Source organism: Plantibacter lichenum (genome assembly GCF_050587525.1).
GTDB lineage: Bacteria > Actinomycetota > Actinomycetes > Actinomycetales > Microbacteriaceae > Plantibacter.
Genome location: NZ_JBOBFT010000003.1, coordinates 1 through 113,218, shown reverse-complemented (window position 1 = coordinate 113,218; position 113,218 = coordinate 1). Strand labels below are relative to the sequence as shown.

Sequence of the window (113,218 nt, the reverse complement as noted above, 5' to 3'; positions counted from 1 at the left end):
ATAGGTCTTGCCGCAGCCCGTCGGGCCGATGAGGAGGATGTTGCTCTTGGCGATCTCGATGTCGTCGTGGACGGTCTCGGCCGCGGCGAGGGTGCTGCGTGCACGCACTCGCTTGTAGTGGTTGTAGACGGCGACGGACAGCGCGCGCTTGGCGCCTTCCTGCCCGATGACGTACTCCTCGAGGAACGCGAAGATCTCTTTCGGCTTCGGGAGGTCGAACTCGCTCACCGTCTCTTCGCTGGCTTCAGCGAGGCGTTCGGCGATGATCTCGTTGCACAGCTCGACGCATTCGTCGCAGATGTACACGCCAGGGCCCGCGATGAGCTGCTGGACCTGCTTCTGGCTCTTCCCGCAGAAGGAGCATTTCAGCAGGTCGGCGCTTTCGCCTATCCGTGCCATGGTGTCTCTCTCTCGTCCTCGACAGTGGGTGTTCCGAGCCTAGCCTGTCCGTCCGACAACGCGGCGCACCTCCCCTTCCCGGGGTGGCGCGCCGCGTTGACGAGCATCGGACTAGGCCGTGATGGCCGGGACGTTCTTACGACTCGTGAGCACCTGGTCGATGAGACCGTACTCGAGCGCTTCGGCCGCGGACAGGATCTTGTCGCGGTCGATGTCCTTGTTGACCTGTTCGGCCGTCCGGTTGGAGTGGTGCGCGAGCGTCGCTTCCAGCCACGTGCGCATCCGGAGGATCTCGGCCGCCTGGATCTCGATGTCCGACGCCTGACCCGACCCGGCCTCGCCGACGGCGGGCTGGTGGATGAGGATGCGAGCGTTCGGGAGCGCGAGGCGCTTGCCGGGCGTTCCTGCAGCCGTCAGCACGGCGGCGGCCGAAGCGGCCTGACCGAGGACGACCGTCTGCACGTGCGGACGGATGTACTGCATCGTGTCGTAGATGGCCGTCATCGCGGTGAACGAGCCACCGGGCGAGTTGATGTACATCACGATGTCGCGGTCGGGGTCCATGCTCTCGAGGACGAGGAGCTGGGCCATGATGTCGTCCGCGGACGCGTCGTCGACCTGGACGCCGAGGAAGATGATGCGGTCCTCGAAGAGCTTCGCGTACGGGTCCTGGCGCTTGTAGCCGTAAGCCGTGCGCTCCTCGAAGCTCGGGAGGATGTAGCGTGCGCCCGGCGTCTGGAGTGCGCGGCCGGCAGCAGCGAAAGTGGGGGTCTCCATGGTTCTCAGTTCCTGTCTGTCGCGGCCGATGGGGCGTCTGCGGTTCCGCCGCCGCCCGAGACGTCGAGTGCGGAGTCGCGGATGTGGTCGACGAAACCGTACTCGAGGGCTTCCTGCGCGGTGAACCAGCGGTCGCGGTCACCGTCTGCGTTGACCTGCTCGACGCTCTTGCCGGTCTGTGCCGCGGTGATCTCGGCGAGGCGCTTCTTCATGTCGAGGATGAGCTTCGCCTGTGTCTGGATGTCGCTCGAGGTGCCGCCGAAGCCGCCGTGCGGCTGGTGGAGGAGCACCCGTGCGTTGGGCGTGATGTAGCGCTTGCCCTTGGTGCCGGCGGTGAGGAGCAGCTGCCCCATCGATGCCGCCATGCCGATGCCGACGGTCACGATGTCGTTCGGGACGAACTGCATCGTGTCGTAGATCGCCATACCGGCGGTGATGGAACCACCGGGCGAGTTGATGTAGAGGTAGATGTCGCGCTTGGGGTCTTCGGCCGCGAGCAGCAGGAGCTTGGCAGCGATCTCGTTTGCGTTCTCGTCGCGGACCTCCGCGCCGAGCCAGATGATGCGGTCCTTCAGCAGTCGGTCAAAGACACTGGGCGAAAGTAGTGGTTCGGCCATGGTCGCTCCGTTTCGGTTGTGCAGTGATTCGAATCTATCGGAGGCTGACGACGCTCATCGCCCTGTTCGCCCTCGGCAGACTACGCGACGGCGAGCAGCGCCACCCCGCCGAGGACCACGACGGCCCCTCCGAGGCGTCTGAGCGGGTCCGGTTCCTTGAGGAGCAGCCAGCCGGCGAGGCTCACGAGGACGACGCTCATCTCGCGCGCGGGCGCCACGAGCGACACGGGGGCGAGCGTCAACGCGTAGAGCACGAGGATGTACGACAGCGGCGAGAGGACTCCGAGCGTCCACACCTGCGGCTGGTAGCGGCGCCACACCTGCCGCACCTCGGCCCTTCGACGCCAGGCGAACGGCGCGAGCATGATGCTCTCCCCGATCGTGCAGCCGACCATGAGCAGGATGGGCGATGCCCCGCGCTCGCCGACGACGTACGCGTCCCACACCGTGTAGATCGCGATGGAGACGCCCGTCGCCAGTCCGAACAGCACGCCGGCGCGCTGCCTGGGGCCGAGCCCCGTCCGCCGCGGGAGAACGGGCGAGGGGGCGGGCGATGCGGCTGTCGTCGCACCCGGCATCGCATCGCCCCGCCTCCCCGACAGCCCGATCCCGACGACCCCCGCTACGACGAGCAGCGCGCCGATGACGCCGAGCAGCGTCGGCTCCTCGTGGAAGACGACGATCGCGAAGACGACGGAGAGCAGCGGCGCGGTCCCCCGCGCCATCGGGTAGACGACCGAGATGTCGCCACGGGCATAGCCTGCCTGCAGGAGGAGCATGTAGCCGACGTGGAGGACGGCGGAGACGAACGCCCCGAGGACCACCGCGCCGATCGGTGATGGCGAGAGGAACGCGTCCACCCCGGCGACCGGAAGGTAGACGACGGTGGATGCGACGGCGCCCAACCAGATGAAGGGGACACCCGTGGAGCTGGCGCGTTTGGACGCCAGATTCCAGCCCGCGTGTGCGAACGCGGCGACGATGACGAGGAGCAGAGCGAGAGGAGACACGGGATCCTGGTTCTCCGGCGCTGGCGCGCCGAACGGATCCTCCGGGCTTTTGTCCTGTCAGATGACGGCCGGGCGGGAGCCTCGACCGTGGCGCCGCTCGGACCTGACCCCGTGCACCCTCGTTGTGGGAGCTGCCGACGATCGTGGATCGTCGACGACGGGCGTGGGCGGAACCCTAGGCGCTGTCGGGATCAGCCTAGCAATGGGCGTCCGGCCGGTCGGGCTCCTGAGCGGAACGTTCGCTCAGTGTTCACCATGGCGCCGAGCGGCGCCCTTCACCGTCGCGTTCGCGCCGCCGGGGAGATCAGTGCTCGAGGAGTTCCGCAGCGTACCCGGTGACCGAGCGGCGGTACCTCGGCAGGTGTCCGGCGAGGGCGCCGACGGCGATCGAAGTGGCTTCGAGCGTGTCACCGCGGGTCGCGAGCGAGAGGGCCAGGAATGCCTTGGCGGCGTCGGCGAGCGGGCCGTCCGGATGCGCAGCGAGCTCCGTGCGCAGCATCGCGACGCTCTCGTCGACCTGTCCGAGGTTCCGGATGGTGCTGGCGAGCTGGATGACGGCCTGCGGCCGACGCTCCTCGTCGAGCCCCGCGGCCAGCGCGGCGCGGTACAGCGGCTCGGCCTCGGCCTCGAGACCCGCGGAGTCTCGAGCTCCAGCGGCCTCGAAGAGCCCGGCCGCATCGCCCGCCGGACGTTCGGCCACGAGGGCGTCGATCAACGAGATCGTTGCGAGTTCCCCTCCTTCGGCGGAAGCGTCCCAGACGGCGTCGACGCGCTCGTCCCAGGTCGCAGCGGGTGCGGGTTCATTCGGAACAGACATCCCGGTAGATTACCTCGTCGCTGCGACGCACCGCTTCGGCAGCTGTCGACCAGTCGCCACCCGAATCGGCCAACGCCAGAGGAAACGACGGAAGGGCACGGAATCGCTTCCGTGCCCTTCCGGGTGATCTTCGTGAGATCGAGAACTACTCGGCTGCGGCCTCGTCGGCTGCTGCCTTCTTGGCCGGAGCCTTCTTGGCGGCGGGCTTCTTGGCGGGAGCCTTCTTCGCGGGCTTCTCGGCCGGAGCCTCGTCAGCCGCTGCGTCCTCGGCCGGAGCCTCGTCGTCGGCTGCCTCTTCGGCGGCCGGCTCATCCTCGACGACGGCGACGAAGTCGCTCAGGTCGACCGGCTTGCCGTTGGAGTCGACGACCACGGCCTTGCCGAGCGCGATCGCGATGGCCTTGTTCCGGGCGACCTCTCCGACCATCGCGGGGATCTGACCCTGCTGGCCGAGGGCTTCGATGAATTCGCCGGGCTCCATGCCGTACTGCGAGGCGCTCTGGATGAGGTACTCGGTCAGTTCGTTCTGGTTGACCTGCACGTTGAGCGATTCAGCGAGTGCGTCGAGCAGGAGCTGTGTGCGGAGCGACTTCTCGCTCGACTCGGTGACCTCTGCGCGGTGGACCTCGTCCTCGAGGCGGCCTTCGCCTTCGAGGTGACGGTGCACCTCGTCCTCGATGACGCTCTCGGGAACGGGGATCTCGGCCTGCTCGAGGAGCGTGTCGACGAGAGCCGTGCGGGCGTCGCGGCCCTGCGTGATGACCTGCTGGCGTTCGACGACCTCGCGGAGCTGAGCTTTGAACTCCTCGATCGTGTCGAACTCGCTGGCGATCTGCGCGAAGTCGTCGTCTGCCTCGGGGAGTTCGCGCTCCTTGACGGCGGTCAGCGTGACGGTGACCTCGGCGTCTTCGCCTTCGTGCTCGCCACCGAGGAGGGGCGAGGTGAAGGTCGTGGTCTCACCAGCGGTGAGCGAGTCGAGGGCCTCGTCGATGCCGGCGAGCAGCTCGCCGGAGCCGATCTCGTAGGAGACGCCCGTCGCGGAGTCGACGTCTTCGCCGTTGATCTTGGCGACGAGGTCGAGCTGTGCGAAGTCACCGGTCTTGGCGGGGCGGTCGACCGTGATGAGCGTGCCGAAGCGCGCACGGATGCGGTCGAGCTCGTCCTGGACGTCGGCTTCGCCTGCCTCCTGCGCGTCGACGGTGAGCTTCAGGCCCTCGTACGTGGGGAGGGTGATCTCGGGGCGGACGTCGACCTCGATGTTCACGAGGAGGTCGCCGGAGAAGTCCTTCTCGTTCGGCCACTCGATGATGTCCGCCTGCGGGCGGCCGAGGGGACGGAGCTCATTCTCCTCGAGCGCGGTGCGGAAGAAGCCGTCGAGGCCTTCGTTCACGGCGTGCTCGATGACGGCGCCCTTGCCGACGCGCTGATCGATGATCGCGGGCGGCACCTTGCCCTTGCGGAAGCCGGGGATGTTGATGTCCTCGGCGATGTGACCGTATGCGTGAGTGATGCTGGGCTTCAGTTCCTCAGGCGTCACCGCGATGGCGAGCTTGACGCGAGTGGGGCTCAGCTTCTCGACCGTGGTTTTCACGTGTTACTTCTCCTGTGTTGGGGATTCTGCCTCAGTTGAGGTCGCTGACATGGTCGGGGCGACAGGATTCGAACCTGCGACCTCCCGGTCCCAAACCGGGCGCTCTACCAAGCTGAGCTACGCCCCGGATCGGTGTCAATCCGGCAAGCCACCGCAGCCGATTGAGGGCGGGCGAAATGACCTCGGTCAGTCTAGCCCAGTTTCTGGGCGCATCCTGTGCTCCGACGGCGATGCGACGCGCGCGGACCGATCGCGTGTTCGAAGCGCCTGCCGGAATACAGTAAGCTCGCATGGTGAGTTCCGAGCAGTGCAACGCACGGCAGGGAATCACCTCGACAATCGAACACCTGAATACCGACGGAAACTCGCCGGATTCGGGGCTGTAGCTTAGTGGTAAAGCCTTAGTCTTCCAAACTAATGATGCGGGTTCGATTCCCGTCAGCCCCTCTCCCGTCTCCTCCGTGGGACATCGAAAGCCCTGGCCTCTCGGTCGGGGCTTTCTGCTTGTCCGGCCTCGTGTCCGGGCTCACCCGGGAAGTTCGCTCTGCGCGTCATCCGGCGAGTACCGTGGTCCTCGCGGCCCGCAGGGCGTCGCACCGACCCCGAGGAGCCGCCATGCGCATCGCCCAGCTCTGGACGATCGTCGGCGCCGTCGTGTTCCTGCTCGGGGGTTTGAGCTTCGCGTTCGGGCGCTTCGGCGTGGGCGTCCTGCTCATGATCGCGTGCGTCGTCTGCCTCGGCAGTTCCGCCCTGGCGCAGCGCCGCGCGCGCAAGCGCACCCGCCCCTGACGGCACCCGCTCGTATCCGCCCCCGCCTGCTCGTCGGCGCCCACGCGCTGTTCGCGGGACCGCTCGACAGCAACACGCCTCCGATGAGCGGCTCCTCGAGCGGCTACTCGAGGGGCGTCTGGTGGAGCACAGCGTTCTGCACGTAGTGCGCCGCGTTCCGGCGGATCGACTCCTGCTCCCCCGGCATGAGCTCCCGCCGCACCTTCGCGGGAACGCCCGCCACGAGCGACCCCGGCGGCACGACTGTGCCCTCGAGCACGACGGCGCCACCCGCAACGAGCGAGCCCGCACCGATGATCGCACCGCTCAACACGACGGCGCCCATGCCGATGAGACAGTCGTCCTGGACCGTGCAGCCGTGGACGACCGCGTTGTGCCCCACCGACACGTTCCGTCCGATGATCGTCGGGTAGCCGGCGTCGACGTGGACGGCGACCCCGTCCTGCAGGTTGCTCCCCTCGCCGACCTCGATCGTGTTCGAGTCAGCTCGGAGGACCGCGTTGTACCAGACGCTCGAGTGGGCGCCGAGGGTGACGGCTCCGACCACGACCGCGCCTTCCGCGACGTACGCGGTCGGGTCGAGGACCGGGACGAACCCGCCGGGCAGGGACTTGATGATCGCTCCGTCAGACATGGCCCAACGCTATCGCAGCAGCCGCTCCGAACCAGGATGATCCGGTGCACGGATGCCCGTCTCCCCCAGTGGTGAGCTGAGCCTCAGCTTCCTAAGTACAGCCTTGACTTCCTTGCGGAATGTCACAGCCTGAGTAGCGTTGTACCCATCACACGAAGCACGAAGGGGAACAGTCACATGAGCAAGATCACCACCATCCCGGAAACCATCGCCAACCCGGACGTCGCCGCAGGGGTCGCGCAGTTCCTGAGCCCCGTGGTCGTCGACCTCACCGCCATCGTCGTCAACGGCAAGCAGGCGCACTGGCACGTGCGCGGTGCCAACTTCATCGGTGTCCACGAACTCCTCGACACGATCGTCGCCCACGCTCAGGACTGGGCGGACACCGCCGCTGAGCGCATCGTCGCCCTGGGCCTGCCCGTCGACGCACGCCTCAGCACGGTCGCCGCGAAGACGACGACCCCGCAGGTGAGCGAAGGCTTCCAGCAGTCCGACCGCACCATCGCCGAGGTCATCGCTCTCCTCGATGCAGCCGCAGTGTCGGTGAAGACGGCCGTCGACGAGCTCGACGACCTCGACCTCACGAGCCAGGACGTCGCCATCGAGATCGCTCGCGGCCTCGAGAAGGACCGCTGGTTCCTCTTCGCGCACATCAGCCAGTAATTCGGCCGGCGGTTCTGCCGTCAGCACCACCCGGAAGGGGTCGCCTCAGGCGGCCCCTTCCGTCGTTTCGGGGATACGGCGGTCGGTTCCGCTCAGTCCGCGGTGCGCTGAAGGAAGGCGATGACGGCAAGCACCCGACGGTGATCCGATCCGGAGTCCTCGAGGCCGAGCTTCTGGAAGATCGCGCTCACATGCTTCTCCACGGCTCCGACGCCGATGTGCAGGAGGCCCGCGATCCCCTGGTTCGTCCGGCCCTCCGCCATGCGTTCGAGGACATCGCGTTCTCGGACGGTCAGTGACGACAGTGGGTCCGGGCGCCTGGCGACGAGTTCGCCGACGACGACGGGGTCGAGCACGGTGCCTCCGGAGGCGAGGCGCTCGATGGCGTCGCGCACCTGGTCGAGGGAGGTCACCCGGTCCTTCAGGAGATAGCCGATGCCTCCAGAGCCGCTCGCGAGGAGTTCCTGCGCGTACACGGTCTCGACGTACTGGCTGAGCAGGAGCACCGCCAGGCCAGGGTGGCGCCTCCGCAGCTCGATGGCGGCGCGCACGCCCTCGTCGCGGAACGTCGGCGGCATCCGCACATCCATCACGATGACGTCAGGATGCTCGTCCTGCTTCGCGGCGGCCAGCGCCTCGGTGAGGGTGACGGCGTCGCCGAAGGCGCCTGTGATCACGAAGCCGGCGTCGTCGAACAGGCGGACGAGTCCTTCGCGGAGCAGTGTCGAGTCGTCGGCGATCGCCACCCGGAGTGGAGCTGACCGTCGTTCGAATTCCATCCCCCCAGGCTAGTAGAGCCGCCGAGGTGAGGCTTCCGGTTGCCCAGGGCGCTCAGGAACAACCGGAAGCCTCACCTCGGCGGAGTTCGTCAGGGGGCGGGGACGGGGATGGTCACGGCGACGGTCGTCGGGCCGCCGACGGGGCTGTCGACCGTCAGCGTGCCCGCGAGGCCCCTCACCCGTTCGTCGAGCCCCGCGAGCCCGTGCCCCAGCACCGGCGCCGCCCCGCCACGACCGTCGTCGGAGACGGTCACGACGATGACCGGTTCGCCGTTCCGTCCGCCGACCGCCGGGGAGACGGCGACGAACGCCCGGTTCGCACCGGAGTGCTTCGCGACGTTCGTCAGGAGTTCGGCGACCACGAAATACGTGCTGCGTTCGATCTCGGACGGCAGCTGCAGCGCCGCGAGCGATTCGAGGTGACTCGACGTCGGCACAGTGCTCCGGGCAGCGAGCGATTCGAGGGCGGGCACGAGGCCACGGTCCTGCAGGAGCGGCGGGGCCAACCCCTTCGACAGGGCGCGGAGTTCGTCGAGCGCGTCCCTGGCGTGCGTTCCGGCTTCCGTGAGCAGCGTGCGAGCGGCCTCCGGGTCGGTGTCGATGCGTCGCTCGGCGGCAGCGATGTCCATCTGCAGGCGGATGAGGCGCTGCTGCGGTCCGTCATGGATGTCGCGTTCGAGCCGGCGGATCGAGGTGTCCTCGGCGGCGAGCGCCGCGGTTCGCGATGCTTCGACTTCGACGAGTTCCGCACGGAGCGACTCGGAGCGCCATGCACCGAGCATGCCGCGGGCGATCGACCAGTGGACGAGGGAGAGTCCGCGGGTGACGAACGGGAGCGTCGCGAGGAAGACGAAGCCGAGGACCACGTAGAACAGGTTCTGCGCGAGCGCGGGATCGGCCGGCAACGGTGTTCCGGGCATCGCCCACCGCCAGATGACCTCGTGCAGGCGCCACGGGGTGTCGCCCTCCGGAATCCACACGGACCAGAACCAGTAGGTGAGGCCGCTCAGCGTGACCGAGGCCCAGGCGATCGTGAGCGTCCACGTCGTGATGGACACGACGGGGTTGACGATGAAGGTGTGCACGAGGGCGAGCCACCAGCGCGCGTTGGCGAGTGGGCGCAGGAGGCGCATGAGCGCGCCTTCGGGCTGCGCGCTCGGTTTCTCCCACATGGGGGCGGCGATGGCGGGCAGGCCCGTGGTCCGGAGTCGCACTCGCTCGGTCTCGGCGAAGAACCGCGACACCCAGAGCGAGCCGATGATGACGACGATCCCGATGCCGAGGACGGCGAGTCCGACGCCGGTGAAGAAGACGCTGGAGACGACGGACATGCCCACGATCGCGATCGGCATGGTGAGCAGGAGGAAGAGGAGTTCGCCGGGAACGGCGCGCCAGAGCGACCCGTAGTGCTCGCGGCGGCGCGGTACGACGGGAGCGGGGCTCCAGCTCGCCTCGCCCACGGTCTCCGGCTGCATGGGGTCCATGATCCTCTGGTCTGTGGTGAAGAGCGATTCGGTCGGCTGTGCGACAGGGGGCTGTGCGACAGGGGGCTGTGCGACAGGGGGCTGTGCGACAGGGTTCTGTGCGACAGGGTTCTGGGATTCGGCGGTTGGTGGCTGCGCGTTGTTCGGCGGCATCGTTCCGGTTGACATGCTTCCAGCGTGGCCGGAGGCCGCTTCCCGCCACATCCGACGACCGCCCGGATGCATTCGGGGGTTAACCCCCGTACGTTGCGCGGCCGCCGAGGAGCGTCGTGTGCACCGGCATCGTGCGCAGTTCGTCGATCGTGCTGGTGAAGGGGTCGTGGCCGACGACGACGAGGTCCGCGACCGCTCCGATCCCGACCCGGTCGGTGGCGCCGCGGGTGGACGCGGCGAGCGCCTCCTCCACGGTCAACGCCTGCTCGGGGTGCCACGGCTCGCGGCCGTCCCTCGTGCGCCCGACCGCTGCCGCGATCGACACCCAGGGGTCGAGGGGCGCGACGGGCGCGTCGGAGCCGAGGAGGAGCTGCACACCGGCGTCGACGAGGCTCCGGAGGACGAAGGCACGATCGGTGCGGCCGGCCCAATGGCGGTCGGCGACGTCGCGGTCGTCCATCGCGTGCTCCGGTTGGACGCTCGCGGCGACGCCGAGTCTGGCGAAGCGTTCGAGGTCGGCGAGTCGGACGAGCTGGGCGTGCTCGATCGTCCCGCGTGCTCCGGTCGCTTCGATCGCGTCGAGCGCGAGGGCGTTCGCATGGTCGCCGATCGCGTGCACGGCGCTCCGGAGACCTGCGCCCGTCGCGATGCGGAGGAGGTCGACGAGTCGTTCCGGCTCGACGGTGAGCAGGCCGTGGGCGTCGCGGTGGCCGTCGAGACCCGGGTACGCGTGGTCGCAGTATGCGGTCCGCGTGTTGAGCGAACCGTCGGTGATCACCTTGTACGGTCCGACCTCGATGAGGCCGTCGGTCCCGGCGATCGCGACGCCGCTCGAGAGATCCTCCGCGATCGCGCGTTCGAGGTGTTCCGTGTAGATGCCGAACTCGACGCGGAGCGACGTCGTCCCGTTCCCGACACGGCGGAGCCAGTCGGACGCGTTCCAGCGCATCTCGAGATCGACGATGCCGACGACGCCACGTGATGCGGCGACATCGGCGGCATCGGACACCCAGACGTCGGAGACGGCGTCTGGCACGCTGTCGAGCTGTTTGAGAACGGCGAACGACTCCTCTTCACGGAGCAGTCCGGTGGGGTGGTCCGATCTGCCGACGGCCGCGAGCGCGGCGCTGTTCAGCCAGCAGCAGTGGAGGTCTGCGCTCACGAGCACGACTTCACGGCCCGGCGCGACGGCGTCGAGCAGGGCACGGTGCGGTGCGTCCGGCCAGAGTCCGTCGCGGAAGAGGGCGCCTTCGATCCGGCCGGCGCCGAGCTCTGCACGCGCTGCCACGAGGGCTGCGGCTTCGACGGCGGATCGGGCCGACGACAGGTCGACGCGCCGGGAGGTCTGCGCCCACTGGGTGAAGTGCACGTGGTGGTCCCACAGCCCCGGGAGCACGTAGCCGCCGTCGGCGTCGATGCGGACGTCGGCCGCGGGCGCGTCACCGGCCGCGACGATGTCGGCGATCGCACCGTCACGGATCACGAGGTCCACGGGATGCTCCCCCGACCGCCCTCCGAGGCGGGGACCGGACAAGCGGACGCCTGCGAGGACGGTGGTCGGTGGCGCGCTCTGCTGGCTCCCCGTCACCGACGTGCCCTGCGCATCTCGGCGGCGAGCTCCGCGTTGCGGTAGTGCTCGCCCTGTTCGAGTTCGAGGATGATGCGTTCGACGGTCTCGTCCGGCTTGTTCTGGCTGAGCTTCCGTTTCGCGACGACCTTCGTCGGGGTGAGGCGGAAGCCGACCGTCCCCGAGCTGATGCGCTGCGCGTACTCGGCGTTCGCCGGCGTCCCCTCCATGAGTCGCGGCTCCGGCATCCGGGCTTCGAAGTGTTCGACGAGCTGCCCGAGCACGGCGTAGTTCTCCTCCGCGGAGAGGATCTCCGGCACGCCCGTGAGGTGCGCGGCGACGTAGTTCCACGTCGGGACGGCCGGCTCGGCGTCGTACCAACCGGGCGACACGTAGCCGTGCGGTCCTTGGACGACGACCATGATCTCGCGCTCGCCGAGTCCATGGATCGCCTCGTCGGGTCGTCCGACGTGGCCGAGGATCGTCAGGTCGTCACGGTCGGGGTCGAGGACGACGGCGTAGTGGGAGGCGACGAGTCCGTCGTCAGTGCCGCTGACGATCGTCACCCACGGGTTCCGTTCGATCAGTCTGCGGAGCTCGGTGACGTCGCCGAGGACGAAACTGGGGTTCTGTCTCATGTGCGTGGCTCTCTCAGCGCTGGCAGGTGGGGCACCAGTACAGCTTCCTGGCGCCCATCTCTTCGAGGAGGATGTTGGTTCCACAGACGCGGCACGGCAGGCCTTCGCGCTTGTAGACCCAGTGGCGGTCTGCGCGGTTCGCCATCGCAAGGCGGTACTCATCGGGTTCGAGGTCGTCCATCGTCATCATCTGACCGGTCTGGACGCCGATCCCGAGGAGCGTCGACCAGTCCCGCCAGATCGCGCGCAGCACGTCGACGGGCACGTTCTTGCCGGGCGTGTGCGGGTCGAGCTTCGCCCGGAACAGCAGTTCCGCCCGGTACACGTTGCCGATGCCGCTCACGATCTGCTGGTCCATGAGGAGGAGGCCGATGGGCGTCGCCTTCTTGTGGGCGCGCGTCACGAACCGTTCGCCGGCTTCGTCGCTCGGGTCGAGCAGCGGGTCCGGCCCGAGGCGGTCGATGACGGCTTGGACGCCGGCGTCGTCGATGACCTCGCACGCCGTCGGGCCGCGGAGGTCCGCGACGGTGGTGTCGGTGAGCAGGCGCACCCGGACCTGGCCGACGGGCTCGGGTGGGAAGGTCTCATCGGTCTCATCGAGCGCTTTCGTCTGCTCCGACATCCGCACTCGCGCTCGACGGGGCGCTCCGATGCTGTGCACGGAGTTCTCGCCGTCGACGTCGTGGATCACTTCGTCGAGGACCGTTCCGCGCTGGTTCGTCTGGCCCATGCGACCGTTGGCCGAGGCGATCGTCGGATCGGACTGGATCTCCCCCGCGAAGTCCCAGGCCCCGTACAAGCCGAGGTGGACGCGCAGCCAGACCCCTTCGTCGAACTCGATGAACATCTGTTTGCCGACGGCCATGACCTTCGTCACGGTGCGTCCGTCGAGGACGGAGGCCCCTTCCGCGAATCTGCCCTGCGGTGAGGAGACGGTGACCTGTTTGCCCACGAAGTTCTGGCGGAACTGCCTGGCGATGCGATGTACGGAATGTCCTTCAGGCACGCTGGCCCTCTCTCTGCTGGTTCTCTCCTGCAAGCACGCTCGCGTGCACTCCCATCATCCCGCGAGTCTGGCGAGGCGACGCGCTCGCTGCTCCACCGGATCGGCGACGGGCGCCGAGGCGATGAGCTTCCGCGTGTAGGGGTGGGTGGGGGCGCCGAGCACGGTGTCCCGGCTGCCGGACTCGACGATCTCGCCCCGGCTCATCACCGCGACTCGGTCGCACAGGCTCTCGACGACCGCGAGGTCGTGGCTGACGAAGAGGCACGCGAAGCCGAGTTGCGCCTGGAGCGCCCGGAAGACGTCGAGGACCTTCGCCTGGACGGAGACGTCGAGGGCGCTCGTGGGTTCGTCGGCGATGAGCAGCGCCGGTTCCAAGGAGACGGCTCTGGCGATCGCGACGCGCTGGCGCTGACCGCCGGAGAGTTCGTGCGGGTACCGGTTCCGCCATCCCCCCGGAGGCCGACGGCGGCGAGGAGGGCGTCGACGCGGTCGTCGAGTGCCGACCCGCGGAGCTTCCGGTGGACGGCGAGCGGCTCGCCGACCGACTGGGCGACGGAGTAGCGGGGGTTGAGGGATGTCGCGGGGTTCTGGAACACGACGCCGATGTCGCGGCGCATCAGAGCGAGTTCCCGTCGACCCGCCCGAGTGGCATCGATCCCGTTGATCCGCACCGAGCCACTCGTGGGCTTCACGAGCCCGAGCGCTGTCATCGCAGCCGTCGTCTTGCCGCTCCCCGACTCCCCGACGAGGCCGAGGATCTCGCCGGCGCGCACGTCGAAACTCACGCCGTCGAGCGCACGGGAACGACCGGACAGGCGGGAGCCGTACTCGACGACGACGTCGCGCAGCACGAGCACCGCATCCGAGGGCCGAACGTTCTCGGGGCCGGCAGGGACACCAGCGATGCGGTCGCCGGTCCGCGCACCGAGTTTCGGCACGGCCGCGAGGAGCGCCTTCGTGTACGTCGCCGACGGCGAGGCGAACAGCGCGGCTGCGGTGTCGGTCTCCACGATCCGGCCGTCACGCATGACCACGACACGATCGGCGATGTCGGCGACGACGCCCATGTCGTGGGTGATGACGAGGATGCTCCCGTTGTAGCGTTCACGGATGCGCCGGAGCACGTCGAGGATCTCCGCTTGCACGGTCACGTCGAGGGCGGTCGTCGGTTCGTCCGCGATGAGCAGTTCCGGATCGCTCGCGAGTCCCATCGCGATCACGACGCGTTGGCATTGGCCGCCGGACAGCTGATGCGGGTACTGGCCGAGTCGTCTGGCCGGTTCAGGGATGTCGACGAGCTCGAGCAGCTCGATCACGCGCTCCCGCACGGCCGCGCGGCTGAGCCCCGGCGTGCGCAGGCGGACGCACTCGGCGATCTGGAAGCCGATCGTGAACACCGGGTTGAGGGCCGCGGCGGGGTCCTGGAAGATCATCGCGATCCGACCCCCTCGCAGTGCACGCAGTTCCGCGGGGGCGAGCGCCCGGAGATCGATGCCGTCGAAGCGGACCTCACCGGACATCGTCGCATTCTTCGCGAGCAGTCCGAGGACGCTCATCGCCGTCACGCTCTTGCCTGACCCGGATTCGCCGACGACCGCGACGACCTCGCCGCGCTCGACGGAGATCGATGCGTCCTCGACCGCCGTCGACGTCTCGCCGTCAACGTCGAACGTGACGTGGAGACCGCGGATCTCGAGGAGCGGACCGTCAGCGCCGCTCACGACGACTCCTCCGCGGGCGGCGTCGCACGTCCCGCTTTGTAGGCTTCCCAATCGTCGAGCATCTTGTGGTGGTATGCGGCCAACCACACCATGTAGTCCCGCGCGTTCGTGAGTCTGGCCCGCGCCGCGAGTTCGTGCTCGGCCGTTTCCGCGAGCGCCGCCTCGATGACGTCGCGCTCCATGTTGAGGTAGCGGCGCTCCCCCGCGAGGAAGCTGCCCCACGGGTCCGGATCTGCGCGGAAGTAGTGGCTGCGGTCCCCCGGCACGACGTGCCGTCGGATGAACCCGGCGTCGACCATCCGACGTGTCGACATCGAGACGGATCCGGCGCTCGCCTGCAGGACCGCTGCGAGATCGGCGGAGGAGATGAACGGCTCCTCCATGACCATGAGGTACCCGAGGATGCGGCCGTCCATCCTGGGGCTTCCCGCCTGTTCCCAGGTCAGGCTGAAGTCCTCGGCGAACTGCCTGCGCTGCTCCTCCCGACGGGACACGGCTGTGTCCTCCGATCGGGTCGGGTCCTGCTCGTCGTTCGTCTGGTCCTGTGACTTCGCCATGTGGTCCGATTCGTCCTCTCCGCTCGCGCGGTGCGCCGATTGCGTCAGCCTATCCAAGCTCCGGGCGGTGGCCGCCGAGGCTCGCGTCTCCCTCGTCATTGCGCTCTCCTCGGGTCGAGCGTCTTCCGCAGCCAGTCCCCCAGCGAGATGATGCTGAGCACCGTCGCCGCGAGGAAGATCGAGGGGAAGATCAACAGGTGAGGGCTGTTCTGGAACTGACTCGACGCGCTCGCCAGCTGCAGACCCCAGGAGATCGCCGGCGCTTCGAGGCCGATCCCGAGGTAGGTCAGGGAGCTCTCAGCAACGATGACCGACCCGACCGTGACGGTGGCGATCGCGAGGACGGGCGCGAGCGAGTTGGGCAGGATGTACTTCGTCACCACGCGCCAGCGACCGAGGCCCATGGTGCGGGCCGCGAGCACGTAGTCGCGTTGCTTCGTGCCGCGCACCTGGCTGCGCACGAGTCTCGCCATGATGGGCCAGCCGAACATCGCGAGCACGAGGGAGACCGTGAGGACGCTCCGTTGTCCGACGCTCGTGAGGACGACGATGGCGCCGAGCAGGAACGGGAAGCCGAGGAAGACGTCGGTCGTGCGGGACAGCGCCCAGTCGAGGAAACCGGAGGAGAGGCCGGCGATCGTTCCGACGACGACCGCGAGGAGTCCGGCGAGCACGGTCGTCAGGATCCCCACGCTGAGGGAGGCCTGCGTCCCGTACATGACGTTCGCGTAGACGTCGCAGCCCTGCAGGTCGAAGCCGAAGAGGTGTCCCGCGGTAGGCCCCTGACCGCTCATGTCGAGAGCGCAGGCGCGGGGATCGCCATTGCCGAACAGCCCGGCGAAGAAGCCCGGCACGATCGCGATGGCGATGAGGAGCACGATGACCACGGCCGGCACGATGAACCCGGGACTGCGTCTCGCCGCCCTCCACGGGTTCCTCGCTGCGATGGGCTGACTCGTCGTCTGCGGCGGCGTCGGCCGAGGGCCGGGCGACGGCTGCACGATCCGGTCAGCCACGTCGCACCCGCGGGTCGAGGGCCGCCTGGATGAAGTCCACGGCGATGCTCGTCAGGAGGAACGCGAGGATGAGCGCGGTGGAGACGCCGACGATCGTCGGTCCCTCGTGCGCGCGGATCGCCTGGAAGAGCAGGTTCCCGATGCCGGGCAGGTTGAAGATGCCTTCGATGATGACGGTCCCTCCGAACAGGTAGCCGAGATCCGTCGCCAGGTAGGTGGACGCCGGGATGAGCGAGTTGCGCATGACGTGGACGCCGACGACGCGGGACTCCGGAAGTCCTTTCGCCCGCGCCATCGTCACGAAGTCCGCGTTCAGGTTCTCGAGGATGCTGCCGCGCATGAGCCGGGCGACCGCGGCGAGCCCGAACAGCGCGATGACGGCGGCGGGCAGCACGTAGGCGGTCGGCCAGCCGGCGGAGGTCCCCGCCACGGGGAACCAGCCGAGCCTGACCCCGAAGACGAGCTGGGCGATCGATCCGACGACGAAGACCGGGATGGCGCTCGCGAGGATCGTGGACCAGAGGATCGCGCGGTCGATGATCGTGCCCTGCTTGAGCGCGGCGAGCACACCGAGCCCGAGGCCCACAACGATCTCGATGCACCAGGCCGTCAGCGCGAGCGTGATCGTGACGGGCCAGCGCGCCGCCATCTGCTCGGCGACCGGCCGGCCCGAGAAATTCACCCCGAAGTCGCCCTGGAAGAGCCCGCCGAGGTACCGGAGGTACTGCTGGAGCACCGGCTCGTCCAGATGGAAGCGTTCGCGGATGACCTCGATGGCGGTGGGTGACAACGGCCGATCGCCGCCGAGCGCGCGCACGGGATCTCCCGGCAACGCGAACACCATGAGGTAGATGATGAGGGTGACGCCCACGAAGACGACGATGAGGCCGCCGAACCGTGCGGCGAACCTCGCCGCGAACCTCATCCGGCGGCTTCCGTTCCGGGCCGGCGCACGAGGACGGCGGCTGCGGCGAGGACGGCGCCGTACTGGACCCCGACGAGGGACGCGACGGGGATGACCGATGCTGCGGCTCCCGGGTTCGGCTCCGCCTGCCACCCCTCGTACTGGCCGAGGAGCTCCTCGGTGATCCGCCGGAGCTCTGCTGGGGCCGTCCCCGCGGCCGTCTCGGCTTCGAAGGCTCGAAGGAGCATCCCGCCGTAGCGCAGCCGGAAGCAGTGCACGAGGTCCTCGCAGCTGAAGACCTCGGCGATCGTCGCGGACCGCGCGGATTCCGGCAGCGAGGCGCGGAGCCCCATCGACTCGCGGAGCCCGGCGAAGATCGGCACGAACGCTTCCGAAGCGGTCCGGAACGGTGTGGTGAGCGTGAGATGCGGGGTGGCCCGCTCGAGCAGACCGGTCAGGACGACCCCCGTCTCCCCCATCGCATCGGCCGTGCGGGCCATGAGGTGGCCGTAGGTCTCCTGGCTCGGCGCCTGGTCGTTCGCGTCCGGATGCGACCAGTACGGCAGCTCCGCGATGAGCGAGAGGGTACCGTGCCGGTGCGCGTACTCGCTCGACGACGATCCGGCGACCACGGTCGTCGGATCGACGCCGAGCCCCTCGTAGTAGTCGTAGGTCTCGGCGATCGTCCCCGTGCCGAAGATCGCCTCCGCGAACCGTTCGAGGTGCGGGGATTCCGGCTCACCGCCGTCGAGCGGCAGACCGAGCGATGCGGGGATGGCGTGCAGCAGCTCGGTGAGCGCGGGGACCGGGCGGGAGAGGTAGTAGTAGACGCCGCCCATCTCGCCGTTGTGGAGGCTGACGTAGAGGTCGGGTTCCAGCTCGTCGATGAGCCGCATGAGCCCAGCGGTCTCCGGGAGCACCTGGTCGAAGTGCACGAGCTTGTAGGAGGTGGGGAAGGACCACTCGATCTGCTCGTTCGGCGCCGGACGATAGAAGTGTCGCCCGTAGAAGTTGCGATCGGCCGGATCGGGGTACCACGCCTCGTTGAGCCTGGCGCCGTCCGGATCGATGCACGGCACGATGTGCCAGGTCGCGTCGAGCGCGTCGAGGAGCGCGGCATCGTCGACGAGCGTCTCGAGGAGGTGGATCGCCGTCCAGGATCCGATGGGTTCGTTCGGGTGCACCCCTCCCACGATGAGATGGGTGTTGGCGCCGCGACCGATCGTGAAGCACTCGATCGCCTCGCCGAGTCGGCTCGTCGCGATGTCACGTCTGGTGACGAGGGCGGGATGCGCATCGGCGATGGCTCGCATTCGCGCCGACAGCTCGTCGACGGGTGGGAAGCCGTCCAGGTGCGGCACGGCGCCCGCCCGCCGGAGGATGTCCTCCGGCGAGCCGACGTCCGTGCGGGGTGTTGAGGTGGTGCTGAAGGTCACGATGTTCCTAGCCCCGCAGGCGGTCCTGCGTGTCGATGACGGGTGCGGCGGTGTCGACGAGCACGGGCGTCAGCCCTGCAGCGCCACCTCCGGGATGATGACCGTGCCGGAGACCGCGGGGAGGTCCTTCACTCGGTCGCTCGTCACGTAGGAGTACGTGTTCGAGAACGTCGGGACGGTCGGGAAGTCGGCGAGGATGACCTTCTGCGCTTCGGCGTACAGCGCGTAGGAGTCGTCGAGCGTCGCCGCCGCGTCGGCCTGGTGGAGGAGCGCGTCGACGGCGGGGTTGCTGTAGCCGGTGCAGATCTGGCAGTTGCCCGTCGGGGTGAAGAGCGCGCGGAGGGTGTTCTGCTGGCTCGCGTAGAGCGCTCCCCAGTGGCCGAAGTGCGGTCCCTGGACGGTACCGGCGACGAGGCTGTCGTAGTACTCGGCCCAGTCCGTGCTCGGCTTGGCGGTCACGTCCGCGATCCCGAGGTTCTGTCGGATCTGGTTCGCGTACGCCTCGTACAGGCTGTCGAGCCCGATCCCACCGGGGAAGACGAGCTCCATCGATCCGGAGAAGCCGCCCGCCTTCGCGAGCAGTGTCTTCGCCGCTGTGGGGTCGAAGGTGCACGAGTCGCCGCAGGCGTCCTCTGGCGTTCCTGCCATGCTGGGCGCGGTCAGCGCGGTGGCCGGCTGGTAGAGCCCGCCGTAGATCGCCTTGTTGACGGCGTCGCGGTGGATCGCCATCGAGATCGCCTTCCGCACGTCCGGGTTCTGGTAGCGCGCGTCGGCCGGCGGGAAGCCGATGAAGTCGACGCCGGGCGCCTGGATCGAGTGGAGGCGGTCACCGAAGTCGGCGCTCGCGCTCGTCATCTTGTTCGTGGGCAGCATGATGATGTCCGCGTTGCCGGCCAGGACGTCGGTGTAGCCCGTCGCCTGATCGGTGTAGGAGCGGAAGGTGACGGCGTGCACCTTGGGGGCCGCCCCCGCGTAGTCCTTGTACGCCTCGACCGTGAACTCCTGGTTGTCCTTCCATGCGGAGGTCATTTCGAACGGACCGTTGCCGACCGGTTTCCGGTCGTACGCGTCGAGGTCCGTGTAGGCGCTCTCCGGCATCGGGTAGAACGCGGTCTGGCCAGGGCCGAGCTGCAGCGGGAACTGGCTGTCCGGGGCGGTGAGCGCGACGGTGAAGGTGAGGTCGTCGACGACGGCGAGGCCGCTCATGGTCTCGGCGGTCGGCGTTCCGCCCTCGGCGGGGTTGAGGTCGCCGTAGCCCTGGATGCCGGCGAGCTGACCGCTGTTCTCCCAGGCGTTGGGGCCGTACGCGGTGTGGTTCCAGGCGTCGACGTAGCTCTTGGCGGTCACGGGCTCGCCGTTCTGGAACGTCCAGCCGTCGCGGAGGGTGATGGTCCAGTGCTGCGCGTCGTCGGAGGTGACGGACTTCGCCTGGACGTAGGTGACGTCGTTCTTGTCGTCGAGCGCGACGAGGGGGGCGAAGATGCTCCGCACCTGGTCGAACGCGACCGTCTGACGGCCGGGGGTGAGGTGATCCGGCTCACCGGTGGCGAACACGAGCGTCCCGTTCCCGGAGGCGCGCTCGCCGGTGGAGCTGGCGGAGCAGCCCGTGAGGGCGAGAACGAGAGCTGACGCGGCGGCGAGCAGCGCGATCCCAGGTTGCTTCATTGCTTCTCCTCTGTGGCCGAGGGGTGGACCCACGGCCGTCCTTGACCTGAGCCCACTCTGTGGTGCCGGCTCAACGTTGAGGCCACTGTAAGGAAGAAGCTAGTCGAGTTCTAGTGAAAAGAACAGAACTTTCAGAACGTATTGAACTTTTGATCTACACGAAACATTGCTGACATCCGACACTCGCTCGGGCGATCAGCCCTCGTGAGCAATCAGCCCTCGTCGACGCCCTTGCCCGCGATCGTGCCCGTCGCCTCGTACTCGGCGAGCTGGGCGATGCGGCGCACGTGGCGTTCCTCGAGGCTGAACGGCTCGGCGATGAATGCGTCGATGAAGGAGACGGCCTCCTCGATCGTGTGCTGACGGGCGCCGATCGAGATCACGTTGGCGTCGTTGTGCTGACGGGCGAGTTCCGCGGTGCTGAGGTTCCAGACGAGCGCCGCACGCGCGCCCGTCACCTTGTTGGCGGCGATCTGCTCACCGTTGCCGGAGCCGCCGAAGACGACGCCGAGGGCTTCCACTCCGGCCTGCTGGTCGCGGACGACGGCCTTGGCGGCGTTGATGCAGAACGCGGGGTAGTCGTCGAGCGCGTCATAGCTCGTCGGACCGTGGTCGACGACCTCGTGGCCGGCGCCGCGCAGGTGTTCCTGCAGGTGCTGACTGAGGTCGAGTCCGGCGTGGTCGGTGGCGATGTGGATGCGCATGGATCCCATCCTATTGAGTGGGATCAGGGCTCCGCGCATCCACATCGGGCACGCCTGTTCAGTCGAAGATCGGCCCAACGGTGCGGCTGCGCTTCAGCTCGAAGAAGCCCGGGTAGTTGGCAGCGGCGACGACGCCGTCCCAGAGCGCGAGCGCTTGCTCGCCCTTGGGTGCCGGTGAGATGACGGGACCGAAGAATGCGACGCCGTCGACCGCGATGACGGGTGTGCCGACGTCCTGGCCGACGCGGTTGATGCCGTCGAAGTGGCTGTCGCGCATCGTCTGGTCGTGGTCCTCGGACTCCGAGAGGGCGCCGAGCTCCGCGGGCAGGCCGACCTCGGCGAGCGCCTCGGCGATGACCGCGTCGACGTCGGTGCGGTCACCGGGGTGGATCCGCCTGCCGAGCGCGTCGTAGAGGGGCTTCACGACCTCCTGGCCGTGGAGGTCCTTCGCCGCCGCCACGAGTCGCGTGTAGCGGAGGGCGCGCGGGAAGAAGGCTCGGTACTCATCGGGCACGTCGGTGTCCTCGTTGAGGACGGCGAGGCTCATGATGTTCCAGGTGACGTCGAGGTCGCGGTGCTTCGCGACTTCGTCCACCCACCTGGAGGTCATCCAAGCCCAGGGGCAGGAGGGATCGAACCAGAACTCGACGCGCGTAGGAGTAGCCATTCCTTCAGCCTACGGGCGATCCGGCGCTCCGCTCCCCCGTCCCACACCGCAGTCGCAGGCACTCCACAGCAGCGTCGGCTCCTCCCACGGCCCGGACCCCTCGGCTAGGCTTGACGATTGTGCCGGGGTCGCCACAAGCACCCGTCCGCACGTCCATCCGCGTCCAGTCAAAGGGAGCAGCAGTGCCAGGAGAGAACCTCACCCGCGTCGAAGCCCAGGAGCGCAAAGCGCTCGTGGACACCGCCCACTACGAGGTCGTGCTCGACCTGACGACGGGGGCTGAGACGTTCCGCAGCACCACGACGGTGCGCTTCGCCGCCAAGCCGGGATCGTCCACCTTCATCGACGCGATCACGCGCACCGTGCACTCCGTCACCCTCAACGGCGTCGAACTCGACACGGCCGTCGTGAGCGACGGCATCCGCATCCAGCTCGACGACCTCGCCGAGCACAACGAGCTCGTCGTCGACGCCGACGCGGTCTACATGAACACGGGCGAGGGCCTCCACCGCTTCGTCGACCCCGTCGACGGCGAGGTCTACCTCTACAGCCAGTTCGAGGTCCCGGACTCGCGCCGGGTGTTCGCCGTGTTCGAGCAGCCCGACCTCAAGGCCACCTTCGCCTTCACGGTCACCGCTCCGGCTTCGTGGCAGGTCGTCTCCAACTCCCCCACGCCGGAGCCCGTCCCGGCGTCCGACGGCGCGGCCACCTGGACCTTCGAGCCCACCCCGCGCATCTCCTCGTACATCACCGCGCTCGTCGCCGGCCCGTACGACGTCGTACGCAGCGAGCTCACCTCGAGCGATGGCCGCGTCGTCCCGCTCGGCATCTTCACCCGCAAGAGCCTCACCGAGTACCTCGACGCCGACTACATCTTCGAGAAGACCCGTCAGGGCTTCGCGTACTACGAGGAGAAGTTCGACTACCCGTACCCGTTCGCGAAGTACGACCAGCTCTTCGTGCCGGAGTTCAACGCCGGCGCGATGGAGAACGCCGGTGCGGTCACCTTCACCGAGGCCTACGTCTTCCGCTCCAAGGTCACCGACGCCATCAAGGAACGCCGCGTCGTCACGATCCTCCACGAGCTCGCCCACATGTGGTTCGGCGACCTCGTCACCATGAAGTGGTGGAACGACCTGTGGCTGAACGAGTCGTTCGCCGAGTGGGCCTCGACGATCGCGACCGCTGAGGCCACCGAGTGGACCGAGGCGTGGACCACCTTCAACGCGATGGAGAAGACCTGGGCGTACCGCCAGGACCAGCTGCCCTCCACCCACCCCGTCGTCGCCACGATCAACGACCTCGAGGACGTCCAGGTCAACTTCGACGGCATCACCTATGCGAAGGGCGGCTCGGTCCTCAAGCAGCTCGCGGCATGGGTCGGCATCGAGGCGTTCTTCACGGGCGTTGGCAACTACTTCAAGAAGCACGAGTTCGGGAACACGGAACTCTCCGACCTCCTCGTCGAGCTCGAGGCCACGAGCGGCCGCGACCTCCGCGAGTGGTCGAAGCTGTGGCTCGAGACGGCCGGCGTCGGCACGCTCACGCCGGAGATCACGACCGACGACCAGGGCGTCATCACGTCCTTCTCCGTCACGCAGACGGTGGAGGCCGACTACCCCACGCTCCGCCCGCACCGCCTCGCGATCGGCTTCTACTCGCTCACGGACGGCAAGCTCGTGCGCAGCCATCGCGTCGAACTCGACGTCGACGGAGCCAGCACCGACGTCCAGGAGCTCGTGGGGCTCGTGCAGCCCGACCTCGTCCTCCTGAACGACGACGACCTCGCCTACGCGAAGATCCGTCTCGACGAGCGTTCACTCGCCACGGCGATCGAACACCTCGCGTCGATCGAGGACCCGCTGGCCCGCTCGCTCGTCTGGGGTGCGGCCTGGGACGCCACGCGCGACGCCGAGACCAAGGCGTCGGCCTACGTCGACCTCGTCCTCGGCAACATCGCCACGGAGACGGAGTCGACGACGCTCCGCACCACGCTCGGCCAGCTCGGCCTCGCTGCACGCAGCTACGTGGCCCCAAGCGTCCGTCAGGCGACCATCGAACGCGTCGGCGACAGCCTCTGGGCACTCGCCCAGGCGGCCGAGGCCGGCACGGACGCGCAGTTCCAGTTCGTCAAGTTCTTCGCGGCCCTCGCGTCAACGCCAGAGCACGGCACGGCGCTACAAGGACTGCGCGACGGCAGCATCGCGCTCGACGGCCTCACGATCGACACCGACCTGCGCTGGGAACTCCTCGAGGGCCTCGTTCTGCTCGGCCTGGCCGGTTCGGACGACGTCGATGCGGCGCTCGCGGCCGACAACACGGCCAACGGTCAGCAGGCGGCCGCACGCGCACGCGCGACGATCCCCACGGCGGAGGGCAAGCGCGCCGCGTTCGCCTCGGTCGTGGACAAGGACGATCAGCCGAACGCGATCGTGCGCAACGTCGGACTCGGCTTCCAGCGCGTCTCGGACCCGGCTCTCCTGCAGGACCTCGTCGAGCCGTACTTCGCGTCGCTCGCCACGGTGTGGGAGAACCGCAGCTACAAGATCGCCGAGTACATCGTCGAGGGCTTCTACCCGGCCGCGCTCGCGTCGCCCGCGCTCCGCGACCAGACGCAGGCCTGGCTCGACGCCAACAACGAAGTGCCCGCACTCCGTCGGATGGTCGTCGAGAGCCTCGCCGGCGTCGACCGCGCGCTGAAGGCTCAGGCGAAGGACGCCGAGTAATCACGGGCGCAGCCTCACGCAACACCTGTAGTACCCGGGTACCAACCCGAGCACCACCGAGACCCCTCCCGGGCACGATCCGCCCGGGAGGGGTTCTCCGTACCGTGGAAGACATGATCACGGCAGAACACCTCAGCAAGCGCTACGGCGACAAGCGAGCCGTCGACGATGTCGGCTTCACGATCCGCCCGGGCCAGGTCACCGGGTTCCTCGGTCCGAACGGCGCCGGCAAGTCCACGACGATGCGGATGATCGTCGGCCTCGACCGCCCGACGAGCGGCACCGTCACGATCGGCGGCAAGCGCTACGACCAGCTCAAGGCACCGCTCCGAGAAGTCGGAGCCCTCCTCGACGCCAAGGCCGTCCACACCGGCCGCTCCGCCCGCGACCACCTCCGCGCGATGGCCGCGACCCACGGCATCCCGATGAAACGCGTCGACGAGGTCATCGGCCTCACCGGTCTCGAGTCCGTCGCCGGCAAACGCGTCGGCGGCTTCTCCCTCGGCATGGGCCAGCGTCTCGGTATCGCCTCCGCGCTCCTCGGCGACCCGCACACCCTCATCCTCGACGAACCCGTCAACGGCCTCGACCCGGAGGGCGTCCTCTGGGTGCGCACCTTCGTCAAGCACCTCGCGGCGGAAGGGCGGACCGTCTTCCTGTCCTCCCACCTCATGAGCGAGATGGCGCTCACCGCCGATCACGTCATCGTCCTCGGCCGCGGGCGCGTCCTGGCCGACGGCCCGATCGACCAACTGCTCCGTCAGTGGACCGCGACGAGCGTCGTGGTCCGCACCCCCCACGCCACCCAGCTGGCAGCGCTCTTCACGCGCGACGGCGTCTCGATCACCCGGCTCGAGGAGCACCTGCTCGAGATCACGGGCGTCAGTTCCGCCGAGGTCGGCGTCGCTGCAGCAGGCGCCGCCCTCGTGCTCCACGAACTCACGCCGAAGTCCGGTTCCCTCGAGGACGCGTACCTCAGCCTCACCGGCGACGCCGTCGAGTACCGGACGGGAGCCGCACGATGACCGCCTCGATCGTCGCGCACGCCGTCGAATCCGCCGACCGCGCCCAGCACGCTCGCGCGACGAGCGCCGGAGCCGTCTCATTCCCGCGAGTGCTCCGCTCCGAACAGATCAAGCTCTTCACGCTGCGCTCCACCTGGTGGGCGCTCGCGACGATCGTCTTCGTCCAACTCGCCGTCGGGTCGCTCATGGCCGTCAGCATGGTGTCGATCGCAGGAGACGACGCCGTGGCCGGGCCAGGCGGTGCGGCGGTCGGCCTGCAGGTCGCGACGTTCGGGGTCTTCCTCGCACAGCTGATCGCCGCGGTGCTCGGTGCCCTCGCCATCACGGGCGAGTACTCGACCGGCATGATCCGCTCCACCCTCGCGGCCGCACCCGGTCGCCTGTCGACGCTCTTCGCGAAAGCCCTCGTGGTCGGAACGACACTGTTCGTCACGGGTCTCGTCGGCGCAGCGCTCACGGTCGCCGTGACCACACCGATCCTCGCGCCCGCCGGCCTCGCCGTCGACGGCTCCGCCATGGCACCACTCACGCTGTCGGCGCTGTACCTCGCGCTGCTCTCCATCCTCGCACTCACGATCGGGTTCCTCCTGCGCAGCGGCGCCGGAGCGATCGGGGCATCGCTCGCCCTCGTCCTCGTCGCGCCGATCATGGCGGCGATGGTCCCCGGCGACGTCGCGCGGACCATCGCGACGATCCTCCCCTCGAACGCCGGCCAGTCCATGTTCTCCACCCCGATGAGCGGTGGTGCGCTGGAACCGTGGCAGGGCTTCCTCGTGCTCCTGGCCTGGGTCGTCGCCGGGCTCGTCGCGGCCGGAGCCGTGCTGCGGAGACGGGACGCGTAGCATCGGAGTCATGACCGCAGACCAGATCCTCCCCCGACGGGACACCACCCCGTCGGAGGAGGATCTGCTGTTGCCGAAGCCGCCCGGCGTCATCCGGCAATGGTGGGCCCGTCATCCATGGGTGGCGGACTCGATCATCGCCGGCGTCTACTGCTTCGTCACGATGCTCGGCACGCTGGCCTCCACGGCGCTCGTGTTCGATGACGGGACCATGGCCCCCCTGACCCCGTACCGGGTCGTCATCTCGATCGTGGCCGTCCTCGTGACGACCGCTGCAGTCCTGTTCAGACGCCATCGACCGGTGCTGATGCTCGGCGTCTCGCTCGTGATGGGCGTCATCGCGGCGGCCCCCGACGGCGGTTTCGACATCCTCGCGATGCCGATCCTGCTGTACAGCATCGCCGTGTATCGCTCCGCAAAGGACGGTTGGCTGGCCTTCGCCGGGACCGTCGTGTTCATCGTCATCTCCCCGTTCCTGCCCTGGGCGGGCATCATGGGCTCCGGCGGCGCCTACCAGTCGATCATCGGCCTCACCGGCCTCGGCCTCTTCGGTCTGCTCATCGGCATCAACATCGGCAACCGGAAGCGCTACGTCGCGGCACTCGTCGATCGTGCGGCGCAGCTGGCCAGGGAACGCGACCAGCAGGCGCAGCTCGCGGCCGCCGGCGAGCGGACACGCATCGCCAGGGAGATGCACGACATCGTCTCGCACAGTCTCACCGTCATCGTCGCGTTGTCGGAGGGCGCGGTCGCCACGAAGAATCAGGACTCCGCGCGGGTCGCCATGAACGCCGTGGCCCAAGCCGCGCGCACGTCGTTGACGGACATGCGTCGGATGCTCGGCGTGCTCCGCGAGGAGGGGAACGCCCCCCTCACGCCGCAGCCGGACGCCGAGGCCATCCCCGCGCTCGTCGAGACGTTCCGGACCACCGGGCTCCCCGCGAGACTCACGACCACGGGCCCCGCCACCGAGGACCCGTCCGTGCAGCTGGCGGTCTACCGCATCGTCCAGGAGGGGCTCACGAACGCCCTCCGCTACAGCGAACAGCCGACGAGGGTCGACGTCTCGATCACCAACCGCGGGGCCGAGATCGAGGTCATCGTCGAGAACGACGGAGCGATCGCGGACGCACCGTCGGTGGGCGCAGGCCAAGGACTCATCGGCCTCCGCGAGCGGGTGGCCTTCCAGGGCGGCTCCGTCGCGGCCGGCCCAGTCGGCAACCGGACCTGGCGGGTCCACGCGACCCTGCCGTCCGCCGCGCGTCCGTGACGTTCGCCCGAGCGCATTCCCTGGCCGATTCACAGCACCGCATCTTCGCAGCATCCCGCCCCGCGGCACCGCGTAGGCTCGGACCCGTCCCTTCGACTCCCAGGAGCACCAGCACATGACCTCCTCACCCATCCGGATCCTCCTCGTGGACGACCAGCAGCTCATCCGACTCGGTTTCAGCCTCGTCCTCGGCGCGGAGGACGACCTCGAAGTGGTCGGCGAAGCGGCAAGCGGCGCGGAGGCCATCGAGATGGCCGAACGACTGCAGCCGGACGTCATCCTCATGGATGTGCGGATGCCCGGGCTCGACGGCATCGGAGCGACCCAGCGGATCGTCGCCGACCGACCGGACAGCCGCATCATCATCCTCACGACCTTCGACCTCGACGAATACGCGTTCGCGGCGCTGCGGGCGGGCGCGAGCGGCTTCCTCCTGAAGGACGCGCTGCCGGCGGAGCTCACCTCAGCGATCCGCGCCGTGTACTCGGGCGATGCCGCGGTGTCCTCCCGCGTCACGAAGCGCATGCTCGAGCTCTTCGCCGACGAACTGCCTGCCAACGACGCCGCGACGGGCGAGTCCGCCGGCTCGGAGCTCGACGAACTGACGCCGCGGGAACGCGACATCCTCATCGCCATGGCGGAGGGCCTCAGCAACGCGGAGATCGCCGCGCACTTCGTGCTCTCGGAGTCGACCGTCAAGACCCACGTCGGCCGTGTGCTCATGAAGCTGCAGCTGCGCGATCGGGTCCAGGCCGTCATCTTCGCCTACCGCAACGGCCTCGTCCGTCCGTGAGTCGCACACCCGCCGCTCACGGGATGCCCAGGAGCCTCCCCATGTTCACGGATGTGCCGTCGATAGACTGACCGCATATGAATTGGGATGAGATCTGGACCAACGTGCTCGGCTTCCTGGTGACGTCGGGCTGGAAACTGCTCACGATCGCCGTGATCATCGTCGGTGCGTTCTTCGCCGCGTGGATACTTCGCTATGTGATCCGGCGGGTCGTCGGACGCATCGTCAGCGGGGTGAAGAAGAACGCCAAGGTGGATGACACGCAGTCTCTCCTGGCCTCGCCGCTTGCAGCCGTTCGACTCGTTCAACGTACCCGGACGCTCGGCACGGTTCTCAGCAACATCGTGAACGTGACCATCGTCGTCGTCGCCATCATCCTGGTCGTCTTCACGCTCAACTCGGAGATCCTCGGCTCCTTCGCGCTCCTGACGGCAGCGGTCGGCGCCGGCCTCGGTTTCGGTGCGCAGAACATCGTCAAGGACATCCTCAACGGACTGTTCATGGTCATGGAGGATCAGCTCGGCGTCGGTGACGTCGTCGACCTCGGTCCGGCCACCGGCGTCGTCGAGACGGTCGGCATCCGCGTCACCCAGGTCCGCGACGTCAACGGGACGCTGTGGTTCGTCCGCAACGGTGAGATCCTGCGCGTGGGCAACATGTCGCAGGGCTGGTCACGCGTCATCATCGACCTGGCGATCCCCTACGACGCCGACGTCGACGCCGTGCAGGCCAAGATGCTCGAGACGGCGACCGATCTCTCGCACGACCCGAAGTGGCGTTCGCGCATCCTCGACAAGCCCGAGCTGTGGGGCCTGGAATCGATCTCGGGCGACGCGCTCGTCATTCGGCTCGTGATGAAGACGCGCACGAGTGCGAAGGACGATGTGGCGCGCGAACTCCGCAGCCGCCTGAAGCGTGCGATCGACGACATGGGCGTCCACCTCCCCTCGCTCAACAGCATCGTGCTCTCCGGCTTCGAGGGCGCCGCGAGCATCACGGGCGCCCGCCCGCCGCGCACGCGCCCGAACACGGTCGTCCCACCCTCTGCGATGAACACCAAGAAACCGAAGGCCTGACCGTGAGCGACGCACCCGAGACGAGCTTCTACGACCAGATCGGCGGCCACGAGACCTTCGTGGCGCTCGTCGACGAGTTCTACCGGGGCATCGCCGGCGATCCCGTCCTGAAGCCCATGTACCCGGAGGAGGACCTCGGTCCCGCTGCCGAGCGCATGACGATGTTCCTCGAACAGTACTGGGGCGGGCCAGGCACCTACAGCGAACGGCGCGGACACCCGCGGCTCAGGATGCGGCACATGCCGTTCGCGGTCAACCCCGATGCGCGGGACCGCTGGATGAAGCATATGAAGGCCGCGGTCGACTCGCTCGACCTCTCGCCATTGCACGCCGCAACCCTGTGGGACTACTTCGAGCGCGCGGCGCACGCGATGGTCAACACGTTCGAGGACACCGACAGGACCAGGAACAGCCTCCTCTGACCCGGGCACTCCCGTGGTTTCCGACAACCGTCGATTTGATGTGGGACGTTTGCCCCACTCTGCTCTACGATCGGTGACACACCCGAGTGCCGAAGGAGTCACAGGATGCCAGCATCACCCGTCGCAGCCGACGCGATCATCATCGGAGCTGGTCTGGCCGGTCTCGTCGCGGCCGCAGAACTGATCGACGCGGGCAAACGCGTCCTCCTGCTCGACCAGGAACCGGAGACGAACCTCGGCGGCCAGGCGTTCTGGTCGTTCGGCGGGCTGTTCCTCGTGGACTCCCCCGAACAGCGCAGGCTCGGCGTCAAGGACTCCCTCGAACTCGCCAGGCAGGACTGGTTCGGAACGGCCGGCTTCGACCGCGACGAGGATTACTGGCCCCGTCAGTGGGCTGAGGCGTACCTCCAGTTCGCGGCAGGCGAGAAGCGCGCATGGCTGCGCGAACGCGGCGTCTCGTTCTTCCCCATCGTGGGGTGGGCGGAGCGCGGCGGCTACGGCGCCATCGGTCACGGCAACTCGGTCCCGCGATTCCACATCACGTGGGGCACCGGGCCCGGGATCATCGCGCCGTTCGTCGAGCGCGTGCGCGAGGGAATCGAACGCGGACTCGTGACCACCAGGTTCCGGCACCGCGTCGACGAACTCGTCGTCACCGACGGGGCCGTCACCGGCGTGCGAGGCGCGGTGCTGGAGCCCTCACGTGCGGCCCGCGGAGTCTCCTCCTCCCGCGAAGTCGTCGACGACTTCGAGTTCTCGGCCGCATCCGTGCTCGTGTCGAGCGGCGGCATCGGCGGCAACCATGAGCTCGTGCGGAAGGCCTGGCCTGCACGGCTCGGGACCCCGCCGAAGGAGATGCTCTCCGGCGTGCCGGCGCACGTCGACGGACGGATGCTCGCGATCACGGAGCGCGCGGGCGGGAACCTCATCAACGGCGATCGCATGTGGCACTACGTCGAAGGCATCACGAACTGGGATCCGGTCTGGCCGCAGCACGGCATCCGCATCCTCCCCGGCCCGTCGTCCCTCTGGTTCGACGCCACGGGCAAGCGCCTCCCTGTCCCCCTCTTCCCCGGCTTCGACACCCTCGGGACCCTCGAACACCTCCGCACGACCGGCCACGACCACAGCTGGTTCGTCCTCACCCAGAAGATCATCGAGAAGGAGTTCGCCCTCTCCGGGAGCGAGCAGAACCCCGACCTCACCGGCAAGGACGTACGCCTCCTCGCGAAACGCATCGCACCGGGTGCGCCCGGCCCCGTCGAGGCGTTCAAGCGAAACGGCGTCGACTTCGTCGTGGCGGACACGCTCACGGAACTCATCGCAGGAATGCAAGAGCTCAGCCCGGACGTCCTGCTGGACGGCGATCGAATCACTGCGGAGGTCGAGGCCCGCGACCGCGAGATCGACAACGCGTTCACCAAGGACCTGCAGATCACCGCGCTCCGGGGCGCGAGGAACTACCAGGGCGACAAGCTCATCCGCGTCGCGTCACCGCACCGGCTTCTGGATCCGAAGGCCGGGCCGCTCATCGCCGTCAAGCTGCACGTGCTGACCAGGAAGAGCCTCGGAGGCATCGAGACCGACCTCGATGCGCGCGTCCTCGACCCGACGGGTGCACCGATCGACGGGCTGTACGCGGCAGGGGAAGCAAGCGGATTCGGCGGCGGCGGCCTCCACGGCTACCGCGCGCTCGAAGGCACCTTCCTGGGCGGCTGCCTGTTCAGCGGCCGGACCGCCGGACGGGCGATGGCGGCCAGGTGACGTGTCGATGACGCCGATTCGCGTCGGCCGATGAGTTCGGCTCAGCCCGTGACCGTCTTCGCGAGCACGTGGCCCCGATCGGTCGTGAGCCGCGACCACGCACCGGAAGCGAAGACACGTGCGGACTCCGGTGCACCCAGGAATCCGAGGCCGACCGCTGCGAAGGCGGCGCCGGCCGGGAGACCGTGGCCTCCGGCGAGCGGCTGCGACCACACGGTGGAACGCACCTTCTGCACGATGTGGTCCCCTGCAGCCTCCGGAAGCGCCGCGGCGATCTCTGCCGCGCCTTCTTTCGCCACCGTCTCGAGCGCCACGGTGTCGAGCTCCCCGACCTGCACCCAACCGCCGCGCGGAGCCGACTGCCCGGCCCAGCTCACGGCCTTCGACGACGGTGGGAGCGGCATCCGCAGTTCCTCACCCTCCGCGGAGGCCAGTCTGGCGAGACGATCGAGGATCTCCTGCGGCGTCACGACCACGTCGACGTCTGCCGCCTCGGCGAGCGCGAACGTGCGCATCCCGAGAATGGTCGGAGACCGGTCCATGATCCCTCGCGGGTACAGCACGGGCGCGGAGACCGCGAGGACACGGCCGATGACGACGAGACGGATCGCGGAGTCGTCGAGCCTGGCCGCGCGCGCCGCGAAGACGGCGAGGTCGGATCGAGTGGGTGCGTCGGCGAGATTCAGAGAGGTAGACATCTGCTCTCTAAACTACTTGATGGGCCCGTCGTCCCCGAGACGTCGCCCAGCGATGAACGGAAGGCACCACCCGTGACGGACCCGATCGAATCATTCCTCGCCGCACTCGATCTGAGTGACACCGGCGCCCGCACCAACGAGGACATCTACACCGGTCCCTCGCAGTGGATGCCGCACGGCCGCGTGTTCGGCGGGCAGGTGCTCGCCCAGTCGGTCGTCGCCGCCACGAGGACCGTCGACCCCGATCGTCCGATCCACTCGATGCACGGCTACTTCCTGCGTCCGGGCAATGTCGAGCTGCCCATCACCTTCGCGGTCGACCGCATCCATGAGGGGCGCTCGTTCGCGACGAGGCGCACGCAGGCGTATCAGAACGGAGTGCCCATCCTGTCGATGATCGCTTCGTTCCAGCGCAGCGATTCAGGACCCGAGCACCAGGTCGACATGCCGACCGATCTACCCGCTCCTGAGACGCTGCCGTCCGCGGCGCAGCTCCTCGAGGGCATCGACCACCCGGCTGCGAAAGCCTGGGGAACAGGACGACCGTTCGACATGCGGCACATCCCCTCCCCCATCTACCTCACGGTCGAAGGCGGCCGCAGCGCGCACCAGGCGCTCTGGTTCAAAGCGATCGGTGCGCTGCCGGACGAGCCGACGCTGCACCGTGCCGCCCTCGCCTACGCGAGCGACTACACGATCCTCGAGCCGATCCTGCGCCGTCACGGGGTGCCGTGGGCCACACCTGGAATCAAGGTCGCGAGCCTCGACCACGCGATGTGGTGGCACCGGCCGGCTCGCGTCGACGAGTGGCTGCTCTACGTCCAGGAGTCGCCGAGCGCGACGGGCGGACGCGGCCTCTCGCTCGGGAAGATCTTTAGCCGCGACGGCGTGCTCATCGCAAGTGTCGCCCAGGAGGGCATGGTCCGCATCCCCGAGCTCTGAGCCTGGCCCGGTCACTGAGCCTGGCCCGGTCACTGAGCCTGTCCCGGTCACTGAGCCTGGCCCGGTCACCGAGCCTGGCCCGGTCACTGAGCCTGTCGAAGTGTCCACGACCCGCCCCGACCCCTCACCGCCTGCTGAACTGCACCGGCTCCTCGAGGTACGGTTCCCACGCGGCGCGTTCGACGTCGCCGATGCGCCTGGGCGCCATCGTCCTCGAGTCGACGAGCACCACGGTCGTCGACGCTTTCGCGTACAACACCTGCGGCGAGTCGCTGAGGGGGCTGAACACCTCGTAGCTCACCTGCATGCTCGCCCCGCCGATCTTGCCCATCCACAGTTGGATGTCGAGCGGAGCCCGCTGGTACGGAATCGGTGCGAGGTACTCGATCTCCTGATGCGCGACGAGGGTGAGGGTGTCGGCGTCGAGGCGCGCTTCGATGACCGCTGTCGGCGGAGCTTCTTCGCCGGGCACGGTCGGTTTCCAGAACACCCGAACGCGTGCTTCTTCGAGGAGTTTCAGAAGGGTCGCGTTGTTGACGTGGTTGAAGGCGTCGAGGTCGCCCCACCGGAGGGGCATGGGAACGTGGAGTCTCGTCATCGGGTTCCTTCGTGTCCGGTGCGGCGCTCCGGTCGAGCGACGCTGCAACGGGAACGGCCGCCTCCCCGTCTGAGACGGGGAGGCGGCCGGAGCGCTCAGTCGCGCGTGAGCCTGCGGTGCGCTGACCGGTGCGGCTTGGCGGCGTCTGCGCCGAGTCGTTCGATCTTGTTCTCTTCGTAGGATTCGAAGTTGCCCTCGAACCAGTGCCAGTTGGACGGGTTCTCCTCGGTGCCTTCGTAGGCGAGGATGTGCGTCGCGATGCGGTCGAGGAACCACCGGTCGTGTGTGATGACCACGGCGCAACCGGGGAATTCGAGCAGCGCGTTCTCGAGGCTCGAGAGCGTTTCGACGTCGAGGTCGTTGGTCGGTTCGTCGAGGAGCAGCAGGTTGCCGCCCTGCTTGAGCGTGAGGGCCAGGTTCAGCCGGTTGCGCTCACCACCCGAGAGGATGCCTGCGCGCTTCTGCTGGTCCGGTCCCTTGAATCCGAAGGTGGACACGTAGGCCCGCGACGGGATCCCCTGGTTGCCGACCTGGATGTAGTCGAGTCCTTCGGACACGACCTCCCAGAGCGTCTTGTTCGGGTCGATGCCGCCTCGCGTCTGGTCGACGTAGGACATCTTGACGGTCTCACCGATCTTGAGCTCGCCGCTGTCGAGCGGTTCGATGCCGACGATCGTCTTGAAGAGCGTCGTCTTTCCGACACCGTTGGGGCCGATGATGCCGACGATGCCGTTGCGGGGCAGCGTGAAGCTGAGGTCGTCGATGAGGACCCGGCCGTCGTAGCCCTTCTGGAGCTTCTTCGCGTCGAGGACCGTGGAGCCGAGACGCGGGCCTGCGGGGATCGTGATCTCCTCGAAGTCGAGCTTCCTGGTGCGCTCGGCCTCCGTCGCCATCTCCTCGTACCGTGCGAGACGGGCTTTGGACTTGGCCTGGCGGCCCTTGGCGTTGCTGCGGACCCACTCGAGTTCGCTCGCGAGGCGCTTGGCGAGCTTCGCGTCCTTCTTGCCCTGGACCTGCAGGCGCTCGCCCTTCTTCTCCAGGTACGTGGAGTAGTTGCCCTCGTAGGGGTACAGCTTGCCGCGGTCGACCTCGGCGATCCACTCGGCCACGTGGTCGAGGAAGTACCGGTCGTGGGTCACGGCGAGCACGGCGCCGGGGTACGCGGCGAGGTGCTGTTCGAGCCAGAGGACGCTTTCGGCGTCGAGGTGGTTGGTCGGTTCGTCGAGGAGCAGGAGGTCGGGCTTCTGCAGGAGGAGCTTGCAGAGGGCGACGCGTCGCTTCTCACCACCGGAGAGGTTGACGACCATCGAGTCGGACGGTGGGCAGCGGAGTGCATCCATCGCCTGTTCGAGCTGGGAGTCGAGGTCCCACGCGTCTGCCGCGTCGATCGCTTCCTGGAGGACGCCCATCTCGGCGAGCAGCGCATCGAAGTCTGCGTCGGGTTCGGCCATCGCGAGCGAGATCTCATTGAAGCGGTCGACCTTGCCCTTGATCTCGCCAACGCCCTCCTGGACGTTCTCGAGAACGGTCTTGGTCTCGTCGAGTTCCGGCTCCTGCATGAGGATGCCGACGCTGAAGCCCGGAGTCAGCTTCGCTTCGCCGTTGCTAGGTGTGTCGAGGCCGGCCATGATCTTGAGGATCGTGGACTTACCGGCACCGTTGGGTCCGACGACGCCGATCTTGGCGCCGGGAAGGAACGCCATCGTGACGTCGTCGAGGATGAGTTTGTCGCCGACCGCTTTGCGGGCGCGAACCATCGAGTAAATGTATTCAGCCATGTCGTTTACCAGTCTATTGGCCGGGTCGTGCCGATGAGGCAACGCCCGGTGTCGAGGACGGACACGAGCTCCGAGTGGTACCCCATGTTCGCGCCGTTCTGTCCGATGAGGCAGTGGTCGCCGATGCGGACGGAGAACTGAATGGAGTCCGCGGCGAGATCGATGCTCGTCGTGTCCGGCGTCACTTCCATGTCGGTCTTCGTGAAACCGGCGGCGACCAGGCCGTCGATGAACGCTCGGCCGTCAGCGGCGCTGTTCGCCGCGAGCGTCGCGGTGTTGACGGCGTCGAAGAACGGGCGGTTCTCCGCTGCAGTTCCGCCGGGCACGAGTGCGGGTGCCGCCGGAGCGGTCTCCGTCGGCGAGACGGTGGGCGTCGGGCTCGGTGCCGGCGGTGTCTGGCTGCAGGCGGAGACGAGCAGGACTGTTGCCACGGCGATGGCGGCGAGACCAGTTCTTCCCCACACACGGACGAGTCGTTCACGGCGCTCTGGAAGCGGCCCATCGAAGCTGTTCTGCACGAGGAGCAGTCTACGGGGACGTCCCCACAGAACCGTGGGATCCCGCTCCGGCCACACCCGACGCTCAGCTAGCGTGACGTCATCCAGTCGACTCGTTCAGAACGGCGTCGGTTCGCCCGAATCGGCGAAGACGGGCTCGGCCGCACGCTCTGACGAAGACCCCGACTCTGCCGGCGCCCCGTCCGCCAATGGCGCCACCGCCCAGCCCCCTTCGCCGTGTTGCGGTTCAGACCGCCCGTCGTCGGATCGTGATCCCGGAACCGGCGTGTCCCCGGCTCCACGCACCGACCGCTCGCCGCCACCTTGCCCCTCGCCTCCGTCGCGGTCGCCCCGTGGCTGCCAGGCGAGATCGAGGCCGAGTGACACCGCATCGATCTCGACGTCGGTCCCCGTGCGGTCACCACGCTCCCAATCGCGGATCTTGAGGCGACCCGTCACCAGGACGCGTTGCCCTTTCGCGATGCTGCGAAGCACTTCGACGGCAAGGGACTTGAAGCAGGTGACCGTGTACCAATTGGTCGGTGTCGACTCGAAAGCGTCCTTGCGCTTGTCGAAGTAGCGATGTGACGACGCGAGTCGGAAGCTCGTGATGTCCACGTTCTCTCGTCCCACGAAGTGCCGTGGCGGCGTCGCCACGTTGCCGCAGACGGTGATGATGTCTTCCATGGTGTCCTCCCGGAGGGTTGCCAGAAGGGCGGTCCTCCTGGAACACCCGGGAGACGACGTCCGTGCCAGTCGGTCGCGCTCCCGGGCGCTTCTCCAGCCTCGTCGACCGGCGGGGCCCGGGGGCGGGGATCGGGACATCCGGGGAGAACTCGTCGAGTGCGGCGGCTGTGGAGGAAGCACGACGACGGAGGCGAGCGACGGTGCGAGCACCCCCAAAACGACGAAGGCTCCCCCGCCTGACCGGCGGAGAAGCCTCCTCATCGGATTCGCTCAGCGTTTAGGCGAGTGCGTACTCCGAGAACCGCTTGCGCACCTTGATGACCTTCGGCTGCGCCACGGCCAGGCAGTACCCCTGTCCCGGGTTCTTCGCGAAGAAGTCCTGGTGGTAGTCCTCGGCGACGTAGTACTCGCCGAGCGGTTCGATGGTCGTGACGATCGTGCCGTCCCACCATTCCTTGGCCCGCTCGATCGCGGCCTCGAAGACTTCACGCTGGGCGTCATCGGCCGGGAACATCGCGGAACGGTACTGGGTGCCGATGTCATTGCCCTGTCGGTTCAATTGCGTCGGGTCGTGCAGGGTGAAGAACGCGTCGAGGATCACGTCGCCCGGGATGACCTCCGGGTCGAACGTCACCGCGACGGCCTCGGCGTGGCCCGTCCGTCCGGTGCACACCTGCTCGTAGCTCGGCGTGGGAACGGAACCGCCGGTGTACCCGCTGACCACCGCGGACACGCCGCGGAGGTTCCGGTACACGGCGTCGAGGCACCAGAAACATCCTCCGGCAAGTACATAGGTCTCTGTCATCGCGTCTCCCTCGTTCATCGGCTGCTGCAGCCTCACGATACAACGGCTCGCGTCGTGCGGGCATTCCCCGCAGAGCCCGCTCGCGGCACGCTCCCAGCCTGCTCCTCGCCACCCTGGTCAGGCCGGAGATCGTCGCTCGTGCCGATGTCAGTGGCCGGTCGTACCGTGAGACCAGGAGCACACAGGGAAGGGACACGATGACGACAACAGCCCCCGCAAGCACGCAGGCGACGCACGCACCGACGGCACTCGCACGCACGCAGCAGCAGCAGCAGCAGCAGACCACGGTTCAGGGCCGCTCGCCTCACGCTCCCGTCGCAGCGGCCATCCGGCACCGGTACTGGCGCATCACGGCACCCGACGGACGCGTGCTCGGCAACGTCGAACAGCTGGGTGCCGCAGGCGACACGTCCTTCGTCGCACGCCGCTTCCATGTCGCCTCGGCCACGTATCTCCCGCTCGGCCGATTCCACTCCAAGGACGACGCCGTCGACGCGTTCCGCGTATGACGGATGCCGCCCGTCACAGCCCTGCATCGATCTCCGTGACCCCGGAGCGTCGGCCCGGCCTGCACCCCATCGGAGGGTAGTCTGCGGCACATGCAGTGGTGGAATGACTTCGTAGAGTGGTTGACCTCGTCCGAGGTACGACCCGTGCTGTTCGCTGCGGCCGTGTTCATCGTGGCCGTCGTGGTGTCCGTCCTCCTCGCCGCCGGTGTGAGCCGTCGTGCGCTCAAGGGGATCGTGGACCAGCGCGACCGCGAGCAGAAGAATGCTGCGATCGCCGCCCTCATCGACGCTGCGACCGAGGCGAGCGTGTGGAACTCGCTCACCCCGCACGAACAGGTCCTCAACGACCGCGCCGTCGCCCAAGCAGACATCCTCGTCCGCCTCAGCCCCATCAAGGGCGCTGCGGCGGCAGCAGACTGGGCCAACCACCAGTTGCACGAGATGAAGCGCAACTCCGCGACCTTCGGGTACGAGCTCGATCCCGTGATCGAGGAGTTCCGCGATCGCCTCATCGACTGGACCAAAAAGCCGTCGCGAGCCCGGAAGGTCTTCGACTCCGATCTCAAGCGGTGGCAGTTCGAGTCGTCGGACAGCGAGAAGGCCCTCATCGCGCAGCAGGAATCGTGGGTCGCTCAGCAGCACCACGAGACCTATGCGCAGGCCCAGGCCGGCCAGGGTTCGCCGGTGGGTCAGGGTTCGCCAGCGGGTCAGGGCTCACAGATCGAGCCCGCGACCAAGCCTCGCTCGAACAAGCCGATCGACACGAGCACGACCCAGAGGATCATCGACGACGTCGCAGTCCTCGAAGCCGAACGAGCGGCGAAAGCATCCAGCAGCAAGCTCTGAGCCACGTGCAACTCTCAGCCATCTGAACTGACAGCGAGCCAGACAGAACCGGCCGGCGCCCTCGGGCACCGGCCGGTTCTGTCTGCGTGCAGGACCTCAGCCCTGGCGCCACCACGTGTCGAACTTGTTCACCGGCACCTGCCGCTTGTGTTCGGTCGCGACGTAGCGGGCTTCGATCTTCTCGGCGATTTCGTCGTCGATGGCGCCCCCCTCCAGGAAGTCGTCGATCTGCTGGTAGCTGAGCCCCAAGTTCGCTTCATCGGTCTGGCCGGGGTTCTCGTCGAGGAGGTCGGCCGTCGGTGCCTTGAGATACAGGCGTTCCGGAGCGTCGAGCGCTTCGAGGAGCGCCCGCCCCTGACGCTTGGTGAGCCCGCTGAGCGGCAAGACGTCCGCTCCCCCGTCGCCGAACTTCGTGAAGAATCCGGTGACTGCTTCGGCGGCGTGATCGGTTCCGACGACGAGCAGGCCCTGCTGGCCGGCGATTGCGTACTGCGCCATCATGCGCGCGCGCGCTTTCGTATTGCCCTTGACGAAATCAGACATGCGCGTGCCGGTGGCATCGGCGTACTCCGCCTCGAATCCGTCGACTGCGCGCTGGATGTTGAAGACGATCGACTGGTCCGGCGTGATGAAGGACAAGGCGAGTTGCGCATCGTCCTCATCATGCTGGACCGCGTACGGCAGACGGACGGCGATGAACACCGCATCGCCGTTCTCCGCGCGGAGTTCCTCCGCCGCAAGTTGGCACAGCCGCCCGGCGAGCGAGGAGTCCTGGCCCCCGCTGATCCCGAGGACGAAGCCTCTGGCGCCTGTCGTCGTGAGGTAGGACTTCAGGAAGTCGATCCGCGTTCGGATCTCCTCCGCCGGGTCGATGGTGGGGTGAACGTTGAGTTCCGCGATGATGCGGGCCTGGGTCTCGCGCATGTCCTCCAGGCTACTCGCCGACGGTGCCGCCCGGCTCGGAACGGGCCGTCTGGAAACACACTCGAAACACGAAGCGGGCGGGTGCCGCCGGCAGCGCGCACCCACCCGCCTCGCGGGCGGACCGGCCTTGATCAGCCGAGTCGCGCGGTGACCGGGCCGGACGGCTCCGACTCTCCCTCCGGTTCAGAGAGGTATCGCTCGAGGCTGTCGTCGAGTTCGTGCAGCCACGGCGTGTGGTGGGTCTGCGCGATCGTGCCGGTCATCACGGACCGGTAGGTCACATCGCGATAGCCGAGGATGTCCTCGTGCTTGTCGTGCTTCCAGGCGAGGAAGATCTCGACGACTTCGTCCAGGTCGAACATCGGGTAGTCCGTCGCCTCGATGAGGTCCCGGATGTAGTCGGCCTGGAACCGGATCTCGTCGGGAACCGATGCGATCGCCGTGAAGCGCGCGACCCACGCGTCGATGTCGGTCTGCCGTTCAGCGGCGGACGGCAGCGTGATCGTCCCGTCGATGACGTCGCGGACGAACCAGGCCTGAGCATCGAACATGTTGAATGTGAACCATTGGTCCTGCGCACCGAGGTAGAAGACGTGCGGGTTCCCCTGCCAGACGACGCCCTTGTACAGGCCGTCGGGGTAGACGTTGTTCCGCGAGTCGAGTGAGAGGTCCGCCGGCAGGAACGGGTACTTGTGGAGGTAGCCCGTGCAGAGGATGACAGCGTCGAAGTCGCGCGTCGTGCCGTCGGCGAAGTGAGCGGTGGCTCCGTCGAAGCGCACAACGAGTGGAACTTCTTCCACTCCTGCGGGCCAGTCGTGGCCCATCGGCGCCGTCCGATAGCTGATGGTGACCGAGTGTGCGCCCATCTTGTGCGCTTGCACGCCGATGTCCTCGGCCGAGTAGCTGGAGCCGATGAGGAGGACGTCCTGGCCTTCGAGCGCCTCTGCGCCACGGAAGTCGTGTGCGTGGCAGACGCGACCCGGGAAGGTCTCGATGCCCTCGAACTCGGGCATGTGCGGGAAGGAGAAGTGGCCGGTGCTGACGATCAGCTCATCGAACTCCTCGACGACGGTCGTCTTGTTGACGAGGTCCTCGCTCGTGATGGTGAATGTGCCGGTGATGCTGTCCTGTTCCACCCAGCGGACGACCGTGTTGAAGCGGACGTACTTCTTCACATCGCTGCGCTCCAGGCGACCGTCGATGTAGTCCCACAGGACTTCACGCGGCGGGTAGGAGGAGATGGGACGGCCGAAGTGCTCGTCGAAGCTGTAGTCGGCGAATTCGAGGGCTTCCTTGGGGCCGTTCGACCAGAGGTTGCGGTACATGCTCGAGTGGACGGGTTCGCCGTGGCGGTCGAGTCCGGTCATCCAGGTGTAGTTCCACTGGCCGCCCCAGTCGTCCTGCTTTTCGAAGCACACGATCTCCGGTATGGGGCGCCCGTCGCCCTGAGCGGACTCGAAAGCCCTCAGCTGAGCCATTCCGCTGGGACCCGCACCGATGATTGCGATTCGCTTCGTCAAATTCTTCACTCCGATTTCGTATGTCGTTCTGTGTTGCTCGCTCGAGCTCACATCGTTGCTGCAGGCACGGGCGCCGGAAATCGATGGCGCCGTCAAACAAAAATCCCCATAGCGAGCGCCATGGGGAGAGTGTTCTCATATCGTTTCGCAGCAAACATATTCTTCGAGGCTACCATGATGTGGTTTTGCGACTCCCGTTGCAGATGTGGGCGGGGCACGCCTGGGCACTGAGCCGTCGACCTGCGGCGGCCCCCACTCCAGTCGCTCAGCTTGTCGAAGTCCGTGCCTCCTCCGAGTGCTGCCGCTCGGCCTCCGGTCACCGAGCTTGTCGAAGTGCGCGCCTCCTCCGGGTACTGGCGCTCGGCCTCCGGTCACTGAGCTTGTCGAAGTGCGTTGCCCTCACAATGCCGCCGCGCCTCCCGGTCCCGGTCACTGAGCTTGTCGAAGTGTGGGGTCCAGTCGCGCAGAAGTTCTCCACAGATTCTTCGAACCCCTGTTCTAGAACACGGGTCCTTGGTATTCTTGATGAGTGGACATACCTTCGACTCCGGACGCGATCGCCGCTCGTCTCACGAGCCTCGGCGAGCAGATCGTCGCGGAAGACGTCTGCATCGCCGCCGCCGAAGCACGCAAGGCCACCCTGTTCGCCGAGGCCGCCCGCCTGTCCGACCTCACCGCGCTCACGCTCGCTCCACCCGGCACGACCCCGGCCCGGGCGAAGGACCTCGCCCGTCTCGCCCTGCACCTGGAGCTGTCTGCGATGACGCGGGTTCCGGAGCGCACCATTCAACACCGCATCGCCGAGTCCGAAGTCCTCGTCGACCACCTCCCCACCACCCTTGCCGCGCTCTCCGGGGGTTCGATCTCGGTCGGGCACGCCCGGGTGATCGTGGAGCAGCTCGCGGATGTCGACCCGGCGGATCGTGCAGAGTTCGAGACCCGGATCCTGCCTCTCGCACAGACCCGCACCGCGGCACAGCTGAAGCAGTACGCCCGGCAGCTGCGGGAGAAGCTCCACCCGGAAACCATCGGTACCCGGCATCACCGGGCCAGGCAGGACCGCCACGTGACCCTGTCTCCGGCACCTGATGGGATGTCGTGGCTGTCGATCCTCACCACGGCGACCATCGCGACCGCCGCTTACAACCGCCTCGCCGACCTCACCGCCGCCACGCAACGCCGCGGTGACCCGCGGACGAGTGCGCAGTTGATGGTCGACAACGCCCAGAGCCTCCTCCTCTATGGGATCACGGCGTCCTCTGGCCCTCCCACGGCAATCGCTGTGCCCACCAAAGTCACTCCCAGGGTCGAGGACGACGAGGTCCCGACCTGGTCGGCACAGTCAGTACCAGCGCGTCCCGCCGCGTCCATGGACGGAGGGGCAATCACACCGACACCGAACAGAACAATGCTTGACCGTCGTGACGAGCCTGTCCTGGCGACTGGCTCTGTCTTGTCCGACGAGCCTGTCCCGACTGCCGAGCCAGCCCTGACTGCCCTGACCGCCGAGCCACTGCCGATTGCCACACCTGCCCAGAACGCCGGACCGCTGCGCACCGAACCCCGCACCGCGACCCGTCCGCTCCCGAGCATCGAGGAGATCACGGAAGGCATCATCCCGACCGTCCACGTGACCGTCCCGGTGATGACGATCCTCGGCCAGGAGCACCAACCAGGTTCCCTCGAAGGCTACGGTCCCATCGACCCGGAGACCGCGGTCAGGCTGAGCGTGCACGCGAAGTCCTTCACCCGGATCCTGACGCATCCGGAGACCGGGACGGTCCTCTCGGTCAGTCGAGAACGATACGTGCCACCCGCGGACATGAAACGAGCCCTCGCGATCCGAGACACGCACTGCCGAGCACCGGGCTGCAACCGCCTCGCGAAAGGGTGCGAACTGGACCACACCGTCCCGTGGTCGGAGGGAGGTGAAACGAAGGTGGAGAACCTCGCGCACCTGTGTCCGAAGCACCACCACCTCAAACACGACACCAACTGGTCCCTCGAGCCGGGTCCGGACGGGGTGCTGCACTGGATCAGTCCGAGTGGTCAGGTATTCACCACGGAACCAGATCCCCCGGACTGGTACCCCCTCGAACCCCACCCGGAACCTGACGAAGACGCAGCCGGCCCCTGAACACGTCCACCCGGATCCTGAGGCCGCACTGACCATGCCACACCCGGTCACTGACCATGCCGCCCCGGTCACTGAGCCTGTCGAAGTGTGGACGCTCCGGATCCCTGCCCACACCCTTCGACAGGCTCAGGGACCGACACGGCACCCGGTCACTGAGCTTGTCGAAGTGTGGACACTCCGGATTCGTGCCCCTTCCCATCGACAAGCTCAGGGACGGATGCACTCAGGAAGCCAGACCCACCGTCGCTTAGACTTCGACGCAGTGCCTGAAAGACTCACGGGGGTGAACATGCGACACGGAGCTCTGCGGAGACCACTTCCTGCATCCGCTCCCCTGCTCGCAGCGATGGCACTGATCCTCCTGCTCGTGCTGAGCGCGATCGGACAGCAGTGCTCGTCCATACCGGCGTCGGTCGGCACCGCCGCGAGCACCAGCACCAGCAGCAGCACCAGCGACGAGTCGGTTACGACCGATAGCGCGCAGGCCTCATCAGTCCATGGCCCAGCAATCCATGCGCGCACGGCTCGGATCGCGAGCCCGTCGGTTCCGACTGACAACCAGCTCGGCATCCCCGGCTGCGAAGGACGAGACGACGGCCCCGCGACTGAACCTGACCTCGTGCGTACCGCACCGCTGTGGGACGTGACAGCGCCGACCACGACGACCGTCGAGACCGTGACCGCATCGGCTCCGGACGACACGACTCCTCGACGGCTGAGCGACCATGTCTCCTCGCCGACGCCGCAGGAACTCTGCATCTCACGAACCTGACGGACGGGACGCCACGCGCGCATCGCACCGCACCGCACCGCGGAGCATTCGCCGTGGCGCGGTTGCCCACACCCGTCCTACCAGTTCCGATCGACGACTCCAGGGTCTCGCCCGACACGTTCGTGCGCCCTGTCGAGACGGCGACGATCGACACATCGAGAGACCCAGAACCACCATGACCAAACGCACCCGCCCCTCCGGATCGAGCAACGGCAACAACAACGCCACCGCAACCAACACGGCCGCCAAGGCCACCACGACCAGCCCGAACCGCGCACGAACGACCCCACGGAAGCGATCAGCGAGCACTGCGGCGCCCAGCTCTCGCATCAAGCTCGTCTGGGCGTCGCTCGTCGGCGTCGCAGCGCTCATCGTCGTCGCGATCATCGCCGGACAGCCGCAGGGTGACAGCGACCCCAACGAAGCGGCGGGTGGCACAACCTCGGACACGGCGAATCCCGCGTTCAACCTCGCCAGACGCATCCCGGACGACGTCACCGCACAGGGCGCCGTCGATGCTCCGGTCGTCATCGTCGAGTTCGCCGACTACCGGTGCCCGTTCTGCGGCGTCTTCGACCGCGACACCCTCCCGACGATCGTCAAGGACTACGTCGACAAGGGCACAGTCCGCTTCGAATGGCGCGACCTGCCCGTCTTCGGCGACCAGTCCATCGGAGCCGCAGTGGCTGCACGCGCAGCTGGCGAACAGGGCATGTTCTGGGAATACCACACCGCTCTCTTCGCGGCTGCGCCGGAACGAGGCCACCCAGAACTCCCGAACGAGAAGCTCATCGAGTTCGCTCGACAGGTCGGCGTCCCCGACATCGACCGTTTCACGATGGACCTCGCCAGCCCTGAGCTCGCCGAACGCGTGCGGGCGGACTACGTCGAAGGCACGAACATCGGCATCTCCAGCACACCGATCTTCCTGGTGAACGAAACACCGATCGCTGGAGCCCAACCGCTCAGCGCCTTCCTGAAGGTCATCGACGAGGAACTCGCGAAGGCCGACCGGAAGACATCGGTGAACTAGATGGACATCGGCTACGCGGGTGCCTTCCTCGGAGGCATCCTCACCCTCCTGAGCCCCTGCTCGGTCATGCTCCTCCCCGCGTTCTTCGCATACGCGTTCTCGAGTCCCACCAAGCTCCTCAGCCGCACAGCGCTCTTCTATGCGGGCCTCCTCGTCACCCTCGTGCCGCTCGGTCTCCTCGCCGGCGTCCTTGGCTCGCTCGTGACGCAGAACCGGACCGTCCTCGTGACGGTCGCCGCCGCCATCGTGATGGTGATCGGTGCGATCCAGATCATCGGGATCGACATTCCATGGATCCGCCGCGGAACCGGTGGCGAAGGAACCTCCGCCGTCTCCGTGTTCGTCCTCGGCTCGGTCTACGGTGTCGCAGGAGTCTGCGCCGGCCCCATCCTCGGATCCGTCCTGACCGTCGCAGCGGCCGGCGCGAATCCCCTCTACGGCGGCATCATGCTCGCGGTCTTCGCGCTCGGCATGGCTCTGCCGCTCGGCGTCATTTCGCTCGTCTGGAGCCGATTCCAGCTGGGGACCAGATCCTGGATGCGACCGAGACGGTTCCGGATCGGCCGATGGGAGAACTCGATCTGGATGGTCGCCTCCGGTGCGCTGTCCATCGCGATCGGTGCGCTGCTGCTCCTGACACAGGGCACGGCATCGCTCGGCGGCATCCTCACGATCGACGCACAGTACGCGACCGAGTCCTGGGTCGTGCAATCGTCCTCGGGCGTGTCGAACCTGTGGTTCGGGGTGGGCGCGATCGTCCTGCTCGCCGTCGCGGCTAGCATCTACGCGCTGCGTGTCTCGCATCTGCGTCGTGAGAAAGAGGACGCGTGAGCGTATCGGATCGTGATGACGCGTCCCGCTGACGTCAGAAGCCCCTCCTCGCGGAGGGGCTTCTGCCGTGTTGCACAACTTGGGGTGAGGAACAGGGGTTCAACCCGCGACCTCCAAGAAACGCCGCACCACACCGACACTCTCAAACGCAAGAAGCCCCTCCTCGCGGAGGGGCTTCTGACGTGTTGCTCGACTTGGGGTGAGTAACGGGGCTTGAACCCGCGACCTCCTGGACCACAACCAGGCGCTCTACCAACTGAGCTATACCCACCATGTGCTTGTTCGAAGTGTTCCTCGTACAAGCGCCTGAAGAAGTCTATTACATGTTTTGGGCGTACGCGTTCACGGTGGCCTCCGAAACAGCTTTTGCTTCATCGGATGTTGGTCCGGGCAGGCCGACGAACACCGCGTCACGGTAGTAGGCGAGCTCACGGATCGACTCCAGGATGTCGGCGAGAGCACGGTGCCCGCCGTTCTTGGAGGGGGCGTTGAAGTACACGCGGGGGTACCAGCGACGGGCGAGTTCCTTGATGGAGGAGACGTCGACGTTGCGGTAGTGGAGGTGCGCGTCGAGACGCGGCATGAAGCGGGAGAGGAACGCGCGGTCGGTTCCGATGGTGTTGCCCGCGAGCGGCGCCTTCGCTTCGTCCGGTACGAACTTCAGCACGTACTCGAGGACTTCGTACTCTGCCTCGGCGAGGCTGACGCCGTTCGGGATCTCCTCGAGGAGCCCGGAAGTCTTGTGCATGTTCGTGACGAACTCGCCCATGTTCTCCAGTGCGGACGCATCCGGTTTGATGACGACCGAGTATCCGGGGTCCAGAATGTTCAGTTCGAAGTCGGTCACGACGACCGCGATCTCGACCAGTTCGTCGACCTCCAGGTCGAGTCCGGTCATTTCGCAGTCGATCCAGACCATGCGGTCCCCAGCTGTACTCATGGCATGAGTCTATCCAGGGCGTCCGACGCTCGCCGCCGGGCAGCCGTTGATCCGTCGCTCGAACCACGCCGTTTAGACTTGTGCGGTGATCATCGCCCTCTCCATCCTGCTCCTCGTCAACGGCGTCTTCAACGTGGCCGTCTGGCCACAGTTCCTCAAGCGGGTGAGTCGAGACGACCGGGCACGTGACGCGGCCGGGAAGGCGACGCCGTTCCTCATCGTGCACATCGTGCTGGTGAGCATCGCCCTCGTGATCGGTGCCGTCTCAGTCGTGTTCGGTGCGCTCGGACTGTTCGGCGTCGGCGTCTGACCACCTGCGGTATCCTGAGTGCTGCCCGCCTCCGTAGCTCAGGGGATAGAGCAGGAGCCTTCTAATCTCTTGGTCGCAGGTTCGAATCCTGCCGGGGGCACGTTTCCGAGTCATCGAGGGGTCTTCTCATCTCTTGGTCGCTGGTTTCGAATCCTGCCGGGGGCACGTTTCCGAGTCATCGAGGGGTCTTCACATCTCTTGGTCGCAGGTTCGAATCCTGCCGGGGGCACTTCAGTACAGACGACTCCCCGACACGGAGGCCACATGCTCGAACTCGACACCGAAGCCTTCGAAGCGCTCGTCGTCGATGAGCTCGACCTGCTGCCGGACGATATGATCGACGGCCTCGACAACGTCGTGTTCGTCGTCGAGGATCGGCCCGAGAATGGGACCCTCGACACCCTCGGACTGTACGACGGGGTCGCCCTCACGGAACGGGACCGCTACGGATTCGGTGAGATGCCGGACCGCATCATCGTCTACCGCGAACCGCACCTCGACGTGTGTGAGACGCTCGACGAACTCAAGGACGAGATCCATACGACGCTCGTGCACGAGATCGGCCACTTCTACGGCATCGATGACGAACGGCTCCACGAGCTCGGCTGGGCGTGAGGCTCGCCGGTCCTAGGAAGCGCACGGAAGCACCCACGGAGCCCATCGACTCCCACGGCTCCCGGTCACGAGGACGTCCAGCGCGTTCCTGAGGAGCGTCTCGGCAGGGTCGGCACCGTCGAACACCGCATCCGCGGATTCGGACGGACGCTCGCGGAGGATGAACGCGTCCTCGTGCGCGGTCCACCCCGGCCACCAGTCGACCGTCCCGTCTCGGTTCTCGAGCCGACGCTCACGCATCGCAGCAGGCGCCTCCAACCAGTAGGCGGTGTCGGAGAGAGCGGTGGCGGCGCGTGACAGTGCGCCGCAGCCCTCGACGATCAGCGGAACGGCGGAATCGACGACGTACTCCTCGGCACGCTCCGACCGATGCCAGTCCCAGCGTCGCCACGCCGCCCGCTCCCCCGCGGCCCGAGGCCGAAGGACGGCTTCGACGAGCAACCGACTCCCCTCGTCGAGGCCGTCCCACCCTGGATAGAGGTCATCCATATGCACCACGGTGCATATACGGAGGGACGCTGCGATGTCGGCTGCCAGACTCGTCTTTCCGGAGCCCGACCGGCCATCGATGAGCAGCACAGGGGCCGCCGAACCCATCGATGCCTCATGGGATTCCGACATCACGATCCGATGAACCGGAAGGTTCCGGCGATCACGGCTGCTCCGAGCGCGACGACCATGATGAGCACCGCGCCGCAGACGGTGACGGCATCCGCCCAGCCGAGGGTCGACGTCCTCGCCCACGTGCGCTTCGTCGGCGAACCGAACCCGCGTGCTTCCATCGCCGTCGCGAGCTTGCTCCCCCGACGGATGGCGAACACCAGGAGCACGAACGCCATCGAGAGGAATCGACGGACGACACCGTGGTCACCGAGACCGCGGGCACGCCGCGCGAGCGCCATGCTCCGCCAGTCGTCGAGGAAGAGGCCGAGCATCCGAGCGCCGGCGAGCGTCCCGAGGACGAACCGGCTCGGCAGCTTCACGATCTGCGCCAATCCGTCGGCGAGATCCGTCGGATCGACGCGCGCGAAGAGCAGGATCGTCGGCAGCCCCAGGGCGAGCACACGAATCGTGATCGCGACGGCGAGTTCGATCGAGTTGTCGGTGATCCGGATGAACCAGAACGACCAGTACTCCTCGCCGCCCGGCTTCCCGTAGAGGAGCATGCTGATGCCGCCGACCGGCGCGAAGAGCAGCACCGGCCAGGAACGTCGCAGGAACCGACCGACGGTCAGTCCTGCGAGCGGGAAGAGCATCGCTTCGATCGTTACCGCCACAGCGGCGCTCACCCAGTCGATCGTGACGAGCAGCGGGAGCGAGAGGAGCAGGACGACGAGTGCCTTCGTGACGGGGTTCACACGGTCGAGGACCGCAGGCTTCTGGGGCACGACCGTGGCGGGACGGCTCGCGACGGCGGTCATGCCGCCACCGCCCGATCGACGATCGACTCGAGTGCGATCACGTGATCGCCGAGGAGCTCGATGACTCCCGCGTCGTGGGTGACCGACACGATGGTCATGCCCTGATCGAGTTCGTCCTGCAGCAACTCCACGAGCGAGATCCAGCTCGTCCGATCCTGTCCGAACGTCGGCTCATCCAGGATCATCACGGCTGGACGCGCGGCGAGCACCGTCGCGACCGACAGCCGTCGCTTCTGACCACCTGAGAGGCTGAATGGATTGGCCCCGGCGAGTCTCGCGAGGTCCAGTCGTTCGAGCAACGCTTCGACCCGCTCCGCGATGTCCACCGGCGACCACCGGAGCGCACGCAAGGCGACCGCCAGCTCGTCGTGGACGGTGCTCGTGACGAACTGGTGCTCCGGATCCTGGAAGACGGTGCCGATGCGGGTCAGGAGTTCTTTGGACGACCATGCGATCGGCCGGTCGCCTTTCCGTCCCGCGAGCGATGCAGCCGACCGCACCTCGCCGGCGAGTTCCGGGAGGAGCCCGGCGAGCGTCAGCGCCAGGGTCGACTTCCCGGCTCCGTTGGGCCCGACGATCGCCGTCGCGGTGCCCCGCTGAACCGACACGTCGAGCTCGCGCTGGACCACGACGGACGGGACCCGACCGATCGACAGTCGCTCCGTGGAGAGTGCGGCATCGCCGCTCGTGCGGCGAGCACGACGGTCGATGCCGAGCGGAATCCCCGGCACCCACACCCCGGCCCGCGCGAGTCGTTCACCGACGTCGTCGAGCACCTGCTCCGGCGATCCGTCCGCGAGGACGCCGCCCGCCGGGTCGAGCACGATGACGCGGGTCATCAGGTCCCGCCACACCTCGACACGATGCTCGATGACGACGAGCGTCGATGAGCCGTCCTGCACGACGCGCTCCACCGCATCGCGCACCTCGGACACCCCGGCAGGGTCGAGGTTCGCCGTCGGTTCGTCGAGCAGGAGCAGCGAAGGCTGCATCGCGAGGACGCCTGCGAGGGCGAGGCGTTGCTTCTGTCCACCGGACAGAGCAGCGGTCGGGTGATCGAGCGGGACGTCCAGACCGACTGCCTCCAGACTCCGCCCGACGCGCCGCCATATCTCATCGCGCGGCACACCAAGGTTCTCGCACCCGAACGCGACGTCGTCGCCGACGCGCGCCAGGATCACCTGCGAGTCCGGATCCTGCAGGACGAGACCGGCCCGACCCCTCGCCTGTTCAGGAGCGACGCCGTCGATGAGCAGTGAACCCCGGACCTCGCCTTCGTCCGCACCGCCGAGCACGCCCGCGAGGGCATGGATGAAGGTGGACTTCCCCGCGCCGGATGCACCGAGCAGGAGCACCCGCTCCCCCGGTTCGATCGTGAACGTCAGATCGCTGACCGCCCATGCCTTCCGTCCGGCGTGCCGCCAGCCCCAGCCGTCGACCGTGACACGTGCCGCTGCACGGGTCGTCACGTTCAGACCTCCCTGCGGGCTTCCCGTCCGGCGGCGAACCGGCTGAGCGCCCCGGTCGAGGCGAGCGCCTTCACGAGCGCCCAGCCGAGGACGCCGGCGAGGAGAGCGCCGGATGCGACGACGGTGATGAAGTAGATCGTGTTGTACTCGGGAGCCTTCGCGATGTTGCCCAGGAAGAACTCCAGGATCCACGCACCGGCACCGGCACCCGCACCGGCGAGGATCGCAGGGACGAGGCCGAAGCGACGGTAGGCGAAGGCGGCGAACACGAGTTCGGCGCCGAGACCCTGCGCGAGGCCGGAGTAGACGGTCGAGATGCCCCACACGTTCCCGATGAGCGACGACACGACGGCGCCGATCAGCTCGACGAGGAGCGCCGCGCCCGGCTTCCGGATGATGAGGCCGCCGAGGACGCCGCCGAGGAGCCAGATGCCCGTCGCGACACCGCCGAATCCGGGGGTGAGGGCGTTCGCGCCCTCGTACCAGAGGTAGCCGATGCTGTTCCAGGCCCAGAAGATGAGCCCGGTCGCGACGCCGAGGACGGCGACCACGACGATGTCGACGACCCGCCACCGGAGCGTGCGGGTGTTGGCGCGCAACTGCGCCGGAGTGCTGAGTGATGCTGACACGATACGTGCCCTTCCTGTTGTGGAAAAGAGGGCACGGGTAGTGAGAAATGGTCTCCCTGCGCTGGCATGATCCAGATCAGGTTCGACGGTCGAAGGCGGATACCTTCCTCTCAGCCCGGTTCACCGGACTCCCGTGATGTGACCGAGTATAGTCCCGGCGACGGGCCGCTACTTCTTGAGCGCCTTGATGATCGACGACAGCGCTTTGCCGCTCACCCAGATGAACGGGATGGCGACGGCGATGAGCGAGATCAGGTTGGGGTCGAATCGCAAACCGTCCTGGGTCTTGATGTACGCGCCGACCGGAACCGAGAGTCCGCCGCCACCACCGCCGCCAGCCGCGTCATCCGCATCGCCTTCACTGCCGGCGCCGAAACCGTAGTACGAGAGGGCGACGGGGACGAGCTTCACGCCGTCGACGTCCTGCTGCTCCCCGTAGGCCGCCGTGACGCCGATGCCCTTGGCCTGTTCCGCAAGTTTCAACACGAGATTCGTCATGCTGCCACGCTACCCCGCAGGTGTTCGATCACCAAGGAGGGATGCGCGTGGCAACGATGATCGCTCAACGTTCCTGGGAGCCGTCCTCCGCGCGCCCCACGCTGTCGCCCGGACGGCCGAGCCCACGGCGTCGTGGTTTGCCGAGGAGCGATGCGGGAGCGATCGCGTGGTCACCGAAGCGATTGGACACGCGATCGATCGTCGCTTCCGCGTCTCGCCACTCCTCGTCGGGGTCCCACAGCGCGGACACGGCATCGGCGTCGTCGATGAGCTGTTCGACTTTGACGCCGACGAGACGCACGAGTTGCCCTTTGCGGTCGAGCGCATCGAAGAGGGAGACCGCCTCCTCGTACAGGCGTCGTCCGACGTTGGTCGGCTCGCCGAGCGTGCGCGAGCGCGAGACGACCGAGAAGTCCTCGTATCGGACGCGGATGCCGACCGTCCGGCCAGCGAACCCGCCCCGGCGGAGGCGAACGGCCACGAGGTGCGACAGATTCAGGATCTCCCGACGGACCAGGGCCGGATCGGCGATATCGGTGTCGAACGTGACCTCGTGGCTGACGCTCTTCTCGCGGCGCACGGTCGTGACCTCCCGCGGGTCGAGGCCGCTCGCGAGTTCGAGGAGCTTCCTGCCTGTGGCCTCGCCGACGGCGCGCTGCAGCACGGACAGCGGCGTTGTGGAGACATCGCCCACCGTGCGGATGCCCCGCCCGACGAGCGCTTCCTCCGTCTTCCCGCCGACGCCCCACAGCGCACCGACCGGCAACGGTTGCAGGAACGACACCGTGTCTGCAGCGGGCACGACGAGCAAACCATCGGGTTTCGACAACCCTGAGGCGAGTTTGGCGACGTACTTCGTGGCGGCGATGCCCACCGAGCACGGCAGGCCCGTCGCCTGGAACACCCGCTCCTTGACGATCCGCGCGATCTCCATGGGGCGTCCCATGAGCTTGATCGCGCCGGAGATGTCCAGGAAGGCCTCGTCGATGCTGAGCGGCTCCACGAGAGGCGTGACCGACTCGAAGACCTGCATCACGAGATCCGAGTACTTCCGGTACTGGCCGTGGTGGGGCTCGAGCACGTACGCGCCCGGACAGAGCCGCAGCGCCTGTGAGACCGGCATGGCGGCTCGCACCCCGTACCGTCTGGCCTCATAGCTGGCCGAGGTCACGACCGAGCGACCCTCACGATGGCCGACGATGATGGGCTGCCCACGCAGGTCCGGGCGTTGCAGGAGCTCCACGGAGACGAAGAACGCGTCCATGTCGACGTGCATGATGTGGGTGGCGCTGTCGTCCGCGGAGGTGTCGGAGACACGCCTCGATGCCCCATCCTGACGACTCATGCCTCCATTGTCCCAGCGGCCGCCGACATCGATCGCTCCAGGGTGCGCTGTGAGCGATACTGGACTCGGAATGCACGCCGACGGGACACGTTGGAGTGAGCAAGGAAAGGTGCGTCTGTGACTGAAATCGACTGGCTCCACATGCAGCAGCTCGCGAACGACGAGTTCGGGAGGCGTCTCGACGCCGTCGTCGACTGGAACGGCGAGACCCCGGACACGGACTGGACCACGAGGCAGCTCGTCGAGCACGTCATCGAGGAACAGCAGTGGATCGATCCGCTCCTCGGCGGCATCACGGTTCGCCAGGCGACGGCGCTCATCAAGCCGCTCTCGGACGACCTGCGCGCCGAGTGGGAGCGCTACGCCGCCCAGGCCCGTGCAGCCTGGCTCCGCGTGAAGCCCACCGCCAAGGTGCACCTGTCCTACGACACCGTGAGCGTGCACCACTACCTCAAGGAGCAGGTCTCCGACGTCACGATCCACACGTGGGATCTGGCACGCGCGACCGGCTTCGAGGAGGAGCTGCCGGACGAGCTCGTCGAGGCCGTGTGGACGGTCTTCGCGCCGCAGCAGGACACGCTCGAGGCGAGCGGACTCTTCGCGACGCGCGTCGAGCTCGGCGAGGACGCTCCGTTGCAGTCACAGCTGCTCGCGCTCACGGGACGCGACGTGCGGACGGCGCGCCCGCTCCCGACCTCCTAGAACCCGCGGCGGACGCCGTCACACGAGCCCGTGGATGAGGGGCCGCAGCCACTCGCGGAAGCCGTCACGGTCGTCGCGCAACGTCTCGCTCACGACGATCGTGTCTGGTGCGACGACCCACGCGCCGGTCACCGAGATCGGGAGCACTTCGAGGTCGATGCGGAAGGAACTCGACTGGCGGCGCAGTTCGAACTGTCGCTCGCGGATGAGGTCGTAGACGTCGCGCAGCCGTGAGGGCTGCCGCGAGTCGAGCGCGACCGCGTACTCGTGATGGCGCTCATCCGCCCAGACGAGCGCGTCCGCGTACGCGCGGTACGCGAGTTCTTGAAGTTCGAGCGCACGATCGAACGCGGAGAAGTGCGGAGGTGCGACCTCGGCGACGAATGGCCGGGTGTCGCGCCTCGCGATGCCGACCCACCAGCCGTCCCATTGGGCCGCGAGGAGCTTGCGGTCGATGCCGGTGACGTCGACCGCTCCGGGAAGCGGTGTCACCGGCGGCAGATGTGATGCGCACGTGTCTCCGAGGCCTGCCATCTCCCGCAGCGCCAGGGCGACGAGGAGCACGACAGGGCAGTCCTCCGTGACCTGCCAGCGAATGGTGCCTTCCACCAGCATGGGAGCAGTCTAGACCCACAGTCGTTGCCCGAGCCAGGGCCTCGGTCACTGAACCCCGGTCACTGAGCTTGTCGAAGTGCCCGGTCACTGAGCTTGTCGAAGTGCGCACTTCGACAAGCTCAGCGACCGGATACCGCGACGCAGCGACCGGATACCGCGACTCAGGCCCGGAGGCCGTGGTTCAACGGCCGCAGCGACTACTCAGCCGTGGCGGCAGCCCGCTCCAGGACGAGTTCGCGAACACGAGCCGCATCGGCTTGGCCGCGCATGGCCTTCATGACGGCACCGATGACGGCACCGGCGGCCTGCACCTTGCCGTCGCGGATCTTCGCCATGACGTCGGGCTGCGAAGCGAGCGCCTCATCGATGGCGGCGATGAGCGCACCGTCGTCCGAGACGACAGCGAGTCCACGCGACTTCACGACATCGGCCGGCCCGCCTTCGCCCGCGATGACGCCCTCGAGCACCTGACGGGCGAGCTTGTCGGTGAGTTCCCCTGCTTCGATGAGCCCGGCGAGCTCCGCGACGTGCTCGGGCGAGACGAGCGTGGACGCCTCGACGTCCTGCTGGTTCGCGAGACGCGAGATCTCACCCGTCCACCACTTGCGCGCAGCCGCTGGGCTCGCGCCGGCGGCGACGGTCGCGGTGATCTCGTTCAGCAGACCGCCGTTGACGACGTCCTGGAACTCGAGGTCGGTGAAGCCCCACTCGCCTTTCAGACGACGGCGACGGATCGCGGGCGCCTCCGGCAGTGCTGCGCGCAGTTCCTCGATCAGTTCCGGCGAGGGCACGACGGGCAGCAGGTCGGGCTCCGGGAAGTACCGGTAGTCGTCGGCATCGCTCTTCGGTCGACCGGCGGATGTGGCTCCAGTGTCCTCGTGCCAGTGACGGGTCTCCTGCGTGATCGAACCACCGGCCTTGAGGATGGCGGCCTGACGCTGGATCTCGTACCGCACGGCACGCTCGACGGAGCGGAGCGAGTTGACGTTCTTCGTCTCCGTGCGCGTGCCGAGCTTCTCCTGGCCGCGGGGGCGCAGGGAGATGTTCGCGTCGCACCGCAGGTTGCCGCGCTCCATCTTGGCGTCGGAGATGCCGAGCGCCACGACGATGTCGCGGATCGCGGAGACGTACGCCTTCGCGATCTCCGGCGCACGGTGCTCGGTGCCGTAGATGGGCTTCGTGACGATCTCCACGAGCGGCACACCAGCGCGGTTGTAGTCGACGAGCGAGTACTCGGCGCCCTGGATGCGGCCGGTCGAACCGCCGATGTGCGTGAGCTTGCCGGCGTCCTCCTCCATGTGCGCGCGCTCGATCGGCACGGTCACGATGGTGCCGTCCGCGAGCTCGACGTCGACGGACCCCTCGAAGGCGATCGGCTCGTCGAACTGCGAGATCTGGTAGTTCTTCGCGAGGTCGGGGTAGAAGTAGTTCTTCCGGGCGAAACGGCTCGACGGTGCGATCGAGCAGCCGAGCGCGAGGCCCAGGCTGATCGAGTAGCGCACAGCCTGCTCGTTCACGACGGGCAGCGAACCGGGGAGGCCGAGGCACACGGGCGAGATGTTCGTGTTGGGTGCGTCGCCGAAGCCGTTGGGCGCCGACGAGAACATCTTCGTCTTGGTGTTGAGTTCCACGTGGACCTCGAAGCCGAGGACCGGCTCGTACAGTTCGAGCGCTTCCTCGTAGGACAGGAGTGCGTCCTTCGCCATGTTCTACTTCCCTCCGAGAGTCGGTGCCTGCGAGATGAGCGTGTGTCCCCACTGCCCTTCGAGCAGCGCTTCGAGCGCCGCCCCCACCCGGTAGAGCCGGGCATCTTCCCTCGCGGGAGCCATGAACTGGATGCCGACCGGCAGGCCGTCCTCCGGCGCGAGGCCGATGGGGACGCTGATGCCGGGGATGCCGGCGAGGTTCGCCGGGATCGTCGTGACGTCGTTGAGGTACATCGCGAGCGGGTCGTCGATGCGTTCGCCGAGCTTGAACGCCGTGGTGGGCGCGCTGGGGCTGACGAGGACGTCGACCTGGTCGAACGCTGCGGCGAAGTCGCGCTGGATGAGCGTGCGCACCTTCTGGGCGCTGCCGTAGTACGCGTCGTAGTAACCGGCGCTCAGCGCATAGGTGCCGAGGATGATGCGTCGCTTGACCTCCGGGCCGAAACCGGCCTCGCGCGTCGCGGCCATGACCTGCTCGACCGTGCCGCCGCCCTGGGGCGTGACCCGCATGCCGAAGCGCACGGAGTCGAACTTGGCCAGGTTGCTGGACGCTTCCGCGGGGAGGATGAGGTAGTACGCGGCGACCGCGTACTCGAAGTGGGGAGCGTTCACCTCGACGATCTCGGCGCCGTTCGCCTCGAGGACCGCGAGCGCTTCCTGGAAGCGGCTCTTGACGCCGGCCTGGAAGCCTTCACCGTTGAGTTCCTTGACGACGCCGACGCGGAGGCCCTTGAGGACCTGGCCCGTGGCGCCCTCGCGGGCGGCTGCGGCCATCGACGGCCAGACGTCCGTGAGGGATGTCGAGTCGAGGGCGTCGTGTCCGGCGATGACGTCCTGCAGGAGCCCTGCGTCGAGGACCGTGCGGCTGACGGGACCGACCTGGTCGAGCGAGGAGGCGAGCGCGATGGCTCCGTAGCGGCTGACCGCGCCGTACGTTGGCTTCACGCCGACCGTTCCCGTGACGTGGGCGGGCTGACGAATCGATCCGCCGGTGTCGCTGCCGAGCGCGATGGGCGCTTCGAACGCGGCTACGGCGGCCGCGGAGCCACCCCCGGAACCGCCGGGGATCCGATCGAGGTCCCACGGGTTGTGGGTGGGGCCGTACGCGGAGTGCTCCGTGCTGGAGCCCATCGCGAACTCGTCCATGTTCGTCTTGCCGAGCGGCACGAGACCGGCTGCGCGCGAGCGGGCGACGACCGTCGCATCGAACGGCGACATGTAGTTCTCGAGGATCTTGCTGCCGGACGTGGACGGCATGTCGGTCGTGACGAGCACGTCCTTGATGGCGAGCGGCACACCGGCGAGTTCACCGAGCTGCTCGCCGGCTGCGCGACGTGCGTCGATGTCGGCTGCGACGCTCAGAGCGTGGTCGGAGACGTGGAGGAAGGCGTGGACGTCGCCGTCGACCTGGGCGATGCGGTCGAGGTGGGCCTGGGTGGCCTCGACGCTCGACACCTCACCGGAGGAGAGCTTGGCCGAGAGTTCGGCGGCGGTCAGGCGGATGAGGTCGGTCACTGTTCTTCTCCCAGGATCGCGGACACCTTGAAGCGGCTGTCGGCGGACTCCGGCGCGTTCTGCAGCGCCTGCTCGACCGTGAGCGTGTTGCCCACGATATCGTCCCGGTAGACGTTCTCCAGCGGGATGGGGTGGCTGGTGGCCGGTACGTCAGGCGTCGCGACCTCCTGCACCTTGGCGATGCTGTCGACGATGGTGTCGAGTTCGGTGGTGAGGTGATCGATCTCGTCCTGAGTCAGGGCGATCCGGGCGAGGTTCGCGAGATGCGCGACCTGCTCGGAGGTGATTTCAGACATGCGTCTCCCGTACGTGTAGCGGTGGCGGTGACTCCAGTCTATTCGTCCAAGACAGCCGCCGGGGTTCCGCACGGAACGGCGTGCTCCGCGTAGGGTTGACCCCGTGAGATCCAGCGATGACGCCACCGGACCAGACCACTCGATGAACCGCCCCTGGCTCGCCAGTTACGCGGAGAACGTGCCGCAGGACATCCCCGAGGAGACCGGCTGCCTCGGTGACCTCGTCGAGAAGTCCGCCGCGAGCTATCCGCACGGCGTCGCGCTCGAGTTCTTCGGCGCCACGACCGACTACACGGAGCTGTCGGCGCAGATCGCTCGGGCCGCGGAAGGGCTCCGACGCCTCGGAGTGAAGGCCGGTGACCCCGTCGCGATCATGCTGCCCAACTGCCCGCAGCACATCGTCGCGTTCTACGCGGTGCTGAGACTCGGCGCGATCGTCATCGAGCACAACCCGCTCTACACGCCGCAGGAGCTCCGCCACCAGTTCGAGGACCACCGGGCCAAGACAGCGATCGTCTGGGACACGGTCGTGCCGCACCTGCAGGACTTCCCGGCGGACCTCGCCGTGACCTCGCTCATCTCCATCGACATCACCCGGGCGATGCCGGCGAGCATGCGCCTCGCCCTCCGACTCCCCATCGCGAAGGCGAAGGCGTCGCGGGCGCAGCTCACCGCACCCGTCTCAGGCACGATTCGCTGGGAGCAGGTCCTCGCCGCACCACCGCTCGATCCGGAGCACCCGAAGCCCGCGGCGTCGTCGCTCGCCCTCATCCAGTACACGAGCGGGACGACCGGCTCCCCGAAGGGCGCGGCGCTCACCCACGCGAACCTCCTCGCCAACGCGGCGCAGTCGCGGGCGTGGGTGCCCACCGTCACGCGCGGTGAAGCGGTCGTCTATGCCGTGCTGCCGATGTTCCACGCGTACGGCCTCACGCTCTGCCTCACCTTCGCGATGAGCATGGGCTCACGGCTCGTGCTGTTCCCGAAGTTCGACCCGGACCTCGTCCTGAAGGTACTCAAGAAGCGCCCTCCGACCTTCCTCCCCCTCGTGCCGCCCATCGCGGATCGGCTCCTCAAGGCGGCGACGGAGCAGGGCGTCTCGCTCCACGGGACGGAGATCGCGATCTCGGGCGCGATGGCGCTCCCCCACGAACTCGTCGTGCCGTTCGAACGCGCGTCCGGCGGCTACCTCGTGGAGGGCTACGGCCTGTCGGAGTGCTCGCCCGTCATCTCCGCGAACCCCGTGTCGGACGGCCGGAAGCCAGGCACGATCGGGCTCCCGCTCCCCGGAACGGACGTCCGGGTCGTCGACCCGGAGGACCCCACCGTCGATCGCGCGCCCGGCGAGGCCGGCGAACTCCTCGTCCGTGGACCGCAGGTGTTCCAGGGCTACTACAACAAGCCCGAGGAGACCGCCGCGGTCCTCCTGCCCGGCGGCTGGTTCCGCACGGGCGACATCGTGACCCTCGATGCCGAAGGGTTCCTCACCGTCGTGGACCGCATCAAGGAACTCATCATCACGGGCGGGTTCAACGTCGCGCCGACCGAGGTCGAGCAGGTCCTCCGCGGACACCCGTCGGTCACCGACGTCGCGGTCGTCGGACTGCCGAGCGCCCACTCCGGGGAGGACGTCGTCGCTGCCGTCGTCGTCGCGCCGGGTGCGACCCTCGACGTCGACGAGCTGCGCGCCTACGCCCGCGGCATCCTCACGCCGTACAAGGTGCCGAGACGCATCTACGAGGTCGACGCCCTGCCCACCTCGCTCATCGGCAAGGTGCTGCGCCGGTCCGTGCGGGAGGACCTCCTCAAGCGGTGAGCCTCCGCTCGCTGAACAGTCCCAGCTCTCCGAAGCGCTACTGCTTGCCGAACAGGCCCCTTCCGTACTGGTTGAGGTAGCGGTACGCGTCCGCGAAGGTCGGGAACTCCTCCGGCATGCTCTTCCCGTACTTCGCGAGCAACAATCCCAGCAATGACTGCGCGGGAGGACTCAACGGCTTGTCCTTGTGCGGATGGTCCGGCGTCGCCGGTTCCGCCTCGGGGTTCGGCGGCACGTACTGGGCGTGGGTGTGCGGCCAGAGCGCGGGATGCCTCGGCTTGTCGAGGTTGACGGCGTTGAACATGTTGTTCGCGCCGGCATCTCGATCGGTCAGGGGCCTGAGCCCGTGCAGACGTGACAGCGTCGCGATGACGGACCCGTGGTGCATCTCGTCGTGGATGATCGTCCCGGCCTTCGTGTAGGCCGAGACGGCAATGGCGCTCACGCGGCACCCGAGGCGGTCGAAGGTGAAGCCCATCTCCCCTGGCCCGTCCTCCTCGTTCGGAGGCACCGCTGACGGCGGCGGAACATGGTCGTACGTGCCCCCGTGCTCGTCGAAGGTGATGAGCAGCATCGTGTTGAGCGCGTTCGATCCGCCCTTGGACTCACTGCGACGGATCGCGTTGTAGACGTCGCTCACGAGCGCCTCACCGGCACGGACGTCGGAGACGGCGCTGTCGTAGACCGGCTGCCGGTCGATCTCGCTCTCCCGCAGATGCCCGAACGGCGGGTGGAAGTCGTTGTGGTTGTACGTCATGCGCGGCTCGATGAACGAGTACGCGGGCAGGCCGCCTGAAGCGACGTCGCGGTAGAACTGCTCCATCGTGGCGAAGTGCCCGGTCTTCCAGTACGGCTCGAGCACGGGCGCGTGGATGAGACCGGTGTAGGAGATCATCTGCAGCTTGTCAAAGTAGATGCGCCAATCGAGGCCCTTCTCCTCCAGACGGTTGAAGATCGTCGGGGCCTTCGGCGCGTTCAACCACTTCGCGTACCCGCCACCGGAGCGGTTGGTGACGAAGCCGTGGGAGGTGGAGGCGTGGAAGAACGACCGGTTGCAGAACGTCTGCGACGGCACACCCGCGTACCAGTTGTCGTAGACCGCGAACTCCTTCGCGAGCGTGGACAGGACGGGGAGCATCTCGGGGCTGAACCCGCCCATGATGGCGTCGAGGTGCTTCGGGAGGTTCGCGCCGTCCCGTTCCAGTCGTGCGTAGTTGATGGCGTAATCGGTGACGAAGCCCTCCATCGTGGGCTTCGTCCCCGGAGCGGGCGCGTTGAACGGCGCCTGCATCTCGTGCACGCGGAGCTCGGCGTTGCCCGGCGGGTCGACAACGTTGAAGAGCTGCGTGTTGACATGCGGGTACTCCTCCCCCGGATCCGGGTTGGGGCGGCCCATGATGTCGTCGGTCGGTCCTTCGTAGACGTGCGCCGCGATGCGACCGCCATCCGGCGAGGGGTTGCTGTGCTCGCCGAAGGCCAGGCCCTCGAACGTCTCGTCCTTCGGCAGCGTGTCGCGGTCGTAGAGGTACCCGAGCAGGTTGTCGAAGGAGCGGTTCTCGCCCATGAGCACGACGAGGTGGTCGAATCCGGGTTCGCTGCGCGGATCGAACGCCACGAACTCGTCGGACAGGGAACCACCCCGGATGGCCTCATGGACCGCGTAGCCGCCGACGAATCCGCCGAGGCCGCCGGCCGCTGCCCCGGCAGCGGCGAACCCGCCCGCGCGGAGGAACGAGCGACGCGACGCCGTCAGCCGGTCCTGCTCGTCCGCCGCGTCGGCGCTCCCCGGCGCGCTGACCGCACCGGATTCGTCCGGCGCGTCGGCGGCGTCGGGCTGGTCGGCAGCGCCGGATTCGTCGGTCATGCGCTCGGTTCTGCGGCGGGTTCTGGAGCCGGGCCGAGCGCATCCGGACCTTCGGTCACGAGGATCGCGAACTGGGCGGCGTCGATGATGCGGACACCGAGCGACTCCGCCTTCGCGAGCTTGGAACCTGCGCCGGGACCCGCGGCGACGAAATCGGTCTTCTTGGAGACGCTCGACGCCGCTTTGCCGCCCGCTGCGATGATGGCCTCCTGGGCGCCCTCACGGCTGAAGCCCTCGAGCGAGCCCGTGGCGACGACGGTGAGCCCGGAGAGCACGCCGCCCTCAGCAGCCGCTGCCCCGGGGCCGGGGTGGCCCGGCGTCGTGAACTGCACGCCGTCCGCGGTCCACCGATCCACGATGTCGCGGTGCCAGTCGATCTCGAACCAGGCGAGCAGAGCGTCGGCGATGATGCCGCCGACGCCGTCGACCGCTGCCAGCTCTTCACGGCTCGCGGCTCGGATCGCATCGAGCGAGCCGAAGTACTCGGCGAGAGACCTCGCGGCAACGGGCCCGACGTGGCGGATGTTGAGGGCGACCAGGAGCCTGGCGAGCGGACGGAAACGCGCGGCGTCGAGGTTCGCGAGCAGTTCGATCGCGTTCTTGGAGGGAACCGACTCGTCGTCGCCGTCGAACACATCGCCGCGGGGGTCGTGCTCGCCGTCCTCCTTGGGCTTGCGCTTCCGCTTGAACGGCGTCACGCGCTTGGGCGTGCCGTCCTCCAACAGCTTCGGCAGTCCGGTCTCCGCATCGCGCACGATCACCGTGACCGGGAAGATGTCCTCCATCTTGAGGGAGAAGATCCCGGCCTCGGTGGGCAGCGGCGGCTCGACCGGTTCGAGCGGCTGGGTCAAGGCCGCTGCGGCGACTTCGCCCAGCGCCTCGACGTCGAGCGCGCTCCGCGACCCGAGGTGCTCGACGCGACCGCGGACCTGCGCCGGGCAGCTCTTGGAGTTGGGGCAGCGGAGGTCGATGTCGCCCTCCTTCGCCGGCGCGAGCGGTGTCCCGCACTCCGGGCAGTCCTTGGGCATCACGAACTCGCGTTCGCTGCCGTCTCGGAGCTCCACGACCGGTCCGAGGACCTCGGGGATGACGTCGCCGGCCTTGCGGAGGACGACCGTGTCGCCGATGAGCACGCCCTTCGCCTTCACGACGTCCTGGTTGTGCAGCGTGGCCTGCCGGACTTCGCTGCCCGCGACCTTGACCTTCTCCATGACGGCGAACGGCGTCGCACGGCCGGTGCGTCCGACGCTCACGACGATGTCGAGCAGCTTCGTGTTGACCTGCTCCGGCGGGTACTTGTAGGCGATCGCCCAGCGGGGCGCGCGACTCGTGGCGCCGAGCTCCTCGTGCATCGCGAGATCGTCGACCTTGACGACGACGCCGTCGATCTCGTGCTCGACGCTCTGCCGGTGCTCGCCGAAGTACTCGATGAACTCCGAGGCACCCTCGGGGGTGTCGTGCACGCGGTAGTGCGTGGAGGTCGGCAGGCCCCAGCTCTGCAGGAGCTCGTAAACGCCGGACTGCGTCGCGACGGGCGGGTTCTGCCACGCCCCGATGCCGTGCACGAGCATCTGCAGACGCCCGAGGCGCGCGATCATGAGCGCGAGCTGCTCCGGCGTCTTCTTCTCGGCCTTCTGGCGGAGCGAGCCGCTCGCGGCGTTGCGCGGGTTGGCGAAGAGTCGCTCACCGGCCGCCTCCTGAGTGGCGTTCAGTTCGTCGAACGCCGCCTTGGGGAAGAAGATCTCGCCACGGACCTCGACGACGTCCGGGAACGGCACGACGGCTCCTGAGCCGTCCTCGTGCGGAGCGGCCTTCAGACGAGTGGGGATCACGGCAATGTGCTTGACGTTCTCCGTGACGTCCTCACCGACGACGCCGTCACCACGCGTGGCGGCGCTCACGAGGACCCCGCGCTCGTAACGGAGGTTGATGGCCAGGCCGTCGATCTTCAGCTCGCACAGGAACTGCACCGAACCGCCTGCATCACGCTGCACCTTCACGGCCCAGGCCTGGAACTCCTCGATCGAGAAGACGTTGTCGAGGCTCAGCATGCGCTCGAGGTGGGTCACGGGATCGAAGAGCGTCGTCTCCGCACGCCCGCCGACCGTCTGCGTGGGGCTGTCCTGGCTCTGGAGCTCCGGGTACAGGCGCTCCAACTCCTCGAGCCGCTTGATCATGCCGTCGTACTCGGCGTCCGAGACGAGTGATTCGTCGCGTTCGTAATACGCGTCGCGCAATTCGAGGATGCGCGTCGTCAGCTGTTCGGCCTCGTGCGAAGCCTGCTGGAGAGTGAGTTCGTTGCCGTCTGCCACGCGTTCATTCTACGGATGACCACCGACAGAGGTCGGGAGGAGAGCTGGATGACATGGGTACGGGACAGGATCGCGCCACCCCCTTGTCGAGGGCCGCGACGCGAGTACAGTGGACGGCGTTCGGCGTCGAGCGAGGGGGACGCCGAAGACATCGTGCACGCCCGCTTGCTCGCGGACTCCTCCGGACGATCATCCGCAGCGCAGATCCGCTGCGGAGCAGCACAGTGCAGAAACGAGGGAACGTGTCGAATCCGGCATCGAGCAGAACAGCTCCAGAGATCAGTCCGAAACAGCTCCAACGGCGGGTGGTCGGCATCGCGATCTCCGCAGCCGTCGGCGGTTTCCTCTTCGGTTTCGACTCCTCCGTCGTCAACGGTGCGGTCGACGCCATGCAGAGCCACTTCAAACTCAGTGAAGCGCTCATCGGCTTCGCGGTCGCATCCGCGCTCCTCGGCTGCGCGCTCGGCGCCTACCTCGCCGGTCGCATCGCTGACAGCCGCGGTCGCATCTTCACGATGCTCATCGGCGCGGGCCTCTTCTTCATCTCCTCCTTCGGCGCGGGTTTCGCCTTCGCGCCCTGGGACCTCGTCATCTGGCGCGTCATCGGTGGTCTCGGCATCGGCATCGCCTCGGTCGTCGCTCCCGCCTACATCGCGGAGATCGCGCCGAGCACCGTCCGCGGTCGCCTCGCATCGCTCCAGCAGCTCGCGATCACCCTCGGCATCTTCGCCGCCCTCCTCTCCGACTCGCTCCTCGCGGGCGCCGCCGGCGGCGCGGCCAACGCGCTCTGGTTCGGCGTCGAGGCGTGGCGCTGGATGTTCATCGCGTGCGCGATCCCCGCGATCGTCTACGGTCTCCTGGCGCTCCGGCTCCCCGAGTCCCCACGCTTCCTCGTCCGGGCCGGCAAGGTCGAAGAAGCCCGCAAGGTCTTCACGAGCATCCTGCCGCGCGACGAGGTCGACAAGGCCGTCCGAGAGGCTGAGCAGGCGGTCAAGCAGGACGAGACGACGAAGAAGGCCAGCCTGTGGTCCGGTCCCGGCCGGCTCCTCCCGATCGTCTGGATCGGCATCATCCTGTCGATCTTCCAGCAGTTCGTCGGCATCAACGTGATCTTCTACTACTCCACCACGCTCTGGAAGGCGGTCGGGTTCCAGGAGTCCGACTCGCTCACGATCTCGGTCATCACCTCGGTCACGAACGTCGCGGTCACGATCGTCGCCATCCTCCTCGTCGACCGGATCGGTCGACGTCCGATCCTCCTGACCGGTTCCATCGGCATGACCGTGTCCCTCGGTGCCATGGCGATCGCGTTCATGAATTCGACCACGAACGCGGCGGGCGATGTGAGCCTCCCGCAGCCGTGGGGCACGATCGCGCTCATCGCGGCCAACGTCTTCGTGGTCGCGTTCGGCGCCTCGTGGGGTCCGCTCGTCTGGGTCCTCCTCGGTGAGATCTTCCCCGGCAAGATCCGCGCCAAGGCCCTCGGCGTCGCAGCCATGGCGCAGTGGATCGCGAACTTCCTCATCACCGTGAGCTTCCCGGCGATGTCGCAGTTCTCGCTCCCGCTCACCTACGGGATGTACGCGCTCTTCGCCCTGCTCTCGTTCTTCTTCGTCCTCGCGAAGATCCCGGAGACCAACGGCCTCACGCTCGAACAGGCGGAGACGCTCTTCGTCAAGAAGCCCAAGGGGCAGAAGACGGCGGGCAAGCCCGCCTGAGCATTGCCGGAGACATGAGAACGGCCACCGCCTCGGCGGTGGCCGTTTCTCCGTGTCGTGGCTTGGACGGCGTCAGCCGATGGCCGACACCGGAACCGCGCTCACCGTGCGATCGATCGTGAACTGACCGAGCACGCGCGTACCGAGATAGAGGACCGCGGTCTGGCCGGGAGCAACGCCGTCGAGCGGCTCGGCAGGCCGAACCATGATCTCACCGTCGACGAGGACGGCGACCGCGGGCACGGGATCCGAGTGGGCCCGGATCTGCACGTCGCAGTCGAAGGGCGCCTCGGGGTCTTCCGGCGCACGGCCGGCCCAGGTGTAGCGGCCTCCGCCGATCTCACCGATGGCGAGCGCCTCCTTGGGACCGACGACGACTGTGTTGTCCTTCGGTCGTACTTCGAGCACGAAGCGCGGACGGCCGTCCGGGGCAGGGACCCCGAGGTGGAGGCCCTTGCGCTGACCGACCGTGAACGCGTGCGCGCCCTCGTGAGAACCGACGACGGCTCCGTCGCGATCGAGCACTTGACCGGTCTCGGTGCCGACGCGCTCCCCCAGCCACCCGCGGGTGTCGCCGTCGGGGATGAAGCAGATGTCGTGGCTGTCCGGCTTGTTGGCGACGGTGAAGCCTCGCTCTGCGGCCTCCGCACGCACTTCGGCCTTGGACGGCGTCGCGCCGAGCGGGAACATCGAGTGGGCGAGCTGCTCGGCCGTGAGGACGCCGAGGACGTAGGACTGGTCCTTGGCCCAGGCGCTCGCGCGATGGAGTTCGCGATGGCCGTCCTCGGTCGTCACGATGCTCGCGTAGTGGCCCGTCACGACAGCGTCGAACCCGAGGTCGATGGCCTTCTCCAGGAGCGCCGCGAACTTGATCTTCTCGTTGCAGCGCATGCACGGGTTGGGCGTGCGGCCCGCGCGGTACTCGTTGACGAAGTCGTCGACGACGTCGAGCTTGAACCGCTCGGAGAAGTCCCACACGTAGTACGGGATGCCGATGAGGTTGGCCGCCCGTTGCGCGTCCATCGAGTCCTCGATCGTGCAGCAGCCGCGGCTGCCGGTGCGGAGCGTGCCGGGCATCCGGCTGAGCGCGAGGTGCACGCCGACCACGTCGTGGCCCGCGTCGACGGCCCGCGCTGCTGCCACTGCGGAGTCGACTCCACCACTCATTGCTGCCAAGACCTTCATCCGACAAGTCTACGCGCCGGATCCCGTGGGTCGACCGCCGCCGGTCGTGCCCCGGATGAGGCCCTAGGGACGGGAGCCGAGGGCCGTCGTGCGATCCGCGTAGCCGGCCTTCGCCGCGTTCGCGTACGCCGCCGGAAGCGCGGCGAGGAACGCATCGACGTCCGACTCGGTCGTCGTCCGTCCGAGCGTGATCCGGAGCGCCGCCCGAGCATCGTCCTCCGACCGCCCCATGGCGAGGAGGACGTGGGAAGGCTCCGGGATGCCCGCCTGGCACGCAGAGCCCGTCGACACGGCGACTCCGGCCATGTCGAGCAGGAACAGGAGGGAGTCCCCCTGGGCGCCGGGGAAGACGAAGTGGGCGTTCATCGAGAGCCGTTCGACGGGGTCGCCGCTGAGCTCGGCCGCCGGCACCCGATCGCGCACACCGGCGATGAGACGATCCCGCAGCGTCGAGAGCCTCGCCTGCTCGAGCATGCGTTCCGCCTCCGCCGCCCGCGCGGCGACCGCGAACGACACGGCCGCAGCGACGTCCTGCGTGCCGGAGCGCAGGCCGCGCTGCTGCCCGCCGCCGTGCTGCAGGGGCTCGAGGGTGGCGGAACGGCTCACGACGAGGCCGCCGATGCCCACTGGCCCGCCGATCTTGTGCGCGGAGACGCTCAGGGCGACGAGACCGGCCTGACCTGCAGCGCCGGATGCGGCCCGGATCCCCTCGATGTCGATGGGGAGGTGTCCGTAGGCGGAGACGGCGTCGAGGTGGAACGGGACGCCGTGGCGCGCGGCGATGGTGGCGACCTCCGCGGCGGGCTGCACGGTGCCGACCTCGTTGTTGGCCCACAGCATCGATGCGACGGACACGTCGTCCTCCGCTGCAGCGAGCGCCGCGTCGAAGGCTGCGGTGTCGATACGCCCGCGCGAGTCGATCGCGATCCATGCGGGGTTCGCGCCCTCGTGGCGTTGCAGCCATTCGATCGTGTCCATCGTCGCGTGGTGTTCACCGAAGGGCGCCGCGATCGTCGTCCTCGCCCGTTCCTCCTGCCGTTTCCAGTGGAGGCCCTTGATCGCGAGGTTGATCGATTCGGTCCCGCCCGAGGTGAAGACGAGTTCGATGGGGTCGCAGCCGAGCGTGGCGGCGACGGTCTCGCGGGCTTCCTCGAGCATGCGTCTGGCCTGCTGGCCGGGCCCATGGATGGACGCCGGGTTGCCGACGACGGCCATCGCTTCGGCGTAGGCCGCGATCGCTTCCGGCCGCATGGGCGTCGTCGCCGCGTGATCGAGGTAGACGGACACGGCGCACCTCCTGCATGCTCGACGGTCGGGATCGCGGAGGCACTGAGGCACCTCGCTCACTCACTACTCTAGAACGCATGACTGCCGGTGATCCCCTGCTCGACCTCGGTGTGCGCCTCGGCCCCTCCGGAGGTGAGCTCCGGGTGTGGTCGGAGCACGCCGACGGGATGGAACTCGTCATCTTCGACGACAAGGATCCGAACTGGATCACTCGCACGGTTCCCCTCGAACGGGACGCGCACGGGGTCTGGAGCGGGCGCTCACGCAGTCTCATCCGCGGCCGTCGGTATGCGGTGCGCTCATCCGGTCCGGTCGGCCCGAAGAACGTCTTCAACCCGCAGAGCCTCCTCCTCGACCCCTACGCACGCGGACTCGTCCGTGTGGCCGCCGAACAGTGGCGGTCCTATGTCGTCGATGACGCGTTCGACTGGGCGGGGGCGCGGAAGCCGCAAGTGCCGCTCGACAGGACGGTGATCTACGAGGCGCACGTGAAAGGCCTCACTCGACTGCACCCCGGGGTCCCGGAGGATCTCCGCGGCAGCTACGCGGGGCTCGCCCACCCGGCGATGATCGAGCACCTGCACTCGCTCGGCGTCACGAGCGTCGAACTCCTCCCCGTGCACGCGTTCACCTCCGAACAGCGCCTCATCAAGCAGGGCCTCACCAACTACTGGGGCTACAACACCCTCGGCTTCTTCAGCCCGCACTCCGCCTACGCGACGAAAGCGGCGCAGGCCGCCGGCCCCGACGCCGTGCTGCGCGAGTTCAAGGGCATGGTCAAGCTCCTCCACGAGGCCGGGCTCGAGGTCATCCTCGACGTCGTCTACAACCACACCGCCGAGGAGGGCCTCGGCGGACCGCGATCGAGCTTCCGCGGCATCGACAACGCGAGCTACTACCGTCAGGACGACACCGGCGCATACATCGACGTCACTGGCTGCGGCAACACCGTCGACTTCTCGAACCCGACCGCGCAGCGCCTCGTGCTCGACTCGCTCCGCTACTGGGCGAACGACGTGCAGGTGGACGGCTTCCGCTTCGACCTCGCTGCCACGCTCGGGCGCGACGAGCATGTCGAATACACGCGCGACCACCCGCTCCTGAACGGCATCCTCACCGACCCGGCGCTCGCGGACGTCAAGATGATCGCGGAACCGTGGGACGTCGGGATGGGCGGCTGGCAGACCGGCAACTTCCCGGACGGCTGGCACGAGTGGAACGACCGCTACCGCGACCGCGTGCGGAACTTCTGGCTGTCGGACATCGACTACGCGCGGCGGGCGGAGGCGCCCGTCGGCATCGGCGGGTTCGCGACGCGTCTGGCGGGCTCGAGCAACACCTTCTCCGCCGAGCGCGGCCCGCTCGCCTCGGTCAACTTCATCACCGCGCACGACGGCTTCACCCTCGCCGACCTCGTGTCGTACGACGTCAAGCACAACGTCGGCAACGGCGAGTCGAACCGCGACGGCACCGACAACAACCGTTCGTTCAATCACGGCGCCGAGGGACCCACGAGCGATGAGCGGGTCCTCGCCGCGAGGCGCAAGGCGATGCGCAACCTCCTCGGCACGCTGCTGCTGTCCTCCGGGATGCCGATGCTCACGGCGGGGGACGAGTTCGGACGCAGCCAGCGCGGCAACAACAACGCCTACTGCCACGACTCGGAGCTCACATGGGTCGGCTGGCAGCACGAACCGTGGCAGGAGGCACTACAGGCGCACACCACGCGGCTCCTCGAGTTGCGTCGAACGAATCCCGCGCTTCGACCGAGCCGATTCGCGACCCTCGGCGAGACGACGCCGAGCGCGAGCGTCATGGACTGGTTCGACGCCGGCGGCGAGACGATGAGCACCGCCGACTGGACGAGCCCGCGCAACCGCACGCTCCAGTTCTTCTCCGCGAGCACCCCGGAGACGGAGCAACCGAACCGGATCCTCCTCATCGTGCACGGCGTCGAGTCCGGCGTCGACGTGACCCTCCCCGTGCAGCGGGGCGTGGAGCGCTACGTCCGCGTCTGGAACAGCGCCGACGAACGGCCCGCGGTCGAGGAGGAGACCTTCGCGCCGGGCGACGTCGTCCCCGTCTCCCCCACGTCGATGCAACTCTTCCGGGCGGTGTGACGGTGGCCAGGAAACGGGCGGATGGCGGGACGCCGTCGGTCGGAGGGACGCCGGCCACCGTCGCGCTGACCGAATTCGGCATCGCGTTCACGGCACATCCGTACGTGCACGACCCGTCCGCTGCGAGCTTCGGGCTCGAAGCGGCGACAGCGCTCGGCGTGGAACCGGAGCGCGTCTTCAAGACCCTGCTCGCAGACGTCGACGGCTCCCTCGTGGTCGGCATCGTCCCGGTCGCCGGTCAGCTCGACCTGAAAGCGCTCGCCCATGCCGCCGGCGGGAAACGCGCGTCGATGGCGGACCCGTCGGTCGCCGAGCGGAAGACCGGCTACGTGGTGGGCGGGATCAGCCCGATCGGGCAGAAGACGGCACTGCGGACGTTCGTCGACGAGACCGCGTCCCTCTGGGAGAGCGTCTTCGTCTCCGGGGGCCGTCGAGGCTTCGACATCGAATTGGCTCCGGCGGACCTGCTCCGCGCGACTGCCGGCGTCTCCGCGGACATCGCCCGCTGAACCGCACCTCGGTCACTGAACCGCACCCCGGTCACTGAGCCTGTCGAAGTGCAGTCACTGAGCCACACCCCGGTCACTGAGCCTGCCGAAGTGCTCAGGACTCCCCGAACACGATCCCGTTCACCTCGGCCACCCGCGCCACCGCATCGAGCGTGACCGCATCCTGCACCTGGTGCACGCCGGCGGGCAGCGACGCCGCCAACCGAGCAGCGAGCGCGGCGACGAGGCCGGTCGCCTCGGACTGCCCGCGACCGACGGCCCACGCCCGCTCGCCGGAGGACGCTTCGGCGATGACCACCCATCGGTCCCCGCCCGGCAGTTGCACGGCGGGCAGACGGCCCGCGCCGGGGACCCGGGTGAGCAGCGCGAGCAGCGCCGTGCTCGCCGCGTCGTCGGTCCCGAACGAGGTCCGGACCGGCCGCCCGAGTTCTCGGGTGAGCGTGTGTTGATCGGCGAAGTCCGTGCGGAGCAGACGACGGCGACGACCGTCGGGCAGCGTGAACCGACGTCCCCGAGAGAAGTTGCGGATCGAGTCGCCCGTAGCCGGGTCGTCGAACGACCGCCCCAGCAGTCCGTACGTCCACGCAGTCGCGGCCGGACCGTGGGCATCGGCCGCCCCGAGGACGATTCCGACGTCGAGCGCACCCGTCGAGCGACGCGCCACCGAGTGCGCCAGGAGGTTCGTCAGACCGGGGGCCAGGCCGACTCCGAGCACGATCGCCGAGTGCGGATCGAGCGCCGCGAGCGCGTCGAGGTACCCGGATGTCGCGCTGATCTCGATGAACGCCGCGCGGGCGTCGGTCGACACCGCGGCGAGCGCGACGTCCTCCCGACCAGAGGCGTTCACCACGACGTCCACCCGGCCGGCCGCAGCCTCGAGTGCTGCGAGTCCCGGCTCGTCCAGGTCGATGACGACGTCCGCGCGTCGTTCGTCGCGTCCCGCGCTTCGCGCATCGACTCCGCGCTCCCGCAGCCTGGCCACCACCGCTGCACCGACCGCACCGTATCCACCGAGCACGAGCACCGACATGCCACTCCCTTCGATCACTATTTATAGTGACACCCTAAAAACTCTATCTGTAGTGCCACTATAGTCAGTGCATGGCAGGAGACCTCCCCGAACCGTCACGGAAGACGCCAGAGACGCCCAGGACCGACGGCCGACGCGCGCGCGCCGACCGGACCCGGGCAAGCATCCTCACCGCAGCGGCCTCGCTCTTCATCGACACCGGATACTCCTCGACCTCGATGTCCGCCATCGCCGCCCGCGCGGGCGTCAGCGAGCAGAGCGTCTACTACTCCTTCGGCACCAAGCGCGAGATCCTCGCCAGGGCACTCGACACCGCTGCTGCAGGAGACGATGCGGATGTGCGGATCGCGGACCGGCCGTGGGTGAAGCATGCCCTCGCCGCTGCGAGCGCGGTCGACCAGCTCACGAGACAGGTGTCCGGTGCGGCAGCGATCCTCTCCCGGACCGCCGGCCTCCTCGACGTCGTCCGCGGAGCGGTCCGGACGGAGCCTGAGATCGCGGAACTGTGGAACACGAGCCTCGCGCAACGCCGACTGACGCAGCTCGTCTTCAGCCGGGCGCTCGATCGGCGTGGCGCACTGCATCCGGACCTCACCGCGTCACGCGCTGCGGACATCGCGCTCTCGGCGACGAGCCCCGAGAGCTACCTGCTCCTCACACGCGAGCGGGGCATGAGCGTCGCCGAGTGGGAGCGATGGACGACGCGGATGCTCGCGGGTGCACTCCTGGCCTGAGCACTCAGGACACGAGCATTCAGGCGCTCGCCACAGCGATCAGCCCCAGTTCCGCCGGACCGATGAGCAGCTCGTGCTGCGGCACCACCCGGACGGTGTAGCCGAAGCCTCCCGCGCGGTCGAGCACGATCGACCCCTCGTACTCGAGCGCGTCCTCCGGGCTTCCGGTCGAGTTCGACTGCCGCCAGACGAGCGGCTGCGTGCGCACCTGTGTGAGCTCCCCTCCCGGCTCGGAAACGCCGGACACCACTTCGACGGAGACGTCGGCCGGCGTCAGCTGCCCGAGCTGCACGTACGCGCGCAGACGGAGGACATCGCCCACCTGCGGCACCTCGTCGACGCCGCCGCTCTCGACGTGCACAACGGCGACCTGCGGCCAGGCCGCACGCACGCGGGCCTTGTAAGACGCGAGGTCGCGGGCGGCGGAGGCGTCGGACGCCGTGAGCGTCGCTTCCATCGCGCCTGCAGGCACATACATCCGCTCGACGTACTCGCGCACCATCCGGTCCGCGCTGAGCGGCGCGGAGAGCGTCGTGATCGTGTGCCGGACACGGCGCATCCATCTGGTCGGCATCCCCGACTCGTCGCGATCGTAGAAGCGCGGAGCGAGCTGGTGCTCGAGCATCTCGTAGAGCGCGCCCGCTTCGAGATCATCGCGCTCGTCGTCGTTCGCGGCGCCGTCGGCGGTCGGGATCGCCCAGCCGTTCTCGCCGTCGGAGAACTCGTCCCACCAGCCGTCGAGGATCGACAGGTTGAGCGCGCCGTTGAGCGCCGCCTTCATGCCGGAGGTGCCGCACGCCTCGAGCGGGCGCAGCGGGTTGTTGAGCCACACGTCGCAGCCCGGGTACAGGTTCTTCGCCATCCCGATGCCGTAGTCGGGCAGGAAGACCATCCTGGTCCGCAGCTCGGGATCCTGGCTGAACTGGACGAGTTGCTGGATGAGCCGCTTGCCCTCGTCGTCGGCCGGGTGCGATTTGCCGGCGACGACGATCTGGATGGGCCGATCCGGGTCCAGGAGGAGGCGACGGAGCCGCTCGGGGTCACGCAGCATCAGCGTCAGACGCTTGTACGTCGGCACCCGTCTGGCGAACCCGATCGTCAGGACGTCCGGGTCGAGGAGCTCGTTGATCCACGGCGGAATGACCGCGGTGGGGTTCTCGGCGCGCAACCGACCCGCGACCCGACGCCGGACGTCCTCGACGAGTTGCGCACGCATGCGGCGGCGCAGCGCCCACAGCGCGTGGTCGGAGAGCGCCGGCGAAGCCCAGTCGGCGTTCGTCGTGTCCGGAGTGCCGAGGGTCGATGCGGCGAGGTCGACGAGCGAGGACGCCGTCCAGGTGGGTGCGTGCACGCCGTTCGTGACCGAGGTGATCGGGATGTCCGCGACGTCGAAGCCCGGCCACAGCCCTTTGAACATCTCCCGGCTGACCGCGCCGTGCAGTTTGCTCACCCCGTTGGCGCGCTGAGCGAGACGGAGGCCCATCATCGCCATGTTGAAGACGTCGCCGGAGCCGCCGTTCGCCTGCTCGTCACCGAGGGCGAGGACGTCGCCGGTGCCGACGCCGGGCAGGAGGTCCCCCGTGAAGTAGCGCTCGATGAGCGCGCGGTCGAAGCGGTCGATGCCGGCCGGCACTGGCGTGTGCGTCGTGAAGACCGTCCCGGCCCGGACGACCTGCACTGCCTCCTCGAAGCTCAGCCCGATGCCGATCAGGTCGCTGATCCGCTCGAGGCCGAGGAAGCCCGCGTGGCCCTCGTTCGTGTGGAAGACCTGCGGGACGGGCTGATCGTGGAGTTCGGCCCAGCGCTTGATCGCCCGGACGCCGCCGATGCCGAGCAGCAGTTCCTGCAGCAGACGGTGCTCCCCCGAGCCGCCGTACAAGCGGTCGGTGACGAACCGGAGGCCGTCGGCGTTCTCCGGGATGTCCGTGTCGAGCAGGAGCAAGGGGACACGACCGACATCGGCGATCCACACCCGCGCGTTGAGCGTGCGGTCGTCCGGGAGCGCGAGCGTCACAGTGACGGCGGTCCCGTCCGGCTCGCGGAGGACCGTGAGGGGCAGGCCGTCCGGGTCCTGAACGGGATATGTCTCCTGCTGCCAACCGTCCGGGGTCAGGGACTGTGCGAAGTACCCGGAGCGGTACAGGAGGCCGACTCCGACGAGCGGAACGCCGAGATCGGATGCGCTCTTCAGGTGGTCGCCGGCGAGGATCCCGAGGCCGCCGGAGTACTGGGGCAAGGCCGATGCGATGCCGAACTCGGGCGAGAAGTACGCGATGGAGGCCGGTTTCGGGTCGGGGAGGCTCTGGTACCAGCGCGGTTCGCGAACGTACTCGCGCAGGTCCTCGCGCAACGCACGGGCACGTTCGACGAAGCCGTCGTCCGCTGCGAGCTCCGCCAACCGCTCCGGCGTGACGAGGCCGAGGCCGCTGATCGGATCGTGGTCGGTCTCCCGCCACACCTCGGGCTCGATCTCCGCGAAGAGGCGCTGCGTGGGTTCGTGCCACGACCAGCGGAGATTGGCGGCCAACTCGGCGAGCGGCGTGAGCTGCTCGGGGATGACAGCACGAACGGTAAACCTGCGGATGGCCTTCACGCGCTCAGCCTAAGCCAGGTGGGGAACGTGCACCCAAACCGGACGTGTCGAGCGTCTGTCCCCGGGAAGTCCCGTACCGGCGCATGACAGATGATGAACACTCGCGCAAGGTCTCCCCGCGCGTCTCGGCACGACCGGACGATTCGCGGTACGGTCGGACGAGTGGCACCGAAGGAGATGGATCGCACCATGCCGAAGTCAGCACCGCAGCCCGATTCCGTCACGCGCGAGCCCGTCCGGCCGCGCATCGGACGGATACCGATCCTCGACCCGTCGCCGGCCGTGGACGGTGGTCGTTGGCCGGCGAAGGCGTTCGTCGGTGAGGTCGTGCCGTTCGGCGCGACCGCATTCCGCGAGGGTCACGACGTCATCGGCGCCCAGGTGCTCCTGACCGACCCTCGGGGTCGAGAGACCGCCCATCCCCTCGCACCCGGCGCTGCGGGCACCGACCGCTTCGAGACCGTCGTCCGCCTCGACGAGGAGGGCACGTGGACGTACCGCATCCGCGCGTACGCCGACGAACTCGCCACCTGGGTCCACAACGCCGAGGTCAAGATCCCCGCCGGCATCGACGTCGAGCTCATGTACCTCATCGGCGCGGAACTGCTTGAGGCGGCCTCCGTCGAGAAGGCCAGGCCCGTACGGGACCGCCGCCATCTCGCCGCGCTCGCCGCTGTGCTCCGCAACCCCGCCGACCCGTCCAGATTCGACGCGGTGACCGATGCGCGACTCCACGAGATCGGTGTCCAGTCGCCGTTCGCGGGGCTCGCGAGCGAGACGGATCCCCTCACCGTGCGGGTGGAGCGCGAACGCGCCGGCGTGGGATCCTGGTACGAATTCTTCCCCCGCTCGGAGGGTGCGAAGCGCAACGCCGACGGTTCGTGGACATCCGGCACCTTCCGCACCGCCGCGAAGCGTCTGCCGGCCGTGGCGGCCATGGGCTTCGACGTCGTCTACCTGCCCCCGATCCATCCCATCGGGCACGCGTTCCGCAAGGGCCCGAACAACACGCTGAACCCGGGACCGCACGATCCCGGCTCGCCGTGGGCCATCGGTTCTGTCGAGGGCGGCCACGACACGATCCACCCGGAGCTCGGCACGGTCAAGGACTTCACGTACTTCCTCGGTCAGGCCCGGAAGAACCGCCTCGAGATCGCGATCGACCTCGCCCTGCAGGCGTCGCCCGACCACCCGTGGGTCACCGAGCACCCCGAATGGTTCACGACCCTGCCGGACGGCACGATCGCGTACGCCGAGAACCCGCCGAAGAAGTACCAGGACATCTATCCCGTCAACTTCGACAACGATCCGGAGGGCATCCGCGCAGAGGTCCTCCGGATCGTCCGCTACTGGATGGGCCTCGGCGTCCGCATCTTCCGCGTCGACAACCCCCACACGAAACCACTCGACTTCTGGGAGTGGCTGATCGGCACGATCAACGCGGAAGACCCCGGTGTCGTCTTCCTCGCCGAGGCGTTCACCCGCCCGGCCCTGCTCCGCGCACTCGGGAAGGTCGGCTTCCAGCAGAGCTACACCTACTTCACGTGGCGGAACACGAAGGAGGAGCTTCAGGAGTTCATCACCGAGCTCGCGACCGAGACGGCGGACTACCTCCGCCCGAACCTCTTCGTGAACACGCCGGACATCCTCACCGAGTACCTGCAGTTCGGCGGCCAGGCGGCGTTCAAGACGCGCGCAGCGCTCGCAGCGACCGCTGCGCCGACGTGGGGCGTGTACGCCGGATTCGAGCTCTACGAGAACGTTGCACGCCCGGGCGCGGAAGAGAACATCGACAACGAGAAGTACGAGTACAAGCCACGCGAGTGGGAGCAGGCGGAAGCGGCCGGCGCATCGCTCGCCCCCTACCTCACGCTGCTCAACACGATCAGGCGCGAGCACCCGGCCCTGCGGCAGTTGCGGAACGCGCGCTTCCACTGGAGCGACGACGACAGCATCGTCGTCTACAGCAAGCACCTCGACGCACGGTTCACGGGCACGGGCGAAGCGGACATCGTGCTCGTCATCGCGAACCTCGACCCCCACTCCGTGCGTCAGACCATGGTGCACCTCGACCAGAGCCTCTTCGGTTCCGTCCCGGGCGCCTCGCTCGACGTCACCGATCTCGTCACCGGCCAGACCTGGCAGTGGGCGGACAGCAACTTCGTCCGCCTGGACGCGTTCATCGAGCCCGTGCACATCCTGAACGTGAGGATCCGCCCGTGACACCCGACAAGGAGCCCACCGTGACGAACGAGACGCCCGGCAGCACAGCGCCGAACGCGAGCCGCAGCAGCGCTGCCGAGGTGAAGCCGAGCGGTCGACGCGCCGGAGCACCGGCTCCGGTGCACGATGAGATCACCCTCCCGACGATCAGCGACGACGTCCTCGACGCCGTCGCGGCCGGCAGCTACTACAACCCGCACGCCGTCCTCGGGCAGCACCTCGTCGCCATCGGCGGCGTCAGCGATCCGCTCGTCGTCATCCGGACGAGGCGCCCCCTCGCCGAGCAGGTCGTCGCGGTCCTCCCCACGGGCGCCCGCGTGGAGCTCGCGCACGTGCGCGGCGGGATCTGGCAGGGATTCCACGTCGCGGGCATCGGTGACTACGAGATCGAGGCGCGCTACGGCGACGGCTCCGAGTGGACCGCCGACGACCCGTACCGCTACCTCCCGTCCCTCGGAGAACTCGATCTGCACCTCATCGGCGAGGGGCGTCACGAGCAGCTGTGGGACGCGCTCGGCTCGCACGTCATCGAACACGCGGGTGTGCTCGGACGGACCTCCGGCACGGCCTTCGCCGTCTGGGCGCCGCACGCCCGTGCCGTGCGCGTCATCGGCGACTTCAACTCCTGGGACGGCGCCGCCCACGCCATGCGCAACATGGGCAGCACCGGGGTGTGGGAGCTCTTCGTCCCCGGCCTCGGTGAGGGCCAGCTCTACAAGTACGAGCTGCTCGGCCAGGACGGGAACTGGGTGCGGAAATCCGACCCCATGGCCCGGTTCACGGAGGTGCCGCCGGCGACGGCGTCCGTCACGGGCGTCAGCCGCTACGAGTGGACCGATGCCGCGTGGCTCGAACACCGAGCGGCTTCCGACCCGCACAACGGCCCCATGAGCGTCTACGAGCTCCACGTCGGCTCCTGGCGGCCCGGACTCGGCTACCGCGAGCTCGCCGACCAGCTCATCGACTACATCGTCGAGCTCGGCTACACGCACGTCGAATTCATGCCCCTCGCCGAACACCCGTTCGGCGGGTCCTGGGGCTACCAGGTCACCGGCTACTACGCTCCGACGAGCCGTTTCGGCCACGCCGACGACCTCAAGTACCTCATCGATCGACTGCACAACGCCGGCATCGGCGTCCTCCTCGACTGGGTGCCCGGCCACTTCCCCAAGGACGACTGGGCGCTCGCGAACTTCGACGGTCAGCCGTTGTACGAGCACGCGGACCCCCGACGCGGCGAGCAGAAGGACTGGGGCACCCTCGTCTTCGACTTCGGACAGCCGCAGGTGCGCAACTTCCTCGTCGCCAACGCGCTGTACTGGCTCGAGGAGTTCCATGTCGACGGCCTGCGCGTCGACGCCGTCGCCTCGATGCTCTATCTCGACTACTCCCGAGAGGAGGGCGAGTGGCTGCCGAATCAGTTCGGCGGGCGCGAGAACCTCGAAGCGATCAGTCTCCTGCAGGAGACCAACGCGACCGCGTACAAGCGCAACCCCGGCATCGTCATGATCGCCGAGGAGTCGACGAGCTGGGGCGGTGTCACAGCGCCGACGAGCGCAGGCGGACTCGGGTTCGGCCTCAAGTGGAACATGGGCTGGATGCACGACTCGCTCGAGTACATCCAGCACGACCCGCTGTACCGCTCCCACCACCACGGTGAGATCACGTTCTCGTTCCTGTACACGCACAGCGAGAACTTCCTGCTCCCGATCAGCCACGACGAGGTCGTGCACGGCAAGGGATCGCTGCTCGCGAAGATGCCGGGCGATCACTGGCAACAGCTCGCGAACGTGCGCGCCTACCTCGCCTTCATGTGGGCGCACCCGGGCAAGCAGCTGCTCTTCATGGGGCAGGAGTTCGGGCAGCCGTCTGAGTGGTCGGAGGAGCGCGGCCTCGACTGGTGGATCCTGGATCAGCCGAGCCACCGCGCGCTCCTCACGCTCGTCACGAGGCTCAACACGCTCTACAAGGAACTCCCGGCGCTCTGGGAGCGCGACCACGAGCCCGGCGGCTTCGAGTGGCTGGACGGCGGCGACTCGCGCAACAGCGTCGTCTCGTTCCTGCGCTTGGATCGCGACGGCGGGGTGATCGCAGCGCTCGTCAACTTCTCGGGTGCACCGGTCGGTCCGTATCGGGTCGGGCTCCCCCACGCGGGTCGGTGGGAGGAGCTGCTCAACACGGACGCCGTGGAGTACGGAGGATCCGGCGTCGGCAACTACGGGTCGGTCCTCGCGGACGACACCCCGTGGGCTGGTCGGCCTGCGTCGGCGGAGCTCACGCTGCCGCCGCTCGGCATGCTCTGGCTCCGCTACGCGGGGTAGGCGGACCACCGGTCACTGAGCCGGACCCGGTCACTGAGCCGGCCCCGGTCACTGAGCCGGCCCCGGTCACTGAGCCGGCCCCGGTCACTGAGCTTGTCGAAGTGCAGTGACCGGACGTCGGCGTCAGTACAGCAACCCCGTCAGCCGGGCACGAGCACGCCCGACGCGCGGGTCGGTCGCCCCGACCACGAGGAACAGTTCGAGCAGACGCCCGCGGACGAGGTCCTTGCCGGCCTGGTCGAGGCCGGGGAACAGCTCGAGGAGACGGTCGAACGCGTCGTCGATGTGCCCACCGGACAGGTCGAGGTCGGCGACGAGCAGCTGCGCTTCGAGGTCGTCCGGCGCAGCCGCGGCTCCCCCGCGGATCTGATCGAGCGACTTGCCGGAGAGCCGGTGCAGCAGGTTCACCTGAGCGAGTCCGGCAGCGGCCATGTCGTCGTTGGGGTTCTGCGCGATCGCGGTCGTGTAGGCCTGGATGGCAGCCGGGTAGTCGCCGCGTTCAATCGCGTCGTACGCCTCGGCGTGCAGCGGCGGCAGGGGCTGTTCCTCCGGCGCTGCGGGGACCGCAGCGGCTTCGGCGCCGTCCGCGAGGACGGCACGGCCGGAGACGCCGTTCTGAGCGGACAGTTCGAGCAGCTGCTCGATGACGTCGCGCACCTGGTTCTCGGGGATGGCGCCGGTGAACATCGGGACCGGACGACCCGCGACGACCGCGACGACCATCGGGATCGACTGCGCCTGGAACGCCTGCGACAACTGCGGGTTCGCGTCGACGTCGACCTTCGCGAGCACGAATCGTCCTGCGTATTCGGCGGTCAGTCGTTCGAGGACGGGCGAGAGCTGCTTGCACGGCCCGCACCATTCTGCCCACAGGTCGATGACGACGGGGACGACCGTCGAGAGCTCGACGACCTCGCCGAACGCGTCATCGGTCGCGTCGAAGACGAAGGACGGGACGGGGACGGTCACGCCCTCGGTCGACCCGACGGGCTCCCCGGGAGCGACCTGGCCGGCGCCTGGGGCTCCTGCTGGAGTCGCGGCCGCGGGCGGAGGGGATGCGTGACGACGCGCGAGCCCCGACAGGTCGACGGCGCCGCGCAGGTGCGCTGCGCTCGGCTCGACGCCGCTCACGGGAGCTCCGCCGCACTGACGAGGGACTGGGTGAATCCGAGCAAAGTGATCTTCTCTCCAGAGTTGACGCCGGGAACGTAGAACAGGAGCTGGTCGCTGTAGGCGGCCTCCGTGCCCTTGGCACTCTCGGTCACACCGGACAGGGCAGCGACAGCACCCGACGGTTTCACGGTAGCACCGGCCGTCACGACCTTGACCACCTCGCCCTCGCTCACATTGACCGCGACGATCGCACCGGAGTCGTTCGTCGCGAGCGCGACGTTCGGGCCTGTGCCTGCTTTCGCGCTGAAGTCGATCGTCGCCGTCTCGGGCAGACCGGCCTTCTTCTTCTCGCGGTCGGCGGCGATCTGCGTACGGAACACGTCGCCGTCGGCGTTGAACAGCCCGGCCGATGCGCTCGCGTCGCCGTTCGTGAGGATGTCGGCGTATGCGGCCGCGACCTCGCCCGGGGGCAGCACGAGCAGCTTGGAATCCGGCTTGACAGCCGTCGCGCCGATCGTCGCGGGGGCGACGTTCTCGAGCCGAGCGCCCTCGAGAAGCTTCTCGGCGTAGACCACCTGATAGTTGGCGCGGGCGTTCTCCTGCGTCATCACGAGGACGGTGGGCGGGACGGTGTCATTCGTCTTGTCCTGGATGACCGTCATGACCGTGCGAGGCCATTCCTCGGTCGCCTGCGGCAGCGTGAGCGTGACGGGCGATGCGGGGATGAGGGTCGCACCCGCGTAGTCCGCGATCTTGCCGCGGATCGTGTAGTTGGCTTTCCGCTCCTCGAGCGCAGGGCCGGTGAAGCGCACTTCCGCCTTCGCCGGGTCGAGTGCGGCATCGGCTTCGGCGGCGCTGGTCGAGATCCGCGAGACGATGCGCTCGGCCTGCGGCACGGTCACGACCGGTGCCGCGAAGTCCTTGTCGGCGTCGGCCGGCAGGTTCGTCGCGGTGACAGTGGGCGTGGCGGACGGCTGACCGATCGAAGGCCAGTAGTCCTGGGAGCAGCCGCTCAGCGCGACGGAGGCGACGAGGACGACCGGAACGGTGACGACCCAGGAACGACGCATGTTCTTCCTGCCCTTCGGTGCTGCCCCGAGTTCCTTGTCCGGTCGGTACTTCGGGGTCTTCGGCATCTTGGCCAGGCCCTTGCCCGGTCCTCCCGTGATGCCCTTCCGACGGGGTCCGCGCGATCGCCGCATGCGGTTGATCCCGGAGAGATAGAGGACGATACCGGCGATCAGGACGATGATGCCGCCCGCGATGAGCGGTCCGGCCCAGGGCGTGGCGTTGTCGAGCGGCCAAGCGAGACGGATCGACTCGGGTGCGGGCTTGGTGCCGTCGGTCGCGATGAGGACGTCGACGTCCTTCGGCAGGTTCACGGTGGCGATGACGGCGCCGGCCTCGTCGTACTCGCCGAGCCACAGATCCGACCCGCGGGGGTTGGGGCTCGCGCCGGTCTTCGGCGTGGTCGTGTCGGTCGCGTCGCCGCCCGTTGCGGCGTCACCGGTCGACGCGTCGCCGTTGGAGGCGTCGGGGCTCGGCGTGGCAGTCGGCTCGACGGTCTTGCTCGTGAGCTTCGTCTTCGTCTTGTCGACAGACACGGTCGTGTAGCTCTGGTCGCCCAACCACGCCGCGACATCGGCCTCACGGCCGTAGCTGAGGAACACCTGTTCCTTACCGGTCGCGTTGGCGACGATGGACTGCGCACCCGGGAACGACTGCAGGACGTTGCCCGGGATGACGATGTACTTGTCGCCGCTGTCCACCGAGAGCTCCATGCTCAGGGTGCCCGGCTTCAGGAACACCGTGCGTTGCGCGATACCCGTCACGATCATGACAGCGGCCACCACGAACGCCGCGATAGCTAGAACGAATCGCACGAAATAATCTCCTTCAGCGCCGGATCCGGCGCATTTCGCCAGCTGCCGTGCTCGAATCGGCAAGTGACACAGATGGTTCAGGATAGTGGATGACACTGGGAGCCACCTAGGCGAGGCCTGGACGACACCTGGCGCGACCCAGTCGCGGAGCGCCTCTATGATTGTCCAGACGTCGCAAGGGGGAACCGGTTGAAGATCCAGAACGCCTTCCGCGTGGGTTTGATCGGCACGCTCGGAGTCGGCCTCGGCGTGCTGATCCTGACCTCGGTCGTCGCGCTCTCCACGATCCTCACCTACGTGGGCGCGGCGCTCTTCATCGCTCTCGGCCTCGACCCGTTCGTCTCTTGGCTGGAGAAGCGGAACCTGCCCAGGTGGGCTGCCCTCCTCATCACCGTCGTCCTCGTGCTCGGGGTGTTCGTCGGACTGGTGTTCGCCGTCGTCCCGGCGATCGTCTCGCAGACGAGCGCCCTCATCGCCCGTGTCCCCACGCTCCTGGAGGACGTCGGCCGCCTCGAGTGGCTCGAAGCGTTGAAGCACCAGTTCCCGGCGCTCCCGCTCGACGACATGCTGCTCGAGATCGGCAAGTTCTTCAGCGACCCGAAGACGATCGCCGCGATCACCGGTGGTGTCCTGCAGGCAGGCGTCGCCATCGCGAACGGCTTCTTCGGGGCGCTCATCGTCCTCATCCTGACGCTCTACTTCACGGCGTCGCTCGGTTCGATCAAGCGCGGGATGTACCAGCTCATCCCGGCGTCGAAGCGCGAACGGTTCGCCGACCTGAGCGAACAGATCACGAGTTCCGTCGGTCGCTACGTCATCGGGCAGGTGACGCTCGCCGCGTGCAACGGCATCCTGAGCTTCATCTTCCTGTCGATCATCAACGGCCCCTTCCCCGCAGTCCTCGCGTGCGTCGCGTTCTTCTTCTCGCTCATCCCCCTCGTCGGCAGCCTGACGGGCTCGATCCTCATCGTGCTCATCTGCCTCGGCCTGGGCTCGCCGATCACGGCGCTCGTCGCGGGCATCTACTACCTCGTGTACATGCAGGTCGAGGCTTACGTGCTGAGCCCGAACATCATGAAGCGGGCCGTGCAGGTCCCCGGCGCGCTCGTCGTCATCGCCGCCCTCGCGGGTGGATCACTCCTCGGCCTCCTGGGCGCGCTCGTCGCGATCCCCGCGGCCGCCGCGGCGCTGCTGATCGTCAAACAGGTCGTCATCCCGAGGCAGAACGAGCTCTAGCGGGAGACGCTACGCAGCGGGCCAGACCGTCGGCAGAGGCAGAGCGTCCGGCGCGATGGCCGCAACGATCTCCGTGAGGACGCGCTTGGTCTGGTTCTCCCCCACCCACAGGTGCTTGCCGCCCTCCACGGGCACGAGCACGGCGTTCGGCACGGCGGCGAACCGCTGTGCGGCCTCCTCCGGACGCAGGTAGTCGTCGAACTCGGGAATGAGGGCCACAAGCGGGCGACTCTCCCCCGCCCACGCCGCGAGTTCCTCATCGGAGGTACGGTGCAGCGGCGGCGACAGCAGGATGACGCCCTCCGCCTCCGTCGCTCGGCCGTACTTCAGCGCCAGCTCCGTCCCGAAGGACCAGCCGACCAGCCATGGGTGCGGCAGACCTCGTTCGCGGACGAACGCCATGGCTGCCTCGACATCGGCCCGCTCGGCGACGCCGCCGTCGAACGCGCCGTCGCTCGTCCCGCGAGGCGATGTGGTGCCGCGGGTGTTGAAGCGCAGGACGGCGATGCCGGCCAACTGCGGCAGGCGGGCGGCCGCCTTCCGGAGGATGTGCGAGTCCATGAACCCGCCCGCCGTCGGCAGCGGGTGGAGGGCGACGATCGTCGCGGTGATCACGCCGTCGACGGGTGTCGCGAGTTCACCGACGAGCGTGAGACCGTCCGCCGTGTGCAGCTCGATGTCTTCACGGACGACGGGGAGCTCGACGCCCCCGCGGATCTCGATCGATTCCGTCATGGGTGTCGTGGTCCTCTCACCGGATGCGCCAGCAGTGCGTGTGCCAATGGCGTCTGGCCGCGATGTCCGCGGCATCCCCCATCACGCCGTCCGCCCGCCAAGCGACGAGGTGTGCGACGCCCGGAGAGACCGTCTGTCCGCAACCCGGGCAGAGGTAGTCCTTCTGCGCGCTCGCGCCAGAGACGGGCTGCACGTACCATTCACCGTCGCGGTGCTGCTCGGTTCGCTTCCACCCCGCCATCAGGTGGCTGAGGTCCGAAGCGTCCTCGTCCTGTCGTTGTGCCTGACCCGGACGGGGTCGGTGGCGATGGTGACGGGGCATGGGTCAAGTCTAAGCACAGCGGACGAACGACGAGCGTTCAGTGACGCGGAGCGCCTGCGCTCAATACCAGCCGTTGGACTCCGAGTGCGCCCAGGCGCCGCACGGCGTGCTGTAGCGACCCGTGATGTAGCCGAGACCCCACGTGATCTGAGTGGCCGGGTTGGTCGCCCAGTCCGCACCGGCGGAGGCCATCTTGCTGCCGGGAAGCGCCTGCGGGATGCCTGTCGCGCCGGAGCTCGCGTTGTACGCGTAGACGTTCCAACCGGACTCGCGGTTCCAGAGGGAGACGAGACAGCTGTACTCGTCGTCTCCCCAGCCGTAGGACGCCATCATGCTGTACGCGACCGCCTGAGCGGTTCCGGGATCCGGGACGCCTGCCGCGGGTGCTTTGCCGCTCGACGAGCTCGATCCTGTGGCCGCAGGAGCGGCGGGGACGGGCGGGGGCGGCGGTGCGACGACTTCGTAGCCGTCACGGGAGATCGTGTACTGGAAGTTGTCGCTCGCGACGACGGACTGCGCCTCGTTGCCGCCGAACTGCGTTTGGGTCTGCACGTACGCCGTGGCGTTCACGCCGTTGGCGGGAGCGACCATCGCGACGGCCACGAAACCGAACGCTGCGGTGGCGGCGAAGACGCCGAGGACTGCTTTGCCCCTGGAACGGGGACGACGGTACCGCTGAACGGCCGATCCAGAAGGCTTTCTGGGGGACGGTTCAAACGGTGTCAAGTCGGTAGAGTTCTGAGCCACGATTCATCGATAGTAGCTGAGTACCCCTGATCAGGCGAGTCTGAACGCTGAAATTCAGCGAACCGCCAGCATCACGTCGACCACGCTGTCGAGCACGGCGTCGACCTGCGACTCGCGATATCCGGCCCACTGGTTGCGGAAAACGGCGGTTCTGACACGATCGACGCTGAGCGGTTTGCCGTCGTGGAAGTACGCGACGAGGCGGTCGGCCATCGCGTCGACGTCCTTCCGGCTGTAGCCGCGTGAGAGGAAGCTGACGCGCGCGAAGCGCTGTCCCTCCGGACGCGTGAGCCGGTTCAGGATGACCTGAGCCGTGCCGCGCGCATCGTGCAGCCATTCCTTGGCGCCGATCTCATCGACCATGCGCTCCCGCTCGCGCAAGGAGAACGCGTCCTCGAGTCGTTCGAGCGCCGCATCGACGTGCTCAGTGCTGTAGCCGCCCCGGCGGAGCCCGAAGGCGACGTGACGGATGTCCTCCGCACGCAGCAGCGGAGCGCTGCCGGTGTCCTGGCTGTAGGCCTCCCTGGCACGCTGGAGGAACTCGTCGACCTCGGTGGGGTCGTAGCCACGCTTCGAACGCTTGGAAGTGGGGAACGTCGTACTCACGCGACCATTCTCCCCCATCACGGGCGGTGAGGGCGAAACCCGACGGGTGACGAGGTCAGGAGAAAATGAGGTAGACGACGTACGCGATGACCGCGGACGGCAGGATCGAGTCCAGTCGGTCGAGGAATCCGCCGTGGCCCGGAAGCCAGGAACTCATGTCCTTGACACCGATGTCACGCTTGATGAGCGACTCCGCGAGGTCGCCGACGGTCGCACTCCCGAGCAGGAGGAGGCCGAGGATCACGCCGACCCACCACGGCGTCTGCAGCATGAAGATCGCAAGGAGCACACCGGCGACGACCGAGACCACTGCGGCTCCGGCGAAGCCCTCCCACGTCTTGTTGGGGCTGATGACCGGGGCCATCTTGTGCTTGCCGAACGACAGGCCGCTCGCGTACGCACCCACGTCGACGCAGATCACGATCACGAGGAACGCAAGCGTCCACCACTCACCCCGCGGCTCGGAGACGAGCAGCACGGCGAACGACGCCAGGAACGGCACGTACACCTGGATGAGCGTGCCTGATGCGATGTCCCGCACGAGCGTCGGCAGATCGGTGCGGCGGCTGGACGCCGCCTGTTCGGCGACTCGCCAGAGCGCGACGAGGAGGATGCCGCCGAGGACCACGAGCCAGCGGGAGGCGTCGTGGAGGAAGAACGCGGCCGGCTGCATCGCCACGGCCGAGATGACCGTCGGGATGGGCGGCACGCGCCGACCGGTCTGCTCGAACGCCTTGCGGAGTTCGAGCGACGCGAACGCAACGACGATCGCCGCGAGGAGCACGAAGATCACCTTGAAGATGATGAGGCTCACGAGCATGATCCCGCCGGCGGCGACGCCGATGACGATCGCCATGAGCAGGTTGCGGCCGACGCGGGCCTCGATGCGTTCGTTCGTCGCATCGAACTGCGCCTTGGTCGCATGGACCTGGCGCTCGATGTCGGCCCGCGTCGACTCCACCTGCTGCTCGAACTTGGCGCGACGGTCCTTCAGCTGCGACCGGATCTCCTCCGGGGCGAGCTTGCCGTGGTGCTTGCCACCGGTGACCGGCGGTTCACCCGTCGGCCCCGATGTCTCCTCGTCTCCCACGTGTTCCTCCCGCGGATGCGCCGTGCTCAGACTTCGAGCTGCCCTGACTGCGAACTGTCGTGCGTTCGAACGGCTCAGACTTCGAGCAGTTCTGCCTCTTTGCGCTTGAGTGCGTCGTCGATGGCGTCGATGTGCGACTTCGTCACGGCTTCGAGCTCCTTCTCAGCACGAGCCACGTCGTCGTCGCCGACCTCGCTCTTGAGCGCCTCGAGGTCGTCCTTCGCCTTGCGACGGATGTTGCGCACGGAGACCTTGGCGTCCTCACCCTTGCCACGGACGATCTTCACGTACTCCTTGCGACGCTCCTCCGTGAGCTCGGGCAGTGTCACGCGGACGATCGTGCCGTCGTTGGTGGGGTTGGCGCCGAGGTTCGGGGTGTCGCGGATCGCCTGCTCGATGTCGCGCAGGGCGGTCTTGTCGTACGGGGTGACGACGATCGTTCGAGCTTCCTGGTTCTGCAGGGAAGCGAGCTGGGCCAGCGGCGTCGGCGTGCCGTAGTAGCTGACCATGATCTTCTGGAACATCTGGGGGTTGGCGCGACCCGTTCGCACCGAGGCGAAGTCTTCCTTGGCGACCTCGACCGCCTTCGACATCCGGGTTCCTACGTCCGAGAGGACATCCGCGATCACGAGCACTCCTTTGCTTTGTACTGCTGTTTTCAGTCTAGTCCGGCGGCCTGCTTCGGCCGGTAGCCGACTGTGCCGCCGGGACCCGCTCACCGTATGGACGGTGGCGGGGACGGCCCTCAGGCCGAGGTGACGAGGGTGCCGATCTCCGCGCCGCGGATGGCCGCGGTCACGTTGCCGGCGGGCTCCATGCCGAACACGCGCATGGGCATGCCGTTGTCCATGCAGAGGCTGAACGCGGTCGAGTCGACCACCTTGAGGCCCTGCTGGAGCGCGTCCTGGTAGGAGATGCCGTCGATCTTGACGGCGTTGGGGTCGAGACGGGGGTCCGCGGTGTACACGCCGTCGACGCCGTTCTTGGCGACGAGGACGATGTCGGCGCCGATCTCGAGTGCGCGCTGCGCCGAGACGGTGTCGGTCGAGAAGTACGGTAGGCCTGCGCCTGCACCGAAGATGACGACGCGTCCCTTCTCGAGGTGGCGCTCGGCACGGAGCGGGATGTACGGCTCAGCGACCTGGGTCATCGCGATGGCGGACTGCACGCGGGTCGCGGCGCCTGCCTGCTCGAGGAAGTCCTGGAGGGCGAGAGCGTTCATGACGGTGCCGAGCATGCCCATGTAGTCGGCACGACCGCGGTCCATGCCGCGCTGGCTGAGTTCCGCGCCACGGAAGAAGTTGCCCCCACCGACGACGATGGCGATCTCGACCTCCTTCGCGGCCTCGGCGATCTCGCGTGCGATGGCGCTCACGACATCGGGATTGACCCCGAGTTGGCCGCCTCCGAATGCCTCACCCGAGAGCTTGAGCAGAACCCTGCGCTTCTTTTCCGGCATTTCTGTCCCTCCGTCGTCCTGAATCAACCTACTGCCTCCCCCACGTCCCGCACATCGGGAGGCTCACCGAAAGCTCGGCGGATGTTGCCCGCACACACAGAAGAGTCCGGATCGCTGACAGCGATCCGGACTCCTCTCGTGGTGTTACGCGCCTACCTTGAAGCGGGCGAACCCGGTCACGGTGAGGCCTGCGTCTGCAAGCACCTTCTGCACGGACAGCTTGTTGTCCTTGGCGTAGTCCTGCTCCAGGAGCGCGACCTGCTTGAAGTACGCGGTCAGGCGACCCTCGACGATCTTCGGGAGAGCCGCTTCCGGCTTTCCTTCGTTCTTCGAGATCTCGGTGACGATCTCGCGCTCCTTCTCGACCTCTGCCGCGGGAACTTCGTCGCGCGTGAGGTAGATGGGAGCAGCGAAGGAGATGTGCTGCGCAATGCTGCGAGCGGTCTCCGCGTCGTCACCCGAGTAGCCGACGACCACACCGACCTGCGGGGGCAGGTCCTTGTTGGTCTTGTGGAGGTAGACGGCGAACTTCTCGCCCTCGACCACGGCGACCTGGCGCAGTTCGACCTTCTCGCCGATGATGGCGGCCTCGTCGTTGATGACGTCGAGGACGGTCTTGTCACCGACGGGAGCGGCGTTGCCCTCCGCGACGGTGGTTGCGCCGGCAGCGACGATCGCGTCGAGGACGACGTTCGAGAGCGCGAGGAACTTCTCGTTCTTCGCGACGAAGTCGGTCTCGCAACCCAGCTCGATCAGCGTCGTGGTGGCGCCGTTCTCCTTGGCGGCGACGAGGCCCTCGCTCGTGGAGCGGTCGGCACGCTTCGCGTTGCCCTTCGCACCCTTGAGACGCAGGATCTCGGTCGCCTTCTCGACGTCGCCTTCAGCTTCGACGAGAGCGTTCTTGGTGTCGACCATTCCGGTGCCGAGCTGCTCGCGCAGCGCCTTCAGGTCCTCGAGGGAAAAATTAGCCATAGGTGGTGTACTCCTCGTTCTTACTTCTCGTCGGCGGCGGCGGTCTCAGCCTCGACGACGGCTTCAGCTGCTGCTGCGCCCTCTGCGTCGGCTTCGGACTCGGCCGTGTTGCCTTCGACTGCCTGGATGTCGGCGATGACCTCGGCCGTCTCAGCGGCTGCGACGGTCTCGTCTGCCACTGCTGCGGTCTCGGCGGAGCCCTGGAGGAGCTCCTGCTCCCACTCGGGAAGCGGCTCGGCGGCGGTGTCGCCCTCGGTCGGCTTCTGGTGGCGCTGGATGAGGCCCTCGGCGGCTGCGTCGGCGATGATGCGCGTCAGCAGGCCGACGGAACGGATCGCGTCATCGTTGCCCGGGATCGGGTACGTGACCTCGTCGGGGTCGCAGTTGGTGTCGAGGATGCCGATGACGGGGATCCCGAGCTTGCGAGCCTCGTCGATTGCGAGGTGCTCCTTCTTGGTGTCGACGACCCACAGAGCCGAAGGCGTCTTGGTGAGGTTGCGGATACCACCGAGCGACTTGTGGAGCTTGTCCAGCTCGCGCTTCTTGATGAGGAGTTCCTTCTTGGTGAAGCCGCTCTTGGAAGCGTCTTCGAAGTCGAGCTCCTCGAGCTCCTTCATGCGTGCGAGTCGCTTCGACACCGTCTGGAAGTTGGTGAGGAGGCCACCGAGCCAGCGCTGGTTGACGTAGGGCTGGCCGACGCGCGTCGCCTGCTCGGCGATGACTTCCTGAGCCTGCTTCTTCGTGCCGACGAAGAGGATGGTGCCGCCGTGGGCTACCGTCTCCTTGACGAAGTCGTACGCCTGGTCGATGTAGGCCAGCGACTGCTGCAGGTCGATGATGTAGATGCCGGAACGCTCGGTGAAGATGAAGCGCTTCATCTTCGGGTTCCAACGGCGGGTCTGGTGCCCGAAGTGCACGCCGCTGTCGAGCAGCTGGCGAATCGTTACGACGGCCATGAGCCGTACTCCTGTTCTGCGCTCGCCAGAGATCTGGTCTGCGCCTCGGTTGATGGTGAAGACCGGATGGTCTCGCCCCTGGTGCCCGGCACACGTCCGCCTCACTCAGAGAGTGAAGACCGAATGGAAGTGGAGGCCGAATGGCACGCGTAGTCATCTCGACACACGAGATGCTTCATCGATCATAGCATCCGTGGCTTTGGGATCGGTGCGCGATCCTGCTGTCGTCGGGCGGACGATCGTGGGCGCCGTCGGACCGGTGATCCGGGTCCTCCACAGGGCTCTCGGCGGAGACCGGTCATCCACAGCCGTGCGGATCCGACATCCAGGAGCGGGCTGCGGGAGACGATCGGGGATGCTCTTCCACCAGCGTTCCACCATCGTCCTCTCCTGCTCCCTCGTGCTGCTCGTCGGCCTCGCTGTGATCCGCACCCCGGGGGTCGCCGCCGTGGCACACGAGTCCGTCGAGCGGCCGCAGTCGCGATGGAGCTGGCCCGTCGCGGACCCCCATCCGGTCACGCGGCCGTTCGAAGCTCCCCCGACTCCCTACTCGGCGGGGCATCGTGGCATCGACATCGGTGCAGCTGAAGGGACGCCTGCCCTCGCGGTCGACGACGGCGTCGTCTCGTTCGCGGGCGTCGTCGTCGATCGGCCGATCGTCTCGGTGCGGCACGCGGACGGCCTCGTCTCGAGCATCGAACCGGTCACGGCGGCGGTCGGGGTCGGGGATGTGGTCGCTCGCGGTGCTCCGATCGGCGCGGTGAGCACTGGAGGACACTGCGCTGCGGGGTGCGTGCACCTCGGCGCCCGCCGGGATCGGTCGTACCTCAACCCGATGCTGTTCCTCGGCGAAGTGCCTGCCGCCGTTCTGCTCCCACTCACCGGGGCGTCGGTGGAGTCGTCGTCCGCCAGGGATCGATCGGATCGGGCACGACGAGTCGTCCTCAGGCGCGGGGGTGCGCGGTCCGATAGCTGTCCTTGATGCGTTCCATCGACACGTGCGTGTATATCTGGGTCGTGGCGAGGCTCGCGTGGCCGAGGAGCTCCTGCACCGCTCTGAGGTCCGCTCCCCCGTCGAGCAGGTGGGTGGCTGCCGTGTGGCGGAGTGCATGCGGACCTGCGGGGCCGCCGCCGGGGATCGCCTCCAGGAGGTGGGCCACGAGCGTGTAGACGGAGCGGCTGCCGAGTCGTCCTCCGCGTGAGCCGAGGAGCAGTGCTCGTCCCGTGTGCTGTCCGCGCTTCAGGAGCGCCGGCCGGGCCATCGTGAGGTAGTCGACGACGGCGGACTGGGCGGGAACTCCGAAGGGCACGACGCGCTGCTTGTCGCCCTTGCCGGTGACGCGCAGGGTCAGTCGGTCGAGGTCGACGTCGTCGAGGTCGAGTCCGCAGAGTTCGGAGACGCGCAGGGCGGAGGCGTAGAGGAGTTCGACCACGGCGAGGTCACGGAGTCGATCCGGATCCCCGGTCGCTGCTCGATCCTCGACCGATGCGATGAGCGTGTCGAATTGTCCGCGGTTCACGACCCGGGGAAGGGTTCGACCGGTCTTGGGGCTGCGCAGTCTGGCGGCCGGGTCGGTCACGGCCTCGCCGGTGCGGAGGAGCCAGGCGGTCCACCCTTTCACGGTCGCCGTTCTGCGGGCGAGCGTCGCTTTGGATGCGCCGCCGGTCGATGTCTCCCAGAGCCAGTCCCGCAGGAGGTCGAGGGTCACACCCGAGGTGTCGGTGACGTCGTGGGTCGCGGCGAACGTGGTGAACTGTCGGAGGTCGGAGGCGTAGGCGCGGGTGGTCTGTTCGGAGAGCCGCCGTTCAGATGCGAGGTGCTCCACGAATGCTCGTGCGCTCGTCTCGACGTCCATGGTTCCAGCATGACGCAGGCGCGCAGGCGGCGTGCCCTGGCGCGCCGCCGGTGTCCGTGCCGAGTCTCGGGTCAGCGCCGGGCGACGAGGGATTCCACGATGCGGCAGACGAGGCCGTTGGGGATCGGCTGTTCGACGGGGAATCGGAGGGTGTCCTTGGTGGACCGGTACGGGGCCAGTTCGCGCTCGAGGTCGTCGTCGAGGACGGGAACGGCGTAGAGGGCGACGTGGCGTTTCCAGCCGGCGAAGTAGGTGAGGCGTGTGCCGTCGAGGTCGACCGTGGGCATGTGATAGCTGATGCGTTCGGTCGCATCGGGGACCACGGAGGTGATGTCGTTGCGGAGCGACTGCAGGCGTCTCCGCACCTCGACGGGGAAGGAGTCGACGTATTCGTCGACCGTCGCGTACGCCTGCTGAACCATGTCGGGCCCCTTTGCTCGATGTCTCCATGGGGCCTGCAGTCGCCGAACCCCATGTTCGGGTGTCCAGGAAGCCTACGCCGTCTTTCCTGAGCATCCGCACTACGCGCGAAGCGTCCTCCGGCGTGTCCGCGGACGCCCGTGCCGACGCCGCCTCGGACGCCGTCACCGTGCGGTGATCGTCCAGCCGGTCTCGTGCTCCCTGACCGCACCGTCGAGCTGCAGAACACCGAGCATCGCCTCCACATCGCGGGTCGAGAGGCCGCTGCGTTTCGCGAGTTCCGGGACGGGTCGAGGGCTTCGGGCGGCCAACGCATCGCGTAACCGCGTCTCCTCCGGCGAGCGCATCGCCATCGCCTCGGCCTCGTCTCCGGTGGTCGACCACCCCGCGAGTTCGGCCATCTCCTGCGCACTCGTGACGCAGGTCGCCGCATAGTCCCGAATGAGCCGATGGCAGCCGGCGGACGCCGCACTCGTGACGGGACCGGGAACGGCGCCAAGCGGCCGACCGAGCGTTGCCGCGTGGCCGGCCGTGTTGATCGACCCGGAGCGCCATCCGGCTTCCAGGACGACCGTCGCATCCGAGGCCGCTGCAATGAGGCGGTTGCGCTGCAGGAACCGCCATTTGGTCGGCGTCGCCCCGCATGGAAGCTCGCTGACGACCGCGCCGGTCTCCGCCATCCGTGCGATGAGCGACTCGTGGCCGCTCGGGTACGGCCGGTCCACGCCGCCGGCGAGGAACGCGATCGTGGTCCCTCCGCTCGCGAGGGCCGCGCGGTGCGCCATTCCGTCGATCCCGTATGCGGCGCCCGACACGATCGTGAAGCCGCGATCGACGAGGCCTGCGGAAGCCTCCATCGCGACGTGCTCGCCGTACGCCGTCGCGGCCCTCGCGCCGACGAGGGCCACCGAGCGCCCGACGCTGTTCCCCCGGCCGAGCGCTGGGCCACGGAACCACAATGCGTGCGGCGCATGTGGCCCGAGATCGTCGAGCCCTGCGTGCCAACCGGGCTCACCCGGCAGGAGCAACCGCACACCGAGCAGCCCTGCGGCACGCAGCGCGTGGACCACGTCCGCGGACACGAGTCGTGGACGCCATCGTTCGAGGGCGGCGGCGAGCGTCTTCGACTGTGCCCTGGGTTCGCGAGCCGCCCCAACCGGATCCGGCTGTTCGGCGTCGTCCGCCCACCCGCTGGACCGGAGCAGTGCTGCGACGTCTGCCGCCGACGAGCGATCGATCACCGCAGTGAGCGCGCGCACGGCCCCGAGCGCTTGGACGAGCGTCCCGGCCACGCCGTCCCCCGGTTCGGCGATCGTCGTCCACGCAGCTCTGGCGAACGCGTCAGTGATCCGCTCGGGCGATGCAGACGGCCCGTCAGACGCAGAGCCGGCGTCCGCCACCCGAGAGATCAGCTCGCGGACGTGCGCTTCGTCGATGCCCAGCACGGTCGCCATCAGATCCCCTTCCGCAGGAACAGGGCGCGGCCGATGTGCTCCGTGCGCGGCGAGAGCGCACCGTCGAGGTCGGCGAGCGTCCAAGCGAGGCGGAGCACGCGGTCGTAGCCGCGCATCGTGATGCCGCCCCGCTCGAGCGAGCGGTCGAGGGATCCCGTCACCGTCCGCGGGAGCGCCATGCGGGCACTGCGAAGCCAGGAGCCGCTCACCTCGGAGTTCGTACGCCATCCGCTGCCGTCGAGCCGCTCGGCACTCGCCGCGCGCGCGAACTCGACTCGTGCGCGTGCTTCCTCGGTCGTGAGGTTCGGACGGCCCGAGACGTCATCCGCGAAGGTCGTGGTGATGCGCTGGACCCGGAGCCGGATGTCGATGCGATCGAGCAGCGGCCCGGAGATCCGTCCGAGGTACCTGCGCCTCGCGAAGGGCGGACACGTGCACTCGCCGTCGCTCGTCCCGTACTGGCCGCACGGACACGGGTTCGCCGCGAGGATCAACTGGAAGCGTCCCGGGTAACTCGCTGAGCCGTGCACTCGCTGCACGGTGATGACACCGGATTCGAGGGGCTGACGAAGCGCGTCGAGCACGTCGGAACGGAATTCAGGTGCCTCGTCCAAGAACAAGACGCCGTGCGCGGCTCGGGCTGCGGCACCGGGGCGGATCTGCCTCGACCCGCCGCCGAGCATCGCAGCGGCCGACGCGGTGTGGTGCGGGCTCTCCCACGGCGGCCTCGTGATGAGCCCTCCGCTCGGCGGGACCCCGATGAGCGAACGGATGCAACTCACCTCGATCGCGGCTTCTGGTGTGAGTTCCGGGAGCACACCGGGCAGCCTCGACGCGAGCATGGTCTTCCCCGCGCCAGGCGGCCCGACCATCATCAGGTGGTGTCCACCAGCGGCAGCGATGACGATCGCGTCGACCGCTTCGGGCTGACCGACGACCTCCGAGAGATCCACGTCCGGCGGCTGTTCGAGCTCGTCCACCCGCTGTCTGACCGGTTCGAGGTCGACCGGCACCAGGTCGGCGCCGTGCCAGATCGCTGCGTCGCGGAGGGAGGTCACCCCGACCGTGACGATGCCGGGGACCAACCGTGCCTCGTCCGCGTTGGCCATCGGCACCATCACGACCTCATGGCCGGCGCGAGCCGCGGCGAGCACGGCGGGCAGAATCCCGACGAGCGGCCGGAGACGGCCGTCGAGACCGAGCTCGCCCAGATGCACGACACGACCCACCGAAGCCCGCTTGACGAGACCGCCGACGGCGAGGCACGCGATCGCGATGCCCAGATCGAATGCGGATCCCTGCTTGGGGAGTGAAGCGGGCGAGAGGTTGATCGTCAACTGGCTGCCCGGCAAGGAGCATCCGGAATTCGTCGTGGCGCTCTTGATGCGATGGCTGGCCTCCGTGAGCGACTTGTCCGGCAGCCCGACGATGGCCATGCCCGGGATCGAGTTCGCCGACGAGGCCTCGACCTCCACGATCGATCCGCCGAGCCCGTTGAGCGCCACGGCCCACGTTCGTGCGACGGCCATCACGACACCCCGGTCAGGTGATCGAGTCGGATGTCCTGGCCGTGCTGGAGGACGATGCCGATGACGTCGAGCCGCATCGATCGCATGCGCGGCTGATGCGCATCGCACCACGCGCCGGCCAACCGTCTGAGCCTCGCCAGCTTCTCGTGGGACACGGCTTCAGCCGGCAGCCCGAAGCCGATGCCGGATCGCGTCTTGACCTCGACGAAGACCAGAACGCCGTCCCGCTCCGCCACGATGTCGAGCTCACCCTGACGACACCGCCAGTTGCGGTCGACGACCGTGTATCCGTGCAACTCCAAATACTCGGCCGCGAGCTGTTCGCCCTGCCGTCCGAGTTCGTCCTTCTGCGCCATGAGCACCTCCACGATCGATCGTGGCGTGCGGGGCGTCTCCGGAACCGAACGGGCTCATCCTGTGGAGAACCGCCGGGCGCTTGCCGCCCTGTGGAGGAGCGCCGGACGACTACTCGTCGAGCGTCAGTTCCTTGGGCAGCTCGAAGTCGCGCGAGGACAGTCGCTCGATGTTGACGTCCTTGAACGTGAGCACCCGAACACTCTTCACGAAGCGGTCCGAGCGGTAGACGTCCCACACCCACACGTCCGTCATCGACAGCTCGAAGTAGAAGTCGTTGGCCGTGTCGCGACGAACGAGATCGACCTCGTTGGCGAGGTAGAAGCGCCGTTCGGTCTCGATCACGTACTGGAACTGACCCACGACATCGCGGTATTCGCGGTAGAGGGCCAGCTCGACCTCGCGGTCGTAATCTTCGAACTCGTCATCGTCCATGGTGCATCTATCCTACGCGTAGGCGGGGAGCCAACTGGTCCGGTGGTGCGGGGTCAGGCCGTGTTCGCGCAGGGCTTCCAAGTGCGCAGCGGACCCGTACCCCTTGTTGCCCAGCCACCCGTATCCGGGGAGGGTCTCGTGCAGTTCGATCATGAGCGTGTCCCGGTGCACCTTCGCGATGACCGATGCCGCGGCGACCGACGCGCAGTCGCGATCGGCCTTGATCCGCGTCGTGATGGACAGCGGTTTCTGGAGCGATGCGCTCAACCAATCACTGTTGCCGTCGAGCAGGACGATCGCGCTCGACACGTCCGCTCCGACGGCGTGCAGGTCCAGCAGCGCACGACGACCGGCCATGCCGAGGCACGCCGTGATGCCGAACTTGTCGACTTCGGCGGCGCTCGCCATCCCCACCGCGGAGAAGAGCGCCCAGGAACGCGCGAGCGGCTCCATGGCGGTGCGCGCCTTCTCGCTCATGAGCTTCGAATCGCGAAGGCCCTCCGGGAACGCGCCGCAGGCAGGACCGACGAAGGCGGCGCCGACAGCGACCGGACCGGCGATCGCACCGCGACCGACCTCATCCATCCCGATGACGCCGACAGCACCGTTCGCGAACAGTTCCAGCTCGACGTCGAGCGTCGGATCCTGACGCGGCACTACTCGGCCCCTGGTGCGGGAATGCTCGAGAAGGTCGTCGGATAGTTGTCGAGCCAGGACCAGTTGCTCGCGGGCCAGGTGATGACGAACGCACGACCGACCACGTTGGACACGGGTACGAAGCCCTTGCCGGGCGTGGAACCGTTGTAGCGGGAGTCTTTCGAGTTGTACCGGTTGTCACCCATGACCCAGAGCGAGTTGTCCGGGACGGTGATGTCGAACGGATCACCGGACACCTTCTCGGTGCCGGGCGGCAGCTTCACGTACGGCTCATTGAGCGGCACGCCATTGACGGACATCTGGCCGAGGGCGTTGCAGCACACGACGTGGTCTCCGGGGAGGCCGATGACGCGCTTGATGAGGTGGTCGTCGCTGTCCGGCGCCGCGAGTCCGAAGAGTGAGAGAACCCACTCGACCGCAGCGGCTGCAGGCGCCTGCTGGACGGGAGCCGCGGGAGGGAGCCATCCGCCCGGATCGCGGAAGACCACGACATCGCCGCGGTCGATGGGGACGACGCCTGGCACCAGCTCGTTCACGAGGATGCGGTCCTTCACCTGCAGCGTGTTCTCCATCGACCCCGAGGGGATGTAGAACGAGCGCACGAGGAACGTCTTGATGAGGAAGGAGACGAGGAGAGCGACGACCAGGATCACGAGGAGGTCGCGCAGGAACAGCAGCACCCCGCGTTTTCCGCGGGGTCGCCGAACCGCCTTCGGAGTGTCGTCCGTCACGAGAGAATTGTCCGTCATTTAACCGCCTGAGCTCCCCACCAGCTTATCCGGTGGGGAGCTCAGTACCTGTCAAGCAGGTGTGGCACAAACGTGTGTTGTGCCGCGGGGAAGCCGACTAGTTGTCGCGCTTCTCCTTGATCTTGGCCTTCTTGCCACGCAGTTCGCGCAGGTAGTAGAGCTTCGCGCGACGCACGTCACCGCGGGTGACGAGTTCGATGTGGTCGATGGTGGGCGAGTGAACCGGGAAGGTACGCTCGACGCCGACCTGGTAGCTGACCTTGCGGACGATGAACGTCTCGCGGACACCTTCGCCGGAGCGGCTGATGACGACGCCCTGGAACACCTGGATACGAGTCTTGTTGCCCTCGATGATGTTCACGTGCACCTTGACGTTGTCGCCGGCGCGGAAGTCCGGGAGGTCCGTCTTGAGTGATGCTGCATCGACTGAGTCGAGAATGTGCATGATGGTTCTCTCTCTGCGACCGCCACAGGTCGACCGCTGAATGAAGTCAAAAGGAAGATGTGCCCGTTACCGGCGTTCCCCTGTGGCAGAACTGCGCAGGCACAAAGAGCAATTATGCCATGAATCGGGCGTTCTCGGCAAAGCCTGCCGGGAAGCGAGCCGCGATCATCACGCACGACCCGTGGTCCCGGCGGCCACGTCAGCGCTGATCGCTCGGCTTCGACTCCTGGATCACGATGATCTCGGCGTCCTCGGCTGGGGCGAAGCGCTGTGTGGGCGGCGCCATCGACGGCCCCGCGGCCTGCCGTTCGAACTCGGCCATGGTGTCTCTTGCCCGGCGTGTGGTCTCGCCGATGAGCTGCGCGATCGATCCCCAGAAGGTGGCGAGACCGGCTGCGACGCCGAGGACTGCCCACAGCGCGGTGGCCGGACCGAAGAAGCCGAATCCGATGATCGTGACGTGCCAGAGCGCGAGGAGTCCGACATCGGTCCAGGTCACGGCCTTGGTCATCCGCACGCTCGAACGGGCGGAGATGAGGAGCGCCGTGGCGAGCAGGGCGATCGCGAGGATCGGCATGGCGATGAAGAGGCCGAGGAGGCTCCATCCACTCTCACCGAAGACGCCCCAGCCGACGAAGGGCCAGATCGGCAGCACGATGACCGCGATGAATCGCCAGTAGTAGAAGGCCCGCCGCAGCAACATGACCCAAGAATACCGTCGGTGTCCTGCGCGTCGTCTGGGCGTTCGCTGCAGACGGAACGGCGACATCGGGCGACGCAGCGGGATCACGCCGCGCGCTCCTCGGGCAGAATGGAGGTTGGAGAGAGGATTCCCGTGATCGAATTGCGCACACCGTCCGAGATCGAGCAGATGAGGCCGGCTGGGCGGTTCGTGGCCGAGGTGCTGACCCGACTCGCGAAGGAGGCGGCTGTAGGCGTGAATCTCCTGGCCCTCGACCGCATCGCGCACGACATGATTCGCGAGCGCGGCGCCGAGTCCTGTTACATCGACTACCACCCGTCCTTCGGCGCGAGCCCCTTCGGCAAGGTGCTGTGCACCTCCGTGAACGACGCCGTCCTGCACGGACTCCCCCGCGACTACGCGCTGCGCGACGGCGACCTCCTGAGCCTCGACTTCGCCGCGTCGGTGGACGGTTGGGTCTCGGACTCGGCAGTGAGCGTCGTCGTCGGGACGGCGAAGCCCGCCGACACGAAACTCATCCAGACAACCCGCCAGGCGCTCGACGCGGGCATCGCCGCAGCCGTCGTCGGCAACAAGATCGGCGACATCTCGGCCGCGATCGCGGAGGTCGGCCACGCCGCCGGGTACTCGATCAACACGGACTTCGGCGGCCACGGCGTCGGCCGGACGATGCACGGCGATCCGCACGTCCCGAACGACGGCCGGCCGGGCCGCGGCTATCCGCTTCGCGCGGGACTCGTCATCGCGATCGAACCGTGGTTCCTGGCGACGACGGACCGCATCGTGACCGACGCCGACGGCTGGACGCTCCGGAGCGCCGACGGCTCACGCGGGGCACACTCCGAGCACACGGTCGCGATCACGGACGACGGTCCGATCATCCTCACGGCGCGCGGCTGAAGCAGGCGCGGGCGTTCGAACGTCGAGCTGGCTCAGAGCAGCTTGCGTTGCAGAGCCCAGGCCGCGAGCTCGTGGCGGGAGGACAGCTGCAGTTTGCGGAGCACGCTCGACACGTGGGTCTCGACGGTCTTCACCGAGATGAACAGCTCCCCCGCGACCTCCTTGTAGGCGTAGCCGCGGGCGATGAGGCGCATGACCTCCTGTTCGCGGGCTGACAGGCGGTCGAGCTCGTCGACGGACTCCGCGGTCTCGCCGCTCACCGCACCGAAGGCGTCGAGCACGAATCCGGCGAGGCGCGGAGAGAAGACCGCGTCGCCGTCGCGGACCCGTCTCGCGGCATCGGACACCTCGAGTCCCGACGCGCTCTTCGTGATGTAGCCGCGAGCGCCGGCCCGGATGACGCGCACGACGTCGTCGGCCGCATCGGAGACGCTCAGCGCGAGGAAACGGGTGCCGGGAGCCGACGGCGCGGCGCGAGCGATGACATCGGCTCCCCCGCCGCCGGCGCCGCCCGGCAGGTGCACGTCGAGCAGGACGACCTGCGGTTGCCGGGCGATGACGATCTCGACGGCCTCCTCGACCGATGCGGCCTCACCGAGCACCGTGATGTCCGAGCTGAGTTCGCTGCGGAGACCCGATCGGAAGATCGAGTGGTCGTCGACGATGACGACCGTCAGCTCTGGAAGCGTCTGGTCCGGCCGGTCGTCGGAGCGGTCGTCGCTCATCTCGGGTCCTCTTCTGGTGGGCGGGGTTCGCTGGCGGGCGCTTGAGCCGGTGCTGGTGCGGGCGCTTGAGCTGGTGCTGATGCAGACGTGGTCAGAACGGCCGAGGCCAACTGCGGAAGCGCGAGCCTGACCTCGGTCCCCCGCCCGCCCGGGCCGCGACGGAGTTCAGCGGTCCCGCCGATCCTGCGCATGCGCCCGATGATGGACTCCCGCACGCCGAGCCGGTCGTCCGGCACCTCGTCGAGCGCGAAGCCAGGGCCGCGGTCGGTCACGGAGAGGTGGAGCTCGGACGGCGAGGTCTCGAGGAAGACGGAGATGTCGCCGCCCGCATGTCGTGCGGCGTTGAGCATCGCTTCGCGCGCGGCGGCGAGCAGCGGCTCCGGGACCGCCGTCGAACCGCCGACCGTCACGACCTCGATGCGGACGGGATGGTCGGATTCGATGGCGGCGGCGATCGCACGGAGCTCGGTTGCGGCATCGTTCGTCGAGGCCGTCGATCCGGAGAAGAGCCACGCTCGCAGTTCGCGTTCTTGAGCGCGCGCCAACCGCGACGCCTCGCTCGCGGGGCCCGCCTGCTGCTGGATAAGCGCGAGCGTCTGGAGCACGGAGTCGTGGAGGTGCGCGGCGATCTCGGCGCGGTCGGCTTCGCGGAGGCGTGCGGAGCGCTCATCGGCGAGGTCGCCCATCAGCCGGAGCGCCCATGGCGCCACGACGACGGCCACACCGAGCAGGACGGCGAGGGCGGCGATGACGACGGTCCAGCCGTTCGGCCGGTCGCCCATGATGAAGAAGAGGAGGATGCCGAGGACCACGAGCACGAGCGCGCCGAGGATCCTGACGAGTGGAGCGGAGGACCGTGTCGGCCCTCCGCGGCGCAGATCCGCGAACTGACCCCAGGCGAGTCCGGTGCCCGCGAGGACCACGACCACCGGGATGACCGCGTCGAGCGGCACACCGACGCCGAGCCGCGAGGCGACGAGGGCGATGCCGGCGGCGAGCAGCGCGATGCCGAGCAGTATCTCGGTCACGGGGGCACGACGCGCGTCGCCCGCGACGGCGTCGGCCGCAGCATCGGGACCGGTTCCGCCGGCGGAGCCTCCGCCACCCGTCCGAGAGAGGTAGGCCTGCAGGGGCAGCGGGGCATCGGAGGCGCCAGCGGTCGGAGTCAGCGCCCAGAGCCACGCGTAGAGGAGGACGCCTGCTCCCCCGCACGCCGCGAGGATGACTGTCGCCGTGCGCACGGCCGCCACTGGCAGGCCCGTGTGCTCGGCGAAGCCAGCGCACACCCCGCCGACGAGGCGGTGGCGCGGTCTCGTCATCACCGCGGTTCCCATGGAGCCATCCAAGCAGCATCCGTCGTTCCTCACACACTCAGGGGTCGGAGATCAGGGTCCGCTCAGGGTTGTACCTGATGGTCCCGCAGCACTCAGGCGAGCACACTCGAACCATGACGAATTCACCTGCTGGCGATCACCGCCCTCCGGCCGGAGCGACGCCGCCCCACGACGGCATGACCTCCTTCTTCAACTGGTTCCGGTCGACCGGCCTCCATCGCAGCGATTCGCGCTGGCTCGGCGGCGTCGCCGGAGGCATCGCGACCCGCCTCGGCATCGACCCGCTCATCGTGCGCGGCGTGTTCATCGTCGTCGCCGTCCTCGGCGGCCCCGCGCTCTTCCTCTACGGGGTCGCGTGGGCGCTGGTCCCGGACACCTCTGGACGCATCTACCTCGAACGCGCGATTCGCGGCATCTTCGACCCGGCCATCATCGCGATCGGTGCCCTCGTCCTCTTCACCTTCGTCCCCTTCATGCGTGGACTCTGGTGGCAGGGCGCCCCGAGCTGGTGGCACATGCCCGACTGGCTCGAGAGCACGCTCACGACGGGCTGGGTGCTCGCCCTCATCGCCGTCGTCGTCTGGCTCATCGTGAGGTTCTCACGCCGGACGCCGACGGACGGCTCCCACCAGCCCCCGGCAGGGCCCGCACCACAGCAGCCCGTCGGCCCGAACGACTTCTGGACGAACACGGCGAACACAGGCTGGTCCGGTGGCGACGTGCCGACTGCGCAGCAGCGCGAGCCCGAGCCGACCGTCTTCGCGGCAGCGGCGACGCCGACCACCGCGCCCGCTGGAAGCCCGAGCACACCGGGCTTCACTGCGACAGCTGGACCCGCTCCGTTCGTGCAACCCACGCCGCAACCCACGCAGCAGCGCACCGGCTGGACGTCGCAGGAGTTCCGTGAGGAGATCCAACGGCAGCGGGAGGAGCAGTCGCAGAGCCACCGCGAACGCATGCTGCAACGGCGACACGAGGTGCCCGGCGCCGGATTCATCGCGATCTCGCTCGGCCTCGCCCTCGTGGCAGGCGCCCTCGCGGCGGTCTTCACGGTCAACTCCGGCCAGTCGAGCGCTGCGCTCGTCGTCGGGATCGGCGCGGCCGTGGCCGTCGTCGCCCTCGCGACCGTCATCGTCGGCGTCATGGGCCGACAGAGCGGCTGGCTCGCCTCCTTCACTTGGATCGGCGTCATCGCGCTGCTCATCGTCGGCGTCGTTCCCGCTGGAACGCAGATCCGTCCATTCGGCACGAGCGACTGGACCGTGAGCAGCTCCGTCTCCTCCGTCGATCGAGGCTTCGCGATGATCGCCGGCGCTCCGCAGCTCGACCTCAGGGGCCTCGACGCCGCCGGAGCGAAGCACGACGGCACGATCGACGTCTGGGTCGGTGCGGGCAAGCTCGACGTCATCCTGCCCGACGACGTGCCTGTCATCGTGAAGGTCTCGACCCTCGCCGGATCGATGCGGATCGAGAACGACGACGAGGACAGCGATGCCAACGATCGCGGCGGTGTCTTCTACCGCGACGAAGCACGATTCGGCCGCACCGCTTCCCCCGACACCGTGACGGTGCAGGTCTGGATGCTTGCCGGCACGACCCACATCATCGACGAGAACGACAGGGCAGGACGATGAGCGACCGACAGGACCACACCGGCGAGACAGAACGGATCGACGCGATGCTGCAGCGGGAGAACCCGGAGAGCACGACGCCCACCGAGGCGACCGAGACCACGGCGCTCCCGACCGAGCGGCTCGGATCCCCGAACACCGCTCCGGACGCCACGACGGACTGGTTCCCGATGGGCGCCACGGGCACCGAACGACTCGCCGCCGCTGGGCTCGGCGGCACGAGCGCCCCGGGCGCCGCGCCGACGGTCTCCGCCCCCTCGCCGTCGCAGGGATCGGCCGCGTCACCGGTGCAAGCAACGCTGCGGCGTCGGTCCGCCCGCTTCGGCACGATCCTCTGGGGTGTGCTCGTCCTCACCTTCGCGGCAGCGGTGGTCACCAACGCGGTCTCGACGATCGCGATCGATCCCGTGACCTGGATCATCGGCGCTCTCATAGGCGTCGGTGCGATCCTCGTCGTCGCGGGCATCGCAGCGGCCATCCGCCGGTAGCCTGGCCCCAGTCGCCGACACCACACGCCGGTCGCTGAGCGTGTCGAAGGGCACTTCGACAGGCTCAGTGACCGGTCGGTGCGCTGCAGTGACCGGTCGGTGCGCTACGGCAGCAGGTCGGGACGGACCTCGCGCGTGCGGATGAGCTGCTGCTCACGCCTCCACGCTGCGATGGCGCCGTGGTTGCCGCTCAGCAGGACCGGCGGGACCTCGAGTCCGCGCCACTGGGACGGCTTCGTGTAGCTCGGGTATTCGAGCAGACCGTCCTCGTGGGACTCCTGGACGAGGCTCTCCGGGTTGCCGACGACACCCGGGACGAGACGACCGATCGCCTCGATCATCGCCATGACGGCGACCTCACCACCGTTCAGGACGTAGTCGCCGAGGCTCACGAGACGCACACGGGCGCGAGACGCCGTGTGTTCGAACACCCGGTGGTCGATGCCCTCGTACCGGCCGCAGCCGAAGACGAGGTGCGACTCCTCCGCGAGCTCCCTGGCCATCTTCTGCGTGAAGACGTCGCCTGCGGGAGAGGGGAAGATCACGATGGGATCCTCCTCGGAGTCGTCTCCGAGGATCGCGTCCATCGCCTCGCCCCACGGCTCCGGCTTCATCACCATGCCGGCACCGCCGCCGTACGGAGTGTCGTCGACGGTGCGGTGCCGGTCGTGGGTGTGGTCGCGCAGATCGTGCACACCGAGTTCGATGAGCCCGGTCTGCCGCGCCTTGCCGAGCAGCGAGATGTCGAGCACATCGAAGAACGCGGGGAAGATCGTCACGATGTCGATGCGCATGACGTCAGTCCTCGGTCGTGGTCTCGGCGGTCGCGGGAGCGGCTTCAGCAGGCGCTTCGTCAGACTCGTCCGAGGATTCGTCCGCAACGGACTCGTCGGCGCTGGACTCGTCCTCGGTGGATTCGTCCTCTGCCGCGTGCTTGGCAGGGCCGCGCTTCGACGGCTGCGAGGTCTCCGGCTCCGGCTCGCCTGTGTCCGGGATCTCCTCGAAGAGGCCGGTGGGAGGCGTGACCGTGACGATGCCGGCGGCGATGTCGACGGACGGGACGATCGCCTTGACGAACGGAACCATGACTTCGCCGTCGTCGGTCTTGACGATGAGCAGGTCCTGCGCCGGCATGTGCTCGACGCGGGCGACGGTTCCGACGAGAACACCATCACGGTGCACGGCGAGACCGACCAGTTGATGGTCGTACCAGGCGTCGTCCTCGTCGGGCAGGTCCGTGGGATCCTGCTCGACCCAGAGGATCGCCTTGACGAGCGTCTCGGCCTCCGAGCGGTCGTCGATGCCGACGAAGAAGCCGACGGCCTGGCTGTTGTACCAGCGGAGCTCGATGAGCTCGATGGTCTTGTTCCGCCATTTCGAGCCGGTCGGCACCTGGAGGGTGAAGACGGAGCCAGGGGTGAAACGGCGCTCGGGCTCATCGGTGTACAGCTCGATCTTGAGCGCACCTTTGAGGCCGTGGGCCTTGGTCAATCTGCCGACCCGCAACTGGGTCTTCGGCTCTGGTTCGGTGCTCACCTTAAGCGGTGGCGCCGGACGCGTCGGTGTCGACGACGTCGACCCGGACTCGTCGACCGTCGGCCAGCGCGGACACGAGGGTCCGGAGGGCCTTTGCAGTGCGACCGGCACGACCAATGACGCGACCGAGGTCCTCGGGGTTCACACGAACCTCGAGGACCTCGCCGCGTGCAGAGTTCTGTGCCGTGACGCGCACGTCATCGGGGTGATCAACGATCCCCTTGACGAGGTGTTCGAGCGCAGGAGCGAGCAAGGTTACGCCTGCTCTGCTTCGGTTGCTTCTTCAGCGGGTGCAGCGGCCTCTTCGACCGGAGCAGCCTTGGCGGGCGCCTCAGCCTTGGGCTTCAGAACCGGCTTCTTCTTCTCGTCGGCGACGAAAGCGACCTTGGCTTCCTTGACGCGAACGGTGCTGACCGCGTCCTTGTCACCCTTGAACTTGCCCCAGTCGCCCGTGAGCTTGAGGAGCGCAGCGACCTGCTCGGTCGGCTGAGCGCCGACGCCGAGCCAGTACTGTGCACGCTCGGAGTCGACCTCGATGAACGAGGGCTCTTCCGTGGGGTGGTACTTGCCGATCTCTTCGATGACGCGACCGTCGCGCTTCGTGCGCGAGTCAGCGACGACGATGCGGTAGTACGGTGCGCGGATCTTGCCGAGGCGCTTGAGACGGATTTTGACAGCCACAATTCTCCTGAAAATGTATGTTGTTTGGGCGTGCTCGCTGCCGAACGGTGGGGCCACACATCGACGCGAAAACTTTGGTGGTGCCGCGAGCGTCGGATAGAGGGTCGAACGGTCGCAGACTCAACGTCCTATTCTGCCAGACTTCGGCCCCTCGCGGTAATCGGCGGTCACGCGTCTCCGCGAACACCTGTCCAACGTGTGAGGATGAGCGTACGTTTCGGGCACGCCGGACCACGAGGAGCACAGCATGACGATCGAATTCGCACGATCAGAACGATCGACCGTCGGTCTCGAGTGGGAGGTCGCGCTCGTCGATCGCGACACGGGAGATCTGGTCTCGGTCGCCGAAGAGGTGCTCACCGGGCTCCGCCAGGAGGACGGCTCCGACCACGCGAGCATCACAGGCGAACTGCTCCTCAACACGGTCGAGCTCGTGAGCGGCGTGCACCACACCGTTCCCGATGCGATCGCAGACCTGCAGGGGCAGATGGACGAGGTCCGGAAGATCACGGATCCCATGGGCGTCGAGCTCATCTGCAGCGGATCCCACCCGTTCGGCCAGTGGTACGACCAGCAGGTCACCGACAAGGAGCGCTATCACAAGCTCATCGACCGCACCCAGTGGTGGGGACGGAACATGATGATCTGGGGCGTCCACGCGCACGTGGGCGTCGAGAGCGTGGACAAGGTCCTCCCGCTCCTCAACGGTCTCCTGACCTTCTTCCCGCACCTGCAGGCGCTCTCCGCGTCGAGCCCGTTCTGGGGCGGCGTGAACACCGGCTACGCCTCGAACCGGGCCCTCATGTTCCAGCAGCTCCCCACCGCCGGCCTCCCCTACCAGCTGTCGACGTGGGAGCAGTTCGAGGACTACGTCGACGACATGACCGTCACGGGCATCATCGAGGACCACACGGAGGTCCGCTGGGACATCCGCCCCTCGCCGCACTGGGGCACGGTCGAGATGCGTGCGTGCGATGGGGCTTCGACGGCCGAGGAGTTCGGTGCGCTCGCATCGCTCATCCACTGCCTCGCCGAGCACCTCTCGGATCGCCTCGACGCCGGTGAGAGCCTTCAGACACTCCCGCCGTGGTACGTCCGCGAGAACAAGTGGCGGTCTGCGCGCTACGGCCTCGAGGCGGAGATCATCCTCGACTCGTCCGGCCACGAACGGCTCGTGACCGACGACATCCGCGACCTCCTGGAGACGCTGGCACCGATCGCGAAGCGCCTCGGCTGCTCCGATGAACTCGCGAGCGTCGACACGGTCCTGACGCACGGCGCCAGTTATCAGCGACAGCTCGCCGTCGCCGAGGCGAACGGCGGCAGCCTCCAGGCAGTCGTCAGCTCACTGGCGCACGAGCTCCGCTACGGAGTGGGCGCGCAGAAGCCGACGAGCTGAGCCGCGGTCCGCGGAGCACGCACGGAGCGGTGAGGGCGGAGGCCCTCACCGAACTCCTCGACTAGCGTCCGAGGAACTTCTGCAGTTCGGCGAGCTCCGCCTCGGTCGGTGCGGCCTTGCCGGCCTTGCTGCCCAGACCGAAGCCTGCACCGCTCGGGGCCTCGACCGCGGCAGCGGCGCCCAGACCGGAGTTCTCGGCGGCGCGCTTGGCGGGGTTGCCGGACCGCGAGCCCTTCTTCTTCTGCTGCTGGACCTTCTTGCCGCTGTGCGATCCAGGGACCGGGCCCATGCCGGGGATGTTCGGAACGCCGCCCTTGGCAACGGTCTTCATCATCTTCGCGGCCTGCTCGAAGCGGTTCACGAGGCCGTTGACCTCGGTGACCGTCATGCCGGAGCCCTTGGCGATGCGGAGGCGACGCGAACCGTTCAGGATCTTCGGGTTCGTGCGCTCGAGCGTGGTCATCGACTGGATGATCGCCTCGGTGCGGATGATCTCGCGCTCGTCGAAGTTCTCGAGCTGCTGCTTCATCTGCCCCATGCCGGGGAGCATGCCCATCATCTTCTTGATGGAGCCCATGCCGCGCAGCTGCTGCATCTGCTTGAGGAAGTCGTCGAGCGTGAAGGTGTCGGTCGCGAACTTCTCGGCGACCTTGCGCGCCTCTTCTTCGTCGAAGTTCTCCTGCGCCTGCTCGATGAGCGTGAGGATGTCACCGAGGTCGAGGATGCGGCTCGCCATGCGGTCGGGGTGGAAGGGCTCGAAGTCGTCGAGGCCCTCGCCTGTCGAGGCGAAGATGATGGGGCGGCCGGTGACGGAGGCGATCGAGAGCGCTGCGCCACCGCGGGCGTCGCCGTCGAGCTTCGACAGCACGACTCCCGTGAAGTCGACGCCCTCGAGGAAGGCCTTCGCCGTGGTGACCGCGTCCTGACCGATCATGGCATCGATGACGAAGAGCACCTCGTCCGGGTTGACGGCCTTACGGATGTTCGACGCCTGCTTCATGAGCTCGGCGTCGACGCCGAGCCGACCGGCGGTGTCGACGATGACCGTGTCGTACAGCTTCTGCTCGGCGAACTTCACACCGTCGCGAGCCACCTTGACGGGGTCGCCGACGCCGTTGCCCGGCTCGGGGGCGTAGACCGGAACACCGGCCTGCTCACCGACGACCTGGAGCTGCGTGACCGCGTTCGGGCGCTGGAGGTCCGAGGCGACGAGCAACGGCGTGTGGCCGTCCTTCTTGAGCCACTTCGCGAGCTTGCCGGCGAGCGTCGTCTTTCCGGCGCCCTGCAGGCCGGCGAGCATGATGACGGTCGGCGGCTTCTTCGCGAACTCCAGACGGCGCTGCTGGCCGCCGAGGATCGTGACGAGTTCCTCGTTGACGATCTGCACGACCTGCTGGGCCGGGTTGAGCGCGCGGTTCACCTCGTCGCCGAGCGCGCGGTCGCGCACGCGGGCTGTGAACGCCTTGACGACGTCGAGCGAGACGTCCGCGTCCAGCAGTGCACGACGAATCTCGCGAACGGTGCCGTCGACGTCAGCCGCCGACAACTTGCCCTTCGTGCGAAGGTTCTTGAACGTATCCGCGAGGCGGTCAGAGAGGGTACCGAACGTTGCCATGATCCCTCCAGTTTAGGGCAGCGCGGGATGAGCCGTCGTCGATGCGCTTCCGCTGACCGCGAATGATTATTGGACGGCGTCCAACAATGCTACCGTTGCGGCATGACGACGGTGCAGATCGCGGGCCTCTCCCCCGCATACCTCCCCTACCTCGACGGCTGGGCGCTCCAGCGGGACATCCACGCGGAGGTGGTCGACGGACGCAGACCCGACACCCTGGTCCTCTGCGAGCACGAACCCGTCTACACCGCGGGCAAGCTCACCAGAGCGCACGAACGGCCGGGTGGCAGGACGCCCGTGGTCGACGTCGACCGTGGCGGCCGCATCACGTGGCACGGCCCGGGCCAGCTCACGGGCTACCCCATCGTCCGGCTGCCGGAACCGGTCGACGTCGTGGCGCACGTTCGGGTGCTCGAAGAACTCATGATCCGCGTCGTCGCCGCCTCCGGCGTCACCGGATATCGGATCGAGGGCCGTTCCGGCGTCTGGGTCGGCGCGGGTCCCATCGCAGCGAAGATCGGTGCGATCGGCGTACGCGTGAAGTCCGGCGTCACGATGCACGGCTTCGCACTCAACTGCAACAATTCCCTCGAACCGTTCTCCCACATCGTCCCGTGCGGCATCAGCGACGCCGGCGTCACGACGATCACCCGGGAGACGGGGATCGATATCTCACCGAGCGATGTCGTCGAGACCGTCGTGCGCGAGTTCGCACTCCTCCACGAGGGCGTGGCCGCATGAGCGCATGCGGATCGCCGGCTCCCGCGCATCAAGAGTCGGTCGGCGGACGCAAGCTCCTGCGACTGGAGGTACGGAACGCGCAGACGCCCATCGAGCGGAAGCCGGACTGGATCAAGACCACGGCCAAGATGGGCCCGGAGTACCGCAAGCTGCAGGAGCTCGTGAAGGGCGAGGGCCTCCACACGGTGTGCCAGGAGGCCGGCTGCCCCAACATCTACGAGTGCTGGGAGGACCGCGAGGCCACCTTCCTCATCGGCGGCTCGCAGTGCACGAGACGATGCGACTTCTGCCAGATCGACACGGGGAAGCCCGCAGACTACGACACCGACGAGCCACGCCGGGTCGCTGCATCCGTGAGCCGGATGGCGCTGCGCTACGCGACCGTCACGGGCGTCGCGCGGGACGACCTGCCGGATGAGGGCGCGTGGCTGCACGCCGAGACGGTCCGTCGGATCCACGCCGACAATCCGGGGACCGGCGTCGAGATCCTCGCCACCGACTTCTCCGGCAAGCCGGACCTCCTGCAGGAGGTCTTCTCCTCGCGACCGGAGGTCTTCGCGCACAACGTCGAGACCGTGCCGAGGATCTTCAAGCGCATCCGCCCGGCGTTCCGGTACGAGCGCTCCCTCGACGTGCTCACGCAGGCGCGGAACGCGGGGCTCATCACGAAGTCGAACCTCATCCTCGGCATGGGCGAGGATCGCGAGGAGATCAGCCAGGCGCTGCAGGACCTGCACGACGCGGGCACCGACATCATCACCGTCACCCAGTACCTCCGGCCCACGCCGCGCCACCTGCCCGTGGACCGCTGGGTCAAGCCGCAGGAGTTCATGGAGATCAAGGAGGAGGCGGAGGAGATCGGATTCCTCGGCGTTCTCGCTGGCCCGCTCGTGCGATCGTCGTACCGGGCCGGACGCCTCTGGGCACAGTCGATGGCCGCGAAGGGGCGTCCGCTCCCGGACGGACTCGAGCACCTCGCAGACACGAGCCTCGGCTTCGCGCAGGCGGTGTGAGCCGTCGGGGTGCCCGAACCGCGGGTCAGTCCTCGCTCGTGACCCCGGTGACTTCGCCTTCGGAGTTGTAGGCGACGAGCAGGACGCCGTCGAGCTGATCGGCGTCGAGGGAGAACTCGAAGACGGCGAACGGGTCGCCGCCACCATGCTGATGGGGCGAGAAGCCCACGCTCAAGAGCGTGAGCGAGCGGATCACATCGACGTCGCGGTCACCGGAGTGGTCGACGAGGAGGTCCTCGAGCGAGTCGCCCAGTTCCTCCGCGGCCTGGATGATGTACTCCGTCACCTCGGAGGTACGGTCGTCGACCTCGCTCAGCATCGCCTCGCGCGACCGGAGGTCGAATCCTTCCAGCGCGAGGATCATCGCGGCGGCCAGATCGAGGGCTTCCGGAGTGATGTCGGCCTCATCAGGCGCGCTCAGGTCGATCGAGACGGACTGCTCGCCCACCTCGATGTTCTCCGACCAGTACACCCCGCCACCGGGTTCACTCGCGATGATGCCGAAGTAGTCGTGTTCGATCGCCATCAGTTGTCCACCAGATTCATCAGTTGCCCAACGGGTTCATCACGTGCTCGGGAAGGTCGGTCGCTGCTGCAGTGCTCAGTTGCCCACGAGGTTCTGGGCGAAGACGTGCGGCGTGAAACCGGTGAGGTCGCCGATCGACTCCCCCTGTCCCACGAGTTTGATCGGGATGCCGGTCTTCTCCTGCACGGCGAGGACGAAGCCGCCCTTCGCGGAGCCGTCGAGCTTCGTGAGGACGAGACCCGTCACACCAGCGTGCTCGATGAAGGCATGCGCCTGCGACAGCCCGTTCTGACCGGTGGTCGCATCAAGGACGAGGAGCACCTCGGCGATCGGCGCCTGCTTCTCGACGACCCGACGGATCTTCGAGAGCTCGTCCATCAGACCGCCCTTGGTCTGCAGACGACCGGCGGTGTCGATGATGACGATCTCGGTGCCGGTCTGCTTGGCGTACTCGACGGTCTGGAACGCGACCGATGCGGGATCCTGACCCTGCTGCTGCGGGCGGACGATCTGCGCGCCGGCGCGCTCCGCCCACGTGGCGAGCTGCTCGACGGCCGCAGCGCGGAAGGTGTCGGCCGCACCGACGACGACCGTGCGGTCGTAGTTGCGGAGGAACTTCGCGAACTTGCCGATCGTCGTCGTCTTCCCGACGCCGTTGACGCCGACGACGAGGACGATCGCGGGGCGGTCGCTGAGCTTCAGCGTCGTGTCGAACTTCGACAGTCGCTCCTCGACCTCCTCGCGGAGCATCCGCTGGAGGTCGCGTGGGTCGGTGGTCCGGTAGCGGTCGACCTTCGCGTGGAGACCCGTGACGATCGACTCCGTCACATCGGGTCCGAAGTCGGCTCCGATGAGCGCGTCCTCGAGGTTCTCCCAGGTCGTCTCATCGATCGTGGGCCGCTGGAACATGCCCTTGAGGGCCCCCGAGAGCGACCAAGGTGTGCGTTCTGCCATGCACTCAGCGTAGCCGGAGCTGGAGACCTTCCGCGCGAAGCACGGGACGGAACCACACGAGGAGAACGACTAAGGTGTGCGTTCTGCCATGC

At 67.9% G+C, this 113,218-nt stretch carries 110 protein-coding genes, 4 tRNA genes, 1 pseudogene and 1 riboswitch (1 of these 116 cut by a window edge); of the genes and pseudogenes, 37 read left to right on the top strand and 78 right to left on the bottom strand.

What is annotated here, in order from left to right:
- From clpX to ACQ3HB_RS05845, 7 genes are all read right to left on the bottom strand, one after another.
- Positions 1–399, bottom strand: the 5' end (the start) of a protein-coding gene (clpX, locus tag ACQ3HB_RS05875; RefSeq protein WP_430918613.1) for an ATP-dependent Clp protease ATP-binding subunit ClpX. 879 nt of this gene lie to the left of the window's left edge; 399 of the gene's 1,278 nt are visible here — the first part of the coding sequence; its start codon is at positions 397–399; the stop codon falls past the left edge of the window.
- A gap of 111 nt (positions 400–510) precedes the next feature.
- Positions 511–1,176, bottom strand: a complete 666-nt coding sequence (locus tag ACQ3HB_RS05870) for an ATP-dependent Clp protease proteolytic subunit (protein WP_430918611.1) — start codon at positions 1,174–1,176, stop codon at positions 511–513.
- Between the two features lie 5 nt (positions 1,177–1,181).
- Positions 1,182–1,793 carry an ATP-dependent Clp protease proteolytic subunit gene (locus tag ACQ3HB_RS05865; RefSeq protein ID WP_430918609.1) on the bottom strand — a complete coding sequence of 204 codons (612 nt, stop codon included), beginning with the start codon at positions 1,791–1,793 and terminating at the stop codon, positions 1,182–1,184.
- An 80-nt stretch (positions 1,794–1,873) separates the two neighbouring features.
- Entirely contained in the window at positions 1,874–2,803 is a 930-nt protein-coding gene (locus ACQ3HB_RS05860; protein WP_430918607.1) for an EamA family transporter, read from the bottom strand.
- Positions 2,804–3,107: 304 nt separating this feature from the next.
- Positions 3,108–3,620 carry a tetratricopeptide repeat protein gene (locus ACQ3HB_RS05855; protein ID WP_430918606.1) on the bottom strand — a complete coding sequence of 171 codons (513 nt, stop codon included), beginning with the start codon at positions 3,618–3,620 and terminating at the stop codon, positions 3,108–3,110.
- A 145-nt stretch (positions 3,621–3,765) separates the two neighbouring features.
- Positions 3,766–5,211, bottom strand: coding sequence for a trigger factor (gene tig / locus ACQ3HB_RS05850; RefSeq protein ID WP_430918605.1), 1,446 nt, complete (start codon positions 5,209–5,211; stop codon positions 3,766–3,768).
- A gap of 50 nt (positions 5,212–5,261) precedes the next feature.
- A tRNA-Pro gene (locus ACQ3HB_RS05845) sits at positions 5,262–5,338 on the bottom strand.
- Positions 5,339–5,587: 249 nt separating this feature from the next.
- On the opposite strand from ACQ3HB_RS05845, the gene ACQ3HB_RS05840 reads away from it, so the two are divergent.
- A tRNA-Gly gene (locus ACQ3HB_RS05840) sits at positions 5,588–5,658 on the top strand.
- A gap of 168 nt (positions 5,659–5,826) precedes the next feature.
- The gene (locus tag ACQ3HB_RS05835; RefSeq protein ID WP_430918603.1) at positions 5,827–6,000 is read left to right on the top strand and encodes a hypothetical protein; all 174 of its coding nucleotides are present in this window, start codon (positions 5,827–5,829) and stop codon (positions 5,998–6,000) included.
- A 103-nt stretch (positions 6,001–6,103) separates the two neighbouring features.
- Here the strand turns inward: ACQ3HB_RS05835 and ACQ3HB_RS05830 are convergent, their stop codons facing one another.
- Entirely contained in the window at positions 6,104–6,634 is a 531-nt protein-coding gene (locus ACQ3HB_RS05830; RefSeq protein ID WP_430918601.1) for a gamma carbonic anhydrase family protein, read from the bottom strand.
- 177 nt (positions 6,635–6,811) lie between these two features.
- Between ACQ3HB_RS05830 and ACQ3HB_RS05825 the strand changes: the two genes are divergently transcribed.
- Positions 6,812–7,297, top strand: coding sequence for a Dps family protein (locus ACQ3HB_RS05825; protein WP_430918599.1), 486 nt, complete (start codon positions 6,812–6,814; stop codon positions 7,295–7,297).
- A gap of 92 nt (positions 7,298–7,389) precedes the next feature.
- Here the strand turns inward: ACQ3HB_RS05825 and ACQ3HB_RS05820 are convergent, their stop codons facing one another.
- The 14 genes and pseudogenes from ACQ3HB_RS05820 to ACQ3HB_RS05755 all read right to left on the bottom strand — a co-directional run bounded on the left by ACQ3HB_RS05820 (position 7,390) and on the right by ACQ3HB_RS05755 (position 21,594).
- The gene (locus tag ACQ3HB_RS05820; protein ID WP_430918597.1) at positions 7,390–8,076 is read right to left on the bottom strand and encodes a response regulator transcription factor; all 687 of its coding nucleotides are present in this window, start codon (positions 8,074–8,076) and stop codon (positions 7,390–7,392) included.
- 89 nt (positions 8,077–8,165) lie between these two features.
- Positions 8,166–9,560 carry a sensor histidine kinase gene (locus ACQ3HB_RS05815; RefSeq protein WP_430918595.1) on the bottom strand — a complete coding sequence of 465 codons (1,395 nt, stop codon included), beginning with the start codon at positions 9,558–9,560 and terminating at the stop codon, positions 8,166–8,168.
- A 232-nt stretch (positions 9,561–9,792) separates the two neighbouring features.
- Positions 9,793–11,205 (bottom strand): amidohydrolase, encoded by a 1,413-nt coding sequence (locus ACQ3HB_RS05810; RefSeq protein WP_430918594.1) that lies wholly within the window; start codon positions 11,203–11,205, stop codon positions 9,793–9,795.
- A 92-nt stretch (positions 11,206–11,297) separates the two neighbouring features.
- Complete coding sequence (locus ACQ3HB_RS05805) at positions 11,298–11,918, bottom strand: FMN-binding negative transcriptional regulator (RefSeq protein ID WP_430918592.1); 621 nt, start codon at positions 11,916–11,918, stop codon at positions 11,298–11,300.
- 13 nt (positions 11,919–11,931) lie between these two features.
- The gene (locus ACQ3HB_RS05800; RefSeq protein ID WP_430918590.1) at positions 11,932–12,924 is read right to left on the bottom strand and encodes an Fpg/Nei family DNA glycosylase; all 993 of its coding nucleotides are present in this window, start codon (positions 12,922–12,924) and stop codon (positions 11,932–11,934) included.
- A 54-nt stretch (positions 12,925–12,978) separates the two neighbouring features.
- Complete coding sequence (locus ACQ3HB_RS05795; protein ID WP_430918588.1) at positions 12,979–13,128, bottom strand: ABC transporter ATP-binding protein; 150 nt, start codon at positions 13,126–13,128, stop codon at positions 12,979–12,981.
- Positions 13,129–13,430: 302 nt separating this feature from the next.
- Positions 13,431–14,645 (bottom strand): annotated as a pseudogene (locus ACQ3HB_RS05790) (ATP-binding cassette domain-containing protein); the annotation flags it as partial.
- Positions 14,642–15,202, bottom strand: a complete 561-nt coding sequence (locus ACQ3HB_RS05785) for a GbsR/MarR family transcriptional regulator (RefSeq protein ID WP_430918586.1) — start codon at positions 15,200–15,202, stop codon at positions 14,642–14,644. The pseudogene ACQ3HB_RS05790 and the gene ACQ3HB_RS05785, both read right to left, overlap by 4 nt.
- A 95-nt stretch (positions 15,203–15,297) precedes the next feature.
- Positions 15,298–16,218 (bottom strand): ABC transporter permease, encoded by a 921-nt coding sequence (locus ACQ3HB_RS05780; protein ID WP_430918584.1) that lies wholly within the window; start codon positions 16,216–16,218, stop codon positions 15,298–15,300.
- The gene (locus tag ACQ3HB_RS05775; RefSeq protein WP_430918582.1) at positions 16,211–17,143 is read right to left on the bottom strand and encodes an ABC transporter permease; all 933 of its coding nucleotides are present in this window, start codon (positions 17,141–17,143) and stop codon (positions 16,211–16,213) included. Before ACQ3HB_RS05775 ends, ACQ3HB_RS05780 begins: the two co-directional genes overlap by 8 nt.
- Positions 17,140–18,558, bottom strand: coding sequence for a M14 family zinc carboxypeptidase (locus tag ACQ3HB_RS05770; RefSeq protein ID WP_430918580.1), 1,419 nt, complete (start codon positions 18,556–18,558; stop codon positions 17,140–17,142). Before ACQ3HB_RS05770 ends, ACQ3HB_RS05775 begins: the two co-directional genes overlap by 4 nt.
- A 69-nt stretch (positions 18,559–18,627) precedes the next feature.
- Entirely contained in the window at positions 18,628–20,223 is a 1,596-nt protein-coding gene (locus tag ACQ3HB_RS05765) for a peptide ABC transporter substrate-binding protein (protein ID WP_430918578.1), read from the bottom strand.
- A 212-nt stretch (positions 20,224–20,435) separates the two neighbouring features.
- Entirely contained in the window at positions 20,436–20,927 is a 492-nt protein-coding gene (locus tag ACQ3HB_RS05760) for a ribose-5-phosphate isomerase (protein ID WP_430918576.1), read from the bottom strand.
- A gap of 58 nt (positions 20,928–20,985) precedes the next feature.
- Entirely contained in the window at positions 20,986–21,594 is a 609-nt protein-coding gene (locus ACQ3HB_RS05755; protein WP_430918574.1) for a mycothiol-dependent nitroreductase Rv2466c family protein, read from the bottom strand.
- Positions 21,595–21,776: 182 nt separating this feature from the next.
- Here ACQ3HB_RS05755 and pepN point away from each other — a divergent pair, with 182 nt between their 5' ends.
- The 8 genes from pepN (at position 21,777) to ACQ3HB_RS05715 (ending at position 31,512) form a co-directional block, all read left to right on the top strand.
- Positions 21,777–24,320: an aminopeptidase N gene (pepN, locus tag ACQ3HB_RS05750; RefSeq protein WP_430918573.1), complete on the top strand. Its 2,544-nt coding sequence runs from the start codon at positions 21,777–21,779 to the stop codon at positions 24,318–24,320.
- A 113-nt stretch (positions 24,321–24,433) separates the two neighbouring features.
- Positions 24,434–25,345, top strand: coding sequence for an ABC transporter ATP-binding protein (locus ACQ3HB_RS05745; protein ID WP_430918571.1), 912 nt, complete (start codon positions 24,434–24,436; stop codon positions 25,343–25,345).
- Positions 25,342–26,187 carry an ABC transporter permease gene (locus ACQ3HB_RS05740; protein WP_476742050.1) on the top strand — a complete coding sequence of 282 codons (846 nt, stop codon included), beginning with the start codon at positions 25,342–25,344 and terminating at the stop codon, positions 26,185–26,187. Before ACQ3HB_RS05745 ends, ACQ3HB_RS05740 begins: the two co-directional genes overlap by 4 nt.
- 10 nt (positions 26,188–26,197) lie before the next feature.
- The gene (locus tag ACQ3HB_RS05735; RefSeq protein WP_430918569.1) at positions 26,198–27,457 is read left to right on the top strand and encodes a sensor histidine kinase; all 1,260 of its coding nucleotides are present in this window, start codon (positions 26,198–26,200) and stop codon (positions 27,455–27,457) included.
- A 115-nt stretch (positions 27,458–27,572) separates the two neighbouring features.
- A complete protein-coding gene (locus tag ACQ3HB_RS05730; protein ID WP_430918567.1) occupies positions 27,573–28,250 on the top strand; it encodes a response regulator in 678 nt (225 codons plus the stop codon).
- A gap of 77 nt (positions 28,251–28,327) precedes the next feature.
- Positions 28,328–29,326, top strand: a complete 999-nt coding sequence (locus ACQ3HB_RS05725) for a mechanosensitive ion channel family protein (protein WP_430918565.1) — start codon at positions 28,328–28,330, stop codon at positions 29,324–29,326.
- 2 nt (positions 29,327–29,328) lie between these two features.
- A complete protein-coding gene (locus tag ACQ3HB_RS05720) occupies positions 29,329–29,748 on the top strand; it encodes a globin (protein WP_430918563.1) in 420 nt (139 codons plus the stop codon).
- 105 nt (positions 29,749–29,853) lie between these two features.
- Complete coding sequence (locus ACQ3HB_RS05715; RefSeq protein ID WP_430918561.1) at positions 29,854–31,512, top strand: FAD-binding dehydrogenase; 1,659 nt, start codon at positions 29,854–29,856, stop codon at positions 31,510–31,512.
- A 41-nt stretch (positions 31,513–31,553) separates the two neighbouring features.
- Here the strand turns inward: ACQ3HB_RS05715 and ACQ3HB_RS05710 are convergent, their stop codons facing one another.
- Positions 31,554–32,210, bottom strand: a complete 657-nt coding sequence (locus tag ACQ3HB_RS05710) for a DUF8185 domain-containing protein (protein WP_430918560.1) — start codon at positions 32,208–32,210, stop codon at positions 31,554–31,556.
- Positions 32,211–32,282: 72 nt separating this feature from the next.
- On the opposite strand from ACQ3HB_RS05710, the gene ACQ3HB_RS05705 reads away from it, so the two are divergent.
- On the top strand, positions 32,283–33,152 hold the full coding sequence (locus ACQ3HB_RS05705; RefSeq protein WP_430918558.1) for an acyl-CoA thioesterase: 870 nt from the start codon (positions 32,283–32,285) through the stop codon (positions 33,150–33,152).
- A 124-nt stretch (positions 33,153–33,276) separates the two neighbouring features.
- Here ACQ3HB_RS05705 and ACQ3HB_RS05700 read toward each other — a convergent pair whose 3' ends face one another.
- From ACQ3HB_RS05700 to msrA, 5 genes are all read right to left on the bottom strand, one after another.
- Complete coding sequence (locus ACQ3HB_RS05700) at positions 33,277–33,750, bottom strand: acyl-CoA thioesterase (protein ID WP_430918556.1); 474 nt, start codon at positions 33,748–33,750, stop codon at positions 33,277–33,279.
- A 95-nt stretch (positions 33,751–33,845) separates the two neighbouring features.
- Positions 33,846–35,528 carry an energy-dependent translational throttle protein EttA gene (gene ettA / locus ACQ3HB_RS05695; RefSeq protein ID WP_430918554.1) on the bottom strand — a complete coding sequence of 561 codons (1,683 nt, stop codon included), beginning with the start codon at positions 35,526–35,528 and terminating at the stop codon, positions 33,846–33,848.
- A 5-nt stretch (positions 35,529–35,533) separates the two neighbouring features.
- The gene (locus ACQ3HB_RS05690; RefSeq protein WP_430918551.1) at positions 35,534–36,046 is read right to left on the bottom strand and encodes a DUF6993 domain-containing protein; all 513 of its coding nucleotides are present in this window, start codon (positions 36,044–36,046) and stop codon (positions 35,534–35,536) included.
- A 96-nt stretch (positions 36,047–36,142) separates the two neighbouring features.
- A complete protein-coding gene (locus tag ACQ3HB_RS05685; RefSeq protein ID WP_430918549.1) occupies positions 36,143–36,712 on the bottom strand; it encodes a single-stranded DNA-binding protein in 570 nt (189 codons plus the stop codon).
- A 277-nt stretch (positions 36,713–36,989) separates the two neighbouring features.
- Positions 36,990–37,517 (bottom strand): peptide-methionine (S)-S-oxide reductase MsrA, encoded by a 528-nt coding sequence (gene msrA / locus ACQ3HB_RS05680; RefSeq protein WP_430918548.1) that lies wholly within the window; start codon positions 37,515–37,517, stop codon positions 36,990–36,992.
- 197 nt (positions 37,518–37,714) lie between these two features.
- Between msrA and ACQ3HB_RS05675 the strand changes: the two genes are divergently transcribed.
- Both ACQ3HB_RS05675 and ACQ3HB_RS05670 read left to right on the top strand, forming a co-directional pair.
- The gene (locus ACQ3HB_RS05675) at positions 37,715–38,026 is read left to right on the top strand and encodes a hypothetical protein (protein WP_430918546.1); all 312 of its coding nucleotides are present in this window, start codon (positions 37,715–37,717) and stop codon (positions 38,024–38,026) included.
- Positions 38,027–38,116: 90 nt separating this feature from the next.
- Entirely contained in the window at positions 38,117–38,872 is a 756-nt protein-coding gene (locus ACQ3HB_RS05670; protein WP_430918544.1) for a hypothetical protein, read from the top strand.
- 96 nt (positions 38,873–38,968) lie between these two features.
- Here the strand turns inward: ACQ3HB_RS05670 and nadE are convergent, their stop codons facing one another.
- Both nadE and ACQ3HB_RS05660 read right to left on the bottom strand, forming a co-directional pair.
- Positions 38,969–39,796, bottom strand: a complete 828-nt coding sequence (gene nadE, locus ACQ3HB_RS05665; protein WP_430918543.1) for an ammonia-dependent NAD(+) synthetase — start codon at positions 39,794–39,796, stop codon at positions 38,969–38,971.
- Positions 39,797–39,927: 131 nt separating this feature from the next.
- Entirely contained in the window at positions 39,928–41,316 is a 1,389-nt protein-coding gene (locus ACQ3HB_RS05660; protein WP_430918914.1) for an NAD(P)-binding domain-containing protein, read from the bottom strand.
- A gap of 529 nt (positions 41,317–41,845) precedes the next feature.
- Between ACQ3HB_RS05660 and ACQ3HB_RS05655 the strand changes: the two genes are divergently transcribed.
- From ACQ3HB_RS05655 to ACQ3HB_RS05640, 4 genes are all read left to right on the top strand, one after another.
- Positions 41,846–43,453, top strand: coding sequence for an HNH endonuclease signature motif containing protein (locus ACQ3HB_RS05655; protein ID WP_430918541.1), 1,608 nt, complete (start codon positions 41,846–41,848; stop codon positions 43,451–43,453).
- Positions 43,454–44,072: 619 nt separating this feature from the next.
- Positions 44,073–44,225, top strand: a complete 153-nt coding sequence (locus ACQ3HB_RS05650) for a hypothetical protein (protein ID WP_430918538.1) — start codon at positions 44,073–44,075, stop codon at positions 44,223–44,225.
- Positions 44,226–44,400: 175 nt separating this feature from the next.
- Positions 44,401–45,258, top strand: coding sequence for a DsbA family protein (locus ACQ3HB_RS05645; RefSeq protein ID WP_430918536.1), 858 nt, complete (start codon positions 44,401–44,403; stop codon positions 45,256–45,258).
- A complete protein-coding gene (locus ACQ3HB_RS05640; protein WP_430918534.1) occupies positions 45,259–46,089 on the top strand; it encodes a cytochrome c biogenesis CcdA family protein in 831 nt (276 codons plus the stop codon).
- Positions 46,090–46,284: 195 nt separating this feature from the next.
- Here ACQ3HB_RS05640 and ACQ3HB_RS05635 read toward each other — a convergent pair.
- A tRNA-His gene (locus tag ACQ3HB_RS05635) sits at positions 46,285–46,360 on the bottom strand.
- 48 nt (positions 46,361–46,408) lie between these two features.
- Entirely contained in the window at positions 46,409–47,029 is a 621-nt protein-coding gene (gene orn / locus ACQ3HB_RS05630) for an oligoribonuclease (RefSeq protein ID WP_430918532.1), read from the bottom strand.
- A gap of 85 nt (positions 47,030–47,114) precedes the next feature.
- Between orn and ACQ3HB_RS05625 the strand changes: the two genes are divergently transcribed.
- The 3 genes from ACQ3HB_RS05625 to ACQ3HB_RS05615 all read left to right on the top strand — a co-directional run bounded on the left by ACQ3HB_RS05625 (position 47,115) and on the right by ACQ3HB_RS05615 (position 47,954).
- Positions 47,115–47,339, top strand: a complete 225-nt coding sequence (locus ACQ3HB_RS05625) for an SCO4848 family membrane protein (protein WP_430918531.1) — start codon at positions 47,115–47,117, stop codon at positions 47,337–47,339.
- A gap of 27 nt (positions 47,340–47,366) precedes the next feature.
- A tRNA-Arg gene (locus tag ACQ3HB_RS05620) sits at positions 47,367–47,439 on the top strand.
- A gap of 164 nt (positions 47,440–47,603) precedes the next feature.
- A complete protein-coding gene (locus tag ACQ3HB_RS05615) occupies positions 47,604–47,954 on the top strand; it encodes a metallopeptidase family protein (RefSeq protein ID WP_430918529.1) in 351 nt (116 codons plus the stop codon).
- A gap of 12 nt (positions 47,955–47,966) precedes the next feature.
- Here ACQ3HB_RS05615 and ACQ3HB_RS05610 read toward each other — a convergent pair whose 3' ends face one another.
- The 6 genes from ACQ3HB_RS05610 to dinB form a co-directional block, all read right to left on the bottom strand.
- Positions 47,967–48,443, bottom strand: coding sequence for a nucleoside/nucleotide kinase family protein (locus ACQ3HB_RS05610; protein ID WP_430918527.1), 477 nt, complete (start codon positions 48,441–48,443; stop codon positions 47,967–47,969).
- A 131-nt stretch (positions 48,444–48,574) separates the two neighbouring features.
- A complete protein-coding gene (locus tag ACQ3HB_RS05605; RefSeq protein ID WP_430918525.1) occupies positions 48,575–49,375 on the bottom strand; it encodes an energy-coupling factor transporter transmembrane component T family protein in 801 nt (266 codons plus the stop codon).
- Entirely contained in the window at positions 49,372–50,850 is a 1,479-nt protein-coding gene (locus ACQ3HB_RS05600; RefSeq protein ID WP_430918912.1) for an ABC transporter ATP-binding protein, read from the bottom strand. Before ACQ3HB_RS05600 ends, ACQ3HB_RS05605 begins: the two co-directional genes overlap by 4 nt.
- Positions 50,847–51,476, bottom strand: coding sequence for an ECF transporter S component (locus ACQ3HB_RS05595; protein WP_430918910.1), 630 nt, complete (start codon positions 51,474–51,476; stop codon positions 50,847–50,849). The genes ACQ3HB_RS05600 and ACQ3HB_RS05595 overlap by 4 nt, the downstream gene beginning before the upstream one ends.
- A gap of 33 nt (positions 51,477–51,509) precedes the next feature.
- A riboswitch (TPP riboswitch) is annotated at positions 51,510–51,618 on the bottom strand.
- A gap of 23 nt (positions 51,619–51,641) precedes the next feature.
- Positions 51,642–51,971 (bottom strand): hypothetical protein, encoded by a 330-nt coding sequence (locus tag ACQ3HB_RS05590; RefSeq protein WP_430918524.1) that lies wholly within the window; start codon positions 51,969–51,971, stop codon positions 51,642–51,644.
- 64 nt (positions 51,972–52,035) lie between these two features.
- Positions 52,036–53,316, bottom strand: coding sequence for a DNA polymerase IV (gene dinB, locus ACQ3HB_RS05585; RefSeq protein ID WP_430918522.1), 1,281 nt, complete (start codon positions 53,314–53,316; stop codon positions 52,036–52,038).
- A 117-nt stretch (positions 53,317–53,433) separates the two neighbouring features.
- Between dinB and ACQ3HB_RS05580 the strand changes: the two genes are divergently transcribed.
- Positions 53,434–54,018 (top strand): TIGR03086 family metal-binding protein, encoded by a 585-nt coding sequence (locus ACQ3HB_RS05580; protein WP_430918520.1) that lies wholly within the window; start codon positions 53,434–53,436, stop codon positions 54,016–54,018.
- 18 nt (positions 54,019–54,036) lie between these two features.
- On the opposite strand, the gene ACQ3HB_RS05575 is transcribed toward ACQ3HB_RS05580, so the two are convergent.
- The 4 genes from ACQ3HB_RS05575 to gatC all read right to left on the bottom strand — a co-directional run bounded on the left by ACQ3HB_RS05575 (position 54,037) and on the right by gatC (position 58,150).
- Entirely contained in the window at positions 54,037–54,633 is a 597-nt protein-coding gene (locus ACQ3HB_RS05575) for a hypothetical protein (RefSeq protein WP_430918518.1), read from the bottom strand.
- Between the two features lie 197 nt (positions 54,634–54,830).
- Positions 54,831–56,339 (bottom strand): Asp-tRNA(Asn)/Glu-tRNA(Gln) amidotransferase subunit GatB, encoded by a 1,509-nt coding sequence (gene gatB, locus ACQ3HB_RS05570; protein WP_430918516.1) that lies wholly within the window; start codon positions 56,337–56,339, stop codon positions 54,831–54,833.
- 3 nt (positions 56,340–56,342) lie between these two features.
- Positions 56,343–57,854, bottom strand: a complete 1,512-nt coding sequence (gene gatA, locus ACQ3HB_RS05565) for an Asp-tRNA(Asn)/Glu-tRNA(Gln) amidotransferase subunit GatA (protein WP_430918514.1) — start codon at positions 57,852–57,854, stop codon at positions 56,343–56,345.
- On the bottom strand, positions 57,851–58,150 hold the full coding sequence (gatC, locus tag ACQ3HB_RS05560; RefSeq protein ID WP_430918512.1) for an Asp-tRNA(Asn)/Glu-tRNA(Gln) amidotransferase subunit GatC: 300 nt from the start codon (positions 58,148–58,150) through the stop codon (positions 57,851–57,853). Before gatC ends, gatA begins: the two co-directional genes overlap by 4 nt.
- 142 nt (positions 58,151–58,292) lie before the next feature.
- Between gatC and ACQ3HB_RS05555 the strand changes: the two genes are divergently transcribed.
- Positions 58,293–59,966 (top strand): long-chain-fatty-acid--CoA ligase, encoded by a 1,674-nt coding sequence (locus tag ACQ3HB_RS05555; protein WP_430918909.1) that lies wholly within the window; start codon positions 58,293–58,295, stop codon positions 59,964–59,966.
- A 37-nt stretch (positions 59,967–60,003) separates the two neighbouring features.
- On the opposite strand, the gene ACQ3HB_RS05550 is transcribed toward ACQ3HB_RS05555, so the two are convergent.
- Complete coding sequence (locus tag ACQ3HB_RS05550; protein ID WP_430918510.1) at positions 60,004–61,830, bottom strand: alkaline phosphatase family protein; 1,827 nt, start codon at positions 61,828–61,830, stop codon at positions 60,004–60,006.
- The gene (gene ligA / locus ACQ3HB_RS05545; protein WP_430918508.1) at positions 61,827–64,142 is read right to left on the bottom strand and encodes an NAD-dependent DNA ligase LigA; all 2,316 of its coding nucleotides are present in this window, start codon (positions 64,140–64,142) and stop codon (positions 61,827–61,829) included. Before ligA ends, ACQ3HB_RS05550 begins: the two co-directional genes overlap by 4 nt.
- A gap of 242 nt (positions 64,143–64,384) precedes the next feature.
- Between ligA and ACQ3HB_RS05540 the strand changes: the two genes are divergently transcribed.
- A complete protein-coding gene (locus tag ACQ3HB_RS05540) occupies positions 64,385–65,860 on the top strand; it encodes a sugar porter family MFS transporter (protein ID WP_430918506.1) in 1,476 nt (491 codons plus the stop codon).
- A gap of 72 nt (positions 65,861–65,932) precedes the next feature.
- Here the strand turns inward: ACQ3HB_RS05540 and mnmA are convergent, their stop codons facing one another.
- Complete coding sequence (mnmA, locus tag ACQ3HB_RS05535) at positions 65,933–67,045, bottom strand: tRNA 2-thiouridine(34) synthase MnmA (RefSeq protein ID WP_430918504.1); 1,113 nt, start codon at positions 67,043–67,045, stop codon at positions 65,933–65,935.
- Between the two features lie 63 nt (positions 67,046–67,108).
- Complete coding sequence (locus tag ACQ3HB_RS05530) at positions 67,109–68,332, bottom strand: cysteine desulfurase family protein (RefSeq protein ID WP_430918502.1); 1,224 nt, start codon at positions 68,330–68,332, stop codon at positions 67,109–67,111.
- A 77-nt stretch (positions 68,333–68,409) separates the two neighbouring features.
- Here ACQ3HB_RS05530 and glgX point away from each other — a divergent pair, with 77 nt between their 5' ends.
- Positions 68,410–70,452 (top strand): glycogen debranching protein GlgX, encoded by a 2,043-nt coding sequence (gene glgX, locus ACQ3HB_RS05525; protein WP_430918500.1) that lies wholly within the window; start codon positions 68,410–68,412, stop codon positions 70,450–70,452.
- Between the two features lie 2 nt (positions 70,453–70,454).
- Positions 70,455–70,961 (top strand): Cys-tRNA(Pro) deacylase, encoded by a 507-nt coding sequence (gene ybaK / locus ACQ3HB_RS05520; RefSeq protein WP_430918498.1) that lies wholly within the window; start codon positions 70,455–70,457, stop codon positions 70,959–70,961.
- A gap of 94 nt (positions 70,962–71,055) precedes the next feature.
- On the opposite strand, the gene ACQ3HB_RS05515 is transcribed toward ybaK, so the two are convergent.
- Positions 71,056–71,991 carry a saccharopine dehydrogenase family protein gene (locus ACQ3HB_RS05515; RefSeq protein WP_430918496.1) on the bottom strand — a complete coding sequence of 312 codons (936 nt, stop codon included), beginning with the start codon at positions 71,989–71,991 and terminating at the stop codon, positions 71,056–71,058.
- 71 nt (positions 71,992–72,062) lie between these two features.
- Between ACQ3HB_RS05515 and ACQ3HB_RS05510 the strand changes: the two genes are divergently transcribed.
- A complete protein-coding gene (locus ACQ3HB_RS05510) occupies positions 72,063–72,725 on the top strand; it encodes a TetR/AcrR family transcriptional regulator (RefSeq protein ID WP_430918493.1) in 663 nt (220 codons plus the stop codon).
- A 19-nt stretch (positions 72,726–72,744) separates the two neighbouring features.
- On the opposite strand, the gene glgP is transcribed toward ACQ3HB_RS05510, so the two are convergent.
- Complete coding sequence (gene glgP / locus ACQ3HB_RS05505; protein ID WP_430918491.1) at positions 72,745–75,318, bottom strand: alpha-glucan family phosphorylase; 2,574 nt, start codon at positions 75,316–75,318, stop codon at positions 72,745–72,747.
- A gap of 189 nt (positions 75,319–75,507) precedes the next feature.
- On the opposite strand from glgP, the gene ACQ3HB_RS05500 reads away from it, so the two are divergent.
- A complete protein-coding gene (locus ACQ3HB_RS05500) occupies positions 75,508–77,541 on the top strand; it encodes a maltotransferase domain-containing protein (RefSeq protein ID WP_430918489.1) in 2,034 nt (677 codons plus the stop codon).
- A 119-nt stretch (positions 77,542–77,660) separates the two neighbouring features.
- Positions 77,661–79,862 (top strand): 1,4-alpha-glucan branching protein GlgB, encoded by a 2,202-nt coding sequence (gene glgB / locus ACQ3HB_RS05495; protein WP_430918908.1) that lies wholly within the window; start codon positions 77,661–77,663, stop codon positions 79,860–79,862.
- Between the two features lie 123 nt (positions 79,863–79,985).
- Here glgB and ACQ3HB_RS05490 read toward each other — a convergent pair whose 3' ends face one another.
- Both ACQ3HB_RS05490 and ACQ3HB_RS05485 read right to left on the bottom strand, forming a co-directional pair.
- Positions 79,986–80,993: a tetratricopeptide repeat protein gene (locus tag ACQ3HB_RS05490; RefSeq protein WP_430918487.1), complete on the bottom strand. Its 1,008-nt coding sequence runs from the start codon at positions 80,991–80,993 to the stop codon at positions 79,986–79,988.
- Entirely contained in the window at positions 80,990–82,858 is a 1,869-nt protein-coding gene (locus ACQ3HB_RS05485; protein WP_430918486.1) for a DUF8094 domain-containing protein, read from the bottom strand. Before ACQ3HB_RS05485 ends, ACQ3HB_RS05490 begins: the two co-directional genes overlap by 4 nt.
- A gap of 189 nt (positions 82,859–83,047) precedes the next feature.
- Between ACQ3HB_RS05485 and ACQ3HB_RS05480 the strand changes: the two genes are divergently transcribed.
- Positions 83,048–84,094 (top strand): AI-2E family transporter, encoded by a 1,047-nt coding sequence (locus ACQ3HB_RS05480; RefSeq protein ID WP_430918484.1) that lies wholly within the window; start codon positions 83,048–83,050, stop codon positions 84,092–84,094.
- A 9-nt stretch (positions 84,095–84,103) separates the two neighbouring features.
- Here the strand turns inward: ACQ3HB_RS05480 and ACQ3HB_RS05475 are convergent, their stop codons facing one another.
- The 9 genes from ACQ3HB_RS05475 to rpsB all read right to left on the bottom strand — a co-directional run bounded on the left by ACQ3HB_RS05475 (position 84,104) and on the right by rpsB (position 90,981).
- Positions 84,104–84,829: an alpha/beta hydrolase gene (locus ACQ3HB_RS05475; protein WP_430918482.1), complete on the bottom strand. Its 726-nt coding sequence runs from the start codon at positions 84,827–84,829 to the stop codon at positions 84,104–84,106.
- A 16-nt stretch (positions 84,830–84,845) separates the two neighbouring features.
- The gene (locus ACQ3HB_RS05470; RefSeq protein WP_430918480.1) at positions 84,846–85,151 is read right to left on the bottom strand and encodes a hypothetical protein; all 306 of its coding nucleotides are present in this window, start codon (positions 85,149–85,151) and stop codon (positions 84,846–84,848) included.
- A gap of 60 nt (positions 85,152–85,211) precedes the next feature.
- On the bottom strand, positions 85,212–85,877 hold the full coding sequence (locus ACQ3HB_RS05465; RefSeq protein ID WP_430918478.1) for an aggregation-promoting factor C-terminal-like domain-containing protein: 666 nt from the start codon (positions 85,875–85,877) through the stop codon (positions 85,212–85,214).
- 75 nt (positions 85,878–85,952) lie between these two features.
- Complete coding sequence (locus tag ACQ3HB_RS05460; RefSeq protein WP_430918476.1) at positions 85,953–86,504, bottom strand: DivIVA domain-containing protein; 552 nt, start codon at positions 86,502–86,504, stop codon at positions 85,953–85,955.
- A 55-nt stretch (positions 86,505–86,559) separates the two neighbouring features.
- A complete protein-coding gene (locus ACQ3HB_RS05455; protein WP_430918474.1) occupies positions 86,560–87,594 on the bottom strand; it encodes a phosphatidate cytidylyltransferase in 1,035 nt (344 codons plus the stop codon).
- Positions 87,595–87,668: 74 nt separating this feature from the next.
- Positions 87,669–88,223, bottom strand: coding sequence for a ribosome recycling factor (gene frr, locus ACQ3HB_RS05450; RefSeq protein WP_430918473.1), 555 nt, complete (start codon positions 88,221–88,223; stop codon positions 87,669–87,671).
- A gap of 116 nt (positions 88,224–88,339) precedes the next feature.
- Entirely contained in the window at positions 88,340–89,053 is a 714-nt protein-coding gene (gene pyrH, locus ACQ3HB_RS05445) for a UMP kinase (RefSeq protein ID WP_430918471.1), read from the bottom strand.
- 144 nt (positions 89,054–89,197) lie between these two features.
- The gene (gene tsf / locus ACQ3HB_RS05440) at positions 89,198–90,025 is read right to left on the bottom strand and encodes a translation elongation factor Ts (RefSeq protein WP_430918469.1); all 828 of its coding nucleotides are present in this window, start codon (positions 90,023–90,025) and stop codon (positions 89,198–89,200) included.
- A gap of 20 nt (positions 90,026–90,045) precedes the next feature.
- Positions 90,046–90,981, bottom strand: coding sequence for a 30S ribosomal protein S2 (gene rpsB / locus ACQ3HB_RS05435; protein WP_430918468.1), 936 nt, complete (start codon positions 90,979–90,981; stop codon positions 90,046–90,048).
- 355 nt (positions 90,982–91,336) lie between these two features.
- Between rpsB and ACQ3HB_RS05430 the strand changes: the two genes are divergently transcribed.
- A complete protein-coding gene (locus ACQ3HB_RS05430) occupies positions 91,337–91,963 on the top strand; it encodes a murein hydrolase activator EnvC family protein (protein ID WP_430918467.1) in 627 nt (208 codons plus the stop codon).
- On the opposite strand, the gene ACQ3HB_RS05425 is transcribed toward ACQ3HB_RS05430, so the two are convergent.
- The 10 genes from ACQ3HB_RS05425 to ACQ3HB_RS05380 all read right to left on the bottom strand — a co-directional run bounded on the left by ACQ3HB_RS05425 (position 91,926) and on the right by ACQ3HB_RS05380 (position 99,583).
- Positions 91,926–92,837, bottom strand: coding sequence for a tyrosine recombinase XerC (locus ACQ3HB_RS05425; protein ID WP_430918465.1), 912 nt, complete (start codon positions 92,835–92,837; stop codon positions 91,926–91,928). The genes ACQ3HB_RS05430 and ACQ3HB_RS05425 overlap by 38 nt on opposite strands.
- Before the next feature lie 71 nt (positions 92,838–92,908).
- Complete coding sequence (locus ACQ3HB_RS05420; protein WP_430918463.1) at positions 92,909–93,259, bottom strand: iron chaperone; 351 nt, start codon at positions 93,257–93,259, stop codon at positions 92,909–92,911.
- Positions 93,260–93,421: 162 nt separating this feature from the next.
- On the bottom strand, positions 93,422–94,711 hold the full coding sequence (gene dprA / locus ACQ3HB_RS05415) for a DNA-processing protein DprA (RefSeq protein ID WP_430918461.1): 1,290 nt from the start codon (positions 94,709–94,711) through the stop codon (positions 93,422–93,424).
- Positions 94,711–96,240, bottom strand: a complete 1,530-nt coding sequence (locus ACQ3HB_RS05410) for a YifB family Mg chelatase-like AAA ATPase (RefSeq protein ID WP_430918460.1) — start codon at positions 96,238–96,240, stop codon at positions 94,711–94,713. The genes dprA and ACQ3HB_RS05410 overlap by 1 nt, the downstream gene beginning before the upstream one ends.
- A complete protein-coding gene (locus tag ACQ3HB_RS05405) occupies positions 96,240–96,596 on the bottom strand; it encodes a YraN family protein (RefSeq protein ID WP_430918458.1) in 357 nt (118 codons plus the stop codon). Before ACQ3HB_RS05405 ends, ACQ3HB_RS05410 begins: the two co-directional genes overlap by 1 nt.
- A gap of 109 nt (positions 96,597–96,705) precedes the next feature.
- Positions 96,706–97,029 carry a DUF2469 domain-containing protein gene (locus ACQ3HB_RS05400; RefSeq protein ID WP_422781505.1) on the bottom strand — a complete coding sequence of 108 codons (324 nt, stop codon included), beginning with the start codon at positions 97,027–97,029 and terminating at the stop codon, positions 96,706–96,708.
- A 12-nt stretch (positions 97,030–97,041) separates the two neighbouring features.
- The gene (locus ACQ3HB_RS05395; RefSeq protein ID WP_430918456.1) at positions 97,042–97,686 is read right to left on the bottom strand and encodes a ribonuclease HII; all 645 of its coding nucleotides are present in this window, start codon (positions 97,684–97,686) and stop codon (positions 97,042–97,044) included.
- On the bottom strand, positions 97,686–98,435 hold the full coding sequence (gene lepB, locus ACQ3HB_RS05390) for a signal peptidase I (protein ID WP_430918454.1): 750 nt from the start codon (positions 98,433–98,435) through the stop codon (positions 97,686–97,688). The genes ACQ3HB_RS05395 and lepB overlap by 1 nt, the downstream gene beginning before the upstream one ends.
- A gap of 97 nt (positions 98,436–98,532) precedes the next feature.
- Positions 98,533–98,880 carry a 50S ribosomal protein L19 gene (gene rplS, locus ACQ3HB_RS05385; protein WP_430918453.1) on the bottom strand — a complete coding sequence of 116 codons (348 nt, stop codon included), beginning with the start codon at positions 98,878–98,880 and terminating at the stop codon, positions 98,533–98,535.
- 199 nt (positions 98,881–99,079) lie between these two features.
- The gene (locus ACQ3HB_RS05380; RefSeq protein WP_430918452.1) at positions 99,080–99,583 is read right to left on the bottom strand and encodes a hypothetical protein; all 504 of its coding nucleotides are present in this window, start codon (positions 99,581–99,583) and stop codon (positions 99,080–99,082) included.
- A gap of 132 nt (positions 99,584–99,715) precedes the next feature.
- Between ACQ3HB_RS05380 and map the strand changes: the two genes are divergently transcribed.
- Positions 99,716–100,483, top strand: coding sequence for a type I methionyl aminopeptidase (map, locus tag ACQ3HB_RS05375; RefSeq protein ID WP_430918451.1), 768 nt, complete (start codon positions 99,716–99,718; stop codon positions 100,481–100,483).
- 32 nt (positions 100,484–100,515) lie between these two features.
- Here the strand turns inward: map and ACQ3HB_RS05370 are convergent, their stop codons facing one another.
- Together ACQ3HB_RS05370 and ACQ3HB_RS05365 are read right to left on the bottom strand one after the other, a co-directional pair.
- Positions 100,516–101,208, bottom strand: coding sequence for a LuxR C-terminal-related transcriptional regulator (locus tag ACQ3HB_RS05370; protein ID WP_430918450.1), 693 nt, complete (start codon positions 101,206–101,208; stop codon positions 100,516–100,518).
- Positions 101,205–102,542, bottom strand: coding sequence for an ATP-binding protein (locus ACQ3HB_RS05365; RefSeq protein ID WP_430918448.1), 1,338 nt, complete (start codon positions 102,540–102,542; stop codon positions 101,205–101,207). Before ACQ3HB_RS05365 ends, ACQ3HB_RS05370 begins: the two co-directional genes overlap by 4 nt.
- Before the next feature lie 113 nt (positions 102,543–102,655).
- Here ACQ3HB_RS05365 and ACQ3HB_RS05360 point away from each other — a divergent pair, with 113 nt between their 5' ends.
- Together ACQ3HB_RS05360 and ACQ3HB_RS05355 are read left to right on the top strand one after the other, a co-directional pair.
- A complete protein-coding gene (locus ACQ3HB_RS05360; protein WP_430918446.1) occupies positions 102,656–104,176 on the top strand; it encodes a PspC domain-containing protein in 1,521 nt (506 codons plus the stop codon).
- On the top strand, positions 104,173–104,661 hold the full coding sequence (locus ACQ3HB_RS05355; protein WP_430918444.1) for a hypothetical protein: 489 nt from the start codon (positions 104,173–104,175) through the stop codon (positions 104,659–104,661). Before ACQ3HB_RS05360 ends, ACQ3HB_RS05355 begins: the two co-directional genes overlap by 4 nt.
- Before the next feature lie 104 nt (positions 104,662–104,765).
- On the opposite strand, the gene trmD is transcribed toward ACQ3HB_RS05355, so the two are convergent.
- From trmD to rpsP, 4 genes are read right to left on the bottom strand one after another with little or no spacing between them, the layout of a single operon-like run.
- A complete protein-coding gene (gene trmD / locus ACQ3HB_RS05350) occupies positions 104,766–105,455 on the bottom strand; it encodes a tRNA (guanosine(37)-N1)-methyltransferase TrmD (protein ID WP_430918443.1) in 690 nt (229 codons plus the stop codon).
- Positions 105,456–105,459: 4 nt separating this feature from the next.
- The gene (gene rimM, locus ACQ3HB_RS05345; RefSeq protein ID WP_430918441.1) at positions 105,460–106,197 is read right to left on the bottom strand and encodes a ribosome maturation factor RimM; all 738 of its coding nucleotides are present in this window, start codon (positions 106,195–106,197) and stop codon (positions 105,460–105,462) included.
- Position 106,198: 1 nt separating this feature from the next.
- A complete protein-coding gene (locus ACQ3HB_RS05340; RefSeq protein WP_422781493.1) occupies positions 106,199–106,450 on the bottom strand; it encodes an RNA-binding protein in 252 nt (83 codons plus the stop codon).
- Between the two features lie 2 nt (positions 106,451–106,452).
- Positions 106,453–106,878: a 30S ribosomal protein S16 gene (rpsP, locus tag ACQ3HB_RS05335; protein WP_430918440.1), complete on the bottom strand. Its 426-nt coding sequence runs from the start codon at positions 106,876–106,878 to the stop codon at positions 106,453–106,455.
- Positions 106,879–107,125: 247 nt separating this feature from the next.
- Between rpsP and ACQ3HB_RS05330 the strand changes: the two genes are divergently transcribed.
- Complete coding sequence (locus ACQ3HB_RS05330) at positions 107,126–108,277, top strand: glutamate--cysteine ligase (RefSeq protein ID WP_430918438.1); 1,152 nt, start codon at positions 107,126–107,128, stop codon at positions 108,275–108,277.
- 61 nt (positions 108,278–108,338) lie between these two features.
- Here ACQ3HB_RS05330 and ffh read toward each other — a convergent pair whose 3' ends face one another.
- A complete protein-coding gene (gene ffh / locus ACQ3HB_RS05325; protein ID WP_430918436.1) occupies positions 108,339–109,892 on the bottom strand; it encodes a signal recognition particle protein in 1,554 nt (517 codons plus the stop codon).
- A 102-nt stretch (positions 109,893–109,994) separates the two neighbouring features.
- Between ffh and lipB the strand changes: the two genes are divergently transcribed.
- Positions 109,995–110,633 (top strand): lipoyl(octanoyl) transferase LipB, encoded by a 639-nt coding sequence (gene lipB / locus ACQ3HB_RS05320; protein ID WP_430918435.1) that lies wholly within the window; start codon positions 109,995–109,997, stop codon positions 110,631–110,633.
- A complete protein-coding gene (lipA, locus tag ACQ3HB_RS05315; RefSeq protein ID WP_430918433.1) occupies positions 110,630–111,646 on the top strand; it encodes a lipoyl synthase in 1,017 nt (338 codons plus the stop codon). Before lipB ends, lipA begins: the two co-directional genes overlap by 4 nt.
- Before the next feature lie 25 nt (positions 111,647–111,671).
- Here the strand turns inward: lipA and ACQ3HB_RS05310 are convergent, their stop codons facing one another.
- Together ACQ3HB_RS05310 and ftsY are read right to left on the bottom strand one after the other, a co-directional pair.
- Entirely contained in the window at positions 111,672–112,172 is a 501-nt protein-coding gene (locus ACQ3HB_RS05310; protein ID WP_430918431.1) for a DUF2004 domain-containing protein, read from the bottom strand.
- 75 nt (positions 112,173–112,247) lie between these two features.
- Entirely contained in the window at positions 112,248–113,126 is an 879-nt protein-coding gene (gene ftsY, locus ACQ3HB_RS05305; protein ID WP_430918430.1) for a signal recognition particle-docking protein FtsY, read from the bottom strand.
- Positions 113,127–113,218 lie beyond the last annotated feature (92 nt).

Coding starts and splice junctions, on each gene's coding strand:
- ACQ3HB_RS05360 (WP_430918446.1), top strand. CDS start 102,656: ATGACGAATTCACCTGCTGGCGATCACCGCCCTCCGGCCGGAGCGACG.
- ACQ3HB_RS05740 (WP_476742050.1), top strand. CDS start 25,342: ATGACCGCCTCGATCGTCGCGCACGCCGTCGAATCCGCCGACCGCGCC.
- ACQ3HB_RS05745 (WP_430918571.1), top strand. CDS start 24,434: ATGATCACGGCAGAACACCTCAGCAAGCGCTACGGCGACAAGCGAGCC.
- ACQ3HB_RS05430 (WP_430918467.1), top strand. CDS start 91,337: ATGCTCTTCCACCAGCGTTCCACCATCGTCCTCTCCTGCTCCCTCGTG.
- ACQ3HB_RS05835 (WP_430918603.1), top strand. CDS start 5,827: ATGCGCATCGCCCAGCTCTGGACGATCGTCGGCGCCGTCGTGTTCCTG.
- dprA (WP_430918461.1), bottom strand. CDS start 94,711: ATGGCGACCGTGCTGGGCATCGACGAAGCGCACGTCCGCGAGCTGATC.
- ffh (WP_430918436.1), bottom strand. CDS start 109,892: ATGGCAACGTTCGGTACCCTCTCTGACCGCCTCGCGGATACGTTCAAG.
- ACQ3HB_RS05670 (WP_430918544.1), top strand. CDS start 38,117: ATGCAGTGGTGGAATGACTTCGTAGAGTGGTTGACCTCGTCCGAGGTA.
- ACQ3HB_RS05640 (WP_430918534.1), top strand. CDS start 45,259: ATGGACATCGGCTACGCGGGTGCCTTCCTCGGAGGCATCCTCACCCTC.
- ACQ3HB_RS05615 (WP_430918529.1), top strand. CDS start 47,604: ATGCTCGAACTCGACACCGAAGCCTTCGAAGCGCTCGTCGTCGATGAG.
- orn (WP_430918532.1), bottom strand. CDS start 47,029: ATGAGTACAGCTGGGGACCGCATGGTCTGGATCGACTGCGAAATGACC.
- ACQ3HB_RS05710 (WP_430918560.1), bottom strand. CDS start 32,210: ATGTCTACCTCTCTGAATCTCGCCGACGCACCCACTCGATCCGACCTC.
- glgX (WP_430918500.1), top strand. CDS start 68,410: ATGACTGCCGGTGATCCCCTGCTCGACCTCGGTGTGCGCCTCGGCCCC.
- ACQ3HB_RS05735 (WP_430918569.1), top strand. CDS start 26,198: ATGACCGCAGACCAGATCCTCCCCCGACGGGACACCACCCCGTCGGAG.
- ACQ3HB_RS05775 (WP_430918582.1), bottom strand. CDS start 17,143: ATGAGGTTCGCGGCGAGGTTCGCCGCACGGTTCGGCGGCCTCATCGTC.
- msrA (WP_430918548.1), bottom strand. CDS start 37,517: ATGACAGAGACCTATGTACTTGCCGGAGGATGTTTCTGGTGCCTCGAC.
- ACQ3HB_RS05420 (WP_430918463.1), bottom strand. CDS start 93,259: ATGGTTCAGCAGGCGTACGCGACGGTCGACGAATACGTCGACTCCTTC.
- ACQ3HB_RS05825 (WP_430918599.1), top strand. CDS start 6,812: ATGAGCAAGATCACCACCATCCCGGAAACCATCGCCAACCCGGACGTC.
- ACQ3HB_RS05610 (WP_430918527.1), bottom strand. CDS start 48,443: ATGGATGACCTCTATCCAGGGTGGGACGGCCTCGACGAGGGGAGTCGG.
- ACQ3HB_RS05830 (WP_430918601.1), bottom strand. CDS start 6,634: ATGTCTGACGGAGCGATCATCAAGTCCCTGCCCGGCGGGTTCGTCCCG.
- ACQ3HB_RS05675 (WP_430918546.1), top strand. CDS start 37,715: ATGACGACAACAGCCCCCGCAAGCACGCAGGCGACGCACGCACCGACG.
- ACQ3HB_RS05820 (WP_430918597.1), bottom strand. CDS start 8,076: ATGGAATTCGAACGACGGTCAGCTCCACTCCGGGTGGCGATCGCCGAC.
- ACQ3HB_RS05405 (WP_430918458.1), bottom strand. CDS start 96,596: ATGGCGCAGAAGGACGAACTCGGACGGCAGGGCGAACAGCTCGCGGCC.
- ACQ3HB_RS05760 (WP_430918576.1), bottom strand. CDS start 20,927: ATGCGCATCCACATCGCCACCGACCACGCCGGACTCGACCTCAGTCAG.
- ACQ3HB_RS05685 (WP_430918549.1), bottom strand. CDS start 36,712: ATGGAAGACATCATCACCGTCTGCGGCAACGTGGCGACGCCGCCACGG.
- dinB (WP_430918522.1), bottom strand. CDS start 53,316: ATGAGTCGTCAGGATGGGGCATCGAGGCGTGTCTCCGACACCTCCGCG.
- ACQ3HB_RS05855 (WP_430918606.1), bottom strand. CDS start 3,620: ATGTCTGTTCCGAATGAACCCGCACCCGCTGCGACCTGGGACGAGCGC.
- trmD (WP_430918443.1), bottom strand. CDS start 105,455: ATGCGCATCGACATCGTGACGATCTTCCCCGCGTTCTTCGATGTGCTC.
- ACQ3HB_RS05410 (WP_430918460.1), bottom strand. CDS start 96,240: ATGGCCGTCGCACGAACGTGGGCCGTGGCGCTCAACGGGCTCGGCGGA.
- ACQ3HB_RS05755 (WP_430918574.1), bottom strand. CDS start 21,594: ATGGCTACTCCTACGCGCGTCGAGTTCTGGTTCGATCCCTCCTGCCCC.
- ACQ3HB_RS05865 (WP_430918609.1), bottom strand. CDS start 1,793: ATGGCCGAACCACTACTTTCGCCCAGTGTCTTTGACCGACTGCTGAAG.
- lepB (WP_430918454.1), bottom strand. CDS start 98,435: ATGACGGACAATTCTCTCGTGACGGACGACACTCCGAAGGCGGTTCGG.
- lipB (WP_430918435.1), top strand. CDS start 109,995: ATGACGACGGTGCAGATCGCGGGCCTCTCCCCCGCATACCTCCCCTAC.
- ACQ3HB_RS05380 (WP_430918452.1), bottom strand. CDS start 99,583: ATGTTGCTGCGGCGGGCCTTCTACTACTGGCGATTCATCGCGGTCATC.
- ACQ3HB_RS05815 (WP_430918595.1), bottom strand. CDS start 9,560: ATGGACCCCATGCAGCCGGAGACCGTGGGCGAGGCGAGCTGGAGCCCC.
- tsf (WP_430918469.1), bottom strand. CDS start 90,025: ATGGCTAATTTTTCCCTCGAGGACCTGAAGGCGCTGCGCGAGCAGCTC.
- ACQ3HB_RS05785 (WP_430918586.1), bottom strand. CDS start 15,202: ATGGCGAAGTCACAGGACCAGACGAACGACGAGCAGGACCCGACCCGA.
- rpsB (WP_430918468.1), bottom strand. CDS start 90,981: ATGGCCGTCGTAACGATTCGCCAGCTGCTCGACAGCGGCGTGCACTTC.
- ACQ3HB_RS05715 (WP_430918561.1), top strand. CDS start 29,854: ATGCCAGCATCACCCGTCGCAGCCGACGCGATCATCATCGGAGCTGGT.
- ettA (WP_430918554.1), bottom strand. CDS start 35,528: ATGGCTGAATACATTTACTCGATGGTTCGCGCCCGCAAAGCGGTCGGC.
- ACQ3HB_RS05555 (WP_430918909.1), top strand. CDS start 58,293: ATGAACCGCCCCTGGCTCGCCAGTTACGCGGAGAACGTGCCGCAGGAC.
- ACQ3HB_RS05575 (WP_430918518.1), bottom strand. CDS start 54,633: ATGCTGGTGGAAGGCACCATTCGCTGGCAGGTCACGGAGGACTGCCCT.
- ACQ3HB_RS05870 (WP_430918611.1), bottom strand. CDS start 1,176: ATGGAGACCCCCACTTTCGCTGCTGCCGGCCGCGCACTCCAGACGCCG.
- ACQ3HB_RS05500 (WP_430918489.1), top strand. CDS start 75,508: ATGCCGAAGTCAGCACCGCAGCCCGATTCCGTCACGCGCGAGCCCGTC.
- ACQ3HB_RS05590 (WP_430918524.1), bottom strand. CDS start 51,971: ATGACGAATCTCGTGTTGAAACTTGCGGAACAGGCCAAGGGCATCGGC.
- ACQ3HB_RS05475 (WP_430918482.1), bottom strand. CDS start 84,829: ATGACGGAATCGATCGAGATCCGCGGGGGCGTCGAGCTCCCCGTCGTC.
- ACQ3HB_RS05370 (WP_430918450.1), bottom strand. CDS start 101,208: ATGAGCGACGACCGCTCCGACGACCGGCCGGACCAGACGCTTCCAGAG.
- ACQ3HB_RS05330 (WP_430918438.1), top strand. CDS start 107,126: ATGACGATCGAATTCGCACGATCAGAACGATCGACCGTCGGTCTCGAG.
- ACQ3HB_RS05510 (WP_430918493.1), top strand. CDS start 72,063: ATGGCAGGAGACCTCCCCGAACCGTCACGGAAGACGCCAGAGACGCCC.
- lipA (WP_430918433.1), top strand. CDS start 110,630: ATGAGCGCATGCGGATCGCCGGCTCCCGCGCATCAAGAGTCGGTCGGC.
- pyrH (WP_430918471.1), bottom strand. CDS start 89,053: ATGCCGGAAAAGAAGCGCAGGGTTCTGCTCAAGCTCTCGGGTGAGGCA.
- ftsY (WP_430918430.1), bottom strand. CDS start 113,126: ATGGCAGAACGCACACCTTGGTCGCTCTCGGGGGCCCTCAAGGGCATG.
- mnmA (WP_430918504.1), bottom strand. CDS start 67,045: ATGAAGGTCTTGGCAGCAATGAGTGGTGGAGTCGACTCCGCAGTGGCA.
- nadE (WP_430918543.1), bottom strand. CDS start 39,796: ATGCGCGAGACCCAGGCCCGCATCATCGCGGAACTCAACGTTCACCCC.
- rplS (WP_430918453.1), bottom strand. CDS start 98,880: ATGCACATTCTCGACTCAGTCGATGCAGCATCACTCAAGACGGACCTC.
- ACQ3HB_RS05550 (WP_430918510.1), bottom strand. CDS start 61,830: ATGACCGACGAATCCGGCGCTGCCGACCAGCCCGACGCCGCCGACGCG.
- ACQ3HB_RS05725 (WP_430918565.1), top strand. CDS start 28,328: ATGAATTGGGATGAGATCTGGACCAACGTGCTCGGCTTCCTGGTGACG.
- gatC (WP_430918512.1), bottom strand. CDS start 58,150: ATGTCTGAAATCACCTCCGAGCAGGTCGCGCATCTCGCGAACCTCGCC.
- ACQ3HB_RS05400 (WP_422781505.1), bottom strand. CDS start 97,029: ATGGACGATGACGAGTTCGAAGATTACGACCGCGAGGTCGAGCTGGCC.
- ACQ3HB_RS05605 (WP_430918525.1), bottom strand. CDS start 49,375: ATGACCGCCGTCGCGAGCCGTCCCGCCACGGTCGTGCCCCAGAAGCCT.
- ACQ3HB_RS05765 (WP_430918578.1), bottom strand. CDS start 20,223: ATGAAGCAACCTGGGATCGCGCTGCTCGCCGCCGCGTCAGCTCTCGTT.
- ACQ3HB_RS05730 (WP_430918567.1), top strand. CDS start 27,573: ATGACCTCCTCACCCATCCGGATCCTCCTCGTGGACGACCAGCAGCTC.
- ACQ3HB_RS05365 (WP_430918448.1), bottom strand. CDS start 102,542: ATGGGAACCGCGGTGATGACGAGACCGCGCCACCGCCTCGTCGGCGGG.
- ACQ3HB_RS05470 (WP_430918480.1), bottom strand. CDS start 85,151: ATGCCCCGTCACCATCGCCACCGACCCCGTCCGGGTCAGGCACAACGA.
- ACQ3HB_RS05645 (WP_430918536.1), top strand. CDS start 44,401: ATGACCAAACGCACCCGCCCCTCCGGATCGAGCAACGGCAACAACAAC.
- ACQ3HB_RS05805 (WP_430918592.1), bottom strand. CDS start 11,918: ATGAGACAGAACCCCAGTTTCGTCCTCGGCGACGTCACCGAGCTCCGC.
- ACQ3HB_RS05515 (WP_430918496.1), bottom strand. CDS start 71,991: ATGTCGGTGCTCGTGCTCGGTGGATACGGTGCGGTCGGTGCAGCGGTG.
- ACQ3HB_RS05795 (WP_430918588.1), bottom strand. CDS start 13,128: ATGAGCCGGGGCGAGATCGTCGAGTCCGGCAGCCGGGACACCGTGCTC.
- gatB (WP_430918516.1), bottom strand. CDS start 56,339: ATGGCGAAGGACGCACTCCTGTCCTACGAGGAAGCGCTCGAACTGTAC.
- ACQ3HB_RS05425 (WP_430918465.1), bottom strand. CDS start 92,837: ATGGACGTCGAGACGAGCGCACGAGCATTCGTGGAGCACCTCGCATCT.
- ACQ3HB_RS05355 (WP_430918444.1), top strand. CDS start 104,173: ATGAGCGACCGACAGGACCACACCGGCGAGACAGAACGGATCGACGCG.
- ACQ3HB_RS05700 (WP_430918556.1), bottom strand. CDS start 33,750: ATGACGAGACTCCACGTTCCCATGCCCCTCCGGTGGGGCGACCTCGAC.
- ACQ3HB_RS05310 (WP_430918431.1), bottom strand. CDS start 112,172: ATGGCGATCGAACACGACTACTTCGGCATCATCGCGAGTGAACCCGGT.